Raw genomic sequence first — 115343 nt, forward strand, 5'->3', positions numbered from 1 at the left:
CGATTCATTCCCGTCCGATTCAAAACCTGCCAGTGAAGCTCTGCAGCGTGTACGCATCAACTTCGTTATGCGTCGCGCAGCTGCGCTTCACTAAATAGCAGTTTTTTCGGCCTGTATGAACCCCGGCTTCTCCGCCTATAAATAGAGGTTCACTTCCCGCTGCGCCGTAGCCGTCTATGAAAATGAACGTGTATTCGACCTCACTTTTTGAAGCCTAATCCCGCGGCCCTTGAGGCCTAACCCCATCCCCGCGTGACCAAGTGCTTGTTTTACCGTGAGATCGCAGTTATAAAAAACTCATCCTGCCACGGAAATTACTTCAATGGAAGATGAGGCTTTCCGTGAAACAAAAACGGCCCGCCATCCCAGGCGAGCCGTTTGCTATGCGAACACCCAATCCCGAACCTATTCCACCGCCAGAATCATCCCCGCTGCCGCAGTCTGGTTGGTCCCCGCGTCGATCAGGATGAATGCGCCGGTGGCCGGTAGCGTTTCGTAGCTGTCGGCGGCGATGGGCTGGGCCAGCGCGATGCGGACCTGGGCGATGTCGTTCATCGCCAGCGTTTCGGCCTTGATGCGGTCGTGCAGGGCATGCACGTCGAGCACGAACTCGATTTCCTGGATCTTGGCCTGCACCACGCGGCTGGTCTGCTTGAGCAGGTAGCGGCGGCGGGAATCGAGTGGCGTGGTATCCAGCCAGCACAGGTCGGCTTGCAGGCGCTTGGTGGTGACGGGCTCCCTGCCGCTGGCGACGATCAGGTCGCCGCGCGAGACGTCGACGTTTTCCTTGAGCAGGATGGTGACCGATTGCCCGGCGACGGCTTCATCCATCGGGCCTTCGAAACGCAGCACTTCATGCACGGTTGCCGGGGTGCCGGCGGGCAGGATGGTGACGACATCGCCGGGTTTGACGCTGCCGGCTTCAATGCGGCCCTGATAGCCGCGGAAGCCGAAGACTTCCGATGCGGACGGGTCGGCGTTGTCCTGGCCTTCGGGGTAGGTGCGCTGCACATATTGCACCGGAAAGCGCAGGCCGATATCGTCTGAAGGCTGGCGCGGTTCCAGTGTTTCCAACACTTCCAGCAGGGTTGGGCCGGTGTACCACGGCGCGGCATCGCTGCCGTCGACCACGTTGTCGCCTTCGAGCGCGGAAAGCGGAATGTAGTACACATCGGTGAGTCCGAGTTGGGCAGCGAATTCGGCGTAGGCCGAGCGGATGCGCTCGAACAGCGCCTGATCCCAGTCGACCAGATCCATCTTGTTGACCGCGACGATGATGTGCGGCAAGCCCAGCAGCTTGGCAATCGCGGAGTGGCGCTTGGTCTGCGTGAGCAGGATGTCGGTGCCGCTTCCCTCGGTGCGGATGCGGGTCGGGTCGATCAGGATCACCACAGCATCGGCGGTGCTGGCGCCGGTGATCATGTTGCGCGTGTACTGCTCGTGGCCCGGCGCGTCGGCGACGATGAACTTGCGGCGCGGCGTGGCGAAGTAGCGGTAGGCCACGTCGATGGTGATGCCCTGTTCTCGCTCGGCTTCGAGACCATCGGTCAGGAGCGACAGGTCGATCTGCTCGCCCAGCGTGCGCTTGTGCTTGGAGCGGGAAATCGCGGCAAGCTGGTCGATGAAGATGCCCTTGCTGTCGAACAGCAGGCGGCCGATCAGCGTGCTCTTGCCGTCGTCGACGCTGCCGGCGGTGATGAAGCGCAATACGCCGAGGTCGTCCTGTTCGCGGCTGGTTTCAATATTCGTATTCATCAGAAATATCCTTCCTTCTTGCGACGCTCCATCGAGGCTTCCGAGGTCTGGTCGTCCATGCGGGTAGCGCCGCGTTCGGTGATTTCGGTGACGGCGGTTTCGGCGATGATGTCGGCCACCGTATGCGCTTGCGATTCAACCGGGCAGGTGCAGGAGATGTCGCCCACGGTACGGAAGCGCACGGAGGTTTTTTCGATCTGCTCGCCAGCCTGCGGCGGAGTGATCGGCGTGACCGGCACGGTCAGGCCGTTGCGGCGCACCACTTCGCGCTCGTGGGCGAAGTAGAGCGACGGCAGCGGGATGTTCTCGCGGGCGATGTACTGCCAGATGTCGAGCTCGGTCCAGTTGGAGATCGGGAACACGCGCATGTTCTCGCCGGAGAAAATCCGGGTGTTGTAGAGGTTCCACAGCTCCGGGCGCTGGTTTTTCGGGTCCCACTGGCCGAATTCGTCGCGGAAGGAAAAGATGCGCTCCTTGGCGCGGGCTTTTTCCTCGTCGCGGCGCGCGCCGCCGATCAGCGCATCGAAGCGGTGTTCCTCGATGGCTTCGAGCAGCGTGACGGCCTGCGCAGCGTTGCGCGAGTCGGTTTCCTTGCGCAGCCGCACCGTGCCGCGCCGGATGGATTCCTCGACCTCGGCGACGATCAGCCGTTCGCCGAGTTCAGCCACGCGCTGGTCGCGGAAGGCGATCACTTCCGGGAAGTTGTGCCCGGTATCCACATGCAGTAGCGGGAAGGGCAGCTTGCCGGGGCGGAAAGCTTTTTCGGCGAGGCGCAATACCACGCAGGAATCCTTGCCGCCGGAGAACAACAGCGCCGGGCGCTCGAATTCGGCGGCGACCTCGCGCAGGATGTAGATGGCTTCGGCTTCCAGCCAGTCGAGATGGTTCAGGTTCTTGGTTGTCATCATTCATTCCTTTGCCGGTTTGACATGCAAACCGCATTCTTTCGAATCACTGCTTTCCCACCACCAGCGCCCGGCGCGGATGTCCTCGCCCGGACGGATCGCTCGGGTACAGGGCTCGCAGCCAATCGAGGGGTAGCCGCGCTGATGTAGCGGGTTGAACGGTACGTTGAATGCCTCGATGTAGGCCCAGACGTCTTCCTCGCTCCAGTCGGCGAGCGGGCTGAATTTTTCCAGTCCATGCGTCGAATCGAATTCCTGCAACGGCAGCGCGGTGCGGGTCACGGCTTGGGCGCGGCGCAGGCCGGTAATCCAGGCTTTCTTGCCCGCGAGCGCACGTTGCAGCGGCTTCACCTTGCGGATCTCGCAGCAGCGCTTTCTGAGTTCCACGCTTTCGTACATCGCGTTGAGGCCGTGGTCGCGTACATACGCCTCGACATCGGCCGCTTCCGGCTGGAAGCGCTCAATCGTGATGCCGTAATGCGCTTCGGCGCGGGCGAGCGTATCGAGCGTTTCCTTGTGCAGGCGGCCGGTTTCCAGCGTGAAGAGGCCGATCGGCAATTTCAGGCGGGCGACCAGATCGGTCAGCGCCATGTCTTCCGCGCCGAGGCTGTTGGCGAGCGTGGCGGGGGCAAACTCCGTCGCGATTCGGCGCAGCAGCGCTTCGGCGGCTTCGATACGGCCCTGGAGTTCGGGCGAAAGTCCGCTCATGCCGCACCTCCGCGTGCCACGCGCCGGTAGAGCGGTTGTAGCAGATTGGCAGAGGCTTGATAGACCTCGCTGAAATCGGCGAGGCCATTCAGGGCATCGCGGATATTTTTGTCTTCACGCACGGCAAAGGCATCAAACCCCACGCGCTGCATGTAGAACAACTGGTCGCGCAGCACGTCGCCAATCGCGCGCAGTTCGCCGGCAAAGCCGTAGCGGGTACGCAGCAGGAAGGCGGTGCTGTAGCCGCGCCCGTCGCGGAACACCGGGAAATCGACCGCGATCAGCGGCAAGCTGGCGAGATCGTCAACCAGTGCAGCCGGATCGTCATCGGGATTCAGCCACACGCCGACATCCTTGCGGGCCTTGAGCGCGCCGCGCTCGGCCAGCCAGCGCGTCAACGGGACGATGATCTTGCCGGTTTCGGGAAGCGGTGCATCGGCTTCGCGCAGCACGGTCCAGTCATCCTGAACCACTTCCTTGTTGCGAATGATTTCAGCCATGGGCGGCCTCCTTCCTGTGGGCATCGGCGCCATAAACGGCAAATTTGAACGGGTCGGCGCCCAGGCGGTCGACGGTATCGATGAAGCGCTCGCCGTCGATGCGGTGTAGCAGATAGGCTCGCAGCAGCTTGTCCACTGCAGGCGGCACTTCCTGCGCGGAAAGCGACGGGCCGATGACCTTGCCCAGCGCGGCTTCCCGACGCTGGCCGGCGTGATGCCCGGCATGGCCGCCCAGCGTGAGCTGGTAGAACTCCTCGCCGTTCTTGTCGACGCCCAGAATGCCGATATGCCCGACGTGGTGGTGGCTGCAGGAATTCATGCAGCCGGAAATGTTGATCGAGATGTCGCCGATGTCGAACAGGTAGTCGAAGTCGTCGATCTGTTCCTGGATGGCCTGCGCCAGCGGAATCGAGCGCGCATTGGCCAGCGAGCAGAAATCGCCGCCGGGGCAGGCAATGATGTCGGTCGCAAGCCCGATGTTCGGCGTAGCGAGCCCGGCGGCCTTGGCCTTTTTCCAGAGCGAAAACAGGTCGCTCAAGCGAACGTCGGCGAGTGCCAGATTCTGTTCGTGGGTGACGCGCAGTTCGCCAAAACTGAACTGATCCGCCCAGTCGGCCACCTGCTGCATCTGTTCCGCGGTCAGATCACCGGGCGCGGTGCCGGTCGGTTTGAGCGACAAGGTGACGCTGGCGTAGCCCGGCTGCTTGTGAGCGCGCACGCTACGGCTGACCCAGCGGGCAAAGGCGACATTGTCGGCCTTGTGTTGTTCGAAACCGGCATCGGTGGCCGGCAGGGTTTCGTAGAGCGGATCGGTGAAATGGCCGGCAACGCGGGCCAGTTCTTCGCCGGTGAGCGTGGCGGGGCCGTCTTTCAGGTGCGCCCATTCCTTCTCGACTTCGGCCGCGAAGGCTTCCACGCCCAGCGCCTTGAGCAGAATCTTGATCCGCGCCTTGTACTTGTTGTCGCGCCGCCCGAAGCGGTTGTAAACGCGCAGGATGGCTTCGACGTAGGTGAAAAGATGCGGCCAGGGCAGGTCTTCGCGGACCACGCTGCCGATGATCGGCGTGCGCCCCAGCCCGCCGCCAACGATGACGCGGATCAGCGTTTCCCCGTTAACGTCTTTGTAAAGCTGCAGACCGATGTCATGCACCGTGAGCGCGACGCGGTTTTCTTCGGTGCCACTGACGGCGATCTTGAACTTGCGCGGCAGATGGGCGAACTCCGGGTGGAAGGTCGACCACTGGCGCAGCAGTTCGCAATACGGGCGCGGGTCGACGATCTCGTCGGGGGCCACGCCGGCGAACTGGTCGCTGGTGACGTTGCGCACGCAGTTGCCGGAGGTCTGGATGGCGTGCATCTGCACCTTGGCGAGTTCGGCGAGGATTTCGGGCGCGTCGTCGAGTTCCGGCCAGTTGAACTGCACGTTTTGCCGCGTGGTGAAATGCGCGTAGCCGCGGTCGTAGCGGGTAGCGATATCGGCGAGCGCGCGCAGTTGCCGCGAGGACAGCAAACCGTAGGGAATCGCCACGCGCAGCATGTGCGCATGGCGCTGCATGTAGAGGCCGTTCTGCAGGCGCAGCGGCAGGAACTCTTCGTTGCTCAACTCGCCGTTGCGAAAGCGCCGGACCTGATCTCGGAACTGCACGACGCGTTCGTCGACGATTTTCTGGTCGTAATGATCGTAGCGGTACATGACTGGATAGCCCAAAGTGGCATGAATGGCACCATCTTAAACAGGGCCATTCATAGCGTAAAAGAATTTGATTCTATTTCTTAATTACGAAATGTTCTCGTTCACGGCGCTGCTATTGAGCAGGCCGCGGGAGAGATCAATGACTTCGCTTGCTGTTAGACCAACGCCCAGAGGGTGTGTCTGTCTCCAGACGTCGGCGGCGGCGCCGTGTAGCCACGCGGCGCAACTAGTGGCTTCGAAGCTGTCGAGCCCTTGCGCCCACAGTGCGGCCAAGATGCCGCACAACGCATCGCCCTGCCCGGCATTGCTCAGGGCAGCGTTGCCGCTGCCGTTGATGCGCCAGCGCTGGTCCGTGCAGACGACGGTGCCCGTGCCCTTGAGCTGCACGGTGGAGTTACAGCGCTGCGCCAGCGTTTGTGCGGCCCCGATGCGGTCGCGCTGGATTTCGCGGGAAGTGCAGCCGAGCAGCCGCGCGGCTTCGGCAGGGTGAGGGGTGATGACGCTGGGCGCACTGCGCTCATGCAACAGCGTTTGCAGGCCGGCTTGCTGTGCAATCAGGTTGAGCGCATCGGCATCGAGGATCAGAGGAAGCGGCTCGTGCAGAAGCTGCTTGAGCAACAGCAGTGCGGCTTCGCTCTGCCCGAGGCCTGGGCCGGCGACCAGCAGCGTCTTGTCGGGATGCGTTGCCAGTGTTTGGGCGGAATGCAGCATGAGTTCCGGCTGGGCTGGGTCGAAGGCCGGGTGATTTTCAGCGAGGAAACCGACCCTGACCTTGCCGGTACCAAGCTTGAGTGCCGCACGTCCGGCCAGCAACGGCGCGCCGAGCATGCCGTCCGCACCGCCGAAAATGGCCACGCTGCCGAAGCGGCCCTTGTGCGAGTCGGCGGGGCGTTGCAGCTTTTGCAGGGCAGCGGGCGGGGCATCGACCAGCTCGCCGTCTGCCGGCGGGAAATGGCGAGCTTCTATTCCCAGCGTTTCCACTTCGACCAGTCCGGCATGGTCGCGTCCGACGCCGGTATGCAGGCCGGGTTTGTCCACGATGTAGGTCAGCGTTTGCGCGGCGCGAACGGCGATGTCATGGGTCGCACCGGTGAAGGCATCCAGTCCGCTGGGAACGTCGATGGCCAGCACGGGTTTGCCGCTGGCGTTGAGCGCGCGGATCAAGTCTTGTGTCCGCGAGTCGAATTCACGGGAGAAGCCGATGCCGAACAGCGCATCGACGATCAGATCGTAACGGGGAAAATCGGGTGTGGGAGCCGGCTTGCTGCCAGCCGCCTGCCAGCAGGCAAAGGCTTGCGCTGCATCGCCGCGGTAAGCGGGTTCGTTCAGAAACCAGCACGCGGATTCAAGCCCGTTCTCGTGCAGGATTCGCGCGCAAACGAGACCGTCGCCGCCGTTGTTGCCAGGCCCGCACAGCACCAGTACGCGGTTGGCTTTCGGGTGTTGCCGCAGGATCAGTTCGGCGGCTGCCAAGCCTGCGCGCTCCATGAGCGGCAGTCCTTCGCCCAAGGCCGCGGTTTCGATCTGGCGGATGGAATCCAGGGCGAAGAGCGGCTTCATTCGCGGGCCATCCGGCTGCGTTCGATGCGGTTGATGTAGCGCTGGATCAGCGTCTGCTCGCCGCCGGACAAGTTCATGAAACGGCAGCCGATCCTCGTTCCGGCGCGGGCGCGGTTTTCCTGCAGGCTGCAGACCAGCAGATCGACCTCCAGGCAACCGGTTTCCGGCAGCTCCAGCCGACAGCCGTGCAGTTGCATGCCGGGCACCAGCTCCATGGGCAAGGGGCCGGGCAGCGCGATGCCGCCCTGACTGATGTCGATGATTGCCACATCCAGACAGGTATCGGTTTGCCCGAGGGGAATGCGGCAAATCACGGGTTGCCGCGCAGGGATATCGAGACGGTAATAATCGCGCCGCTGTACATGCAGGATGAAATCGGGGCGCCCGGTGCGAAAGGCGGGGCGTCCCTGGTGCTCGATACGGACGGGCTTGGGGGCGTCGAACTGGATGTGCACCCGGTCGAGGCTGCTGATGCAGACCAGCTTCGACCCTTGTTCCAATACCTTGTTGATGTGTTCGTCCGGGCTGACGTCAAAAAACAGGTTCGTATCGGTGACCTGCAGCAAGGCGCTCAAGGCAAAAGGCTCGCGTTTTTTCGGCGGATAGAGGCAGATCAGCTCGGGCCGTCTGGCGAGCCGCACCAGCAGATGCTGGATCTGGGCTTCGGTGTCGATCAGGTAAGGCGCCGTATTCTCAAGCGAGAGCGGGGCGAGCGTGGCGTGGTCGGTCATCTGTTGTTTATAACCTTCTGACACAAGCTTCTCAAGCCGGCTCCGGAAAGCATTCAGGCCATGACGGGGGCTGCCAGCAGTTTTTCCACTTCCGCCCGCGTGGCGCGAGCTTCGTTTTTTGCCTGATTGCGCTCGGCGGACAGGGGGCGCAGGTGTAGCTTGACCGGCGTTTCGTCGAACCAGAAAGCCAGCGTCGGAAAGTCGTCGTACCGGTGAGCTCCGTTTGCTTCCCGGTGCTGGTACTCGATTTTCTGATCGATCAGGAAAAACTCGATGGACTTGGGATCGTCGTGATACAGGATCAGGTTGATGTCCGAATGCGGCCCCGCGACGCCGGACAGAACCGAGCCAGTCAGGCAGGGCCGGAATTCGGCCAGAAGCCGCATCAGGTAAAGGCTTTTCTGGCGAAGCTGGCGTAACAATGCCTCATGCTCCGGTTCAAATATGGCGCGGTGCTGCGCCAGCGCGTCTTCGATTTCCTGGTTCGATGGCAGGTTCGCGGTTTCCGTGACACCCAGTTGTTGAGCTGCCTTGCGTTTTGCTGCCGAAAAATCTGCGGCATGTCCTTCGGCCAGAAGCCGGGCGGCGCGGGCGGCCACTTCCTGCCTGATGTTGGCAGACTGGCGCCCGCTTGCGGCTGAGGCGTTCTTGCGCTTCAAAACAGCAGTTCCTTGATCTCTTCCAGCGGCGTGGCGGCTGCGGCGCCGCCGCCCAGACCCAGTTCGGGGTTGGTTTGCTGGTATTCGCTGAAGAAATATTCGGTAATGGGGCCTTTTTCGCTTTGCAGCGTCTGGGCAACCACACCCTCCGGCACGGGGTAATTGTGCTCCGGCTGATCCTTGAGCGCCTGGCCCATGAAGTTGATCCAGATCGGCAAGGCGGATGCGCCACCGGTTTCGCCGCTCCCCAGCGACTTGGGCTGATCGAAGCCCACCCAGACGATGGAGACCAGCTTGGGCTGGAAGCCGGCAAACCAGGCATCGTGCGAATCGTTCGTGGTACCGGTTTTGCCAGCGAGATCGTTGCGCCCGAGCACGCGAGCCTTGGCGGCTGTGCCGAAGCGCACCACGTCGCGCATCATGTTGGTCATGACGAAGGCATTCCTGGCATCCAGCGCTCGCTCTGCGTTCTTGCCGGCCACCTCCGGTTCCATCCTGGCGATGACCCGGCCCTTGCCGTCTTCAATGCGGTCGATGAAATGGTGATGGACCAGGAAGCCGGTGTTGGCAAAAACCGAATAAGCCTCGGCCATCTGCAGTGGCGTGACCGAGCCGGCGCCGAGCGCCATGGTCAGGTAGGCCGGGTGATCCTTGGCCTTGAAGCCGAAGCGCGCGATGTGCTCCTGGGCGTATTGTGGGGAAATCGCCTGCAGGATGCGGATCGAGACAAGGTTCTTCGAGAGCGTCAGCGCATTGCGCACCGTCATCATGCCGGCGAATTTGCCGTCGTAATTCTTGGGCTCCCACTTCTGCCCGCCGATCTGGTCCGGGTTGATGACGAGCGGCGCATCGTTGATTTGTGTGGCAGGCGTGATGCCTTTTTCCAGCCCCGCCGAATAGATGAAGGGTTTGAAGCTGGAACCGGGCTGACGCCATGCCTGGGTGACATGATTGAACGGTGTACGGTTGAAGTCGAAGCCGCCCACCAGTGCCTTGACGGCACCGTTGGCCGGATCCATTGCGATGATGGCGCCTTCGACCTGCGGCAATTGGGCGATTGCCCAGCCTTTTTCGGTCTTGCGTACCCGGATAACCGCGCCCGGGCGCAGGCGCGAAGCCGGCGGCGCCTTGTCCGAGAGCAGGTTGCGCCCCAATCGCAGGCCATCGCCTTCGATGCCGATGGTTTCGCCTTCCTTGAGATAGACGGAAACCTTTTTGGGTGATGCCTGGGTGATGACGCCGACCAGCAGTTCTCCGGCGTCGGAAAACTTCTCCAGTGCTTCGTCGATATCGTCCTCATCCTTGAGTTGCGCTGCATTGATGAATGCTTCTGCGCCGCGATAGCCGTGGCGCTGATCGTAGTCGAGCAAGCCTTGGCGCAAGGCTTTGTAGGCCGCGGCCTGCTGCTTGCTGTCCAGCGTGGTGTAGACCTTGAAGCCTTGCGTGTAGGCGGCTTCCTTGTGGCGCTCGAACATCATCTGCCGGGCCATTTCGGCCACGTATTCAGCATGGACCGAGAATTTTTGTCCGTAACGCCGAACGTCCAGGTCTTCTTCGCGGGCTGCGGCGTATTCGGCATCGCTGATGTATTTCAGCTTGTGCATGCGATCCAGCACGTACAGCTGGCGCGCCTTGGCCCGCTTGAAGTTGACGATGGGGTTGATGGTCGAAGGGGCTTTGGGCAGGCCGGCCAGCATGGCTGCTTCGGCAATCGAAATTTTCGAGAATTCCTTGCCGAAATACGTTTGTGCCGCCGCGGAAAATCCGTAAGCACGCTGCCCCAGATAAATCTGGTTGATATAAAGCTCAAGAATTTTATCTTTTGTCAGATTTCGCTCGATTTTGAAAGACAACAGGGCTTCATTGAATTTGCGGGAAAGCGTTTTTTCGTTGGAAAGATAGAAATTGCGCGCTACCTGCATGGTGATGGTGCTGGCTCCCGATTGGGCGTGGCCGCGGAAAATGTTGCCCAGCATGGCGCGCACGACGCCGATATAGTCGACACCACCATGGCTGTAGAATCGCTCGTCTTCCGCGGCCAGCAGGGCGTTGATCATGACCTTCGGTGTCTGGTTTATCGGCGTGAACGAGCGTTTTTCTTCGCCGAACTCCCCGATCAACACGTTGTCCGCACTGTAGATTCTGAGCGGAATTTTGGGCTGATAGTCGGTCAATGCTTCCAGGGACGGGAGCTTGGGGTAGATGAGCGTGGCGGCAAGCAATATCAGCACGGCGCCAATCAAAGCCAATCCGCTGAATGCGCCCAAAGTGATGAAAATGATCCGTTTTAGCATGATGCTGGTTCTGGCTATTAAAGGTTGATAACGGCCATTTCAGGAGGCCGACAATATGTTGCAAAAAAGGGTCTGGTTGTCTACGGTAACTTTACATGAGCAATTTGCGCTGCTACGATTTTAAGCGACACGGGAAGAAGTTTTTCTATTTCCCTATTTTTTAAAAGGAATCTGGCGTTGAACCTTGACTTCCTGAAGCCCAAGGCAGCTCCCTTGATCGGCGTGGATATCAGCTCCTCTGCCGTGAAAATGGTTGAGTTAAGCTTGGTTGGGCGCAATTTCAGCCTGGAGCGTTACGTTATCCAGCCGCTGCCGAAGGACGCCGTTTCCGACGGCAACATCGCCAATGTGGAGCTTGTTGCCGATGCAGTCAAGCGAGCATGGCAGCAGCTTGGTTCGCGCGTCAAGCATGTTGCACTTGCCTTGCCAGCGGCATCGGTCATTACCAAAAAAATCCTGGCGCCAGCCGGGCTTACGGAGCGGGAGCTCGAAAGCCAGGTCGAAACCGAGGCCAATCAATACATCCCGTTCTCGCTTGAAGAAGTGAACCTCGACTTTCAGGTTTTGGGGCCCAACGCGAATTCCCCGACGGAAAACGATGTCCTGATTGCCGCCGCCAAGAAAGAAAAAGTTGAAGAGCGGGTGGCGGTTGTCGAGGCAGCGGGACTCAAGGCCAGCGTGATGGATGTCGAATCCTATGCAACTCAGGCGGCCTACGAATTGATGCGTCCGCAACTACCCAACGGCGGCGAAGGACAGATCGTTGCGGTGGTGGATATTGGCGCAACAGCCATCCACATGAATATCTTCAAGGATTCCCAGTCGATCTACAGCCGCGATCAGGGGTATGCCGGCAATCAGCTTACCCAGGAAATCCAGCGCAAGTTCAACATGTCCTTTGAGGAGGCCGAGCAGGCCAAGCAGCAGGGCGGCTTGCCCGAGAACTACGAGCCAGAGGTTCTGCAGCCTTTCATGGACACGCTGGCCATGGAAATTTCCCGCTCTCTTCAGTTCTTCTATACGTCCAGCAATTACAACATGGTCGATCACATCCTGCTGGCGGGCGGGGGGAGCGTGATCCATGGGCTGGATGAAGTTGTTTCAAGCCGGACGCAGGTTGCAAGTACCATGCGCGCCAATCCATTTTTCAGCATGTCGACGAGCAAGGTGAGAGGCAAGCAGATCCAGCTGGATGCGCCTTCGCTGCTTATTGCTTGTGGCCTCGCAATGCGGAGGTTTGACCCCGTATGATCAGGATTAACCTTCTCCCCCATCGCGAACACAAGCGCCAGGCAAGACGGCGGCGCTTTTTGTCGATGCTGGTATTCGGATTCTTGGGTGCTGTTGGCGTGGCCATGCTAGGGTTTACGGTCCTGACTACGCGTATCGATACGCAAAAACAGCGAAACCAGTTCCTTGCGAATGAAAACAAGAAGCTGGATCTTGAGATCGCGGAAATCAACAAGCTCAAGGCCGAAAAGCAGGCATTGCTTGATCGCAAGAAAGTAGTCGAGCGCCTGCAGTCCAACAGAACGGAATCGGTGCGGATTCTGGATCAGCTGGTACGGCAGACGCCGGAAGGTGTCTACCTGAAGGAGTTCAAGCAGACTGGCGACAAGATGGTACTGACGGGTTATGCGCAATCCAATGCTCGGGTTTCTGCGTACATGCGCAATCTCAACGATTCGCCAGTGTTTGAGCAGCCTCTCTTGAATGAGACCAAGGCGGCCACGGTGGGCAACCTCAGGCTGTCGGAGTTCAGTGTACAGTCGCAAACTGAGCGCCCGGCAGAAAAAGCGTCGGCCCCGGCTGCTGTTGCAGGCAAGGCGTCGGCCGTTGCCGCTTCGACGGCTGCCGGCAAGAAATAGGGGGGCGTATGACGCTGAATGAACTGAGAAATCTCGATCCCAAGGAAGCAGGCGATTGGCCTGTTCCTGTGCAACTCGCATGCGCAGTGATCGTTTTTGTGCTGGTGCTGGTGGGGGCCTATTTCCTGGTTTGGCAGGAGCAGTTGCAGGAGCTCCATACAGCCCAGAGCAAGGAAGAAACGCTGAAAAAAGAATTCGTCGACAAGAAAAAACAGGCCATCAACCTTGCGGCATATCGCCAGCAATTGGTGGAAATCGAGCAGGCTTTCGGGGTCATGTTGAAGCAGTTGCCCAACAAGGCCGAAATGGAAACGTTGCTGACCGAGATCAACCAGGCGGGGGTCGGGCGAGGGCTGCTTTTTGAATTGTTCAAGCCCGGTAACGAAGTCAAGGGTTCCGAATTCGTGGAGCAGCCGATCGATATCAAAGTCAGTGGCAATTATCATGATCTGGCTTCGTTTGTCAGCGATGTGGCCAAGTTGTCCCGCATTGTCACGACAGGTGATATCCAGTTGACACCTCAGAAAGAGGGACTGTTGATGGTCGCCAAGGTCAGAACGTATCGGGTGCTTGACGAAGCTGAACTTCAGGCTGCCCGTCAGGCCGAGGCGGAAGCCAGGAAAAAGAAAAAGTAACCGGTTGAGTCCGGAATGAGTGGAGAGCACATGATTAAGCGATGGATGATGATATCGCTGCTGGCTGCGGGGCTCACGGCTTGCTTTTTCGGCGACGAGAACAGCGACCTCAAGGAGTGGATGAAGCAGAGCAGCGAAGGTTTGCAGGGCAAGGTCGAACCTTTGCCCGAAGCCAAACCGTACGAGCCGTTCACCTATTCGGCTTTCGAGCTGGCCGATCCCTTCAAGACTTCCAGAATGGATGTGGTGAAGAAGGGAGGGGCGCGTAGCGGATTGGCGCCCAACCCCAACCGCCCCAAAGAGCCGCTCGAATCGTACGATCTGGAAAAGCTCAAGATGGTGGGTATTCTGCAACGAGGCAGCGTGATCGAAGGGCTGGTCAAGGCGCCGGACAACAATTTGTACCGGGTCAAGCTAGGCAGCTACATGGGGCAAAATTTCGGCATGGTCGTGGGCATCTCGGAAACCGAGATCAAACTGAAAGAAATCGTTGAAGACAGTACCGGGGATTGGACCGAACGTTCGGCTACTCTCAATCTTGAGGAAGCAGGGCAAAAAGCGGAGCAGAAAAAATGAACATGAGAAACGCCATGAGCCGGTTGGGCTTGTTTGCCTTGGGCTTGATAGCACCGCTGGCGCTGGCTGCCGAGCCAGTCGGCATTACGGGGATCGAGGTTAGCAATATCACGCCGGAAAAGCAGGTAGTCAAACTCACCTTCAATGGCGATGCGCCAAGTCCGGCCAGCTTTTCCATCAATACGCCGCCCCGGGTTGCCTTTGATTTTGCCAATACGACCAACCAGTCCGGCAAAAACGCTGTACAAGTTGGCGGCAATGTGTTGCGTCTGATCAATATCGCCGAGGGCACAAACAGGACACGGGTTGTTCTCAATCTGAACAAGCAAGCCGTTCACGAAGCAAAAGCCGAAGGCAAAACGGTTTTGATTACGGTAGACGGTGCCACGACCGGGCTTGCGGCCTCTCAGCCGGTTCGTTTCTCCACGGCCAAGCCGGCCGCCAGCGCAAGCGCTGCAGGCATCCAGAATATCGACTTCCGGCGCGGGGATAACGGGGTAGGCAAGGTTGTTGTCGACCTTTCCAGTCCGAATGTTGGCATCGATATCCGCCAACAGGGCAAAAATCTGGTTGTCGAATTTGCCAAGGCATCCTTGCCCGCTACGCTCGAACGTCGTCTCGATGTTGCGGATTTCGGCACTCTGGTGCAGAAGATCGATGCGGTTGGCCAAGGCGACGGGGCGAAGCTTGTGATTGAGCCCAAAGGTAATTGGGAATATTCCGCGTATCAGACGGAGAGCAGGTTCACGATTGAGGTTCGAGAGAAGGTCGACGAATCCAAAATCCCGAAGAGCCAGAAGAGCTATAAAGGAGACAAGCTGTCGCTGAATTTTCAGAACGTCGAGGTACGTACAGTGCTCCAGGTTCTGGCCGAATTTACCGGGCTGAACATCATTACCAGCGACACGGTGAAGGGCGAGATAACCTTGCGGCTCAAGGATGTACCCTGGGATCAGGCCATGGACATCATTCTCCAGGCCAAGGGGCTCGACATGCGCAAGAGCGGTAACGTGGTCTGGATTGCTCCGCGCGACGAGTTGGCGGCAAAGGAAAAACAAGAGCTGGAGTCAAAAAAGCAGATTGAAGAGTTGGTTGCGACTCAGCAAGAGCTGTTCAAATTGAAGTACCACAAGGTTGAAGCTTTTGAAAAGATGCTGAAAGATGACAAGCAGAAGCTGTCCTTGTTATCAAAGCGAGGTTCGGTAATTCTGGACCCAATGACCAACACGCTGGTTGTTAATGACATTCCATCCAAGCTGGAAGAAATTCGGGCGCTGCTTAGCAAGCTGGATGTGCCTACTGGTCAAGTAATGATCGAGGCCAGAATTGTTGAAGCGTCAGACACATTTAGCAGGGAATTGGGAACCAAGCTGAAACTTGGGTTTAGCACGGGGAATCCATTATCGTCTACGTTGCTTTCAAGCACTTCATCGACCGGCTCAAGTGGTTCGTACGGGGGGACAACTACAGGTAATAATGGCTATGCAGGGACTGGACTATCGTTGCCTGCGGCGAATATTAATGGTTTTGGGGCGGGAAGTTTGCTTCTGGCTGCCGCTTCTACCCATGCGTTGATTTCTCTGGAGCTATCAGCACTTGAAGGTGAGGGGCAAGGAAAAATTGTATCTAGCCCGAGGTTGGTTACGGCGGATCGTGTTGAGGCGGTGATTGAGGACGGTCAGGAGATTCCATATACGGAAACCGCGCCCAACGGTGCAACGACGATCACCTTCAAGAAAGCCGTGCTGTCGCTCAAGGTGAAGCCGCAGATTACGCCGGATGGCAATATCATGATGGATGTTAAAGTAAACAAGGATAGTGCCGCATATGACCGAATGACAGCGGTAGGCCCTCCCATCGACACCAAGCAAGTTACGACCCGGGTGCTTGTGGAAAATGGGGGAACCATCGTGATTGGCGGGATTTTTGTGAGTCAGCGTACCAAGCAAACAGATCAGATCCCCTTGCTTGGCGATATCCCCGTGCTCGGCCACTTGTTCAAGCATAAATCTGATACAAATAATAAAAAAGAGTTGCTGATTTTTATTACACCGAAGATTCTTCAGTCAGAGCTGACTCTCAGGTAGAGGATGGAGCGCATCGCGCCCCAGCACGCTTTCCGCTACAATGCCTGGCATGAAAATGCCAGGCAATTTTTTTCTTGTCGGTCTGATGGGGGCCGGCAAAACGACCGTAGGACGCGCGCTTGCGAAGGCGACGGACAAGCGTTTCTTCGACTCCGATCATGAAATCGAAGCCCGAACCGGCGTTCGCATTCCCACTATTTTTGATATCGAAGGCGAAAACGGCTTTCGTGCACGTGAGGCCGAGGTTATAGCCGAGCTGGCTTCGATGCCGGATATCGTGCTCGCGACGGGCGGGGGAGTGGTGCTTAACCCCGTCAACCGGGAGAGCCTGAAACGCAATGGCGTGGTGATTTACCTTCGGGCCAGTGTGGATGATCTGTATTTGCGCACCTGCCATGACAAGAATCGTCCGCTTCTGCAAACGGCCGACCCCAAGGCCAAGCTGCAGGAATTGTATGAAATCCGCGACCCGCTTTATCGTGAGGTGGCCGATATGGTGGTGGATACCAGCCGCCAGTCGGTGCAGCAGTTGCTTGCGCGTCTGATGAAGGACCTGGAGTTGTATCTGCATGAAAACCGTACGGCTTGATCTGTCCCATTCCCCCTACGACATCCATATTGGCCAAGGACTCCTTCAACGGGTCGAGCTGATCGTGCCGTTGTTGCCGCAAAAGCAGGTAGCCATAGTAAGCAACGAAACCGTGGCACCCCTGTATCTTGAAAAATTGCGTGCTTCGCTTGAAGGCGCCGGGGTGTGTTGCCACAGCATTGTTTTGCCGGATGGGGAGCAATACAAAACTTGGGAAACGCTCAATCTCATCTTCGACGGCTTGCTGGCGAACCGGTGTGAACGCAAGACCACGCTGATCGCGCTTGGCGGAGGAGTCATCGGTGACATGACAGGGTTTGCCGCTGCGGTGTACCAGCGCGGCGCGCCTTTCATCCAGATCCCCACTACGTTGCTTGCCCAGGTCGATTCCTCGGTGGGAGGCAAGACCGCGATTAATCACCCCCTCGGCAAGAACATGATCGGAGCCTTCTATCAGCCGCGACTGGTGCTGGCCGATCTGGATACGCTGAATACGCTACCGGATCGTGAATTTTCGGCTGGTCTGGCAGAGGTCATCAAATACGGCCTGATCGACGATTTCGAATTTTTCGAATGGCTTGAAAGCAATATCGAACGCTTGATGTCTCGCGACAGTGAGGCGCTGGCTCATGCCATTGAACGCTGTTGCCGCAACAAGGCGCGCGTGGTGGCGCAAGACGAGAAAGAAACTGCGGGCGTTCGGGAGTTGCTCAATCTGGGGCACACGTTTGGGCATGCGATCGAAGCCGGGCTGGGCTATGGTGCCTGGCTGCACGGCGAAGCCGTGGCTGCGGGCATGATGCTTGCGGCGCATGCTTCGCACGAGCTGGGCCAGATCGACGATGAGTCAGTGGCCCGGATCAAGGCGCTGCTGACCAAGGCCGCATTACCGGTTGCGGCTCCCGATCTTGGACTTGCGCGGTATCGTGAACTGATGGCAGGCGACAAGAAGGTCGAGTCCGGACGCATTCGTTACATTCTCATGCGCGAACTGGGGCAGTGTTATGCCGGGGAGCTGCCCCTGGATGTGCTGGAAAAAACCTTGAAGACAGGTTGTGATCGGTAAGAGAAGATTGTTCCTGCGAAAAACACAGCGGTTTCCGGTATTTCGGAGCCGCTGTTTTTTTGGGGGATTTTGACCGGCTTGCTCAAGGCAACAGCCATCGATTCGGCAAAATATGTGCCAGCTCTGCGAGACAGGACGGCAATTGGTATACTGTGCAGCTATGAACGATGAAATTCAGGAAACATTAGCCAGGGCGCATCGCGTGCTGTCGATTGAGGCCGAAGCCATTGCTGCGCTGGCGGCATCTCTTGATGCCGCTTTTCACGATGCCTGCGCCTTGATTCTGGCCTGCCAAGGGCGGCTGATCGTGACCGGGATGGGCAAATCCGGCCATGTTGCGCGCAAGATTGCGGCGACCATGGCCAGCACCGGCACCCCCGCTTTTTTTGTGCATCCCGGTGAGGCCGCACATGGCGATCTGGGGATGATTACGTCTGCGGATGTCGTGCTGGCATTATCAAATTCGGGCGAGAGCGACGAGGTTGTTATGTTGCTTCCCAGTTTGTCGCGAATGGGGGTGCCGTTGATCGCGATGACAGGCTGCCCGGATTCGACACTGGGGCGGGGCGCGTGCATCCATCTCTACGCTGGCGTGGCACAGGAGGCATGCCCGCTCAATCTGGCGCCGACTGCAAGTACCACTGCAGCGCTGGCACTGGGCGATGCGTTGGCTGTTTGCCTGCTGGAAGCGCGTGGTTTTCGCAGCGAGGATTTTGCGCTCTCCCACCCCGGCGGCAGCCTGGGGCGGCGCTTGCTGGTGCATGTGCGCGACTTGATGCACTCGGATGAGAGACTGCCTGTGGTGCGCGAGTCGGCTGCGCTTAAGGATGCCTTGCTGGAAATGAGCCGCAAGGGCTTGGGTATGACTGCCGCAGTCGATGATGCGGGATCTTTGGCCGGAGTGGTGACCGATGGCGATTTGCGGCGGGCTCTGGACCGGGACGTCGATGTTCGCGTGGCGAAAGTTTCGGATGTGATGACGCGCAATCCGGCGACCATCGAGGCGGGGCATCTCGCCGCCGAGGCGGCGCAAATCATGGAGACGCGCCGCATCAACGGGTTGCTGGTTGTAGACCAAGGCCGGCTGGTGGGCGCATTGAACATGCACGACCTGATGCGGGCGCGGGTTATTTAAGCGGATGAGTGGAAATGAACGATAGAGCCAAAGCTGTTCGCCTGATGCTGTTCGATGTCGATGGCGTCATGACCGATGGCGGACTGCATTACACGGATTCGGGCGAAGAGATCAAGGTGTTCAATACGCTGGACGGGCTTGGCATCAAGTTGTTGCGGGCGACCGGGGTGCGTCTTGGCATCATCACCGGCCGGACTTCGCGGATCGTCGAACACCGGGCGCGGCATTTGGGTATCGATTTCCTGCACCAGGGCGCGCACGACAAGCTGGAAGTGTTTCATCAAGTGCTGGAGCAGGCCGGCGTGCGCGCCGAGGAATGCGGCTATATGGGCGACGACGTGATCGATCTGCCGGTGCTGCGTCGCGTCGGTTTTTCCGTTGCGGTGCCGGATGCGCCGGAGCTGGTGCGCCATCATGTGCACTATGTGACGGGATTGCCGGGCGGGCGCGGCGCAGTGCGCGAGGTCTGCGAGCACATCATGCGCGCGCAAGGCACGCTGGATGCGGCGCTTGAGCCGTTCTTGCGCTGAGGAAGAATCGTGTCGTCGCATTGGTCCAGATCGCTGCCGTTGCTACTGACATGCCTGATAGCGGGCTTGATCTGGATGCTGAACCGTGCGGCGGAATTGCCGCAGGATCTTCCGGTGATTTCTGCGCAAGAGCCCGATCTGATGACGGGGAAAACACAGGTCCGGCGCTTCGATCCCCAAGGCAATCTGGTGAGCTCCTTGCTGGCAAATGAGGCGCGCCACCTGCCGCAGGACGATACCATGTTGTTTGAGCAGCCAAGACTTGTGCAGACCAAGCCCGGCATGCCCGCGATGACGCTGGCGGGAGAGCGGGCCAGGACAGTCAATCGGGCGGCCGAGGTCTGGTTGTATGGCGCGGTGGAGATGCGCCGCGCACCGGACGCAAAAAATCCCGAGCTCGTCATCCGGACTCGCGACATGCATGTGAATACGGAAACCCAGGTTGCGCGTTCAAGCGCACCTGTGACGGCGGAAATGGGCGCGCATCGCGCCCGTGCGGTGGGATTTGTCGCGGATAACCGCAACGAAACCCTGCAATTACTCTCTCAAGTGAGCATGACTTATGTTCCGAACAAAGCTAGCGCTGGCGCTCGCCCTCGTCTGTTGCCTTGAATCACCGGCTTTCGCCGAGCAAGGCGATCGCGAAAAACCGATGAATATTCAAGCGGACAACTGCAATTACGAGCAGAAGGCGCAACGTAGTGTCTGTACGCATAATGTGGTTGTGACCCAAGGCACGATGACGATTTACGCGGATCGCCTCGTCATTACCCAGGATGCTGACGGTAACCAGTTCGCCCATGGGGAGGGTAAGCCAGTGCGCTTCAAGCAGCGGCTCGACAAGAGTACAGACTGGCTGGAGGCCGAGTCCCAACGTTTCAATTACGACGGCAAGAAAGGCTTTTTGCAGCTTTTCGACAAGGCCTGGGTGCGCAAGAGCCAGGATGTCGTGCATGGCGACCACATCACCTATGACCTCAATACCGAGCTCTACCAGGCCAAGAGCAAGCCGGGCGGACGGGTGAACATCACGATCGTTCCCAAGAAGAAAGAGGCGAAGGCTGCGCCATGACAAGTCAGCTCAGGGCCGAAAATCTCTGCAAGCGTTACCGCAAGCGCACCGTGGTGCGCGATGTGTCGCTGGAGATCGCCAGCGGCGAAGTCGTTGGCTTGCTAGGTCCCAACGGTGCCGGCAAGACCACCAGTTTCTACATGATCCTCGGGCTGGTCGGCATGGATGGCGGACGCATCGAGCTCGACGGCCAGGACATCTCGCGCCAGCCCATCCACAAGCGCGCCCGCCTGGGACTCGGCTACCTTCCGCAGGAAGCTTCGATCTTCCGCAAGATGACCGTGGCCGAGAACATCCGTGCCGTGCTGGAGTTGCAGGACCTTGAGCCTGAAGAAATCAATACGCGCCTTGATGACCTGTTGCACGACCTGCATGTGAGCCACCTGCGCGATGCCAACGCGCTCGCGCTCTCCGGCGGCGAACGGCGACGCGTTGAAATCGCCCGGGCGCTGGCAGCCGGCCCGCGCTTCATCCTGCTCGACGAGCCTTTCGCCGGCGTCGACCCGATCGCCGTGATGGACATCCAGCGCATCATCGGTTTTCTGAAGGAGCGCGGGATCGGCGTGCTGATTACCGATCACAATGTACGGGAAACGCTGGGTATCTGCGATCGCGCCTACATCATTTCCGACGGCGGGGTTATCGCAGCCGGCAGCCCGGATGAAATCGTCAACAATGAGAGTGTGCGCAAGGTTTACCTTGGCGAACACTTCCGGATGTAGCGATGAAGCAGTCTTTGCAGTTGCGCATGGCGCAGCAGCTCAATCTCACACCCCAGCTTGCGCAGTCGATCAAGCTGCTGCAGTTGTCCACGCTCGATTTCCAGCAGGAGATCGAGCGCTACCTTGCGGAAAATCCCCTGCTTGAGCGCGAAGAGGCTGGTGGCGACTCCGAAACTGTATCCGAAGATGTGGCGCCACAGGAGCGCGAACCGGAGGCGGAAACCGGAGAACTGCGCTGGGATGAGGCGCGTGGAAGCGGTGGGCGGGGCGACGATGACGAAACCGATCCTGCCTTGCGGGTGGCCAAGAACGATACCTTGCGCGAATACCTGCTGAGCCAGGCCGGGCTGCTGCAATTGACCGCGCGCGACCGTGCCTTGCTGGAACTTTTGATCGATGCGCTCGACGATGATGGCTTCCTGACCCAGTCGCTTGAGGAAATCCTGCTGCAGTTGCCGGAAGATTTGCGTGTCGAGCTTGAAATCGACGAAGACGACCTGCAGATAGCATTGCAGCATTTGCAACAGCTTGAACCGTGCGGCGTGGCGGCGCGTGATTTGGCCGAATGTCTGTTGCTGCAGCTGAGGGCCTTGCCGGATATGCCGGCCAAGCCTTTGGCCGAAGAGATCGTGCGCAATGGACTCGATTTATTGGCGGCGCGTGACTACACTAAAATCAAAAGACAGCTACACTGCGATGACGAAGGACTGAAGGCGGCACAGAGCCTGATTACCGGTTTGAATCCGCACCCCGGCGCCAACTGGTCGGCGGACTCCCCCCGGTATATCGTCCCTGATGTGATTGTCGATTATTACCGCGGGGCTTGGCGGGTTAGGCTCAACGAAGCGGCGATGCCCAAGATTCGGGTCAACGAGATGTATGCGCGGATACTGCAGCAGGAAAGCGCATCGGGAATGGCGACGCAACTGCAGGAAGCGCGATGGTTGCTCAAGAGCGTGGAGCAGCGCGGGCATACCATCCTGAGGGTGGCTCAGGCCATTCTGGAGCGGCAAAAGGCGTTTTTCGAGCATGGCGACGTGGGAATGCGTCCGCTGGTGTTGCGTGATATCGCAGAACAGCTGGAGTTGCATGAATCGACCATTTCGCGGGTAACCACCCAGAAGTTCATGCTTACGCCGAGAGGGTTGCTGGAGTTCAAGTATTTCTTCGGCAGCCATGTGGAAACAGAAGCGGGAGGAGAGTGTTCCGCTACTGCGATCAAGGCGCTTATCAGGAAACTGGTACAGGAAGAGGACAAGAAAAAGCCCTATTCCGACAGCGCGATAGGTGAAGAACTCGCAAGGCAGGGGATCGTGATTGCGCGGCGAACCGTTGCCAAATACCGGGAGGCATTGATGATTCCCCCCGTCAACCAGCGCAAGAGCCTGTAGTCTAAGTAGAACCCGAGGATTCGGGGCAATCAAAAAGGAGACTCACTATGAACCTCAACATCAGCGGCCACCATCTGGATGTTACCCCGGCGATTCGCGATTATGTCATTGCCAAGCTGGAACGGGTTACCCGCCACTTTGACAACGTGATCGATGTGAACGTGATTCTTGCCGTGGACAAGCTGCAACACAAAGTTGAGGCGACCGTGCATGTGCGCGGAAAGGATATTCACGTTGAGTCGATCGATGCTGACATGTATGCGGCCATTGATCTTCTGGCTGACAAACTGGACAGGCAGATCGTCAAACACAAGGAGAAGATACAGGATCGGCGCGGCGAAAGCCCCAAGTATCAGCCGGTCGCTGAATAAATCGAGCTGAATGAAAAAACGGGAACGCGGCGAGTCGTTCCCGTTTTTGTTTGTGTTGCAAGCGTTGCGACAAGGAAATTTGACCCCGCGAATCTTTTGTAACTGCTGGCAACAGCGCCTACAATACCGCGGTTATTGTTCTCAGACATACCATGAGCCTGATCAACAAGATTCTTCCCTCCAGCAATGTTTTTCTGGATCTGGAGGTGGGCAGCAAAAAGCGCGTTTTCGAATACGTCGGCATTCTGTTCGAAAACAGCCATGGCATCGCCCGGAGCGTGATTTTCGACAGCCTTTTTGCGCGCGAAAAACTGGGTTCGACCGGGCTGGGGCAGGGGGTGGCGGTGCCGCATGGCCGGATCAAGGGGCTCAAGCAGGCAACGGGTGCTTTCGTGCGCCTGAAAGAGCCGATTCCCTACGACGCGCCGGACAACAAGCCCGTGTCGTTGCTGTTCGTCATGCTGGCGCCAGCCAATGCCACCGACCTGCATCTGCAGATTCTCTCCGAACTGGCCCAGTTATTTTCCGACAAGCAGATGCGGGAGAAACTGGCCACGGCGACCGATCCGGCCGAAGTGTGGAAATTGATTTCTACGTGGGAACCCTATGCCGCAGATTACCGTTAGACAGCTTTTCATCGACAACGCGGAAAAGCTGCGCCTGACATGGGTCGCCGGGCAGTCTGGCGCCAACAACCTGCTGTCCAACGACGATACCGAGCAGATGCCGCTGTTGTCGCTGGTGGGCCACCTTAATTTTGTCCACCCTAACCGCATCCAGGTACTGGGTGTCGCCGAAACGGCCTATCTCGCCGGTTTGTCTCCGGAATCAATGCAGGAAGGCTTGAGCCGGCTGTTCGCCAATGACATGGCGGCGATGATCGTGGCCAACGGCCAGCCGGTCAAGGATGTGCTCAAGGAGGCTGCGGAACGCTACCACGTTCCGCTTCTGACCTCGCCGGAAGCATCGCCCTTCCTGATGGAAGTGCTGCGCTTCTATCTTTCCAAGTCGCTGGCGGTTTCCACTCACATGCACGGCGTTTTCATGGACGTGCTGGAAATGGGCGTGCTGCTGACCGGTGAATCGTCGATGGGTAAAAGCGAACTGGCGCTGGAACTGATCTCGCGCGGGCATGGCATCGTCGCCGACGACGTGGTCGAAGTCTATCGCACCAACCCGGAAACGCTCGAAGGCCGCTGCCCGCCGCTGTTGCGCGATTTCCTTGAGGTGCGCGGGATCGGCGTGCTCAATATCCGCTCGATCTTCGGCGAAACCGCAGTGCGGCCGAAGAAAACACTCAAGCTGATCATTCATCTGGCGAAGGCCAGCGGCGAAACGCTGGCGCCGATTGATCGACTGCAGATGCAGGCCGCCACGCAGGAAATATTGGGTGTGCCCATTCGAAAACTGGTGATTCCGGTGGCTGCGGGCCGCAACTTGGCGGTGCTGGTCGAAGCCGCCGTGCGTAACCACATCCTGCAATTGCGCGGCATCGATACCACCCGCGAATTTATCGAGCGCCACCAGAAATTCATGGAAATGGGCGAGTGAACGCGGCGACAGTTCCCCAGCAAATCATCCTGATCTCCGGCTTGTCAGGCGCGGGCAAGAGCGTGGCGTTGCGCGCGCTGGAGGACCTGGGGTTCTACTGCCTCGACAACTTGCCGGCCCCCTTGCTTTCCCAAGCGGCGGCCTTGCTCGACCGCGACGGCTACCCGCGCCTGGCGCTGGGGGTTGATGCGCGTAGCGCGCCCAATCTGGCCTCGCTGCCGATCCACATGCAGGAACTGCGCGAACAGGGCCGCGATGTGCGGCTGATATTTCTCGATGCGCAGGACGAAACGCTGATTCGGCGCTATTCCGAAACCCGCCGCAGCCACCCCCTCTCCCAGGGCGAATTGACGGTCAGCGAGAGCATTCGGCAAGAGCGCAGGATGCTCGCCGATATCCGCGAACTCGGGCACGTGATCGACACATCGGATCTTTCTGCGAACCATTTGCGCAACTGGATACGCGATTTCGTATCGATGGATCGCTCCAGACTCACCCTGATTTTTGAATCGTTCGGGTTCAAGCATGGCCTGTCGCTCGATGCCGATTTCGTGTTCGACGCACGTTGCCTGCCCAACCCTTTCTACGACCCGTGCCTGCGTCCGCTGACCGGGCTGGATGCGCCGGTGGTGGATTTCCTGATCCGGCAGCCTCAGGTCGGACCGTATCTGACGCACATTCTGGGCTTTCTGGAGCACTGGCTGCCGGAGTTCGAACGCGACCAGCGCAGCTACATCACGGTGGCGATCGGCTGTACGGGCGGCCAGCATCGCTCGGTCTACCTGGTCGAGGAACTGGGGCGGCATTTCGCCCGTAGCCGGCAGGTGCTGGTGCGCCATCGCGAACTGGCCGTGACTTCGGAGCCGCAGGGTGGCAAGCGGGTCTGATCGGCATCCCGGTACGTTTCGCTTCTGGGCCAGATTGATGCGAGCCGGCGACTGGCTGGTGTTGCTGCTTTCAGCGGCGCTGGTGGGCGCATTGTTCTGGATGACGCTGCACCAGGATTCCGCAGCTCGCGTCCGGGTGTTCCAGGACGGCAAACTCCTGGGCGAGTACGATCTTGGCGTTCCTCGCCGCATAGAAGCCCACGGACCGCTGGGCGTTACCCTGGTCGAAATCGAAGGCGGACGGGTGCGCATTGCCAGAGACCCTAGCCCGCGCCAGTATTGCGTCAAAGCCGGCTGGCTGGATGCCGCCGGGCAAGTGGCGATCTGCCTGCCCAATCGCACCAGCATCGAACTCGTGAGCCGCGAAAAGCGTCCCTATGACAGCATCGCCTACTGAAATCACCGTGGTCGCCAGCAGCGAGGACGTGCGCATCGCCCGGCTTGCGGCGCTGGCGATTGTCGTCGCGGTAGCCGAGGCGGGCATTCCGTCGCCGATCCCGGGCATCAAGCCGGGCTTGGCCAATATCGTGACGCTGATCGCGCTGGAGCGGCTGGGATGGCGCGCTGCGGTCTGGGTCTCGTTGCTGCGTGTGGCGGGCGCGGGATTGGCCTTGGGCGGGTTTTTTTCACCGGCTTTTGCCATGAGCGTGACCGGCGCGCTGGTCAGCCTGCTGGTGCTGGGTCTGGCCCACCGCCTGCCGCGGCGCTGGTTCGGCCCGGTCACGCTGTCGATTCTCGCCGCTTTTGCCCACATCGGCGGGCAGGTGGCGCTGGCGCGGGTCTGGCTGATCCCGCATGGCGGCATCGTTTACCTGTTACCGTTGTTTGGTACGGCTGCGTTGGTGTTCGGGCTGGCCAACGGCCTGATCGCGGCGCGGCTTCTGGCTGAACCGGAAGGTCGCTTTGAAATTGAAAAAACGGATTGACGGAAAACACAGAGAAAAACCAGCCATTGAGCTTGGGGTTGCTTCCGCCTGACGGGTGAGCGGCACAACACGCGAAAGATCCGGTTTCTCGCTTTTCTCTGTGCCTCTGTGTCTCTGTGGTGAGATATTGAGCATGAATAAAACTTTTACTCTGGCCTTTACCGGCGCGTCTGGTCTGCCCTATGGCTTGCGCCTGCTCGAATGCCTGCTCGCAGCCGGTTGCCGCGTGCATCTGGTATGCACGCAGGCGGCGCAGATTGTTGCGCGACAGGAGCTGGGCGAAACCTGGCCGTCCCGTCCTGCAGAAATGGCCACGCTGTTTCGCGAGCGTTTCGGGGTTGATGATGCGGAGCGGTTGCAGGTCTGGGGCTTGCAGGAATGGTTCGCGCCGATGGCATCGGGTTCCAATCCCGGAGACGGCATGGTGGTTTGCCCGTGCACCATGGGCTGCATGGCGGCGATTGCGGCGGGGCTTTCCGAGAACCTGCTGGAGCGCGCGGCCGACGTGATGATCAAGGAAGGCAAGAAGCTGATCCTGGTGCCGCGCGAAACGCCGTTTTCTGCAATCCACCTGGAAAACATGCTCAAGCTGTCGCGCGCCGGTGTGGTGATCCTGCCGCCCAATCCCGGTTTCTATCACCGCCCGCAAAGCGTGGCCGATCTGGTGGATTTCGTCGTCGCACGCATTCTCGATCAACTGGGCGTGCCGCATGCGCTGATGGCGCGCTGGGGCGATTCCTCCGAACCTGTTTAGGTTTGCTGCGAGATTCTCTCGCGACAGACTTTGGGCAGGTTCTTACGCGCGCAACAGCCGATGGCTTTCCCGAACGAATAATCCGTACAGCAGCCCCGCTGCGAGTGCCAGCGCCAACACCAGCGCCTGCCAGAAACCGCTGGCGTCTTGTCCGTAGCCGAAAGCCAGCGCGTAGCCGAGCGGGATTCCCAAGAGCCAGAAGGCGCAGATGTAGACCAGCATCGGCCATTTGGTGATCTTGTAGCCGCGCAGGATGCCGGCCATGATGGTCTGGGTGGCGTCGCCGAGCTGGAAGATGGCGGCGTAGAACAGCAACTGCATCGCCAGGCTGCGCACAGCTTCATCCGAGGTGTAGAGCGCCGTGATGCCTTCGCGCCCCAGCCCGATCAGCAGCGCGGAAAACACCGCGTAGACCAATCCCATGACGATCCCCGTGGTGCCGATCAGGCGGGCCTGCTGCGGGTTGCCCGCGCCCAGCGCATGGCCGACGCGCACGGTCAGGGCATGGCCGAGCGCGGACGGGATCATGAACACGATGCCGGTGAAGTTGAGCGCGATCTGGTGCGCGGCCACCTGCGTGTTGCCCAGACGCGCGATCAGGAGCGCAACCAGGCTGAAGGCGCTGACCTCGACGAGGAACAACATGCCGATCGGCAACCCCAGCCTGAACAACTGCTTTTGCAGGGCGGTTTGCGGTGCCTGCCAGTGCCCGAGCGGCTGGGTTTCCCGGTAGATCGGCGCCCAGCGCACCCAAGCCGCGAGCAGCACCGCGCTGACCCACATGCAGAAAGCCGTTGCGTAACCGCAGCCTACGCCGCCGAGTTCGGGAAAGCCGAACTTGCCGTAGATCAGCACCCAGTTGACCGGAACGTTGAGCGCCAGCCCGAACAGCGCAATGAACATCATCGGCCGCGTGCAGTTGAGACTGGCGCTGTAGCCGGCCAGTACGCGGTGGAATGCCAGCGCCGGCAGGCCCCAGACCACGGCGCGCAGAAAGCGCGTGGCCTTGTCCGCGCCTTCGGCATCGAGCCCCGAAAGGCTGAAAAACGGCGCGATCAGCCACGCGAGCACCATGCCCGCCACCGCGAAAGCCAGCCCCTGCCAGAGCCCCTGTTGCACGATGCCTGGGATGGCGTGATGTTCCTTGGCGCCGACGCGATGCGCTACTAGGGGGTTGATCGCCAGCGTCAGGCCGAGCAGCGTGACCATGAGTGCCACCCAGATCGAGCCCCCGACCGAAATCGCTGCGAGATCGACCGCCGAGTAGTGCCCGGCCATGGTCGAATCGACGAAGGCCGAGCCGATCTGCGCGAGCTGCGTGACCATGATCGGCCAGGCGAGCTGCATCGTGGCGCGGGCATCGGCAAGCCGGGAGGGGTGTGAGGGAGGTTGTTTCATCCAAAATTTCTCACCACAGAGACACAGAGGCACAGAGAAAAGACAAGCCAAGATGCCTTGAGGTTACCTCGCCAGACGGATAGGCAACTCAACATAACAAGGTTCTGATTTCTAGCTCTTCTCTGCGCCTCTGTGTCTCTGTGGTTCAACATAGGTTCAATCGGGCCGGGAGTCGAGCATCAGCGTGACAGGGCCGTCGTTGACCAGATGCACCTGCATGTCGGCACCAAAAACGCCGGTGGGAACCGGTTGGCCGAGCGTGGCTTCGAGCTTTTTGACGAAGGCTTCGAACAGCGGCTGAGAGACATCGCCCTTGGCTGCGCGCCCCCACGAAGGGCGGTTGCCCTTGGCATAATCGGCGTAGAGCGTGAACTGCGATACCGCGAGCACTTCGCCGTCACAATCCTGCACGCTGCGGTTCATCACGCCGTTTTCGTCCGGGAAGATGCGCAGGCGCGCGAGCTTGCCCGCCATCCAGTCGAGGTCTTCCGCAGTGTCGGAATTTTCGATGCCGACCAGCAGCAATAGCCCGTGGCCGATGGCGCCCGTGATTTGGCCTTCGACTTCGACACGGGCTTCACGAACCCGCTGGAGCAATACGCGCATAGGGTAAACCCTTACAAAAACGGCTTTTTTGTCTCGCCAAAGCCCGGATTTTTCAGTATTCTCATTGGTTCCGCAATGCAATGTTTCCCGGAAGGAATGTGTGATGAAGAAGGTTGGCCTAGTCGGTTGGCGTGGTATGGTGGGCTCGGTCCTCATGCAGCGCATGCAGGAAGAAAAGGATTTTGCCCTGATTGATCCGGTGTTTTTCACCACCTCGCAAGCCGGGCAGGCTGCGCCTGATTTCGATAAATCCGCCGGCACGCTGAAAGACGCCAACAGCATTGCCGAACTTTCGGCCATGGACATCATCATTTCCTGCCAGGGTGGCGATTACACCACGGAAATCTTCCCCAAGCTGCGCGCCTCCGGCTGGAACGGCTACTGGATCGATGCCGCCTCCACGCTGCGTATGGAAGACGATGCCGTCATCATTCTCGACCCGGTCAACCGCAACGTGATCGACGCCGCGCTCGCCAAGGGCGTGAAGAACTACATCGGCGGCAACTGCACAAACTCCATCATGCTCATGGGCATGGGCGGGCTGTTCCGCGAAGGCTTGGTCGAGTGGGTCAGCTCCATGACCTACCAGGCCGCATCCGGCGGCGGTGCCAACCACATGCGCGAACTGCTCAAGGGCATGGGCGTGGTGCATGGCGCCGTGGCGGATGAACTCGCCACCCCGTCGTCCGCGATCCTGGAAATCGACCGCAAGGTGGCCAAGGCGATCCGCGAAGACGTGCCGACCGAATTCTTCGGCGCGCCGCTCGCCGGCGGCCTGATCCCGTGGATCGACAAGCAGCTCGACAACGGCCAATCCAAGGAAGAATGGAAGGGCCAGGCCGAAGTGAACAAGATTCTCGGCAACACCGACATCATCCCGGTCGACGGCCTGTGCGTGCGCATCGGCGCGATGCGCTGCCACAGCCTTGCGCTGACCATGAAGCTGAAGAAAGACCTGCCGCTGGCCGAGATCGAAACCCTCATCCAGTCCGGCAACCCGTGGGTGAAGTGGGTGCCGAACGTGCGCGAAATCTCGGTCAAGGAACTGACCCCGGCTGCACTCACCGGCGGCCTGCAGATCGGCGTTGGCCGTGTGCGCAAGCTCAACATGGGGCCGGAATACATCAGCGCCTTTGTCTGCGGCGACCAGTTGCTGTGGGGTGCAGCCGAGCCGCTGCGCCGGATGCTGCGGATTCTGCTCGAAAAATAAGCGCCTATTCCATCAGGCGGCTGCGCCTTCGCATCTGGCAGTCGGGCGGTGCTCGGAATCCTCATGTACTCGCATGTACATTCAGGTTCCTGCGCTCCGTCCTCCTGCCACCTGCTTTGGCTCGCTCGCCTGCTGAAACAGGCTTTTACCTGCGCCATACGCAATAAAAAACCCGGTTGCGAAGCCGGGTTTTTTGTTTCAGAGGCTTGGTGGTTATGCCGAAACGGACAATGAACGTCGGATTTATGCGCCTGTCGGCGCGTTGTTTTTGAATACCGTTTCCGCACGGCGGGCGGGAAGGAGACTTTGTTTCGCCAAAGTCCCCTTCACCCCAAAGGCGACCCCGCCTTGCGGCCCTCCGGGCTTCCCGCAGTCGGTCGCGAGCCTGGGTCTCGCTCCACTCCTTTGGCGCTGGCCAAGGGGGTATCGCTGGCCTTGGCCAATAGTGCGGTAGCGCAAGGCGAATGCCGGGCTGGTTGCCGCTTCGCCCCGCTCTGGGTTACTTGTCCTTCCATATTTCCACGCCCACCTGCACGTTCTCGCTCTGGTCGGCGAGCCAGACCTGGCCGTCCTGGATCGTGCATTGCAACTGCATGCTGCGCTGGGCGAGCGCGGCGATTGCCTGTACGTCGGCGGGCGGCAGGTTGCAGACGCGCAGATTGTCGAAGCGCTGTGCCTTGCCCTTGATTTGCTCCCACCAGATTTCCGCCGAGCGGCCGCTGTAGCAATAGACGATTACCTGTGCCGACTTGGCGCAGATCTGGCGCAGGCGTTTTTCGTCGGGCTGGCCGAGTTCGATCCAGAGCTCAATCGCGCCGGTCAGGTCTTTTTGCCAGAGGTCCGGCTCGTCGGTATCGCACAGGCCCTTGGTGAAAGCGAGGGATTCACTGGCGTTGAGCGCGAAGGCCAGGATTCGCGCCATCATGCGCTCGTCGTTTTCCGACGGGTGGCGGGCGATGGTCAGGGAGTGGCTGCCGTAGTAGTGGCGGTCCATGTCGGCGATCTGCAGATCGGCCTTGCAAATGGTGGCTTTGAGCGCCATGGCGGTCTTTCGGGGAAAGGCAAAGACCGGAATGATGAAGGGTTTGGGATGGTTGCGCCATCCCGGCGTTTCACCCTCTCCCCGGCCCTCCCCCTTCAAGGGGGAGGGAGAAGGGCAGGGAGGTCTGATGTTTACAGCGCGTTCAGGGCATCGACGGCGGGGACGTATTCGTAGCCCAGATCGCGGGCGACGGCTTCGTAGGTGACCTTGCCGCAGCAGACGTTCAGGCCGTTCTTCAGGTGGCCGTCTTCGAGCAGGGCGCGTTTCACGCCTTTTTCGGCAATTGCCAGCGCAAAGGCGAGCGTGGCGTTGGTCAGTGCGACGGTCGAAGTGCGCGCGACGCCGCCCGGCATGTTGGCGACGCAGTAGTGTGTAACGCCGTCGACCACGTAGGTCGGTTCCTGGTGCGTGGTGGCGTGCGAGGTTTCAAAGCAACCACCCTGGTCGATGGCGACGTCGACCAGCACCGAGCCCGGCTTCATCAGCTTGAGCATGTCGCGCGTAACCAGCTTGGGCGCGGCGGCGCCGGGGATCAGCACCGCGCCGATCACGGCATCGGCCACTTTCAGTTGCGCTTCAATCGCATCGCGCGTCGAGTACAGCGTCTTGATGCGGCCGTCAAAATCGTTGTCGATTTCCTTCAGGCGCGGCAGGGATTTGTCGAGGATCGTCACGTCCGCGCCCAGCCCCATCGCCATGCGTGCGGCGTTGATGCCGACCACGCCGCCGCCGAGCACGGTGACATGCCCCGGCGCCACGCCCGGCACGCCGCCCAGCAACACGCCGGAGCCGCCCTGCGATTTTTCCAGCGCGCGCGCCGCAGCTTGCAGCGCCATGCGCCCGGCGACTTCCGACATCGGAGCCAAGAGCGGCAGGCCGCCGCGGATGTCGGTCACGGTTTCGTAGGCGATGCAGATCGCGCCGGATTCGACGAGGCCCTTGGTCTGCTCGGGATCGGGAGCGAGGTGCAGGTAGGTGTAGAGAATCTGGCCGGGGCGCAACTGCATGTATTCGACCGGTTGCGGTTCCTTGACCTTGATGATCATCTCTGAGCGGGCAAAAATTTCCGCTGCGGTATCGACCATGCGTGCGCCGGCGGACTGGTATTGGTCGTCGGTGAAGCCGATGGCCGTGCCGGCCTGTTTTTCAACCATGACCTGATGGCCGTGGGCAACGAGTTCGCGCACACCAGCCGGGGTCAGGCCGACCCGGTATTCGTGGTTCTTGATTTCCTTGGGTACTCCGATCAGCATTTTCTTCTCCGTTTGTATTCCAATCCCAGATAGAAACGATACTTTGTCATCGGCGCTTGCCGTGCTATCTGCACTGTCTGCGCGCCTCTTCCGCGTCTCGTTTCCATCTGGAACTGGAAGTAGATGGCGATCCGCCGGGCGTTTGATTGTGTATTTTTAGCGGATAATTCAGTATATGGATGCCAATGCAGATGAAGTACCTAATGTTTCAATTTTCTACGGTGAATTTCACTGCAAAGTGCGCCAAAAATGGATCGGAGCAGTGAAATGCACGAACTCGATAAGATCGACCGCAAAATCCTAGCCATCCTGCAGCGCGAGGCGCGGATTCCCATTACCGAACTCGCCGCGCGTGTCGGGCTATCGCCCACCCCGGTCAGTGAGCGGGTCAAGCGGCTGGAGCAGGAACGTGTGATCACCGGCTACCACGCCCACCTCAATCAGCAACTGCTGGGTTTGCGCATTCTGGTGTTCGTCGAACTGCGCTTGTCCAAGAAATCGGCGGAGATATTCGACGCGGTCAAGCGCGAACTGGCGCTGGTGCCGGAAGTGCTGGAATGCCATCTCGTGGCCGGCGAGTTCGATTACCTGATCAAGGCACGCATCCCGGACATGCAGAACTACCGTGGCCTGCTCGGCCGCATCCTGCTCAAGTTGCCGATGGCGATCGAATCGCGCAGTTATGTGGTGATGGAAGAGGTCAAGGAAAGCCACATCGTGGAAGTGTAGCCTTCGGGCGGCTGCACCTTCGCATCTTGCGGTCGGGCGGTGCGCGGAATCCTCGTGGGCTTCATGCCCATCCCGGTTCCTGTGCTCCGGCCTCCCGCAACCTGCTTTGGCTCGCTCGCCCGAAGGGGCGTGTGGCATCGGCACGACCACGAAGAAAGCCCAATGATGGGGCGGGCGGCTGCGCCTTCGCATCTTGCGGTCGGGCGGTGCGCGGAATCCTCATGGGCTTCATGCCCATCCCGGTTCCTGTGCTCCGGCCTCCCGCAACCTGCTTTGGCTCGCTCGCCCGTTGCAATCGATGGGAATGCCCACGGAGAGAGCCCAATCGTAGGGAGGGTTAGCCGCAGGCGTAACCCACCGGATCAAGATCGCCGAAGGCGAAACAAAGAGCCAACAAGTTCAAAGGAGCGGGGTTGTTCTTTCAAGCACCTGCCTGCGCGGGTCGATGACCCGCCCTACAAGGCTCCGGCCTCCCGCAACCTGCTTTGGCTCGCTCGCCCGTTGCAATCGATGGGAATTCCCACGGAGAGAGCCCAATCGTAGGGAGGGTTAGCCGCAGGCGTAACCCACCGGATCAAGATTGCCGAAGGCGAAACAAAGAACCAACAAGTTCAACAGGGGCGGGTTCGGTTTTCTCAAACTCCGGCTCGCGCGGGTCGATGACCCGCCCTACAAGGCTGCCCAGTGAGATTGCAGTAAGGTTAGCAAGTCGTCGGATAATTTAGTGTTGATTGTTTGCCGGGACAGGGGAAGTTTGTTGTAGTCATCAATGGCGTTGCCTATTAGGTAATAAGCTTCTTCCTTTAAGTTGGCCTCAAAGAACCGGTCGTCTGATGGTTTTGTTTTTTCGCCGCGTCCTGCATGCTTCAGCGAGTTGTACGTCAAGCGGTAAAAAGCGATTGACTTGCCGATTTCTTTTTGTTGCTCATTCAGGGGGAGATTGGTTAGAGGGACGCCTTTGAGGTTTGCAGCCATTCCGGCCAATTGAGTTTGAGATGGCTTTCCCCCTAGCTCTTCTAGCCAAGGAGCAACAATGCCGATCACTGCGCCGGCCAGTAAAATGCTTTTGGCGAAATCAATATTTGTTTCTCCAGCCCGGTAAGTTTTTGCGGCATCAACAAGTAACTCACCCGCCAGTAGAATTTTGTCATGAGTTTCCATGTCGTCTCCGATTTTGCCTAGCGGGTATCTCCACCACCGGTGGCGTATTCAAATAAAACATCACTGTCGTGAACCCCACAGGCCCCGGCAAATCATTCGTAAAACCTCGCAAACTCCCCCGCCGCAATCCGCGGTGTCTGCAACGTGTTTTCCACCGCAGCCGTATCGGCGTAGCCCAGCGCCATGCCGCAGACGATCATCAGGCTGTCGGGGATGTCGAGCAGGCGGCGCAGGATCGGGTGGTATTCGCAGAAGGCGGCCTGGATGCAGGTGTCGAGGCCTTCGGCGCGCGCGGCGATCATCAGGGTTTGCAGGAAGCCGCCGTAGTCGATGAGGCTGCCGATTCCCATGCAGCGGTCGATTGTGAAGATCAGCCCGACCGGGGCGTCGAAGAAGGTGTAGTTGCGCGCCCACTGCGCCCGCATGCGCGCGGTGTCTTTCTTGTCGATCTGCAGCAGGCTGTACAACCCGTAGCCGGTGGCGCGGCGGCGGCCCAAGTACGGTTCGACCCACTCGGCGGGGTAGTAGTCGTACTCGCCCTTGTGCTCGAAGGTCGGATTTTCGTTTTCGGCCAGAATTGCGGCGCTGACTTCGGCGCGTTTTTTTCCGGTCAGCACATGCACTTGCCACGGCTGGGTGTTGACGCCGCTGGGCGCGCAGGCTGCGAGATCCAGCAGTTTCAGGATCGTGTCGCGCTCGACCGGCGTATCGAGAAAACGCCGGATCGAGCGTCGGCCGCGAATTGCCGCTGCGGCAGTGGGGGCGGTGTCGCGGCCGAGTGCGTCGATCATGCGGCGAGGCCCGTGGTTTCGTCGAGGCCGAGCATGATGTTCATGCATTGCAGTGCGGCGCCGGATGCGCCCTTGCCGAGGTTGTCGAAACGTGCGCAGACGATGACCTGCTCGGCATGACCGAAGACGAAGAGCTCGGCACGGTTGGTGTCGTTGCACGTTGTCGCCGGCAGGAACCCGCCATCGAGATAGGCGGCGGAATCGAAAGGCAGCACCTTGACGAAGGTTTGCCCCGCGTACCAGTCGGCGAGATGCTTGTGGATGGCCTGCGCATCGGGCCGGCCGGGCAAGAGACGCGTGTGCAGCGGCACGGTCACGACCATGCCTTGCGCGAACGGGCCGACGATCGGGTTGAAGATCGGCTTGAAGTCGAGCCCGCTGATGGTCTGCATTTCCGGCAGGTGCTTGTGGGCGAGGCCCAGCGCGTACTGGCGCGGGCTCTTCATTTGTTCTTCGGCGCCGCGGGTTTCATAGTCGGCGATCATTTCCTTGCCGCCGCCGGAATAGCCGGTGACCGAATGGCAGGAGGCCGGATAGTCGGCGGGAACGAGGCCGGCCTTGACCAGCGGGTGCATGACCAGGTTGAAGCCGCTGGCGTGGCAGCCGGGAACGGCAACCTTCTGCGCGTTTTTGACCTTCTCGCGCTGCTCGGCAGAGAGTTCCGGCAGGCCGTAAACCCAGTCCGGGTTGGTGCGGTGTGCGGTGCTGGCGTCGAGGATGCGGGTTTTCTTGTTGGCCGGGTCGAGCAGGGCGACGGATTCCTTGGCGGCCGCATCGGGCAGGCAGAGGAACACGACGTCGGCGCGGTTGATGAATTCGGCCTTGACGGCGGCGTCCTTGCGCTGGGCTTCCGGGATGGTGAGGATTTCGATCTCGCTGCGGGCTTGCAGGCGCTCGTCGATCTTGAGCCCGGTGGTGCCGTGGCGGCCGTCGATGAAAATCTTGAAGGTCATGGTGCTGTCCTTGTGTCGCGGATGCAGAATTTTACCTGTGCACGATGGCGGCGGGGTGACAAAAAACACGCAGCCAGGATGCTGGCTGCGTGGTGTGTGCGGGCAAGTCAAAGGGCCGGGGTCAGCAAATCGACGATCAAGGGTTTTGAACTTTCCAGCCATTGCGGCACGGTTTCGGCCGGCATCGGTTTGCCGAACAGGAAGCCTTGCGCGGCGTGCACGCCGTTATCCTGCAGGAAGGCGAGCTGGGCGGGGGTTTCCACGCCTTCGGCGATGGCGGTGAGATCGAGTGCCGAAGCCAGTGCGATGACGGAGCGCGCCATGTTGCAGGCGGCTTCGTCGCTTTCCAGACGCTGGACGAAGGCGCGGTCGATCTTGAGGGCATCCAGTGGAAACGCCTGCAGTTGCGGCAGCGAGCTCATGCCGGTTCCGGTGTCGTCGATCACGATTCCGACGCCCTGTTCGCGCAGCAGGTTCACGGCGCGCAGAGCCTTGTCGTTCTGGCGCAGGACGGCTTTCTCCGGCAACTCAAGGTTCAGCAGGGAAGGGGAAAGCGCCAGGTCTTCCAGCAAGGCCAGTGCCGATCCCGCGAGGTGCGGTTCCAGAAGCTGGTCGGCAGAGAGGTTGACGTTGAGCCGGCAATCGGAGCGCAACAGCCCCTGCTGGTGCCAGGCGGCCAGCGATGTCAGCCCTTTTTCCAGCATGATCCAGCTCAACTGGCTGACGAGCCCGCTGTGTTCGAGGAAAGACAGGAATTGCTTGGGCGGGAGCGTTTCCCCGTCGCGCGGCCAGCGTGCCAGTGCCTCAAAGCCGGTGATGGCTCCATCGGAGAGGCGCACGATGGGCTGGAACCAAGGCTCGAAGCCGCGCTCCATCAAGGTCGCGACGATGTCGCGCTCCAGCGCCAGCCGGTGGGCGAGCTGTTCCTGCGTGGCCGGGTCGAAGCTCACATGGCGAAAATCACCGTGCGTGGCGGCGAGTTGCGCGGCGCTTTCGGCTGCGCGCAGCAGGCGTTCTTCGTTGCCGCTGACCGTGGCGGTATCGGCCGAGCCGATGGCGGCGCTGATCTGGAGGCTGTGTTGCCCGACCTGGATCGGGCGATGCAGCGCCTTGAACAGACGGTCGGTGATGGTGGGAAGGTCTGTGCCCGACGCGACCATTTCGAGCAGGACGGCGAATTCCAGTACGTTGAACTGGGCGACGAAATCCCAGGGGCGCAATTCGGCGGTGATGCGTTCGCTCAGGATTCGGCCAAGCTGGGCCTGTTCGTCATGGGTGAGCTGGTCGGCATGGCTGGCCGGCAATTGCAGGTGCACCGAGAGCACGCCGACCGCGTGGTTGCCGCCGAAGCGCAGGCGGGACAGCGATCTTTCCAGCCGGTCGAGGAACAGGATGCGGTTGGGCAGCCGTGTGTAGGGTTCGAGAACCTTGTGTTCGGTGATGTCGGTGAACGAGCCGGCCATGCGCAGGGCTTTGCCCGAAGCGTCGCGCGCGCATATGGCGCTGGCCGCGATCCAGCGGTAGCCACCGTCTTCGTGCAGCAGCCGGTGTTCGGATTCGAAGCGTGCGGTGTTGCCGGCAAGGTATTGTTCCAGTGTGTGGAGAACCTGGCTGCGCTCGTCCGGGTGCAGGCGGTCCTGCCATTCTTCGATACCGGGCTTGAGCCGGGCATCGTTGCCCTGACCGGTGATCGTTCGCCAAGCTGCACCCCAGACGGCCCGATTGCCGTCGATATCCCAGGCCCACAGTGCGTCGTGCGCGGCTGAAAGAAGCAGATCGAGCGATTGGGCTGCGGTGTTTTCGGGCATGACACTTTCCTTGGGCAAGTTCACCTCTCAGGGTAGGTGGTGCCGGATCAAGATTCAAATTGCAGTGACAGGGCAGGAGTTTACCGGGGGCGCTACCCTCTCCCCGGCCCTCTCCCTGCGAGGGAGAGGGAGGATGAAGCGGGTAGCCCGGATGAAACAACGTGAAATCTGGGGGGCGTTGGTGGTCGCCTCAAACCCGGTTTGTCTTTGAACCCGTGCTCCCGGATTTCGCTGCGCTGCGTCCGTGCTACCTGCTGGAGAGGTGGAGCCTGTTTCAGCAGGCGCAGCCGCCTATTAGGGTTCGATGCCGGCGTCGCGCAGCAAGGCCGCCAACTCCATCGCCGTCTTGACCTGCATTTTTTCCAGCGTGCGGGCGCGGTGGACTTCAACGGTTTTCATGCTGATGGAAAGATCGTCGGCGATCTGCTTGTTGAGGCGGCCGACCAGGATCAGCTTCATGACTTCGCGCTCGCGCGGCGTTAGTTGCGCGAGACGCGCTTCGGCGGATTCACGGGCTTCGAAGGTGCGGCGGCGCTCGGCATCCTGTGCCAGGCAGCGTTCGGCCAGATCGACCATTTCATTGTCGGAAAAAGGTTTTTCCAGAAAATCGGCCGCGCCCTGCTTGAGGGCGCTGACTGCCATCGGCACGTCGCCGTGCCCGGTAAGGAAGATCACGGGCGGGCAGTAGGCGTATTCCTTGAGTTTTGAGAAGGCTTCCAGCCCGCCCATGCCGGGCATGCGTACGTCGAGCAGCAGGCAGCCGAAATCGTCGGGGCTGTAGGCGGCCAGGAAGGATTCGGCGTCGGCAAACGTGCTGACCTGATGGTTGCGCGTGGAAAACAGCCAGGAGAGGGCGTCGCGGAGCGCTTCGTCATCGTCGACGATGCCGATACGGCGTTCAGGATTCATGATTCGGGGCTTCCTCGCAGAATGGCACGGTAAAGATGAAGCGGCTTCCGCCGCCGGGGTTGGGCTCTACCCACAGCCGGCCCTGGTGGTGTTCGATGATCGAGCGGCAGATGTTGAGGCCCATCCCCATGCCGGTTTCCTTGGTGGTGTAAAACGGTTTGAACAATTGTTCCAGTTGTTCCGGAACAATGCCAGTCCCGCGGTCGGCGATCACGACGCGAAGCTGGTCATGATCGCGGGACAGCCTGACTTGCAGCGTGCGCCGGTCGGCCGGCGTCGAGAGCATGGCTTCGACGGCGTTGCGCATGAGGTTGAAAATGACCTGTTCGAGCATGACCGCATCGGCGAACAGCGGCGGGAGTTCGGTTTCCTGTTCAATCGTGAGCCTGATGCGGTTCATTTGCAGCTCGGCTTTCAACAGCTCTTCCACGGTATCGAAGAGCTCGCCGATGTGGCAGAGACTGCGGTGCGGGGCCTGACGCTGTACGAACTCGCGAATGCCGCGGATGATCTGGCCGGCGCGCTTGGCTTGCCCGCTCATTTTTTCCATGGCCTGATCGAGTTGGTGCAGATCGGGGCGGTCCTGCGCCAGAAGATTGCGGCAGCCCGATGCATAGCTCGCAATCGCGGCCAGCGGCTGGTTGAGTTCATGCGCCAGGCTGGAGGCCATCTCGCCCATGCTGACGAGCCGCGCAGTCTGTTGCAACTGCTCGTTCTGCAGGCGCTCGCGCTCGGCGGCATCGCGGCGCGCGGTGATGTCGGTCGCCGTATCCAGCCAGACCACGGTGCCGTCGACCCATACGCTGCGGCGGTTCTGGATGTAATACCAGCGGTTACGGTAGACGTCGAACCATTCCGCATCGATCGGCAGTGTTGCATGGCGCGGGAAGAACGGCGCGACGCAGCAGGGGCCGCGCTGCTCGGGCAGCCCGAAAGCGCGGTCGAAATGGGCATTGGACAGCAGTACTTCGCCGGAATCGGCATGGCTGACACACACGCCGCTGTCGAGCCCGTTGAGTACGGTCACGAAGCGCTCGTGCGCGGCCTGCAGCGCCTCGCGCTCGTGTTGCAGTTCGGTGATGTCGTAGACCGAGCTGATCCAGCCCGTGTGCTTGCCGTCGCCGTCGACGAGCGGGGCGACATAGATGCGCACGTCGAAACGTTCACCGTTCTTGCGCATCAGCTTCATCTGGAAACCGTTGGTGTCGAACTGCCCGGTGAGGATGGCATCGTGCACGGTTTGGCAGCGCCCCTGCTCTTCCGGCGGCCAGTAGGGATGGGGCGGGATGCCGTCCTGCAGCTCTTCCGCGCTCCAGCCGACCATTTCGCTGAAAGCGCGGTTGACATACAGGGTCACGCCGGTCAGGTCCATCGCCCGGATGCCGGTCACCAGCGAATCCTCGATGGCGCGGCGCATCGCCGTTTCCTGGCGCAACCGTGCTTCGGCCGCCTGCCGCCCCTTGATGTGCAGGCGCAGGGCCCAGGTCGAGGCGATCATCAGTACGGCCAGAAGCGCGAGCGAGACGGTGAGTGCCGATTCCCAGCCCCGATCGTTTTCCGGGTTGGGCGAGGCGGCCAGGAGCAGGTCGGGGGGGGCGAGCTCCAGCGGGACGCTGCGCGTGAAGACGGTTTTTTGTGTCCGCTCGAATCGCGCCACGATCGGTTTGCCGTCTGCTTCCAGCAAGCCGATTTCGTAACGCTGGTTGATCCACCAGGGCGTGCGCAGTTGCAGCAGCGAGCGCAGCGATATCCATGCAACCAGGCAGCGACGCTCGCCTTGGGCAAGTTTGACTGGAGCCACGATGGCGATCTGGCTGTTGCCGCGCTCGTCGGTCATGAGTTGGGTCAGAACGGTTTCGTTGTTCCGTATTGCCTGTTCGCGCGCAGCGCGCAGCGCGGGGTGTTTGGTGCTGATGATGTCGGAACGCACGGTCGAAGGTGCGCGCCAGCGTGTTTGTCCGTGCGCGTCGACATATTCCAGCCCGAGCACCTCGGGGTTGTTTTGCATGAGCGAGAGGCTGCGCCCGATGAAGTCGGCCGAGCCGATTCCCTGAGTCGTCAGTACCGTGGAAAGGGTTTCCAGATCGCGCTGGTCGCTGGCGACCTGGAAGCGCAGCGCCTGCTTGAGCCATTGCAGGTCTTCGTTGAGCTGGGAGGTCTCACGGTCGCGGTCGTTCTGGACGTTCTGCACCAGGAAGATCACGAAGGCCAGCGCGAATACGGCAGCGGCGAGGCTTGGAAGGATCAGCAGCCAGTGCGACAGGCGCGGGGACAGGCGTTCCAGTTGCAACCGCGGGAATGCGGAAGGCTTGATGCGGGGTCTGCGGCTGCGTAGGCGACGGCGCATTTCAGTTCGGTGGAAGCACTTCGTTGACCAGCGGTTCGCCGTTTTCAAATGCGGTGGCATTGGCCAGCACCGTCTGGGCGATGTTGGCCAGCGCCTCTTCGGTCAGGAAGCCCTGATGCGAAGTGATCACCACATTGGGGAAGGTCGTGAGTCGCGCCAGCATGTCGTCCTGCAGCGCTGCGCTGGAGAGGTCTTCGAAGAAGATGCCTTCTTCGTGTTCGTACACGTCGAGCCCGACACCGCCCAGATGCCCGGATTTGAGTGCCACGAGCAGCGCGCGGGTGTCGATCAGCCCGCCGCGGCTGGTGTTGATGATGATGGCACCCCGCTTCATGCGCGCGAGCGCCGCACCGTTGATCATGTGGTAGGTCGCGGGAGTGAGCGGCACATGCAGCGAGATGATGTCCGATTGCTCCAGGAGCGTTGGCAGGTCGACTTTTTCTACGGCGATGTCGCCAAGCTGGGCCGTATCCAGCGAAGGGTCGTTGGCCAGCAGGCGGCAGCCGAAGCCGCGCGCAATCCGGAGCGCGGCCTGGCCGATCTTGCCGGCGCCGACAATCCCGAACGTGCGCCCGAAAAGATTGGTGCCAACCAGCCCGTCCAGCGTGAAATTGCCGTCACGCACGCGCACATAGGCACGGTGGGTGCGGCGTACCAGCGTCAGCAACAGGGCGAAAGTGTGCTCGGCCACGGCCTCCGGCGAATAGGCCGGTACGCACATGACCTTGATGCCATGCCGCGCCGCAGCCGCGATGTCGACCGAGTTGTAACCCGCAGAGCGCAGGGTGATCAGCCTGACGCCGAGCCGGGCCAGATGCTCGATGGTTTCGGCATCGACGCGGTCGTTGACGAAAGGGCAGACAGCGTCGAAGCCGGTTGCGAGCGGTACGGTGTCGCGGTTGAGCCAGGCTTCGAAAAAAACCAGTTCGTGGCCGAAGTCGGCGTTGGCCTGGGTCAGTGCAGCGCGGTCGTAACGCTTGCTGTCAAATACGGCAATTCTCATGGCGGAACCTTCCCGGTCAGCGGAACAGGGCGGTGTGGCGGGCGTGGAGCTGGTGGCCGCGCCAGAGCCGTCCGTCGAGCAGCCCTACGATGGCTTCCATTTGCGCATGGTCGAGATGGAAGGCGATGGCCGCAGACGGACGTTCCCGCAATCCCGGTGCAATGGTGATTTCCTGCGGCACGGGAATGCCCAACTCGGTAAACAGCGCGCGCAGGTCGTCTGCGGTCGCATCCGGGGGTAGATTGTCGATCATGAGCTGCATGCTGCGGCACTCCGAAAAATCGTGCCGCGAATTTTACCGCGAAAGGGCGGCAAATTCCTGTTTTTACTGAGGAGCGTGCAGTGCCCAAGCTGGCTGGCGCCAGCCTGAGGCAATCCGTGGTTTATTTTGCATTTTTTTGACTTGCCGTTTGCTCATTGATTCCTGCTACGGCAAGCGCAGGCTGAGTTCCAGTTCCTGCTGCGCGGTGGCGGTGAAGGGATGCAGGTGCGAGAAGAACTGCAGCGTGGCCGCCTGCCACGAGAAGCGTTCGGCAAAGCGGCGCACTTCGGTACGGTCGATGTCCAGCGCGGCGAGGCAGGCTTCCTGCAGGTCTTCGCGCAAGGCACCGGGGCCGGCCGGGCCGATGACATCGATCGGGCCGGTGACCGGGTAGGCCGCGACCGGGCAACCGCAGGCCATGGCTTCGAGCAGCACCAGACCGAAGGTGTCGGTCTTGCTGGGAAAGACGAACACGTCGGCGGCGCGGTAGACGCGGGCGAGCTCCTGCTGGTCCAGCACGCCCAGCCAGTTGATGTCCTGACCGGCGTAGCGTTCCTTGAGGTGCGCTGCAGCCGGCCCGTCGCCGCAGACCCATTTGCTGCCGGGCAGGTCGAGTTCGAGGAAGGCTTCGATGTTCTTTTCCACAGCCACGCGGCCCACATAGACGAAGACCGGTTTCTGGGTCTGCAGGCGGTCGCGCGGGCCGGGCTTGAAGGTTTCCAGATCGACGCCGCGCGACCAGTGCACGACGTTGCGGATGCCGCGTGCTTCGAGATCGCGGATCACGACCCTGGTCGGCGCCATGACGGCGTCGGCAGCGTTGTGGAACCAGCGGAACCAGGCATAGCTGACCGCCAACGGAATGCCGAAGCGCAGCTTCACGTATTCCGGAAAGCGCGAGTGGTAGGCGGTGGTGAACGGCAGCTTGTTGCGGATGCAGTAACGGCGCGCTGCCAGCCCCAGCGGGCCTTCGGTGGCGATGTGGATCGCGTCCGGCGCGAAATCCTTCAGGCGCTGCCTGACCTTGCCGCCGGCAAACAGCGATAGACGGATCTCCGGGTAAGTGGGGCAAGGCAGGGTGCGAAATTCCAGCGGGCTGAGGATGTCGACCCGGTGCCCCATTTTTTCCAGCTCGGCGCGGGTTTGCTTGAGCGTGCGCACCACGCCGTTGACTTGCGGTTCCCATGCGTCGGTGACGATCATGATTTTCATGCGGGTACTCCCTCAGGTTCTGTTGTTACGGGCGGCAGGACGGAGGCGGCCTGCTCATCGAACAGTTGCTGCCAGTCGATGATGCGCAATTCGCCGGTTTCCGTTTCCACCAGCGCAGTGAGGCTTTCCACCCAGTCGCCGTCGTTGCAATACAGCACGCCGCCGACCTCGCGCATTTCCGCCTTGTGGATGTGGCCGCAGATCACCCCGTCGAGCCCTTGCGATTGGGCTTCGGCCGCGACGGCTTCCTCGAAACGCGAGACGAAGCTCACCGCAGTCTTGACCTTGTGCTTGAGAAATTGCGACAGCGACCAGTAGCCCAGCCCGCAGCGGTGGCGGATGCGGTTGAAGATGCGGTTCAGCGCCAGCGTCAGCTCGTACAGCCGGTCGCCGACGATGGCGAGCCATTTCGCGCACTGCACCACGCCGTCGAAGCGGTCGCCGTGCAGTACGAGGAAACGGCGCCCGTCGGCGGTGGTGTGGACCAGTTCGTTTTCGATGCGGATCTGGCCGAAGATCAGGCCGAGGAACTGGCGCGCGGCTTCGTCGTGGTTGCCGGGCAGGTAGGTGATGCGCGTACCGTGCCGGGCCTTGCGCAGCAGCTTCTGGATCACGTCGTTGTGGGTCTGTTGCCAGTACCATGAGCGCTTGAGCGCCCAGCCGTCGATGATGTCGCCGACGAGGTAGAGGTATTCGGATTCGGTGTGCTTCAGGAAATCCAGCAGGTAGGCCGCCTGGCAACCGGCGGTGCCGAGGTGGACATCGGAGATCCAGATGCTGCGGAATTTGAGCCGCATCGGGGCGGCTTTGAGCGGTGCCGTTGTCGGGTTCATGAGTCTGCATCATCCGCGCGCAGTGTTACGGCGGCGGGACAGAAACATGACAATTGCATGAAACAAGAACGCCGGAAGGTGCTCCACAGGCTGGGTTCCCTCCCCATTTCAGGGGAGGGCAGGGTGGGGGTAAAACCTTGCATTCAGCGTTACCCTCACCCCAACCCTCTCCCTGTGAGGGAGAGGGAGCAGGTACGATGAGGTTGCAGCGAGCAGGTTCTAAGATGCCTCGCGCAGCCGTTCATGCCGCTCGCGGATGAGGGTTTCGGCGGTGCGGGCGAGCTCGCGCCGGTCGATGTCCTCGGCGCGCAAGGGCGGCAGGAAGTGAACCTCGGCGCGCAGGCCGCGCGCGCCCAGCAGCCGCCACAGCGACTGGCCGAACGAGATGTCGTCGCAGTAAGCGGGGAGCGTGGTGGGGCTGCCGCCAGCATCGAGATAACGCAGATAAACCGGCTGGACCAGCGCGCGGCTTTCCATGGCGGCTTGCAGCAGCGCCGAACGGAACGGACGGATGGCGGAACCGTCGGTGGTGGTGCCTTCAGGAAACAGCGCCACGTCGCTTCCGCCCTGCAGGGCTTGGGCAATTTCGGTGTTGACGCGGCGCGCATCGTGCTTGCTGTTGCGGTCGACGAACAGCGTGCCGGTTCGGGTGCAAAGCGTGCCGATCACCGGCCAGGAACGGACTTCCGATTTGGCGACGAAGCGCGCGGGCGAGATCGCATTGAGCGCGTAGATGTCCAGCCAGGAAACGTGATTGGACAGCAGCAGTATCGGCTTGTCAGCCGGGGCCGCCTGGCCGTGGACGGCAAGGCGCAGGCCGACGATGCGCAGCAGTTGCCGCGACCAGCGGTGGATGCTGCGTTTGCGCCGCGCCTCCGGGTAGCGAGGAAATAACCAGCGAGCAATCCCCAGCCCGGCGGCGACGTGTACACCAAGCGCCGCCAGCCGCACGCCGCGCCGCAACGAGGCGGAGAATTTGTGGCGTACGCGATACATGCGCGGATTAATTGCTGCCGGCATCGTTTTTCATGAAGTGGCGAGCGTAACGGGCGTTGACCTTGCGCATCGGCAGCAGGATCAGGAAATCGGCGGTGTTGAAGTCGGGGTCCCAGGCCGGCTCGCCGCAAATCATGGCGCCGGCGCGCAGGTAACCCTTGATCAGCGGCGGGGTTTCGGGGTCGAGCTTGCGATTGAGCGCATTTAGCGGCAGGGCGCAGCGCGGCGTGGCGCGCCATTCGGCCGGCGATAGATGCTTTTCGGCCAGCTTGCGGTAGAGGCTGGCGGCGAGGTGCCCGCCGTCGATCATCGGCACGCTGGCGCAGCCGATCAGATACTGGTGGCCGCGCTGGTGCATGTAGTCCGCGAGCCCAGACCAAAGCAGCGCGATGGTGGCCCCCGTGCGGTAATCGGGATGCACGCAGGAGCGGCCGATTTCGACGAGCTGCGGGCGCAGGGCGGCAAGCCGCGTCAGGTCGAATTCCGTGTCGGAATAATAGCTGCCCAAGCGTTTGGCCTGATGCGGCGGGAGGATGCGGTAGGTGCCGACCACCTCGCCGGTCTCGTCGTCCTGCGCGATCAGGTGGTCGCAGTAGGCATCGAACAAATCCTGGTCCAGGCCGGGTTCGCGCCCGGTGAGGCGCGCGCCCATTTCCTCGGCGAAGACCTTGTAGCGCAAGGCTTGCGCGGCGCGGACGGCGTCTTCGTCGCGCGCGAGCTGGATCGTGAGACGGTGCGACGGACGGGATGAATGTAGCGTTTGTGTTTGCAGCATGGCTGGCGTGGGGCTCGTTATGAAAATACGGCCAGCATAGGTTCGGCAAATGACGTATTCGTGACGAGGCGGTGACGATTTGGTGAACCAACTTGAATGCCACCGAGCCGGTAGCGATTTACAATGGTGTATGAGCAAATTCTTGATATGTAACCCGGAATGACCGATGAACCATAACCTTCCCTTGATCACCACGCTTGCCACCGCGCTGGGGCTGGCCGTGGTGCTGGGTTTCATTGCTGTGCGAATCAGGCTTCCCGCGCTGGTGGGGTATTTGCTGGCCGGAATGGTGATCGGCCCCTTTACGCCGGGTTTTGTCGCTGACAGTGCAATTGCCGCCGAACTGGCGGAAATCGGTGTCATGTTGCTGATGTTCGGCGTCGGCCTGCATTTTTCGCTCGACGATCTGTTGCAGGTGCGCAAGATCGCTGTGCCGGGTGCTGTGGCGCAAATGGTTCTGGCAACGCTGTTGGGCGCAGGATTGGCCTCCCTGTGGGGATGGGGCGCGGGGAGTGCGCTGGTCTTTGGCGTGGCCTTGTCGGTGGCCAGTACTGCCGTGTTGTTGCGGGGGCTTGAGGCAACAGGAACCCTGGCTTCGATGAGCGGCCGAATTCCGATCGGCTGGGTGGTGGTCCAGGATCTGGCCATGGTGCTGGTTCTGGTGCTGCTCCCGCCCCTCGCGGGGCTGTTGACCGGGGGTGGCCAGGCGCATGGGGCGGAAGGTGTCTGGCAGACGCTGGGGCTGACGCTGGTCAAGGTCGCTGCGTTTGTCGCTCTGATGCTGATCGTCGGGCGCAGGCTTTTCCCGTGGCTGCTTTGGCAGGTGGTGCGTACCGGGTCCAGGGAGTTGTTCACGCTGTGCGTGGTGGCAGCTGCGGTCAGCGTGGCGTTTGGTGCCGCAAAGCTGTTCGGCGTGTCGTTTGCGCTGGGAGCGTTTTTCGCCGGCATGATGATGCGGGAATCCGAATTCAGCCACCGCGCGGCGGAGGAATCCCTGCCCCTGCGCGATGCGTTTGCCGTGCTCTTTTTCGTGTCGGTCGGCATGCTGTTCGATCCAGCGACGTTGCTGACCTATCCCGGGCGGATTCTGGGCGTGCTGGCGATTGTCATGCTGGGTACACCGCTTGTTTCCGCCGTGCTGGTCCTGCTTTTCCGTTACCCGCTGAACACGGCACTGACGGTCTCGGCGAGCCTGGCACAGATCGGCGAATTTTCGTTCATCCTGGCCGGCATCGGCGTGAGCAACGGTTTGTTGCCGCCGGAAGGACAGCACCTGATCCTGGCGGGCGCACTGGTATCGATTGCGCTTAACCCGTTGGCGTTCAAGGCGGTCAAACCCGTGCAGGACTGGATGCGCGCTCGTTCAAAACTGGCTCGCCAACTGGAACGCCCGCTTGATCCGCTGGCCGAGTTGCCGATGACAACCCATGAAAAATACCTGTCCAGGCAAGTGGTGCTGGTGGGGTATGGGCGCGTCGGGCGGCATATCGGGCAGGCGCTGACCCAAAATGGCATTCCCTATGTCGTGGCCGAGCAGAACCGCGAGATCGTCGAGCAACTGCGCGCCGAGGGGCTGGCTGCCGTTTGCGGCGATGCGTCCGATCCGGCGGTATTGATCCAGGCGCATATTGCCCATGCCGGCATGCTGGTGGTGACCTTGCCCGATGCCTTCGGCGTTCGCCAGATGCTGCAGACCGCACAACTGCTTAATCCGGACATCGAAACGGTGGTGCGAACCCAAAGCGAGGATGAGGCCGAGCTTTTGAAACAGGAAGGCGTCGGCCGCATCTTTGTGGATGAAAACGAGCTGGCCTGCAGCATGAGCGGGCATGCCCTGGCCCGGTTTGGCGTGAAGCTCTAGGGCCGAGAACCGGGTTGAGCCGGAAGCTTGTTTTGAATGTGGCCTTTTCTGTGCACTAGAATCAAATTTCCCGATGTCCGGATGAGCCGATGAGACGAATACTCGTTGTTGATGACAACGACATAAACCGCAAACTGGCTGCTGCCTTCCTAAAAAGGCGCGGCTGGCACATCGCCGAGGCAGCAAGTGGCGAAAAGGCGCTCGAAATGCTGGCTGCCGAGCCATTCGATTATGTTCTGCTCGACATCGGCATGCCCGGAATCGACGGCTGCGAGGTGTGCCGCCGCATCCGCAAGGCCGGTTATGCCGGCTTGGCGCGTGTGGTCGCCTATACCGCGCATGCCATGGAATCGGAAAAACAGGCCATCATGGAGGCGGGTTTCGACGACATTGTCATCAAGCCGGTGACGATGGAGGGGCTGAATGCCATGTTCCCGGACTAACCCGCTTCCTGCCATCTGCTTTGGCTCGCTCGCCCACTGAAACTGGCTCAAATTTATTACCACAGAGACACAGAGACACAGAGGCACAGAGACACAGAGACACAGAGGCACAGAGGCACAGAGGCACAGAGGCACAGAGGCACAGAGAAGGATACCGGCCTGCGCCGGTATGAAGACAAGAATTCAAACTTCACTTGGCCGCCTCAATCAAGTGGTAGCCAGACCTCGAACCGCGATCCCTCACCGGCGGTTGAAGATACGCCGACATCCCCGCCCATCAGGTGCACGAATTCGCGTACCAGCGCCAGCCCCAAGCCGGTTCCGTCATGCCGGCGCGTGACGAAATCGGAAGCCTGACTGAATTTTTCGAAGATCATTTCCTGTGCTTCGGCCGGTATGCCCGGCCCCGTGTCGCTGATTGCGAGATAAAGGCGGGCGTCGCTTGTCCAGGCGGAAAATTCGACCTTGCCGGTTTCGGTGAACTTGACGGCGTTGTTGAGCAGGTTGTTGAGAACCTGCCTCAGTCGAATCGGATCGCCGCAAAAGCGCTCGGGCAAGTCGTTGGCGAAGCGGGCTTCCAGCGCCAGCCCCTTGATGCGGGCCGCCCCCTCATGGATGGTTGCGGTTTCGCGCAGGAGTTGCGGCAGGTTGAAATCGACGATCTGCAACGTCATGCTGCCGGCTTCGATCTTGGCGAGATCGAGCACATCGTTCAGCAGGGCCAGCAGGTGTTGTCCACTTTGCAGGATGATGTTGGCTTGCTCGGTCACCTCGTCGGTGGGCGCTTCCACGCAGATGAGTTCGGCAAAACCGAGGATGCCGTTCAGGGGGGTGCGCAACTCGTGCGACATCCGGGCGAGGAATTCGCTTTTCATGTGATTGGCGACCTCGGCCTCGTGCCGGGCTTCTTCCAGCCGCTGGAACGATTCCTGGACGCTGTCTGCCATGCGGTTGAGCGAGTCGGTGAGTTTGCCCAGTTCGTCGTCCGCATGCTTGTGGAAGCGGAAGCCGAACTGCCCGATCTCAATGTTCTGCAGTCCGTCGATGAGCGTGGTGACGCGCTTGGTCAGCATGGACGCCAGCCAGATGGCGACGCCCACGACGATCAATACCATCAAGAGGGTCGATGAGGTCAGGCTGACGGCCGTGCGCTGCATCGTGGCGGCGATGAGGCTGCGCATTTCCTGCCGCTGCTGTTTTGCCTTTTCGCCGAATTCGGCCACGCGCGCATTCATCTGCTGGGCGGTTTTCAGTGCCGGCTCGTGGAAGTAGTCGATGTTGGCGCCGATGGTGACGTAGCCGAAGCCGCGCGGGGTCTTGCCATAGTGGCCGGTGCGGTAGGGAATGGCCGCAGCGGTCGTGAGTTTCCAGACGCCGGTCCAGAAAATCAGGAACGAGCCGGAGCCGCCGTGCCGGGTGAGGTCGTGCCAGCCCTGGCATTGCGGCGCGAAGTTGAGATAGCGGCATTCGAGCGCGACGTTGCCGGCGCGGGTGAGTTCTGCGGCAGGCTTCTTGTGGCGCGACTGGTGATCGAAAGGCGGCGCCGCGGCAAGAAACCTGCGCAACGGCTGGCCGCTTTTTTTCCATTCTTCGTAAAGTTCGGTATCCAGCCACGGCGTGGCATATTCGCCGGTTTCGGGGTCGAAGCCGACGATGGAGTGATGACGCGGATGGGAAATGCTGCGGTCGAGGTAGTCCCAGATGAAGGCATAGTTGCCGCTCGATGCATCCGAAATCGGTGCGTAGCGGTCGTTGGTGGGAACGAGATTGTCGGTGAAGCTCATGACGTGGCTGTGGTCGAGCGCCAGCGTCAGGTAGCCGGTTATCTTGCCGTCCCGAACGAGAGGGGTCGCCCAGCGGATGATGCCCTGAAAACGTTTGCCGACCGGGTTTTCGCGCCCGGCGTAGCCTTCCTGCTCGGGGGCGAACGCAATGCCGAGCGACCTGGCTTTTTCCGGCGTGGCCGGGCCGATGATGCGCGAGCCGACGTAGGGGCCGATCACGTCCGAGACGTAGATTTCTCCCGGTTTCAGTTTCTGCAGTTCCCTGAAATACCGTTCCGCCTTGCAGTAGGTGTTCTCGCGCCGGGAAACATCGCGCAGGTCGGCGGGCAGCACCTCGCTGGTCGATACCTTGATTTTTTCCCGGCCGTCGAGCCCGATCACGGTCAGCTCGTGATAGAGCGGCTTTTGAGCGGTGCGCAATACCGTTTCCGGCGGGCGGTAGTGGAAATCCTGGCGGTTTTCCGGGTTGGTCGAGCTGGCCGACTGGGTGTCGGAGGCGGCAGGGCGGTCGGGGACCCATTCCTTGCTGTTTTCCGAGAGTTTCCATCTGCCGGGATCGACCAGGCCGCGCGTACGGCTGGCCAGGAAATGGCGGTAGACCTCTTCGCTTGGGGGAAGTCCGGCAGCGAGGAGCACATCGCGGTCGCGATCATGGAGGAAGTCGGCGATGGCGCGCGCAGTGTCGGTCGTGAGCCGCTCCAGTTCTTCGCGGGCGCGGTCGTCGAGCGCTTTCTGGGCCTCGCTGGCAAAGGTCTTGCCCATGTCGCCGACGGTGCTGCGCACGTCGTCCGTCATCCGGTCGGTACGCTGCGCAATGTCGCCACCCAGCCGCGAAACCCCTTCCCAAGCCAGGAGAGCGAGCAGCACCAGCGGTACGACCTTGATGGCGACGAACAGCAGGATCAGTTTGCTGCGGATGCCAAGATGATGGAAAGTGCGTTGCATGGGGTGTCTTGTCCGAGCCTGTCGGGTGCATTAACCAGTATATCGCCCCACCGGAAAATTACCGCCCCGGATGTGCAACGCGGCGCCGTGCCAGTAGAATGCCCGTCCCAGCCAATCAAAAGCGATTCTCATGTCCGACGCCGTTTCCTGCCTCGATTTCCCCTCGCTGCTCAACGGGTTGGGCGATGTCGCCGCGCGTTACGACATCGACGATCTGGCGAGCTGTGCCTCGACCAACAGCCTGCTGCTGGAACGTGCCGCGCAGGGGGCGCCCAGCGGCAGCGTGGTCGTGACCGACGAGCAGACGGCCGGGCGCGGACGGCTGGGGCGCACGTGGCATTCCTCCCCGGAATGCAGCCTGACATTCTCGCTGCTGTGGAAATTCCCCGCGCAATCGAATCTTTCCGGATTGAGTCTGGCGGTCGGCGTGGCGATTGCCCAGGCGCTCGAAGACCTGGGCGTACCCGGAATCGGGCTCAAATGGCCCAACGACGTCTGGCTTCACGGGCGCAAGATCGGCGGGGTGTTGATCGAGTTACAGTTCGCTTCGACGCATGCTGCGGCCGTGATCGGGATCGGCTTGAACCTGCAGCGCCACCCGGCGTGGGATGCGCTCATCGATCAGGCGCTGGCGGCGATTGCCGAATCCGGCGTGGCTGTTTCCCGCGAGGCGGTGCTGGCTGCGATCCTGCGTCGCATGGTGTCCGTGCTGGATTGCTTTGCCGCAGAAGGCTTTGCGCCCCGGCTGCGCGCCGAATGGGAAGCGCGCAACGCGCTCAGGGGGCAAGCGGTGCGGGCAGTGCCGCGGGAGGGCGAGATGCTCACGGGATTGTGTCTGGGCGTGGCGCCGGACGGCGCGCTCGAACTGGAAAGCGCCGATGGCCAGCGCATTCTTGTGACGGTGGGCGATGTCAGCTTGCGCCCCGATCTTGCTGCGAGGCCGTGAGCTGGTTCTCAACCGATGACTTTCCCGATATCCACTTCGTCGATCTGCTCCGGCTTCAGGAAGCGCTCCGCATAGCGCCGGTAGACGCCGGAGGTCAGGAACAGATCGAACAAATCCGGGTCGATGTGCCGTTCCTTCTTGAGCGCCGCCATGATGCGCAGCGATTCCGAGAGCGTCTTGGCCTGCTTGTAGGGGCGGTCTGACGCGGTCAGCGCCTCGAAGATGTCGGCAATTGCCATGACGCGCGAAGGAACGGAAAGCGCATCCTCTCCCAGCCTGCGCGGGTAGCCGTCTCCGGCCAGGGTTTCATGGTGCGTTCCGGCGTATTCGGGTATCCGTCTCAGGTGCTTGGGCAGCGGCAGTTGGTCGAGCATGACGATGGTCTGGACGATGTGCTCGTTGATCCGGAAGCGCTCTTCTTCGGTTAGTGTGCCGTGGGCGATGCCCAGGTTGTAGAGCTCGCCGAAGTTGTACAGCGCCTCGGGAATTTTCATCCGGAAGCCGTACTTGGGATCGAACGCCGTGTCCTGCGTGCGCGGAATGACATGCCAGGGCTGGTCGGCGAGCAAGGGCTCTTCGGCCGGCAGCGAAGCCGCGGGAACGTGCTCGCGGCGTTTGGCTTCTTCGTGCGACATGCCAATCCGGTCGTCGAAATGGCGCAGCCAGGTCCGGGCGCCGATCTGCTTCAGACGCTCGATATTTTCCGGCGCCATGGCTTCCTCGCCCAGATTGCATTCCGCGACGAAAGCGAAATCGTCGAGCAATTCTTGCTTGCGTTCGGCGAACCGGGTATCGGCTTCGCTGGCCGGCATGCCCGACTCGACCGCTTCGAGGCGCTCGATCCAGGCATCGCGCAGCAGCACTTCGAAGCGGGTGCGGATCTCGTGGATGCGGTTGTAGAGGGTTTCGAGCTTGGTGGCCTTGTCGACCACGTATTCGGGCGTGGTGACCTTGCCGCAATCGTGTAGCCAGGCGCCGATGCGAAATTCCCGCCACTCGTCCTCGGTCTTGAACCCGCAACCTGCCAGCGGGCCGGTTTCGACCTTGCCTACTTCCTCCGCCAGCATCACCGCCAGTTCCGGAACGCGCTTGCAGTGGCCGCCGGTATAGGCGCTCTTGGCGTCGATCGCGTCGGCGATGATCTTGATCAGGGAATCCATGAGGATTTTCTGCGCATCGAGCAGGGTGTGGTTTTCCAGCGCCAGCGCGGACTGGGCGGCCAGTGCCTGGACGAAGCCGATCAGCTCCGGCGGGAAGGGCGTGACCTCATCGGTTTTCGGATCGAGCGCATTGGTGAACTGCAAGAGGCCGATGACTTCGCCCTCGCGCGGCGAGAGCGGAACGGTCAGCAGCGAAACCGGACGGAAACCCGCCTCCTCGCCGTGCCGGAGAAGGGCGGAAAGATCGAAGCGCGTTTCGCTGCCGATGTCCGCAATGACCACACTCTCGTTGTGCAATGCTGCGAAGGTCAGGTCGGAGCGCTCGTCGGGCGTGCCATCGGTGTGGAAAAGCGCAATCTCCGTGACCGGCGGCGCGGTGTGGTCGGTGCGCTGGACGAAGCGCAGCGTATCGCGCTCGGTTTTCAGGTACAGCGAGGCCTCGGCGCAATCGGCAATGTCGCGACCTCCATGCAGGATGAGCTTGAGCAGCGCATCGCGATCCTTTTCGCGACTGAGCAGTAGCCCGTATTCCACGAGATCGGCGAGTTTTTCCCGTGCCAGGTTCAGCGCCTCGGTACGCAGCTTGATCGAGTGGTGCATGACCGCTTGGGCATCACCCAGCGCATTGATCTCGTAGAGGAAGGAATCGGGACGGTGCGGTTCGCCGGAAAAATCGAACTGCTTGATTCTTTCGGAATCCTGAGCCAGTGCGGCCAGAGAGCGCGAGACCTGGCGCGAACCCAGCAGTGCCAGCGGTACCAGCAGCGTCAATACGCCCAGCGTCACCAGCAGAACGTCGCGCCGGGCTTTGTCGATGAGCCCGGAAAAATCGCTGGCCGGAGCGAGCGCGATCACCAGGAAACTTGATCCGCCAATGACCTCCGAAACATGCCGCGTCACAACGTATTTTTCGGTATGTTTGCCTTCACCCAGCATGATGATCTGTGAAGCGGCGGCGGTTTTTCCCGCCAACGACCTCAAGTGAGGTTCTGCTATGTGCTCGTTGGCGACAAGCGGTGGAATGTACAGACCGGAAAAACGCGGGCCTTTACCGTGAAAGGCCAGCACCCGACCTCCTTGATCCAGCATCAGGATGGCGCCGTTGGCAGAGAGCGGCATCTGCGCCAGAAAAGCGTTCAGCGAACGCAGGCTGACGTTGGTGGATAAGACCCCGGCCCGGTCAGGCAGGGGAATGGAAATCGTCATGCCGAGTTCGCCGGTCGAGGCGAAAAAATAGGGCGGCAGGACGGTCAGCGCACCCGTTTCCATCGCGGCGGTAAACCAGGGGCGGCGTGTGGGCGCGTATTCCGGAACGGTTTCTCTTCTTGCCAGCGGCTGGCGGTTTTCATCGAGGAATTGCCAGGTTTCGCTGCGACTGCCGTCGGGTTTGCGCTCTATGTGCCAGATGCCGAAATGGGCGTTTTCCGGCGCTTTCAGTGCCGAGGTGATGAAACGGTCACGCCGGATACCGACAACCTGAAGGAATTCATTGTTCCCGAGGCCGAAATAATGCGAATAAAGATTGGCGTCGGCTTCGAGCGAGCTCAGGAAGGTGGCCACGAGATCGCGGTGATTGAGGTGCCCGTCGCTGACGAACTGGCCGATTCCGGCGCGGGTCTGGGTGGTGACGAAGCGCGCCCGCTCGCGCACCATGCTGTCGATGCGTTCCGTCGACTGGCGGGCGATCAGGGCAAAGCGCTCCGCCGCATTTTCCTCGGACATCGCGGTGAATTTGCCCAGCACGCTGGCGAGGAAAATCCCGGAAAGCCCAAGAACCAGCCCGACGGTGGAGCCGAGAACCCAGTTCTGGAAACGGATGTTGAGCCTGGAAAGCATGATGTGCCCCGGCGCTGGCATTTAGTCCCAACATAGACGATCAACGGGGAGCACGGGAAGGATGCATCTGCGCAAGGGGTTGAATGGCATTAACCGCCTTGCGCAACGGATCACAAACGGGTTCTCAGACTTCGCCTTCCATGCCGAGTTCCTGGATTTTCCTCGTCAGCGTGTTGCGCCCCCAGCCCAGCAACTCTGCCGCCTCGATGCGTTTGCCACCCGTGTGGGCCAGTGCCTGCTCGATGACCACGCGCTCGAAGGCCGGCGTGATGTCGTCCAGCAACCGGTGTTCGCCGCGGGAAAGCCGGTTGGCGATTTCGTGGGCCAGCGCGGTTTGCCAGTTGCCGGAAACGGCGGGCGGGGTTTCTCCTTGCGCCAGCAGCTCGGGCGGCAGGTCGTTGACTTCAACGACTTGTCCCGGCGCCATGACGGTGATCCAGTGGCAGATATTTTCCAGCTGGCGCACGTTGCCCGGAAACGGGAACGTGGTCAGGCGTGCCATGGCGTCTTCGGAGAGCTTTTTCGATTCCACGCCCAGATCGGCCGCCGATTTGAGCAGGAAATGCCGCGCCAGCAACGGGATGTCCTCCTTGCGCTCGCGCAGGGGCGGCAGGCGCAGGCGGATCACGTTGAGACGGTGGAAAAGGTCTTCGCGGAAGCCGCCTTGCTTGACGCGGTCTTCCAGGTTCTGGTGCGTAGCGGCGATGACGCGCACGTTGGCCTTGATAGGCTGGTGGCCGCCTACGCGGTAGAAGAAGCCGTCGGACAGTACGCGCAGCAGGCGGGTCTGCAGGTCGGCGGGCATGTCGCCGATTTCATCCAGGAACAGTGTGCCGCCCTCGGCCTGCTCGAAACGGCCCTGGCGGCGGGCGTCCGCGCCGGTGAATGCGCCGCGTTCGTGGCCGAACAGTTCGGATTCCAGCAAATCCTTCGGAATGGCCGCCGTGTTGATGGCAACGAACGGCTTGCTTGCGCGCGGGCTGTGGCGGTGCAGTGCACGGGCGACAAGCTCCTTGCCGGCCCCCGATTCGCCCGTGATCATCACGGTCGCTGCGGATTGCGAAAGCCGGCCGATGGCGCGGAATACGTCCTGCATGGCGGGAGCCTGCCCGAGGATTTCCGGTGCAGGTGAGGTCGATTCGACGATTTCAGCCTGGCGGGTGCCTTCCTGCATGGCGCGGCGCACCAGCAGCACGGCCTGGTCGACGTCGAAAGGCTTGGGCAGGTACTCGAAGGCCCCCCCCTGGAAGGCCGATACCGCGCTGTCGAGATCGGAGTGCGCGGTCATGATGATGACCGGAATCTCGGGCCATTTGCGTTTCACGATTTCCAGAAAGGTCAGGCCGGATTCCCCGGGCATGCGCATGTCGCAGACCACGGCCTGCGGGTGTTCGTTTTCCATGCGCGCGAGCGCTTCCGTGGCAGAGGGAAAGGTGGCGTGTTCGATACCTTCGCGCGTCAGCGCTTTCTCGAAGACCCAGCGGATCGAACGGTCGTCGTCGATGATCCAGACGGATTTCATGTCTGCTCCATGTTGCTTTTATCGTTTTTGTCGACCTGCCAGCCGTTGAGCGGCAGGAGAATGGTGAAGCATGTATGCCCCGGTCGGCTCTCGAATTCGATCGTGCCGTGGTGCTGTACCACGAAGGTGTGGGCCAAGTGCAGCCCGATACCCGTGCCGCCTGGGCGCCCTGAAACCAGCGGGTAGAACAGCGTATCGCGCAGCGATTCCGGGATGCCGGGGCCGTTGTCGACGATCTCGATGCGCACCGCCAGCGGGAAGCGTCGGCGGTTGAGCGTGACCTGCCGGGCAATACGGGAGCGAAGCGTGATAACGCCGACCCCGCTCATCGCTTGCACGGCGTTGCGCACGATGTTGAGTACCACCTGAATCAGTTGCTCGCGATCCGCGATCAGCGGCGGCAGGCTGGTGTCGTAATCGCGCTTCACCGCCAGGCCGTTGGGCGTCTCGGCCTGCACCAGGCTGCGCACGCGTTCCAGTACCTCGTGGATATTGAGCTCGGAGAGTTTGGGCAGACGATGCGGGGTCAGCAGCCGGTCTAGCAAGCCCTGCAGGCGTTGCGATTCCTCGACGATGACCTGCGTGTATTCCTTGAGCCGCGGCTCGGGAAGTTCGTGCGCCAGTAACTGGGCCGCGCCCTGGATGCCACCGAGCGGGTTCTTGATCTCGTGCGCCAGGTTGCGGATCAGTTCGCGGTTGGCCTGTTGCTGCGCCTGAACGCGCTCTTCGTTGGCGATGCGGCGCTGCTGGTCTATGTGGCGGATTTCCAGAACGAAAGCCGCATCGGGCGATTCGATCGGTGTGACGGTCAGCGTGATGTACATCTCGCCGCCGGGGCCTTCCACCGCAAGTTCGTGTTCGGTGATGGAGAGGCACTCTTTCTGGGCGGTGAGAAAGGCTTGTGTGATCGGGCTGGCCGGCCCGAAGCAGGCGGACATCGTCATGCCCTCGCAATCGCGCAGGGCGAACAGACTTTTGGCGGCCGGATTGGTGTAGACGATGCAACTGTCCGATCCGACGGCAATTACTGCGGCATCAAGGTATTCGAGTCCGGCAAAGGCGCGGGGGCTCATGGCTTTGCGCTCCTGTTTGATTATCGACAGGTAAAGCAAAAGGCGCGCCAGTTCAAAAGAACGATGAAATCAAGGATTGGCAACAACAGGAGGCACACCTTGCACCAGTGTAGTGCACTAAAACGGGGCGCGGTGCATTTGTTTGGCAGACGAACGGTCAGCGAATCCTGGAGAGTTCGGCTTGCAGGGCGGAGATGTTTTTTTCGTGCAGGACAAGGCCTTCGCGCAGGCGGCTGATCCGTTCGAGGAATTTCTTCGGGTTGGCTTTTTCTTCGGCGCTGCGATTGGTCTCCGCCTCGGACAATTCCTTCTTCTGGTTCTCGAGAAGACGCTTTTCGGCGGCGAGTTCTTCTTCGAGAATGCGGCGCCGGTTGGTGTCGCGTTCTTTCTGGGCGCCGGAGGAAACCTTGGGAAAATTGGCGGGAGAGGGCGATGCGGCTTGGGCCTTGCTGCCGTTTTTTGCCTTTGCGGTGCTGCGTGGGCTTGGCGACTCGACGATGACGCGCGTGGCCCCCTTCATCGGCGAATTCGTGAAGGTGATATTGCCCTTGTCATCCACATGCTTGTAGATATCCCCCCACGCAAGCGGCGCAGCAAGGAGAAAAAGCAAAGAAAGAGGGCGTACGTTCAGCATGGAGACAAGGTAGCACATTATCATTGCCGGCCAAGTAACGATTTTTTGGCAGGTTATTTTGGAGTTGGAATGAAAAAGCCCCATGCACGGGCATGGGGCTTTGCTTCCGGGTTCGACGGACTGCAGCTTACAGGCTGTAGTACATGTCGAATTCGGCCGGGTGGGTGGTCATGCGCAGACGGTTCACTTCGCCCATCTTCAGGTCGATGTAGGCGTCGATGAAGTCGTTGCTGAACACACCGCCACGGGTCAGGAACTCGCGATCTGCGTCCAGTGCTGTCAGGGCTTCTTCCAGCGAGGCGCACACGGTCGGGATCAGCTTGTCTTCTTCCGGCGGCAGATCGTACAGGTTCTTGTCGGCCGGATCGCCCGGGTGGATCTTGTTCTGGATGCCGTCCAGACCGGCCATCAGCAGCGCGGAGAAGCACAGGTACGGGTTGGCCAAGGGATCCGGGAAGCGGGCTTCGATACGACGGCCCTTGTCGGAGGCGACGTGCGGAATGCGGATCGAGGCGGAACGGTTGCGGGCGGAGTAGGCCAGCTTGACCGGAGCTTCGTAGTGCGGAACCAGACGCTTGTAGGAGTTGGTGCCCGGGTTGGTAATGGCGTTCAGGGCCTTGGCGTGCTTGATGATACCGCCGATGTAGTACAGGGCGGTTTCGGACAGGCCTGCGTAGGCGTTGCCGGCGAAGGTGTTCTTGCCGTCTTTCCAGATGGACTGGTGAACGTGCATGCCCGAACCGTTGTCGCCAACGATCGGCTTCGGCATGAAGGTAGCGGTCTTGCCATATTGGTGAGCAACGTTGTGGACCACGTACTTCAGGATCTGGGTCCAGTCGGCGCGCTGTACCAGAGTGCTGAACTTGGTGCCGATTTCGTTCTGGCCAATTGCCACTTCGTGGTGGAACACTTCAACCGGAATGCCCAGTTCTTCGAGGATCTGCACCATGGTGGCACGGATGTCTTGAGCGCTGTCGACCGGAGCAACCGGAACATAGCCACCCTTGACTGCCGGGCGATGGCCCGGGTTGCCGCCTTCCATGTCGATGGCGGAAGCCCAAGGCGCTTCATCAAGCTTGATCTTGACGAAACAGCCGGACATGTCGACGTTCCAGGTGATGCCGTCAAAGATGAAAAATTCGGGTTCCGGACCGAAGAAGGCGGTGTCGCCCAGGCCGGTGGTCTTCAGGTAGGCTTCGGCGCGCTTGGCGATGGAGCGCGGGTCGCGGTCGTAGCCCTTGCCATCAGCTGGCTCAACCACGTCACAGGTAATGAATACGGTCGGCTCGTCGTAGAACGGGTCGATCTTGGCGGTGGATGCATCCGGCATCAGCAGCATGTCGGAAGCCTGAATGCCCTTCCAGCCAGCGATGGAGGAGCCATCGAAAGCGTGGCCGTGTTCGAACCACGCTTCGTCAACGACGTGGGACGGCACGGTGGTGTGCTGTTCCTTGCCGCGGGTATCGGTAAAACGCAGGTCGACGAATTTGATGTCGTTTTCCTGAATAAGCTTGAGAACGTCGGCTACCGCCATGGTTGATTCTCCTGTTGAATAAACTTTAGAAACTCAAGTGTTAAGCTGTCCGGTCAATGCCGCCTTGTCTGCGGGCGGTTTGGGCAATGGCAAGTAGCAGAAATTATGCCAACTTTCCGGACGAGAAACGCTATTGTGCCATAAGGAATTTCCGCAACACACCCCGCGTTGCATTTCACCAATATGGTGCGCGCACGGCATTTGTGCACCATATTGGTTCGTTTTTTTCGCTACCCAAGGCGTGCTTGGCATCATCTGGAATATTGTAGTTCAAGCTGGCATGCTGGCAGGTACAGATACAAAATTCATCTCAAGGTGGAATCATGTCGCAGGCGGCGCAAATACTGGAATTGGCCCGGGAACGGGCACTGGACGAAAATTTGCCTTATTCAGGTGCGGTAACGCCGGCAGAGGCGTGGGCGCTGTACCAGGCGTTGCCCAACGTGCGGATTGTCGATGTCCGCACAAGGGCGGAGTGGCAGTTTGTCGGGATCGTGCCAGATGCTGAGTTGATTGAATGGAAAAGCTACCCGCTCATGAATCTGAATCCCGATTTCTTGTCCCAGCTGAAAAGCAAGGTCGATCCTGAATGTATCGTGCTGTTTCTTTGCCGCTCTGCATATCGCTCTCATGAGGCGGCCATGCTGGCGGCCCAGCATGGTTACAGCGAAGCCTACAACGTACTGGAAGGTTTTGAGGGCGAAAAAGACGCGCATCAGCAGCGTGGCCGGCTCAACGGCTGGAAATCGGCCGGATTGCCGTGGGTGAACCCGTAACTGTAAGATCGGACGCAATTTTCCATGCGAGCAGCCTTCATGCGCTATGTCGTCATCGGCAACCCGGTTGCCCACAGCCGTTCTCCACAAATTCATTCGGCGTTTGCTGCGCAGTTCGGGCTGGCGGATTTTCAATACGAACGATTGCTTCTGCCTGTGGACGGTTTCACGGAGGGCTTGTGCCGGTTCGTTGCGGACGGGGGGGGCGGCTGCAACGTGACCCTGCCTTTCAAGGAAGAGGCCTGGCGCTGTTGCGACCGGCTGTCCGAACGAGCCCGTGCTGCGCAGGCGGTCAATACGATCCGGGTCGAGCCGAATGGCAAACTCTATGGCGACAATACCGATGGCGCGGGCCTGGTTGCCGATCTGCTGAGACACGTTTCGCTGGCGGGCAAGCGGATTCTGTTGCTGGGGGCGGGTGGCGCGGCGCGCGGGGTGATTTTGCCGCTTGCCGCCGAAAAACCGGCGGAAATCGTCATCGCCAACCGGACTGCTGCCAAGGCCCAAGAACTGGCGCAGGCGTTTTCCGGGCAGGCAGGTGTCCCGCTTTCCGGCATGGACTTTGATGCCGTGAGCGGAGCCTTCGATGTGGTCGTCAATGCGACGTCGGCCAGTATCGGCGGCAATGCCCTGCCTTTGCCGGCCGGTGTGTTTGCGCCCGGTGCGCTGGCCTACGACATGTACTACAGCGCGGATGAAACGGCCTTCCTGCAACAGGCCCGCGAGAGCGGTGCCGCCATCCGGCTCGACGGTCTGGGCATGCTGGTCGGGCAGGCCGCCGAAGCGTTTTTCCTGTGGACCGGCTTCAGGCCGGAGGTGGCACCGGTGCTGGCCGAGTTACGTACCTCATTGCAAGGCGGAACGAAATGAAGGGCCATACGCCGGGTTGGTGGATCACGCGCATCCTGCTGGCGCTGTTGCTGTTCTTCCTGTTGTGGAACCTCTGGATGTTCGGCCACATTGTCTGGTGGCGCACGCACAACCCTTCCGAGACCGCATTCATGGAGGAGCAACTCGGCAAACTGCAGGAAAAGAATCCGGATGCCGAACTGCGCCACAAGTGGGTGCCCTACAACCGGATTTCCCCGCACCTGAAGCAGGCGCTGATTGCGAGCGAGGATGCGAAATTCCTCGACCACGAGGGATTCGATTGGGAGGGAATCCAGGCCGCCTGGGAAAAGAACCTGAAGAAGGGGCGCATCGTCGCGGGCGGCTCGACCATCAGCCAGCAACTGGCAAAGAACCTGTTCCTGTCCTCGAAGCGAACCCCGTGGCGCAAGCTCCAGGAGGCGTGGATCACCGTCATGCTGGAGGCGGTGCTGGACAAGGAGCGCATCTTCGAGATCTATCTCAACGTGATCGAGTGGGGCAACGGCGTTTTTGGCGCCGAAGCCGCGGCGCGCTATTACTACAGGACCAGCGCCGCCAGCCTGGGGCCGGCTCAGGCCGCCAAGCTCGCGGCGATGGTGCCCAATCCGCGCTATTACGACAAACGGCGCAATGATCCCAGGTTGTTGCGCAAGGCGGCGATCATCCAGCGGCGCATGGCCTTTGCCGATATCCCGTGATCCGGATGCGTCCGGTAGCGGATCGGACCGGGATGGACAACAATGAAATGTTGAATCGCCGGACAAGAGCATGAATGGCTGGACGTTGTTGATTCTGGGAGTGTTGCTGGCAGGCTTGGCCGTTGGCTCGCTGGCATGGCTGTTCGTGCGCAACGAACGCAAGGAAATCCCGCTTTCTGCCGAAGGGCCTGCCCGCCTTGGCGCCGCCCAACAAGGAACGCTGCCGGAAACCCCGCCTGCCCCCGATATTGAAACGCTGGGCTCCTACCATATTGAGCGCTTGCTTGGACGCGGCTCGATGGGCAGGGTTTTTCTGGGGCGGGATCAGGAAAACGGGGCAGAAGTAGCGATCAAGACCATGGCGCTGACGCACGAATTCGACCCCGAACAGCTTGACGAAGCTCGTGCCCGCTTCTTTCGCGAGGCGGAAACTGCGGCCCGCCTGCATCATTCAGGGATCGTTTCGGTGATCGGATCGGGCGAGGATCATGATCTGGCTTGGATCGCCATGGAGTTCCTGCGGGGCGAACCACTTTCCAGGTGGACGGAAAAAAACAGCCTGCTGCCCTTGCCGGAGGCACTTTCTGTCGTTCGTCAGGCTGCGCTGGCGCTCGACCATGCCCACAAGCATCAGGTCGTGCATCGTGACGTCAAGCCGGCCAATATCCTGTATGACCGGGAAAGAGGCAAAGCCAAGGTGACCGATTTCGGCGTGGCTCGCCTGACGGATGCCTGCCGCACCCGTACCGGTCTGGTGCTGGGTACGCCAGCATTCATGTCCCCGGAGCAACTGGCTGGCAAGCATGTCGATTCGCGTTCCGATATTTTTTCGCTGGGTGTCATGCTTTACCAGTTGGTGACCGGTCAGCTCCCGTTCAGGGGCGGCTCGCTTGGCGAACTCATGCATGCTATTGTCCATAAGGAGCCTGATGACCCGCGGTTGCTGAATCCGCGTTTGCCGGCCGCGCTCTCGGCCATTGTCATGAAGGCGCTACAGAAAGATGTCGCGGCGCGGTTCCAGACTGGTGCCCAGATGGCGCTGGCGCTGGTGCGGCTGGAAGCCGTGCTGAGGGAGAAGAAAATGCCGACGGGAGCCACTCACGATGCGTAGCTTGCGTGATGCGCTGGACATGGCCGGAATGACCGACCCGGGACGGGTACGGGGACACAACGAGGATGCCGTGCTGTTCGATGCCGATCTGGGTATCGTGGCGCTGGCTGACGGTATGGGGGGCTACAACGCGGGCGAAGTCGCCAGTGGTCTCACCGTCGATGCCGTCAATGAAATCCTGCGGGCGGAACTGGCCGCGATGTCGCCTCATCTCGGCTCGGGCAAGTCGCTCAAGCCGCAAGCGCACGACATGCTGATGCTCGCCATCGAGCGTGCCAATTCTGTGGTCTACCAGACGGCGTGCAGCGAACCCTTGTGCGCGGGAATGGGAACGACGCTGGTTGCGGCGCTGTTCTATGACAATCGTCTGGTTGTCGGCCACGTGGGCGATTCGCGGCTGTACCGTTACCGCAACACCGATTTCTCCCGCCTGACCCGCGACCATTCGCTGTTGCAGATGCAACTGGATGCCGGTCTGATCACGCCGGAAGAGGCGCGCCATGCGACCCACAAAAACCTCGTCACCCGCGCAGTGGGTATCGAGCCGGAGGTCGAGCCGGAAATCCAGGAATTCCTCGCCGTTCCGGGCGATGTCTATCTTTTCTGCTCCGATGGCCTGACCGAGATGGTCGACGACCAACTGATCGGTGAAATGGTGGGCCAATTTACCGACAACCTGCCCATGGCGGCGCAAGCCTTGGTGGAGCAGGCCAATGCCAACGGCGGCCGGGACAATATTTCGGTCGCGCTGGTGGCGGTGAAGCGCGATTATTCGGCGGAAACCGGCTGGATCTCCCGCCTGGCTTCCCGTTTTCGTTGACGTGCATGGGATGTGCCATGGCGAAATTGCAGGTAATCGTGGACGGACGAATCATCGACGAATACCGTCTGACGCGCGGCCGGATCAGCATCGGCCGGCGGCGGCACTGCGACATCCTGCTCGATAATCCGGCTGTTTCCGGTGATCACGCACTGGTCGAGCGGATTGGCCGCGACATGTATCTGGAAGACCGTGACAGCACCAACGGCACCCGGCTCAACGGCAAACCTGTTCGGCGGCAACTGCTGCGACTGGGCGACGAAATCGGGATCGCGACGTACACCCTGCGTTATGTCGGTGACGAGGCTCCTTCGCAGGAAGGCTTCGAAAAGACCCTCATGGTGACCGAAAACAATCCCGGGGGTGGCAAGGTCGATACCCGTGCTTTGCAAGCAAAAATAAAAGCACCGGGACGCGGTGCGCATTCCGGGGTATCAATACTGTGCCCTTTGGGCGTGTTGCGGATCATGTCCGGCCCCGGTGCCGGCAAGGAACTGGTGCTGGCCAAGAATCTGACGACTTTGGGCAAGGTGGGCGTTCAGGTGGCCGTTGTTACGCGCCGGCCACAGGGTTACTACCTGGCGCATGTTGAAGGCGAAAACACGCTCAAGGTCAACGGCAGGGAAATGGGGGCCGGGCCGCAATGCCTGACGGAGGGCGACCTGATCGAGTTCATGGGCGTGCGCATGGCGTTCGCCCGGAAAAGCGGCGAAATCGGGGAGGCAACCTGATGCGTTTGCGGATACTCGGTTGTAGCGGCGGCATCGGCGGGGCCAATCACACCACGGCGTTCTTGCTGAACGAGTCGGTGCTGATTGACGCCGGCACCGGACTGCAGGCGCTCTCGCTGCAGGAAATGCTGGACATCGACCATGTATTCCTGACGCATGCCCATTTCGACCATATCGCCTGCCTGCCGATGCTGATCGATTCGGTTATCGGCCTGCGTCGTTACCGCCCACTCTATCTGCATGCCAGCACCGAAACGCTGGCCATCCTGCGCGAGCATGTCTTCAACTGGCGCATCTGGCCCGATTTCAGCCTGCTTCCGGACGAATCCATCGCGTTCCTGCGCTATTGCCCGCATGAGGTCGGGGAAACCCGTGAAGCCGCGGCATGCCGGATAACTGCGTTGCCTGCACGGCATACCGTGCCGGCCGTCGGTTTTTGCCTAGACAGCGGGAATTCCTCACTGGTCTACAGTGGCGACACGGTCGGCTGCGCCGATTTCTGGGATGCCGTCAATGCGATCGGGGGGCTCTCCACACTCATCATCGAAACCGCATTTCCGGATTCCGAACAGGGGTTGGCTCATGCATCCAAGCACCTGTGCCCGGCGACGCTGCAGCGAGAGCTGGCGCATCTGGAGCGTTCGGCGCAAATCCTGATTACCCACCTCAAACCCGCCGACAGCGATCTGATCATGCAGGAAATAGCCGCAGCAGGATTGCCTGTGCGCCGTCTTCTGGCCGGCGAAACCATCGAGTTCTAGGCTCTGTTGACGTTGGTTACAGATCTGCGTTTAGGGTAGTTCGAGATGGTTTTCAAGGCGCAAAGCGCGCCGCAATACGGGTATTGCAAGCGGTTTGCAACGCAGAAAGCCGCTCGAAATACCCCAAACCCGAAGGGCTGGGCCGGAAAAACGCCATTCACCGCGTTATGCGCCTTGAAAATAACCGGTTATTGTCTGCGTCGCATGCCTTGTGACTGGCATTTTTCCGGCCCAGCGCAGATGTGTAACCAACGTCAACAGAGCCTAAGCAATGACTTCCCATGCCGAAAAAAACCTGAATTTCCTGCGCGACTTGCAAGCGCTGACCAATCGCATCCACGCCACCGCCCGGCTCGACGAACTGCTGACCGAACTTTCCGACGATATCTGCGCCGTGTTCAATGCCGAACGCCTGACGATCTATGTGGTCGGGGAAGACGGTCGGCAACTGGTTTCCCGGGTCAAGACCGGACTGGAAGGATTGAAAGAATTGCGCCTGCCGGTCGACGACCGCAGCATTGCCGGCTTCGTGGCCAACCACAAACAGGTGCTGAACCTGCTCGATGTCTACGACGCGCAGGAACTGCAGCGCTACGCGCCCACCCTGCAATTCCTGCAGGCGGTGGACAGGCAAACCGGGTTTCGCTCGCGCGAGATGCTCGTAGCCCCCGTCATGAACGAGACGGACGGCACGCTGGTCGGCGTGGTGCAGATCATCAACAACCATGCCGGACAGGCTTTCGATGCCATGATGGTTGACGGCATCAAGCTCTTGACCAAGACGCTGGCGATTGCCCTCAAACAAAGGCAGCAGGGCGGCGTGGCGTTTGTCCCTCAGCACAAATACCATGCCCTGATCGGTTCGGGCACGCTCACGCCCGCGGCCTGGCAAGTTGCGGTAAAGGAGTCGCAGAAGACCGGACGCGATATCGAAACCGTGCTCACGGAAAGCTTCGGCATTTCGCTGGAGCGAATTGGCGCTTCGCTGTCGGCGTTTTACGGCGTGCCCTACGAGCCGTTCAAACCCGACCGTATCAAGCCGCACGATCTGCTGAAAAACCTCAAGCTCGAATTCGTCAAGGAAAAGCTCTGGGTTCCGGTCGATGAGGACAAGGACGGTCTTGTCATCGTTGCGGCTGATCCGGAAAAGGTGCGCGGCAATCTTTATGCCGTGAGCCAGTTGTTTCCGGGGCGCAAGATCAGCGTGCGTGTGGCGACATTGCATGATTTCCGGCAATTGCTCGACCAGTTTTTTGGCGCCGCCGACGCCGGCAATATCGACACGCTGCTTTCTTCCATGGATGAAGGCGAGGAAGAGGTTTCCAGCATCACCGCCGAGGACATCTCCGCCGCGCAGGACAACGAACTCGTCAAGCTGGTGAACCAGATCATCGTCGATGCCCACCGCATGGGCGCCTCCGACATCCATATCGAGCCCTATCCCGGCGCGGAAAAGGTGCGCATCCGTTTCCGCCGCGACGGCAACCTCATGAACTACCGCGAAGTGCCCGCAAGCTGGCGCAACCCCCTTGTGGCGCGCATCAAGATCATGTGCGATCTGGACATCTCCGAGCGCCGCAAGCCGCAGGATGGCAAGATCAAGATGAAGAAGTTCGTGCCGAACCTCGACATCGAACTACGCGTCGCGACCGTCCCGACCGCCGGCGGTCTGGAAGACGTGGTGATGCGGATTCTTGCCGCCGGCGAGCCGCTGCCGCTGGAAAAGCTCGCGCTCTCCGATTTCAATCTCGTCAATCTGAAAAAGGTCGTCGACAAGCCCTACGGCCTGTTCTTCGTCTGCGGCCCGACCGGCTCCGGCAAGACCACCACGCTGCACTCGGTGCTGAAATACCTCAACAAGCCGGAAACCAAAATCTGGACCGCCGAAGACCCGGTGGAAATCACCCAGAAGGGCTTGCGCCAGGTACAGGTCAACCCCAAGGCCGGGCTGACCTTCGCCAGTATCATGCGCGCCTTCCTGCGCGCCGACCCGGACATCATCATGGTCGGCGAAATGCGCGATGCCGAAACCGCGGGCACCGGCATCGAAGCCTCGCTCACCGGCCACCTGGTGCTCGCCACGCTGCATACCAACAGCGCCCCCGAATCGGTGATCCGCCTGCTCGACATGGGCATGGATCCGTTCAATTTTTCCGACGCCCTGCTCGGCATCCTCGCCCAACGCCTTGCCCGCCGCCTGTGCGACTGCAAGGAAGCCTGCATGGCTAGCGAAGACGAACTCAAGCAGATGCTCGCCGAATACAGCGAGGAACTGCGCAATACCACGGCCTGGAAACAAAATCCGCAAGCCGAAATGGCCAGGCTCTACCAGCAATGGCTGCAACGCTACGGCAAGGACGGCCAGATCACGCTTTATCGCGCCAAGGGCTGCGACAAGTGCGGCAACACAGGCTACAAGGGGCGCGTCGGCCTGCACGAACTCCTGGTCGGCACCGACCCGGTCAAGGCGCTGATCCAGGAAAAGGCACGCGTGGCGCAGATCTTGGCCTGTGCGCTGGAAGAGGGCATGCGCACCCTGAAGCAGGACGGGGTCGAGAAGGTGCTGGCGGGGGTTACGGATATGGCGCAGGTAAGGGCGGTTTGTATTAAGTGACAGGCGTGCAAGCTGCGCTGGAGCGATTGGCAAAGCGTAATCGCCGATTGCAACGTCAACAGCGGAGAAAGGTTGTCCAATTGCCGGCGCGTATTTGTATTTTGGTATATGGTCTTTATTTTTAAATTTGGGTGGGCATGAAGAAAATTATTGCATTTTTTGTTTTGTTTTCGGTTTCATCTTTTTCTTTTTCTTCTGATGTCAAATGGAAGCCAATTAGGAAAGGAGATTTGGTGAGCATATATTTCAATCCTAAGCGGTTTGTGCATGCCGAGGATTTTACGGAAATAGATGTCCTGATTGATTTTAAAAAAGTGCAAAAAAATGGAGATAAATCTTGGTTCGTAATTTTTCAGTTTGAGTGTGGAAAAGAAACAAGCCGTCTACTCGCCTCGGATTCGTATGCTGATAATTTTTTAAAGGGGCGTGTTCTTGAGACAGAAAGGGGCTCTTATAATTTTGAGCCAATTAAAGAAAGTAATCTCTTGGATGGATTGGTTTACAGTTTTGCGTGTAAGGATGCGCCGTATCGGCGATCCAGAAAGTAATAAATGGACAAGTGGCTCGGGTTTTTGTGGTCAAGTAGCTCGGGTTTTGTAGGGTGGGTCATTGACCCGCGCGGAACTTGGTATGAAATTCAAAACACGTTTTACCCTGTGTAATCGGTTCTTTGTTTAGCCTTCGGTAATCCTGATTCGGCGAGTTACGTCTGCGGCCAACCCGCCCTGCGAGTGGGGTCGCTTCGTTGAAATAGCCATTGTTTGAATGTTCTATGGGAAATGTTTTATGAAAAAAATTTTGATCATCGCTGTTGTTGGTTTGGCTGCGTTGCCTTCTTATGGCGCAGTACTGAGCGGGCGAGGTAGTTCGGAGTCTGCGGCATGCCGTGCGGCGAAAACCAATGGCAATATGGCTTTCCATGAAGTCAAGCCGATTGGGCCGTGCAACTGCAGGAAAGATCCTCCTGGAAAGGCCCCAAAAGGAGCGGAATGGACTTGTTCGGTGAAAGTCGAATATGTAAAAACCGACAAATCGGCGAAGGGTAACGATAAAAAACCCGGCAAGACGATGGGTATCAAATAAGTTTTGCGTGCGATGCGCATAGACGCGGGTTGTTTTGGTCGAGGGTGTTTTTTGAGGAGAAGCGGGAAATGAAAAAGTTTGTTGGTGTACTGGGTGGGGTGGTGCTGGCTTGTGCGGCGGGGATGGCGGTGGGCGCTTCCTGCGAGGCAGGGGTGTCGGCGCCGATTAAAGCCAAGCAGCAATACAGCGATTATTACGGCACTACAATCACTTCGTCGCCCTCAATGCTGTCAACGCCCAGCGATCGTTTCCGTTGGGGGATTACCAATCCCAAGCCACTGGATATGGCCTATTTTGCCGCTCATGTCATGACCAAGGGCAAGAAATACGAGCACTTCCGGGCCAGGGTCTATATCGATGGCGGTCTGAAAGCCCCCATGATTTTCTCGTTCCAGAAAAATGACCGGAATGGCGAAACGCTGGAAAACATCACTGTTCGACCGGGTGAAACCGTGACGGTGGATTTTCCGCTCAATGGCGCGCAGAAGCTTTTCATCGGTTCTGAAATCAAGATCAATCACGGCGGCGCAACGCGCCTGATCATCGGTGAGCCAGAATTTTATAGCTGCAAGTAAGCCAAGGGGTTCAGGTTTTTGTCGGGCGGGTCATTGACCCGCGCGGAGCGGCGCTTGAAATTCAACCCCCGTTCTATCCGGTTTAATGGTTCTTTGTTTTGCCTTCGGCAATCGGGATTCGGCGGGTTACGCTACGCTTTTAACCCGCCCTACCATTGGGATTTCTTCGTAGAAATAGCGCTGTTTGTCTTTTTTCGGAGGGCATCATGCTCACCACGTCCGATCTGCAATCGCGGCTGGAGCGGCTTAATGCCATCGGCATTGCCCTGTCCGGCGAGACCAATATCAACGGTTTGATGGAAACCATCCTCGTTGCGGCCAAATCGCTGGTCGGGGCGGATGCGGGAACGCTGTACCTGCGGCGCGACGAAATGCTGCATTTCGAGATCGTGATGACCGATTCGCTCGGCATTGCGCTGGGCGGCACCACCGGCAAGGCGGTGTCGCTGCCGCCCGTGCCGTTGCAGCATGTCGACGGCTCTCCCAACCGCAACAATGTGGTGGCGTGTGCGGTGCTGGAAGACTGTACGATCAATATCGAGGACGCCTATACGGCGGAAGGATACGATTTTTCGGGAACCAGGAAGTTCGACCAATCCACCGGCTACCGCTCGCAATCGTTCCTGACCGTGCCGATGAAGAATCACGAACACGAGATCATCGGCGTGCTGCAACTCATCAATCCCACCGGGCCGGACGGCAAGGTGCACGCCTTTTCCGCCGAGGACCAGCGGCTGGTGGAATCGCTGGCTTCGCAGGCGGCGATTGCCCTGACCAACCGCCAGCTGATCCGCTCGCTCGAAGAGCTGTTCGAAGCCTTCATCAACCTGATCAACCTCGCGATCGACGACAAATCGCCCTATACCGGCGGGCACTGCCAGCGCGTGCCGGAATTGACCTTGCTGATCGCCGATGCGGTCAACCGCACGCATGAAGGGGCGCTGGCCGATTTTTCGATGAACGAGCGCGACCGCTACGAGCTGAAAATCGCCGGCATGCTGCACGATTGCGGCAAGGTGACGACGCCGGTGCATGTCGTGGACAAGGGAACCAAGCTGCAAACGCTCTTTGACCGCATTGAACTCGTCGAAGCGCGGCTGGAAATCCTGCGCCGCGATATCGAACTGGCCTGTGTGCGCGGCGAGATTGATGCCGCCGAACGCGATGCGCAATGGGCGCAGGTCGAGGAGGATCGGGTCTTTCTGCTCCGTGCCAATGCGGGCGGAGAGTTCATGCGCGACGAGGACGTGGCTCGGGTGGCGGCGATTGCCGGCCGATCATGGATTGCGGCGGATGGCGCACCCCGCCCGCTGCTGACTGCGGACGAAGTGGAAAACCTGTCGATCCGCAAGGGCACGCTGACCGATGCCGAGCGCCAGATCATCAATCACCATGTCGAAGTGACGATCCAGATGCTGCAGGCGTTGCCGTGGCCCAAGCATCTCAAGAACGTGACCGAATTCGCCGGCGGGCACCACGAACGCATGGATGGCAAGGGCTATCCACGCGGGCTGACGCGCGATCAGATGAGCGTACAGGCGCGCATCATGGGCGTGGCGGACGTGTTCGAGGCGCTGACGGCTTGCGACCGGCCCTACAAGCACGGCATGAAACTGTCGCAGTCGCTGACCATCCTGGCGCGCATGGTGAACGAGGGACATATCGATCCGGATATCTTCGAGGTGTTCCTGCGCGAGAAAGTCTGGCTGGACTACGCGCGGCGTTACCTGCATGCGGAGCAGGCGGACGAGGTGGATGTTGAGCAATTGTTGCGGATCGCGCATGGCGAGGCACGCTGAGCGGATTGTCAACATAAAGAATGTTTGCTTTTGCTGCGCAGCAGAATAGAAAGAAAGCTGAGGGGCTTGACCGGTGGCTTAGAAAGTCCGAAGTAAGGGATTGGGGCCGCAAACGGCATTTGATCTGCATCCTGTGGTTCCCCCCTCGTCGAAGCGCATTGCCGGCTTCGGGCGATTCGTCTCAAGTGAAATCAGCAGGCATCGGTTCGTCCCGGCTGTTCGTGGATGAATAACGATGTGCCGGACGTTTCCTTGGTTAGATGATGGCAATCTTTTGAGTCGATTTGACCAGAAAGGGGTTCAGCATGAGTAACGTGGAACTTGTAAAGGTCGAGGTGGTGGTGCATGCCACCTTGAGCGTCGATGGGAATACCGTTGAAGTCAGTTTTGTTGACAAGGGCGGTGGCAAGTTTGAACTGGCACCCGGGGCGGCAGCGCAGGAAACACCGATTCCGGATTATGTGATTGAGCAGATTTGGCAGAAGGCACGCTTCAATCGCGGAACCGATTGATCACTGCCCTGCAGCAAACAACCGCCGCCGGCCTGTAAAGACTGGCGGCGGTTGTTTTTTAGCTGCCAGCAGGCGCGAACAATACCCGTTCGTAATCGCTGCCACGTTCCAGCGCCTGAACAAGCCTGACGCGGGACAGCGATTCTCCGTCCCAAATGTCCAGCAGGCGCCCTTGGCGGTGCCAAGTGACGGGGACGACCAGCGAGGCAGGAACTTTGAGTGCCGGGGCGGCGGGAAGCAACAGGGCTTCATTGTATTTGTCCTGCCCCAAGCGGGCGAGGTCCAGCGCGCGGGCCATGACGGGCTGGGGGACGCCGGGAAGCAGGCGCAGGCCAATTTCCAGCTTTTCTTGCGTTTCCTCCAGAGAACGGACTACGCCGAGCAGGGTTTGCCCTTCCTCAAGCGCGATGCCGATCAACTGCTGCAAGCCGATGCGTGTGGCGCTGCTGGCGGGGCGGCAGAGCAGCAGTTCCTGTGCGGTGCTCTGCAAAATCTGCCACGGTTCGGTAACGGCGGAAATTTTCGGCGCGGAGTGTCGTTCTCCGCTGGCATGTCCGAATAGCTGGATAGCCTCAAGGTCGCGTTTGCTGAGGGAGGCAACATCTTCCGGCGGTGGCGGCATGCGCCCTGCATCAACCAAGCGCTGGACATTGGCCAGTCCCAGTGCCGCGTTTGCTGTTTTGAGGGGGGGCGCCGGCCGCACCGGGCGTTCGCTGGGCTGTTCGCACCAGCGTCGATAAAGTTCTACCAGAAGGGCTTCCACGGACTGGGGGCCGAACTCGGTGCCCAAGCCGAGTTTTTGCGGCAACTCGCCTTCGCGCAACAATTTGATCCGCTTGGTGAGTACTTGGGCGAGTGCCAGCGTGTCGATTTCGCGTACGGTTTCGCCGCTCAGTGGCCGGCTGGCGCGCAAGGCCGGCGCCGGCAGTGCCAGGTCGATCTGCAAACAGGTTTTGCCGGGCAGCGCGGGCGAATGCGGCGCGAGCGAGGTGCGGGCCGCAAGGACATCCAGCCGTTTGTCGAGCCACAACAGCTGTTTGCCAGTCAGCTGGCGCGCGCCGCCCGCGACGAGCAGCAGGGCGTGGATGAGCATCGCTTGCGGCATGCTGCTGCCGTGAATTTCAATCAGGCTGTCGCGTACCGTGGTACGGGAAATGCCCGACTCTTCCGCCTGTCGATAGTAGTCGAACATTTTTTGCCAGACCGTAGCGGGAACCGGGCGGTAAATTTGCAGATAGCCCCGGGCCTCGAAAAGCGCATAGCGCAACGCGCGTTCGGCGATCAGTGCACGGTGCTCCGCCAGAACTCCGGTATTTTCTTCTGCTGCGCGCCAGCAACGGACATAGGCCGTTTCGAACAGTGTCCACAGGGTTAGTGTTTCCTGCCAGCGTTGCAATTCGTTGGGAGCCAGGGGCAAGGGCTTGCCGACGAAGTGGATGTGCAACCCTTCCCCGGTGGTGTGCACGGCTTCGCGCAGCAGTTCCAGACTTTTCAGGAGCTCCAGAGCATCGATGCGCGACTGGTTGAGATGAGCGAGCAGTTCGCGCAGTTCCAGCGAGGATTGCTGGGTGTTGATCAGCGGGAGCAGCTTGAGCCACTCCTTGGCCTCGCGCGCATCGGCGAACGGAGGCGGACCGCCGCTGCTGACGGGAAGGACATGATCGAAGTTCATGGCGTCAGGTGTTCCAGCGTGTTGCGCAAGTCGATCAGCGCTTTCGCAGGCAGCGCAACGTTGCCGGAGCGAAACGGCGCCGCCCAGATCGATGCCGGGAAATGACTGTCTTCCTGCCAGCGCGGAATGAGATGCCAGTGCAGGTGAGGAACCTGATTGCCCAGGCTGGCAAGGTTGATCTTGTCCGGGTTCAGTGTGTGGCGGATGGCTTTTTCCACGGCATAGACTACGCGCATCAGCCGCTCGCGTTCTTGATCTTCCAGGTCGGTCATTTCAGCCGTATGGCGGTTCAGAATCACGCGGCAATATCCCGGAAAGCCGGGTTCGTCTACCAGAACCACCCGGCAAAATTCATCCTGCCATAGCAGCTCGCCGCCAGTTCCGGTGCAGAGAGGGCAGGAATCGGACATCGCGAATTCTCCGTGGGACAGTAGAAATCAATTATAGGCGTTCCTGCCAAATGAGAAAGGCCCGCAAAGCCTTGCGCGGCCCCGCCGGTCGAGAGGGGGACGACTATTTTGTCCAGCGGCGCATTGCCAGCACCAGGTCGTCTATGACGGGTACGCTGGCCAAGGTAACCAGCGCCAGAGCGAGCGGCACCGTCGACAGGTAGCCGATGTGTTTGAAGCCCAATGCGCCGATCAACGCACCAAGGAAGAAAGCCATAGCCATTGAGCCGAGAACCGTGAGCCGGCCCCTGTTTGCCAGCACCATGGGTTGCTTGCGCGGGTCGATCGAGTTCCAGTAAAACAGCTTGCCCAGTTCAATCCCGATATCCGTGACGATGCCGGTAATGTGAGTGGTGCGGATCTCGGCCCGCGAGAGCTTGGTGATCACCGCATTCTGGAGCCCCATGATGTAACACAGCAGCATGACGGCGACAGGGACGAACAACCCTCTGGTTTCGGAGAGCCTGGCACCGAGAATGCCAAAGCAGAGCAGAAGCACGGCCTCAAAGAGCAGGGGGATAGCGTATTCGCTGTGCATCCTCCTGCGCCGGGCGTAGTTGACCATCACGGCGGAACTGATTGCTCCACTCAGAAAGGAAAGCACCGCACCGGCACCCTCAAGCGCCAGTCCATATTCGCCCAGGGCAAGGTGGTCGGCCATGAGCGACACGATGCCGGTCATGTGCGACGTATATTGTTTTACCGCCAGAAACCCGCCGGCATTGGTGGCTCCCGCCACGAAGGCCAGGGTGAAGCCCAATTGCCGGTTCGCTTTGTCCGAGCGTCTTCTTCCGGCAATGCGTCTTGCATAATTGATCGGCATGACTTTTACATACATCCTGCGGCTGCACCGCAGGGAGCTGATAAACCGGGCGGTCATTCTACGTCTTTGCCGGCTGCGCATGGCCGCATTTTTCGGGGAAAGTGAATAATTTGAAAAACGCCTTCTGGCGGAATGGCCCGAGCCTGTTATGCTGAATGCAAGCCGAATCCCTCGACCGGAACATGCCGGCGACGATGTCCATGCCGAAAAAAAACGAAATTGACCAGTTGCTTGCCAATTCGCGCAAGCTTGTGAAATCGCAGAGCGCGGAAGCCTTGGCCCTGGCTGAAAAAGCCCGCAACCTTGCCGCTGCCCAGCAAGCCCACGACCTCGAGGCGGCTGCGCTGTGTGTCAACGCCCAAGCCTTGCTCATGCTGAACCGGTATGACGAAACGCTTGCTGCGCTGGAGATGGCTTCCGAGTTGGCCAACAACCATCCTGTCGGTCCGCAGGAGGGTGAGATGCTCTATCTGCAGGGCCGGGCCTATTTCGCGCGCAGCCAGTACCAGGCTGCAGGGGAATGCTGGCGCCGTTGCCTCATGCTCGCGCCCGAAGCCATCAGCAACACCACGCGGGCTCGCGCGCATCTGAAGCTGGGGTTGGTGCACCTGACCCAGGAACGCTACGATATGGCGCTGGAGCACCACCGCATGGCCGAGGAATTGGCGCTGGAGGGCGACGACCCCCTGCTGCACTGCGATGCCCAGTTGCATATCGCAGCCGATCTCATCAAGCAGGGGGCGCTTGATGAAGCCATGGGCGTTTTGAAAAGCGCCTTGCCGCAGATTCGGGCGGAACGCAATCTGGAAATGGAGGCCGAAGCGTATGGATTGATCGGCGAAATCCATCTGAAACGCGGCGAATTCGACAAGGCCGATGCGAGCCTGACCGTGGCGCTGAAAATCAACCGCCTTGTTGTCAATCTCTGCGGCGAAGCGGCCAATCTGATAGCCTTCAGTTTTTGTGAACTGGCGCGAGGCGAGAACGAAAGCGCTCTCGACTTTCTGCTGCAGGCGCGCATGCTTGCGGAAGAGGCTGGATCGAAGCGCCTCCTGGCGCGGGCAACGGCAACGCTGGCCGAAGCTTTTTATCACGCGGGCAACGAGGAGGCCGGCGCGCATTACGAGGCAGAGTATTCCCGTCTGCGTGAAGCGTTGCTGAACCAGAATGAAGAACCTGAAACCAACCCTAAAGATTCGAAGGTGGAGTGAGCGGCATCCTGCGGCTCCTGCAAAATGACCGTTCCGGAAGAAATAGACAGCCTCAATCAGCGCGCGCACACCCTGTATCGGGAAAAAAGCGCTGAAGCCCAAGCGTTGGCGGAAGAAGCTTGCGCCCTGTCCGTGCGTATCGGCTACAGGCAGGGGTATCTGCACGGCCTGATCAATCATGGCCGTGCCCTGACCTTGCAGGGAGGATACCAGGAGGCCATTCCCCTGTTCGCCCATGCCCTTTCCCTGGCGGAGGAGAGCAAGCTGTCCGCCATCGTCGCCGATGCCCTGCAGGAAATCGCCCGCGCCCACTTTGCCGTAGCCGAATACGACGAAGCCTTGCAATACTGGTCTCGTTGTCTGGACGTCTCACACAGCGCGCAGGCACACGATGCCTGGCTGCGGGCCTTGATTGGGCTGGGGCAGATTTACAATGCCCACGGCGATTTCACGAGTGCGCTGGCGCATCATCGCTGGGCGCTCAACAGCTGGAAGGAAGGCGACGATCCCACGCTCTATGTTGCCGCCGCGATCAATGTCGGAGTCGATCTTTACCAACAGCAGCGTCTGGACGAAGCACTTGAAATACTGGCCCAAACGCGCAGCGCCAACAGCGAACAGAAGGCAGAAATTCACAGCATCCTGGGCTTGATCCACCTTGCCAAAGGTTGCATGGCGCAGGCCGAGCAGGAACTCAGGGCCGCGCTGGATATCAACAGAGCCCAGGGTAATGCCCTGGGGTATGCCACCAATCTGCTCTCGCTGGGGCGGCTTGCCATGGCGCGCGGGGAGTATGACGCAGCCCAAAGCTTGCTGGAAAAGGCATTGGAAAAAGCCAATACCATGGGCACCCCCCACCTGTTGCTGCAGATCGAGCTGGCTTTGGCGGAAAGCCATGAAGCCCGCAGCGAATGGCAGCAGGCGCTGTGCCATTTCAAACGCTATCACGAACAGCAGTTGCTCCTGTCGCGCCACACTTCGCCGCACCGCATCCAGGCCATGGAGATGCAGCTGGAGGTGGAAAAGGCGCGCATGGAAAATGCGCAACTGCGACGCAAGCATGCCTCGGAACGCCAGGAGCGACGCCGCGTGGAGCGCATGGCAAGCGAAGATACCCTGACCGGACTCCTGAACCGGCGCGGCATGGAGCTGAGCGCCGACAGCCTGCTGGCACTGGCCAACGATCCGGTCTGCGCCCTGATGATCGACGTGGATCATTTCAAGGCCACCAACGACACCTGGGGGCACGAGATCGGCGACAAGGTGCTGCGCCAGATCGGCGCTTTGCTGAAATCGGGGTGCCGGCAGGGCGACCTTGTGGCCCGTTGGGGCGGGGAAGAGTTCGCCGTACTTCTGCAGAACCGGGATGGCGCGCAAGGCGCCGAGGTGGCAGAACGATTACGCCGGCTGGTACAGGAATGGACTTGGGAGCGGATCGCGCCCGGACTGGCTGCAACCATCAGCGTCGGCGTGGCGCAATATCATGTGGACAGCGATCTGGCCGGGGTGATCCAGTGCGCCGATGAAAAACTTTACGAGGCCAAGCGTACGGGGCGCAATAAAGTCGTATTCCGGGAAGCTGTGCATCATCGCGTAGCGATGAGTTGATCGGGGGGGCATGTGCGGCACCTCGTGCCACAGAAGGTTTTGTGCGGATCGTGAACAGCTGCAGGGAAAGTGTTTATATGGCGCTGATCGGGGTGTGACGAGTGATTACCATTCTTGAAGCCAAAAAGGCCGGCATGTTCGGACGCGGCAAGCTGCTCCCCAATATCATCGCCGGGATCATTGTCGGCGTGGTCGCCTTGCCGCTGGCCATGGCTTTTGCGATTGCTTCCGGAACCAGGCCGGAGCAGGGCTTGTACACGGCGATCATCGGCGGCTTCATGGTTTCGGCGCTGGGCGGCAGCCGGGTGCAGATCGCTGGCCCGACCGGTGCTTTCATCGCCATTCTGGCTGGTGTGACTGCCAAGTACGGCATCGACGGGCTGCAGGTCGCCGGCATCATGGCCGGGATGATGCTGGTGATCATGGGCATGACGCGAATGGGCGCGGTCCTCAAGTTCATTCCCATGCCGGTCATCGTCGGGTTCACTGCCGGGATCGGGGTCATCATTTTCGTCGGGCAGTGGAAGGATTTCTTCGGCTTGCCTGCGGTGGGTGGAGAGCACTTCCACCAGAAGCTCTGGAATCTGGTTCTGGCTTTTCCGCAATTGAATCTGGCGACGACGCTTCTCTCCATTCTCAGTTTGTTGCTGGTGCTGTTTTCTTCCCGCATTCGAGGTTTGCAGCGGGTTCCCGGCCCGCTGGTGGCCATGGTGGCGGTGACGGTCCTGCATTCGGTTTTCCACTTCGACGGCGTCGCCACCATCGGCAGCGCCTTCGGCGGAATTCCGCAAGGGCTTCCCGGCTTCCATCTGCCGGAAACGACCCCGGCCCGCATCATCGAGTTGCTTGGTCCGGCTTTCACGATTGCCATGCTGGGCGCTATCGAGTCGCTGCTTTCGGCGATGGTGGCCGATGGCATGGCGGGCACCAAACACGATTCCAATCAGGAACTCATCGGCCAGGGGCTGGCGAACATCGTTACCCCGCTTTTTGGCGGCTTCCCCGCGACTGGCGCGATTGCCCGTACCGCGACCAATATCCGCAATGGTGGCACCAGCCCGCTCGCGGGGATCACGCACACGCTGACCCTGGTTGCGACTATCGTTTTTCTCGCGCCGCTGGCTTCGGACATCCCGCTGGCCGTGCTCTCGGCCATCCTGTTCGTCGTGGCCTGGAACATGAGCGAGGTGAAGCATTTCGCCAGCATCGTGCGTCGTGCCCCGCGCGCCGATGTCGCGATCCTGATCATCACGTTCATCCTGACCGTGTTTGCCGATCTGGTCATCGCGGTCAATATCGGTGTGATCCTGGCGATCCTGCAATTCATGCGCCGCATGGCTGCCAGCGTGGAAGTCCAGCAACTGGGCGAGCAGGAACTCAAGATGGAGCTGCTCAACCAGGGCTTGTTCGAGGTGCCGCGCGGCCTGCTGGTTTACGAGATCGAAGGGCCTTTCTTCTTCGGTGCGGTTGAAAACCTCGAGCGCGCGCTACTGCAGACCCACACCGATCCGCATATCCTGATTCTGCGCTTGCGGCGCGTGCCGTTCATGGACATCACGGGGCTGCAGTTGCTGGAAGAAGTGATCGGGAAGCTGCAAAAACGCGGGGTGCGCGTCATGTTGTGCGAAGCGAACGAGCGCGTGCGCGCCAAGATGTGGAAGGCCGGCATTCTGTACCAACTGCGCGAAGGTGATTTCTCCGACGAGTTTGCCCCGCTGCTGGCGCGGGCTTCGGCCTACCTCAGCGAACACCCGGACGGCCCGCCCGGACGCCTCAGCGAGTTTGCCCAGAATTTTCTCAAGACCAGCCGGCGCTTTTTCAATAGCCAGGATATTGGCTAGTAGTCAGTCACGCAGGTTTGCGTGGATGGGGATGCAGGGCGTGACGAACATAGCAGAATCTGTGTGACTGGCTACTAGATTTCAAGAAAATTTACCTCCGTGGTTTTTCGTTTTTCCGCTAAGATTCCCGGTCCACTCCGCCTATGCTGCGGGGCATTGCCGTTTGCTGGAGAAATAAGACATGGCCGAACTCACCACCACGCCGGAACGTCTGCGCGAGATTCCCTACAACTACACCTCGTTTTCCGACCGTGAAATCATCATCCGGCTGCTGGGTGAAGAGTCTTGGGCCGCTCTCGACGAGTTGCGCCAGGAGCGCCGTACCGGCCGTTCGGCACGCATGCTGTTCGAGGTGCTGGGCGACATCTGGGTCGTCAAGCGCAACCCGTACCTGCAGGACGATCAGCTCGAAAACCCCCGGCGCCTGAAGCAGTTGGTCGATGCCATGCACCACCGTTTGGGCGAGGTGGAAAAGCGCCGCAAGGACAACGAAAAAGTCGCAGCGCTGCTGGCGCGCGCGCGCCAGGCGGTGAACGATTTCGAACGCGAATTCCGGGACATCGCCGAATTGCGCCGCAAGATCATGCGCCGCATGAGCGGGCTGACCCGGCGCGACAACATCTGCTTCGACGGCCTGGCCCGGGTTTCGCACGTCACTGATGCGACCGACTGGCGCGTGGAATACCCGTTTGTGGTGCTCAATCCGGATTCCGAGGCCGAAATGGCGCCGCTGGTTGCGGCGTGTATCGAGCTTGGCCTGACGGTCATTCCGCGCGGCGGCGGCACGGGGTATACCGGCGGGGCGGTGCCGCTGACGCCGATGTCGGCGGTTATCAATACCGAGAAACTCGATCGGCACAACGGCATCGAATATTTGCGCGTTCCCGGCGTGGATCGCGAAGTGGCAACGGTCCAGTGCGGTGCCGGCGTGGTGACGCGGCGCGTCATGGATCTGGCCGAAGAGGCTGGCCTCGTATTTGCCGTCGACCCCACTTCGGCGGATTCGTCCTGCATTGGCGGCAACATCGCCATGAACGCCGGCGGCAAGAAGGCCGTGCTCTGGGGGACGGCGCTCGACAACCTCGTGTCGTGGAAGATGGTCGATCCCGACGGCAACTGGGTGTTCGTCGAACGACTGGACCACAACCTCGGCAAGATCCACGATGCGGAAAAGGCGACCTTCCGTGTCGCCCGCTTCAAGCCCGATGGCGTGACGCAGATCGGCGAGGAACTCATCGAAACGCCGGGCGCGATTTTCCGCAAGGAAGGGCTCGGCAAGGACGTGACCGACAAGTTCCTGAGCGGAATTCCCGGCGTGCAAAAGGAAGGCTGCGATGGCCTGATCACTTCGGCCCGCTTCCTGCTGCACCGCATGCCGCAGCATGTGCGTACCGTCTGCCTGGAATTCTTCGGTACCGCCGCGCAGGCCACGCCGGCCATCGTGGAAATCAAGGAGCATTTCGACGCTTCGCCGGACGTGGTGCTGGCCGGTCTCGAACACCTCGACTGGCGCTACGTGCGCGCCGTAGGCTACACCACCAAGGCGAAAAGCCGCGGTCGCCCGAAGATGGTACTGGTCGCCGACATCGCGTCGGATAACGAGTTCGCCGTGGGCGAAGCCGCTTCGCAGATCGTGCGCATCGCCAATGCGCGCGGCGGAGAAGGCTTCATCGCCGTTTCGGCCGAGGCGCGCAAGAAATTCTGGGCTGACCGTTCCAACACGGCGGCCATTGCCCGCCATACCAACGCCTTCAAGGTTAACGAGGACGTGGTGATCCCGCCCAAGCGCCTGGGCGATTATTCCGATGCCATCGAACGCATCAACATCGAACTGTCGATCGCCAACAAGCTCAAGCTTCTGGCGAAGCTCAGGGAGTTCTTCACTCACGGACACTTGCCGGTCACCACGCAAGGCGAAAAGCCGGAGCTGCTCGAAGAGCTGATCGGTGACCGTCGCGAAAGCGCGCTCGAACTCATCGAAGCCGCGCGCGCGCGCTGGCAATGGCTGCTCGACCACCTCGACACGCCCTTGGTCTCCTATCTGGAAACGTTCGCCGGTGCGCCGCTTGAGCAACGCGATCTACCCGTCGATCCGACCTGCACGGTATTCACCGCGCAGCGCGATTTTGCCCTGCGCGTTTCCTGGAAGCGCGAAGTGCTGGCCGGGTTGCAGGATCTGTTCTCCGGTACGGCCGACCAGCCCATCCTGCGCGCGGTCATGGACACCCAGCGCAAGAACCTCAAGGGCCGTGTGTTTGTCGCCTTGCACATGCACGCTGGCGACGGCAACGTGCATACCAACATCCCGGTGAACTCCGACGACTACGAGATGCTGCAAACGGCGCACAAGGCCGTGGCGCGCATCATGCGGATCGCCCGCGATCTGGGGGGCGTGATTTCCGGCGAGCATGGTATCGGCATCACCAAGTACGAATTCCTGACCCGCGAAGAGCTGGCCCCGTTCGAAGCCTACAAGCAGAAGGTCGATCCGGACGGCCACTTCAACAAGGGCAAGCTTCTGCCCGGCGCGGACCTGTCCAATGCCTACACGCCGTCGTTCAACCTGCTCGGCGCCGAATCGCTGATTCTGGAAGCCTCCGACCTGGGGGCGATTTCCGAATCGATCAAGGACTGCCTGCGTTGCGGCAAATGCAAGCCGGTGTGCACGACGCACGTACCGCGCGCCAACCTGCTCTACAGCCCGCGCAACAAGATTCTCGCGACCGGATTGCTGACCGAAGCTTTCCTGTATGAAGAGCAGACCCGACGCGGCATCTCGCTCAAGCATTTCAGCGAGCTGGCCGACGTGGCCGACCATTGCACGGTCTGCCACCGTTGCGTCACGCCGTGCCCGGTCAAGATCGACTTCGGCGATGTCACGGTGGCGATGCGCAATTTCCTGCGCAAGGAAGGCAAGAAACCGTTCAACCCCGGTTCGGCATTGAGCATGGCCTTCCTGACGCTCAAGGATCCCGCCACGATCAAGCTGTTGCGCGCCGGCATCGTCAGCCTGGGCTACCGTGCCCAGCGGCTGGGCTATTCCGTTGCCCGCAGCCTGGGGTTGACGGGCTCGGTGGTGAAGCAGCCGCCCGCCACGCTGGGCCGCCCGGACATCAAGGCGCAGGTCATCCATTTCCTCAACAAGCCGCTGCCGGGCAAGATTCCGACCCGAACATCGCGCGCCTTGCTCGATCTGGACGACAACAACGTTGTTCCGGTGATTCGCAATCCGCAGCAGGACGATCAGGATGCAGTGTTCTACTTCCCCGGTTGCGGTTCGGAGCGCCTGTTCAGCCAGGTCGGGCTCGCCACGCAGGCGATGCTCTGGCATGCCGGCGCGACCACGGTCCTGCCGCCAGGCTATCTGTGCTGCGGCTATCCGCAGATTTCCGCCGGTTTTTCCGACAAGGGCGAGAAGATCACCACGGAAAACCGGGTGCTGTTCCACCGCGTGGCCAATACGCTCAACTACCTCGACATCAAGACCGTGGTGGTGTCGTGCGGCACCTGCATGGATCAACTGATCCATTACCACTTCGAGGAAATCTTCCCCGGCTGCCGCTTGCTGGACATCCACGAATACCTGATGGAAAAAGGCATCAAGCTCGACGGCCTCAGCGGTGCGCAGTACATGTACCACGAGCCCTGCCATACCCCGATGAAGCAGTACAAGGGGGGCAACGTCGCCAGCAAGTTGATGGGGGTGCCTGTAGCGCTCAACGACCGCTGCTGCGGCGAAGCCGGCACGTTCGCCGTCAGCCGCCCGGATATCGCAACGCAGGTGCGTTTCCGCAAGCAGGAAGAGATCGGCAAGGGCGTGGCCCAGCTGCAATCGGCTGCGGGTGAAAATGCCCCGGTGAAGATACTGACCTCCTGCCCATCCTGCTTGCAGGGGCTTTCCCGTTATACCCCGGATACAGGAGTCGAGGCCGACTACATCGTGCTGGAGATGGCGCGCACTTTGTTGGGCGAGAACTGGCTGGAAGAGTATGTTGCCAAGGCCAACAACGGCGGCATTGAGCGCGTTCTGCTGTGATGTAACCTTGAAGTCGACATGCCAACGAGCCGCACCTGTTGCGGCTCGTTGTTTTTCGGGCGGGGATTTTTGTGTATTGATTCCGGCAATTACGGACCGGACTTGTTTTGTCTCTCTCGTAAATAGGGCTTAAACTTGATTTGTTGTGCCAATTGCATCCTGCGGCTTGTTCGGAAAATCCGGTTGACCGGTTCCGGTGCGTTCGGGGCTGCGGCTATTTTTGTGACGGCGATTGATTTCAGGTGAATTCAGTGAATTGGATGTCCATGCGTGACTGGCGGCGAGCCCTGTATACCCACCCGTTCTGGCTGATAGCGGGCCTTTTCATGGCAGGCTTGATGCTGATGGCGCTGGGTGGAATGTATGCCGAGGAGAAGGAGCGCCGCAGTTTTGTCGCTTATTCCGAGCGGCTGATGCAAACCTTTGTCGAACGGCAACAGCGCGAGCTGGAAAAACTGGCCCGCGATTATGCGATATGGGATCTTTTTGCCGAACATGCCCATGGCGAATACCATGATGCCGAATGGTTGAAGAAGAACGTGACCGAGTCGGTATATCGCAACTTTGACGTTGCTGATGTCCTGGTGTTGACGGTCAGTCTGAAGCCGGTTTTTTATCTGCACCAAGGCAAGGAAGCCCGAGTCACCGGACTGGCGGACTGGAATGGCGAATTTGCAACGGCGCTGACGCGAGGCATCGCCAAACAGCCGGGACTGGGCTCCTTGTCCGGGTTTGTCCGCAAAGAAGATGGCGGATTGCAACTGCTCGTCGCTGAACGCATCCGGCCGGAACACCCCTCCAGTCGTGACCAGGGCGGCGGATGGCTGGTTTTTGCCCGCAATATCGATGGCAAATGGCTGGAAGAAAGCAGCCATTTGTTGTCAGTCAAGAATCTTGCGTTTGCAAATGAACGCCCTGCAGAAGGTTTTCCGCAGTTTGCCCTGTTGAACCTCGAGCGCCGGCCGTTCACCTGGCTTGCCTGGCATGTGGACCGCAGGCAGGCGGTGGGGCTTTCCACCAAACCCCTGCTTGCCGGGGTGCTCTCCCTGTTCCTGTTTTCGCTGCTGCTTGCTCGAGCCGTCCTGCGGATGCACAAGCGCCAACTGCAGGTACAGGGACGCATGCTGCAACAGTCCGAGACGCTGCGGCGGCTTTCACGTGCACCCAACAGCAGCGCAGCTGATGAGGCGCATTATTTCGTGGAGATCGCCCGTTCAGTTCGCAAGGAGCTTGGCGCAGGGCATGTAACGATATGGCGCGCCGATCCGGTGGCAGGCGATGCCGGTTGCCTGGCAGTCGCCGGCGAGCGCGAGAATGCCGAGGAAATCCTGTATCCGAAAGATCACGCAGATTTTCTTGGCCTGCTTCAGGAACTGCGCGTGCTGGTGATCGCTGATACCGGAAACGAATCGCGCTTTGCCGGTATGGTCGAATACTGGAAAAGACATCAGGTTTCAGCTGCGCTGTATGCTGCGGTGATTGTGCGCGGACGCATTGCCGGTGTTTTGTCCGTGGAGATGTCCGGGGAGGCGGGTGGCTGGGAGCCTGATCAGATCAACTTTGTTTCCGGGGCCGCCGATCTGGTTGCGGTGGCGCTGGTTTCGGTAGAGCGGCGACGCGCCGAGGCGGCGCTGTATCGGCAGCAGTATTACGATACGCTGACCGGTTTGCCCAACCATGACCGGCTGAACCATTTGCTGCAACGACATTTGATGGAGCCAGGCAATAGGCTGGTCTATTCGCTCTGGAGCGTTGGAGAGTTGTTGCATGTCAACGAGGAGTTTGGTCGCGTTGGCGGGGATCAATTGCTGCAGATACTGGCCTGCCGGCTGGATGCCTGCGTTGCTCCGCATATCACGGCCCGACTGGCTGGCTGTCGTTTTGTACTGGTGCTGCTGAACGAATCGCCGGCCGATGTTTCCCAGGAAATTGAAAAAACGCTGTATCGATTGCAAGAGCCCGTCGAGATCGATGGCAACACCGTCTTCCCCAAGCTGGCTTGCGGCGTGAGCATCGCCCCGCAGGATGCCTTTACTGTCGATGAATTGCTGCATCATGCCGAGTGTGCGCTGGAAGCTGCCCGCTCGCAAAACGAGAGTCCGATCGAATTCTATGCGCCGGAACCCAATACGGTTGCGCGCGAGAGGTATCGTTTGGCTGGTGCCATGCCGGCAGCGTTGACTCGGGGCGAATTCGAGGTGTTCTTCCAGCCCGTCGTCGCGGTGGCTGACCGGACGATCGTCGGTATGGAGGCATTGCTGCGCTGGCATCATCCGGAAAAAGGCGACGTGCCGCCTCTGCAGTTCATCCAGATTGCCGAGGAAACCGGCCAGATCCACGCGCTGGGCCGCTTTGTTCTGGAGGAGGCTTGCAGGTGCCTGCATGGCTGGTCCGAACGGTTTGGCAGGCGCTTGCAAATGGCAGTCAACATTTCACCACTGCAGTTGCGGGATGCGGCCTTTCTTCCTTTCCTGGAAAATACCTTGAAGGCGCACGCCATCGCTCCGGAGTGCCTGGAAGTGGAAATCACCGAGAGCGTCTCGTTGCAGTTGTTCGAGGAAATCCCGGAGCGCTTGAAGGCGTTGCGTGACATGGGCGTACAACTCGCGATCGATGATTTCGGGACGGGGTATTCCTCGCTTTCCTATTTGCGGAATGTCCCGGCCAGCAAGCTCAAGATCGACCGGAGTTTCATCGAGAATGTGCCGCGTCTGCGCCATGATGCCGATTTGGCGCGCATGATCATCAGCATGGGTCAGATTCTGGACCTGAGCGTCGTAGCCGAAGGGGTCGAAACCGAAGCGCAATTCCGGTTCCTGCAAGAACACGGGTGCATGCTGGCGCAGGGTTATTTTTTCAGCAAGCCGGTCAATGTGGCGGGGATGAACATGTTGCTGGAACGGGGAGAGGTACTGGCCGGCTGAGTGTTGCTGCGGACGCCCAAACAAAAACCCGGTCATGTCGACCGGGTTTTTGTTTACGTGCTATCGGAAGGACGGAGTTTTACTCTTCGTCCATGACCGCCGTCGTGTAGACATCCTGCACGTCGTCCAGCGATTCCAGTGCATCGAGCAATTTTTGCATCTTGGCCACATCGTCGCCGGTGAGTTCGGTTTCGTTTTCGGCGCGCATCGTGACTTCGCCCATTTCTGCCTTGAAACCCGCAGCTTCAAGCGTGTCCTTGATGCCGGAGAATTCATAAGGCGGAGTAATGACTTCGATCGAGCCGTCCTCGTTGGCGATCACGTCGTCGGCGCCAGCTTCCAGTGCCGCTTCCATCAGCGCATCTTCCGGCGTGCCCGGCGCGAACAGCAGCGAGCCGCAGTGGCGGAACTGGAACGACACGCAGCCGTCGGTACCCATGTTGCCGCCGTACTTGTTGAAGGCATGGCGCACGTCGGCCACGGTGCGGGTCTTGTTGTCGGTCAGGCAGTCGACCATGATCGCAGCGCCGGCGATGCCGTAGCCTTCGTAACGGCATTCCTCGTAGTTGGCGCCCTCCAGATTGCCGGCTCCGCGGTCGGTGGCGCGCTGGATGGTGTCCTTGGTCATATTGGCGTCGAGCGCCTTGTCGATGGCCAGGCGCAGGCGCGGATTGGTGTTGATGTCGCCGCCGCCCATGCGTGCAGCAACGGTGATTTCCTTGATCAGACGCGTGAAGATCTTGCCGCGCTTGGCGTCAGCAGCGGCTTTCTTGTGCTTGATGTTTGCCCATTTGGAATGGCCGGCCATGATGCGAGTCCTGAAACTTGAATAATCAAATGAAGGCGCGGATTTTATCACACGCGCAATTAAAAAAGCCTGCCCGATCAAAGGCCGAAGCGGTCGCCGGGCTGCAACGGGTTTCCCGCAAGGAAGGCGGCTGCATCCATGCGCTTGCCCCCGGCTTTTTGCAGCTCGGTGATTCGCAGCGCATCCGTTGCGCAGGCGACGACGATGCCGGCCTTGTCGGCGGCCAGAATTTCACCAGGCAGCCCCTTGCCGCAAACCGGTACGGCGCACCAGACCTTCACCGCATTGCCCTGCCATGCGGTTTGCGCAGAGGGGAAAGGGTTGAAGGCGCGAATCATGCGGTCGAGCTCGGATGCCGGCCTGCTCCAGTCGATGGCAGCCTCTTCCTTGCGCAGTTTCTCTGCGTAAATCACGTCCTCGGCCGGCTGTTTTTTGCGCCGGTCCTGCAAGGCATCCAGATCGGCGAGTGCGGCAACGATGGCTTCGGCGCCCTGCGCGGCCAGTTTGTCATGCAGGGTGACGGCGGTGTCGTCGGCAGCAATCGGCGTGATGTGCGTTGAAAGGATGTCGCCGGTGTCGAGGCCCGCGTCCATCTGCATGATGCAGATACCGGTTTCGGCATCGCCTGCAAGGATTGCACGCTGGATGGGGGCTGCGCCACGCCAGCGCGGCAGAAGCGAGGCATGGATGTTGAGGCAGCCGTAACGGGGCATGTCAAGCACCGCCTGTGGCAGGATCAGCCCGTAAGCCGCGACGACCATGACGTCGGCCTGCGCGGCTGCTACGGGGGCCTGTTGCTCCCCGGTGCGCAGCTTTTCCGGCTGCCAGACCGGGATGCCGTGCTGTTCGGCCACAACCTTGACAGGGCTGGGCGTGAGTTTCATGCCGCGTCCGGAGGGGCGATCCGGCTGGGTGAGCGTGAGTACGATCTCGTGCCCGGCGGCAATCAGTGCCTTGAGCGCAGAGGCGGCAAATTCGGGAGTTCCGGCGAAGATGATTTTCATGGGGAGCCATTCGGAGGGGGCGGGCATGGTTTTTCATGCCCGCGCCACGATTACATGGTCTTGTGCTGATTTTTCTTGAGCTTCTGGATGATGCGATTCAGCTTCAGACGGGAGAGCTTTTCAATGAAAACCCTGCCGTTGAGGTGGTCGATTTCGTGCTGGATGCAAATGGCGAGCAGTCCGTCGGTTTCGAGTTCGAACGGCGTCCCATTGCGATCCAGCGCTTTGACCTTGACCTTTTCCGCCCGGCAGACCTCTTCGTAGATTCCCGGCACGGAGAGGCAACCCTCTTCGTAGGTAGTCTCACCTTCCGCGGAAACGATTTCCGGGTTGATCAGCACCATCAGTGCGTTTTTCTCTTCCGAGGTGTCGATGACGACAAGACGGATATGGGCGTCGACCTGAGTGGCAGCCAGACCTATGCCGGGTGCCGCGTACATGGTTTCGGCCATGTCGTCGATAAGTTGCTGCAGCTTGTCGTCGAATTGCCTCACGGGCGCGGCGATCTTGTGCAACCTTTCATCGGGGTAATGCAGAATGTTCAGAATGGCCATCTTTGCTTGCTAGTGCCCTAATTTAAATGCAGAATCAGATCTATTTCTTGCCACTGTGCGAGAGATTGGCTTAAAAAAGAGTGATGCTGCTTGCCGATTGTCCGTCATTCAATAAGATTGGGTCTTCTCATGCGTAAATCAATTATATCGCTGATTCTTTCCGGATGCCTCATTGCTCCGGCCTGGGCGGATACGATCCAGTTGCAGGATCAGGTGCCTGATCGCTACGTCGTGGTGAAGGGCGATACCCTCTGGGGCATTTCCGGAAAATTCCTCAAGCAGCCGTGGCGCTGGCCGGAAATCTGGCAGCTCAACAAGCAGGAAATCAAGAATCCGCACTGGATCTATCCCGGCGACGTAATCGTGCTGGATCGCAGCGGTGCTACACCAAGACTCAAGCTGTTGCGCAACGAAAAGATGTCTGCCAACGGCGAAGTGAAGCTTTCGCCGCAGGTACGGGTTTCGTCGCTGGAGCAGGCAATACCGAGTATCTCTCCGTCCGCGATTGACCCCTTCCTCAAGCGTCCCCAGATCATCGACCCCGAAACCTTTGCCAAGGCGCCGCGCGTTGCCGCGGCCCACGAAAGCCGGGTAATTTTTGGCATGGGAGATGTCGTCTATGCCGTGAACCTCTCCGCCAAGCAAGGCGAGATCTGGCAGGTGTTCCGCGACGGAAAGGCGTTGCTTGACCCGGACACCAAAGAGGTCATCGGCAACGAGGTCAATTACCTCGGGGACGTGCGGGTCGAGGCCACGGGGGATGTGGCAACGCTGCGCATCCTCAATGCTAAAGAAGAGATCATGGTGGGCAACCGTCTTGTGCGTGCCCAGGAAAAGATTTTCATCAACTATTCCCCACGGCTGCCGGCGCGGGCAGTGGCCGGCAAGGTAGTGTCGACCTACGGCGCCGTTGCCGATGCCGGTCCTTACACTTCGGTGGTGATCAACCGCGGCACCGAACATGGACTTGAAGTGGGCAACGTCTTGTTCACCTACAAGCAGGGTGTTGCAGTCAAGAAGGAAAACGACGAGCCTGATCGGGTGACGCCGCCCGTCAAGAGCTCGAGCCTGTTTGTTTACCGGGTATTCCCCAAACTTTCCTACGGGCTGTTGCTGGATACGTCGTTGCCGGTCAATGTGGGCGACGAAGTCAAGGCCGAGCCCAACGGAGGCCGCAAATAGTCCTGCCGCACGATGGTGACGCCAGCGTCTGGCTGCGCTTTGTCCTGACGCCCGGGCTTGGCTGCCGGGGGCGGCTTGACCTGCTCCGCGCTTTGGGAACGCCCGATGCTGTGCTGGGTGCTTCGGTGTCGAGATTGCGTGAGCATGTGGATATCCAGGTGGCCGAAGCCTTGGCGTCGGCTGCAGAACGCAAGGACTGGCCGGAACTCGATGCCCATGTGGCCTGGATTTCCGAGCCGGGAAACCATCTTTTGACACTGGCTGACGAGACTTACCCTCGCGCACTGCTCGATCTGCCGGATGCGCCGGCCGTATTGTTCGTCAAGGGCGATCCCGCCCTCCTTTCCCGTTCCTCGCTTTCTGTTGTCGGCAGCCGGCAAGCCACGCCGCAGGGGCTGGAGAATGCCGAAGCCTTTTCCGCGAATTTTTCCCAATCCGGGTATGCGATTGTCAGCGGGCTGGCGGCTGGCATCGATGCCGCCGCGCATCGCGGCGGGCTGTCCGGTACCGGATCGACGGTGGCCGTGGTGGGGACGGGGCTGGATCGTGTGTATCCGGCGTCCAATCGCAGTTTGGCGCACGACATCGCAGTGTGCGGTGCGCTGGTTTCCGAGTTTCCTCTGGGCTTTCCTCCCCGCGCGGAGCATTTTCCCCGCCGTAACCGTCTGATCGCTGCACTGGGGGCTGGGTGTCTGGTGGTAGAGGCAACATTGGGCAGTGGTTCGCTGATTACCGCCAAGCAGGCCGCAGAACTCGGGCGCGAGGTCTTCGCGATTCCCGGTTCGATCCATTCGCCGCAGAGCAAGGGCTGCCATTATCTGATCAAGCAGGGTGCCAAGCTCGCTGAGTCGGCCCAGGATATTCTCGAAGAACTTTCCTTGCCGTCGCTACCGGGGCTGGCGGCACCGCAAGCCAATCCTCAAGGCGAGGATTCGGCGCTGTTGGAGCAATTGGGATGGGAGCCCGTCGATATGGATACCCTGACCGGACGCACGGGAAAGAAAGTGGACGAGCTGGCTACAAGCTTGCTGGCGCTGGAGCTGGAGGGCCGGATTGCATCCCTGCCGGGCGGGCGTTATCAGCGCAGGGTTTGAGTCGGCACCCTGTTTTAGGCTATAAATCGCTTTGCGCTTCTTTATATTGATTGAATAAACGGACCATGCCAGCCAATCTGCTGATCGTAGAATCGCCCTCGAAGGCGAAAACCCTGCAAAAATACTTGGGCAAGGATTTCCAGATCCTGGCCTCCTACGGACACGTTCGCGGACTGGTGCGCAAGGATGGCTCGGTCGATGTCGATCACGACTTCAAGATGAAGTACATGGTGATCGAACGCAACAAGAAGCATGTCGATGCGATTTGCCAAGCCGTCAAGGACGCCCAGAACGTCTATCTGGCAACTGACCCGGACCGCGAAGGCGAGGCGATCTCCTGGCACATCATGGAGATCCTCAAGGGCAAGAAGCTGGTTACGGCGGATCGCACCTTCAAGCGCGTGGTGTTTCACGAAATCACCGAAACGGCCGTGCTTAATGCTGTAGCCAACCCGCGCGATATCGACAGCCATCTCGTCAACGCGCAGCAGGCGCGCAGCGCGCTTGATTACCTGGTCGGCTTCAACCTTTCTCCGCTGTTGTGGCGCAAGATTCGTCAGGGGCTTTCGGCTGGCCGTGTGCAAAGTCCCGCATTGCGCCTGATCTGCGAGCGCGAGCTGGAAATCCGCGCCTTTACTTCGCAGGAGTACTGGTCGCTGCATCTCGATAGCCACAAGGGCCGGCAGAAATTCAGCGCCAAGCTGACCGAGTGGCAAGGTCGCAAGTTGGAGCAGTTCGATCTGCCCAACGAGGCAGCGCAGGCCGATGTGCTGCGCGAGCTCGAAGGCAAGCCGGCGCGTGTGGTCACGGTCGAGAAGAAAAAGAAATCGCGTAGCCCGGCTGCGCCGTTTACCACTTCGACCTTGCAGCAGGAAGCCGTGCGCAAGCTCGGCATGACCACCGACCGCGCCATGCGTACGGCGCAGCAATTGTATGAAGGGATCGATATCGGCAGCGGTACGGCCGGTCTGATTACCTACATGCGTACCGACTCGGTCGCGCTGGCCAACGAAGCCCTGTTCGAGCTGCGCGATTACATCGGGCAGAATTTCGACAAGGACTATCTGCCTAACTCGCCGGTGACCTACCGCAACAAGGCCAAGAACGCCCAGGAAGCGCACGAGGCGATCCGCCCCACTTCCGTGTTCAATACCCCGGACAAGGTCAAGCCCTTCCTGACCCCGGACCAGTTCAAGCTCTACCAGATGATCTGGAAGCGCACGCTGGCCTGCCAGATGGCACCGGCCAAGTTCGATACCGTCGCAGTCGATATTGCCGTCGGTGCCGGTACTTTCCGTGCCACGGGCCAGACGCTGGTTTTCCCCGGCTTCATTGCGGTCTATCAGGAAGATGCCGACGACGTCGAGGATGAAGACGAAGCCCGCCTGCCGGTGCTGGAGGCCAACGATGAGCTACCGGTCGACAAGCTCTACGGCGAGCAGCACTTTACCCAGCCGCCGCCACGTTTTACCGAAGCGAGTCTGGTGAAGTCGCTCGAAGAATTCGGCATCGGCCGTCCGTCGACTTATGCTTCGATTATCAAGACACTCAAGGATCGCGAATACGTGATCCTCGACAAGAAGCGCTTCACTCCGACCGATACCGGCGAGGTCGTCAACAAGTTCCTTACCGAACACTTCACCCAATACGTCGATTACAACTTCACGGCCAAGCTGGAGGACCAGCTCGACGACATCTCCACCGGCGAACGTGAGTGGGTGCCGGTGCTGCACGACTTCTGGAAGAAATTCCACAAACAGGTCGAGGAAAAGCAGGCGCTGTCGCGCAAGGAAGTGACGCAGGAAGAGATCGACGAACTTTGTCCGAAATGCGGCCAGAAACTGGCGATCCGCTTCGGCAAGCGCGGACGTTTCATTGGCTGTACGGCCTATCCGGAATGCGACTACGCGCGCAACATGAACGAAGACGCGTCCGATGCGCCAACCGAACCGGAAGTGGTCGAAGGCCGCACCTGTCCGGAATGCGATTCGCCGCTGCATATCAAGAAGGGGCGCTACGGCAAGTTCATCGGCTGTTCGGCGTATCCGAAATGCAAGCACATCGAGCCGCTGGAAAAGCCACGCGATACCGGCGTTGAATGCCCGGAGTGCCACAAGGGATCGCTGATCGAGCGCAAGAGCCGTTACGGCAAGCTGTTCTATTCGTGCAATACCTACCCGAAATGCAAGTACGCGACCTGGAACCCGCCGGTCGCCGAACCCTGCCCGAAATGCGGCTGGCCGATCCTGACCATCAAGACCACCAAGCGCCGCGGCACGGAGAAGGTCTGTCCGCAAAAAGAATGCGGTTACAGCGAAGTTATCGCGCCGCCTGAGCAATAAACCGGCAGGCATGGCGGGGGGGCGGCGTGCAGATAAGGGCTGACGGTTGGAGCGACGATTTTCGCCTGAAGCGGGAATTCGCCCTGCACCAGGCGTATTTCGAAGCCTTCGATTCGGTCGTCGCGACCTTGCTGGCACCGGACGAACCCGATACCCTGCCGCAGGTCCTTTCCATCCTCGTGGACGTCAGCCGCTGTGCGGCTGGCGCCATCTACCTCAACGAACCGGACCAGAGGGCCGCGCAGGCCATCGCATGCTGGGCCGATCCCGAGGCCGGGCTTCCCGGCTCGATTCCCGATGGCTTGTCGCGCATCGCCTATACCGGTTTTCCGTTGCTGGCGGCAACGCTGGAGGCCGGCATGGTGCTCAACAAGACCCTGTTTGAATTGAGCCCGGTCGTACAAATGCGGCTGGTCCCGCTGGGCATCCGCCGCGCCATCTGCCTGCCGCTTCTGGAGCAGGACAATTGTTTCGGTTTTCTGGCGCTGTTCGATGTTGATGCGGAGCGGGAGCGTGCATCATCGGAATTGCGCTTTCTGTCCATGCTGACCAATGTGCTGGCCCAAGCTCTGCTCAAGCAGCGTGCGCAAGCCGGCATGCTGGCCGGGCAGGAGCGGCTCAAGGTCTTGGTCGGCGCCACGCAGGACATGGTTTTCGAGATCGATGAACAGGGCATCATTACCCAGGCTTGGTCCGGTCTTCCGGACCTGCCGCCGGTTTCCGTCCTGCGCGGCGCTTCGCTGAGCGCAGTCTTGCCGCAGGAACTGGCCGCCCCAATGGCTGTGGCCTTGCCAACGGTAGTGCGTGAAATGCGGACGCAGCAGTTCAACTGTGTGCTGCCTGTCGAGCGCGGGGCCTTGTATCTGCTCGTGCGGCTGCAACCGATTCAGGCGGACGGGCAGACCCGGGCGGTGGCGCTGGTACAGGATGTTTCCGAAGTCATGCAGGAAGCCGCCCAGCGCAAGACCATGCTGGACACCCTCAACCTGCTGGAAGAGGCAGTGATCGACTTGACGCCCCAGGGCGTGTTGGCGGAAACCTCGCCGGCATGGGCACGTTTGCGCGGGATTGCCCCTCAGGATATCGTCGTTGAATTGGGGCAGCCGATTCTCAAGTGGGTCCATGCCGAAGATCAGGATGCTGTGGCTTCGGCTATGGGTCGACTGCTCGACTCCTCCGAGGCCAAGGCGCAGCGCTTTCGTTTGCTGCGAGGCAGTGGCGAGACGATCTGGGTCGAGGCAAGACTGATTGCCCATCATGCGCCGGATGGCGGCATCCAGTCGATCCGGGGCGTGCTGCGCGATGTGACCGTGGCGCATCTCAATGAACAGCACATTACCCAGTTGGCGTTGTACGACACCCTGACGCGCCTGCCTAACCGGCTGCTGCTCGACGACGAGCTGCACCAGGCCATCGAGCGCGCGCAGCGCGACAATACCAAGGTGGCGCTGGGTTTCATCGACCTGGATCACTTCAAGGAAGTGAACGATGCCTTTGGCCACAAAACCGGCGACGAGTTGCTGGTGAACGTGGCCACGCGCCTGTCCAATGCATTGCGCCCGGGCGATATGCTAGCGCGCTGGGGCGGCGACGAGTTCATCGCCCTGATCCCGGACTTGGGGAATCTGTCCGGCGTGCGAGGATTGGCGGAGCAACTGCGCAGCGCGGCCCAGCAGGGCGTGATGCTGGAGGGGCTGGAGGCGCGGCCTACCATCAGCGTCGGCTTCGCCGTGTTTCCGGACGATGCCAGCTCTGCGGAGGAGTTGCTGTCCGCGGCCGACCATACCATGTACAACGCCAAGAATGCCGGACGCAACAATGTCTGCTTTTACTCGGACCTCATGCACTTCAAGGCGCTGGGGCGCGAGCACATGGCCATTCAGGCCAGACTGGCCAATGCCATCCACGACGATACCTTGCAGGTGTTCTACCAGCCTGTGGTCGAAGCCGGTACCGGCGAAGTACTGGCGGTCGAAGCGCTGGCGCGCTGGCAGGATGGTCAGGGCGGTTGGGTCAGCCCGGATATCTTCATTCCCATGGCCGAAAAAGCCGGCATGATCCATGAGTTGTCGGACCGGATCGTGACGCAGAGCCTTGAACGGTTGCACCGCTGGCGGGCAGCAGGGCTGAAGCAGCTGCTGATGGTTAATATTTCCCGCAGCCAGCTTTTTTCTCCGACCTTTCTGAGCCTGTTGGTGGAAAAATTGCTGCGTCTCGGATTGCGGCCCGGCGACGTGGTTCTGGAAATCACCGAATCTGTGGCCCTGACAGACTACGCCCGGCAGATGAAACACCTGCGCCAGATCGTGGATGCCGGGTTCCAGATCGCCATCGATGATTTTGGCACCGGCTATTCTTCGCTTTCCCAATTGCACGAAATGCCGGTGCAGTTTCTCAAGGTGGATGGCTCGTTTTCGCAGCGCCTGCATACCGAAGACGGGCGCGGCATCATGCAGGCCATCGTACAGTTGGGGCAGTTGCTCAAGCTGGATGTGATCGTGGAGGGTGTGGAAAACCGGGAGACTGCGCAATACCTGAATGAAATCGGTGTGCGGCGCATGCAGGGTTTCTATTTCAGCGAGCCGGTACCGCCCAATGTGGCCGAACTGAGCTTGCGGCTGGGCGTGACGGCGCGCCTGTAAAAACGGCTCCCGAAGGAGCCGTTTTTACGCACAACGCCAGTTCAGCAGGCGAGCGAGCCAAAGCAGGTGGCAGGAGGACGGAGCGCAGGAACCGGAATGTACATGCGAGTACATGAGGATTCCGAGCACCGCCCGACTGCCAGATGCGAAGGCGCAGTCGCCTGCTAGTTGCAGTGGTGCAATATCTTCGACAAAAACTGCTGCGCGCGCTCCGAGCGCGGCGAGCCGAAAAACTCTTCCTTGGTCGTGTCTTCGATAATCTGCCCCTGATCCATGAAGATGACGCGATTGGCCACCTTGCGGGCAAAGCCCATTTCATGGGTCACTACCATCATGGTCATGCCTTCTTGGGCCAGCTCAACCATGACATCCAGCACTTCATTGATCATTTCCGGATCCAGTGCCGAAGTGGGTTCATCGAACAGCATGCAATAGGGGCCCATGGCCAAGGCGCGGGCGATGGCGACGCGCTGCTGTTGCCCGCCGGAAAGCTGGCCGGGGAATTTGTCGGCATGCGCCTTGAGGCCGACCCGATCCAGCAGGGCCAGCCCTTTTTCCCGCGCCTCTTCCTTGCCGCGTCCCAACACTTCGACCTGCGCAAGGCAGAGATTGTCGGTGATGGAAAGGTGCGGGAACAGTTCGAAATGCTGGAATACCATGCCGACATGGCTGCGCAATTTGGGCAGGTTGGTTTTCGGGTCGTTGACCTTGGTGGTGTTGACCAGGATTTCGCCCTGCTGGATGGCTTCCAGACCGTTCACGCACTTGATGAGCGTGGACTTCCCCGAGCCGGATGGGCCGCAGACCACGACGACCTCGCCCTTGGAGACGTGCGTGGAGCAGTCCTTGAGAACCTGAAAACTGCCATACCATTTGGAGACGTTCTTGATTTCAATCATGATGACTGTGTCCTAGTGCGCTTGCGCGATGGCAAGCTTCTTCTGCAAGTGCATGACCACGCGCGAAGCGGTGAAACTGATGACGAAGTAGACCGCTCCGGCGGAAAGCAGGAAGAGCGGCAATTCGCCGGTGATGTCACCGCGTGAGCGGGCCGTATTAAGAAAGTCCATCAGGCCGACGGCATAGACGAGCGCGGTATCCTGGAACAGGATGATGCTTTGCTGCAGCAGGAGCGGGGCCATCTTGCGGAAGGCTTGTGGCAGGATGACCAAGCGCATCGTCTGGCGGTAGTTCATGCCCAGTGCGTAGGCGGCGCTGACCTGCCCCTTGGGGATCGACTGGATGCCGGCGCGCAGGATCTCGCAGTAATAGGCCGCTTCAAACATGGTGAAGGCCACGAGCGACGAGATGAAGGGGCCCACCGGCTCGGGTTTGCCAGTCATCCATTCGATGATCATGGGGACCAGGAAATAGAACCAGGAGATGACCAGCAGCAGCGGAATCGAGCGGAAATACCCGACATAGACGCTGGCAGAGAGGGACAGGATGCGGTTGTTGGATAGCCGGAACAATGCCAGCATCGTGCCGATGACAATACCACCCATTACCGCCATAACCATCAGCTTGAGCGTGACTTGCAAGCCTTCCAGCAGGGCGGGCAGCGCATCGATCAGGGAGTTGAATTCCATCATTTGCCTCCCAGTGCGATCAAGCCGGGAACGCGCAGCTTGCGCTCCAGCCGGGACATGGTAAACATCACGCCCATGTTGACCGTGAAGTAAATCAGCGTGGCCATGGTGAACGCCTCAAACAGGTTGGCGGTGAATTCGCCGGTTTGCTTGGTTTGTGCCAGAAGTTCCATTAGCCCGACCAGCGAAGCGACTGAAGAATTCTTGATGATGTTGAGGAATTCCGAAGTCAGTGGCGGGATGACGATGCGGAATGCCTGCGGCAGCAGCACGCGGCGGTAAGTCTGGGCGGTAGTCAGACCGAGTGCCGCTGCCGCCTGGCGCTGGCCGCGCGGCAGCGCCTCGATGCCGGTTCGTACCTGCTCGCAGACACGTGCTGCAGTAAAGAGCCCCAGGCAAAGCGTAACGATCAAAAAGCCCGAGACCTCCGGGCTGAGGTCCTGCTTGAGCCAGGTTTGCATGGATTCGGGCAGGATGTCTGGAATCAGGAAATACCAGACGAAGAGTTGTACCAGAAGCGGTACGTTGCGGAACAGGCTGACATACGCCGAACCAATGCCGGCCAGCCAGCGATTGGGCAGGGTGCGCATGGTTCCCAACAGGCTGCCCAACAACAGGGCAATCAGCCAGCCGCAAAGCGAGAGGGCCAAGGTCCATAACAGGCCGGACATGAACCAGTGAAGGTATATTTCTTCGCCGATGCCGGTGGACTTGAAAAAAACGGCCCAGTCCCAGTTGTAATTCATGGGTCGACTCCATCAATGACCAACCCGCCGGCGAAACCGGCGGGTTGGCCGGGGTGTTACAGTTGTTCTGCTGCCTTGTCAGTCGGCTTGGCGATCAGCGTCTTCAGTTCATGGCTCATCGGGAAGCCCATGTTCAGCCCCTTGGGCGGAATCGGCTTCAGGAACCAGCGGTCATAAATGGCGTTGATTTTCCCGCTCTTGTAGAGGCCGGCAATGGCGCGATCCACGACCGCCTTGAACTGGGGATCGCCCTTGCGCAGCATGCAGCCGTAGATTTCTGCGGATTGCGGCTTGCCAACGATGGCCCAGTCGGCGGGTTTTTTGGCCTTGGCCATTTCGCCCGCGAGCAGGGCGTCGTCCATCATGAAGGCTGCCACTCGCCCGGATTCCAGCATCAGGAAGGATTCCCCGTGATCCTTGGCGCTGATGATGCGCATCTTCATTTTCTTTTCTTCGTTCATCTTCTTGAGAAGACGTTCGGAGGTGGTGCCTGCGGTCGTGACGACATTTTTGCCAGCCAGATCCGGGAAGTCATTGATGCCGGAAGTTTTCTTGGTGAGCAGACGGGTGCCGATCTGGAAGATGCCCAGCGAGAAGGCTGCCTGCTGCTGGCGTTCCACATTGTTGGTTGTCGATCCGCATTCGACATCGACCGTGCCGTTCTGTACCAAGGGGATGCGAGTCTGCGAGGTGACCAGGTTGTACTTCACCTTCAGGCCGGGCATCTTGAGTTCTTTCTTGACTTCGTCAGCGATGGCTTGGGCGATGTCTACGGAATAGCCGATCGGTTTGGAATTGTTGGCCAGATAGGAGAATGGAATCGAAGAGTCGCGATTTCCCAGCACGATGGTGCCGGAATCCTTGATTTTCTTGAGTGTGCCGGTCAATTCGGCCGCTTGGGCTGCGGGGAAGAGGCTGGCGATAAGCAATGCTACAAAGCACTTTTTCATGGGCGACTCCTGATACGTTGACAAGAATGGATGGACATTCAAAAGCAAGTGCTGTGCCATGTAAGGCAATGTGGGCCGGGTTCAGCGGTTGTACTCATGAGCGGCAGGGGGGCAATGCACCAATATATCCCGTTGGCATATCAATCAATACCGTTGTGTGTATTACAGGCGGCAGCAATGCATCTCGTGACGAGTGCATGCCAGTGTTTGCTCGTATTGGATGGTGATCGGGGGCTTCGGCGGGGAGTAACAGGTTCCGGAGCCTGTGCGCCGTCAAGAAAAAACGGCACACGCGATGTGTGCCGTTTTTTGGTGCGTTTTGCGAGCGATGTATGTTATTGGTGCATTGGAGCCAGAATCTGGCGCAGGAACTGTTTCGCGCGATCATGCTGCGGATTGGTAAAAAATTCTTCCGGCTTGGCATCTTCCAGAATTTCGCCGTGGTCCAGGAAAATGACCCGGTCGGAAACTTCGCGTGCAAAGCCCATTTCGTGGGTGACGACTACCATGGTCATTCCCGATTCCGCCAGATCCTGCATGACTTTCAGTACTTCGCCAATCATTTCCGGGTCCAGTGCCGACGTAGGTTCGTCGAACAGCATCACTTTCGGACGCATGGCCAAACCACGTGCAATGGCAACACGTTGCTGCTGTCCTCCGGACAACTGGGAAGGGTAAGCGTCCTTCTTGTTGAGCAGGCCCACTCGTTGCAGCAGCTCGCAGGCCAACTCCTCGGCCGCTTCCTGGGACATCTTGCGAACTTGGATCGGGGCGAGCGTGATGTTTTCCAGTACGGTGAGATGCGGGTAAAGGTTGAAATGCTGGAACACGAAACCAACTTCCTCGCGCACCTTGTTGATGTTCGTCTTGGGATTGGTCACGCAAATGCCATCGACCGTGATTTCGCCATCGTTGACCGGCTCAAGCTGATTGATGGTGCGGATGAGCGTGGATTTGCCCGATCCGGACGGGCCACAGACCACGACAACCTGTCCCTGACTGATTTCGAGCGTAATATTTTTCAAGACATGGTGGTCGCGCCCAAACCACTTGTTGACCTTGTTGAAGCGAATCATCATCGAACTTTCGGCAATAGACCGCGAGATTGTCGATAAAACAGCGGCTTGGGGCAAGGGGGTAAATCCCTAGGCCCCCTGAAGCCATTGCGGCCAAGGCGCGCGGCGGTGTTGCGCGGCGCTCGAAAACCTTATTGTATCCATATGCGCTGCAGTTTCGGCGCTCCGGGCGCCTTGCCTTCTTGCCGCGTGTTCAGAGTTTCTCCTGCTGCTGTCAGGTAGTATCGGGTCCGGGGCCCGGTGGTTCACAAAGCCGGCCAATGCCAGTACAATCACGCTCCAGTCGGGCTGTTGAAGTCCTGTGCCGTTGTAGCTCAGTTGGTAGAGCAACTGATTCGTAATCAGTAGGTCGTGTGTTCGATTCACATCAACGGCACCAAAGAATCAAGGGGTTAGCATCATTGCTAACCCCTTTCCTTTTCTGGGGCGCATTCTCACCGGCTTGCCGCAACGTGGCTGAGTCCTGTCTTCGGCTTTGGCCGAATCCGATGCCGCCGGTGGCTTCCCAGATCGGGGGCGCCCTCCAGTCAATGTAACGAGCGAATCCCCATTCCGCCTTGTCGAATCGGTTCGGCCTGAATCCCCATTGGGCGTGCGTGAAGAGCCGCCCAATGGATGTTCCGGGATCAAACCACCACGTTGCGCGGGTTGCCGCAGAGGAAGGCTTCCACGTTGCCGATCAACTGGTCTGCCAGTTGCTGCACCGTTTCCATGCTGGCCCAGGCAACGTGCGGGGTGACGATGAGGTTGGGGAGGGTAACGTCCAGCAGCGGGTTGCCGTTGCGCGGGGGTTCTTCGGTCAGGACGTCCACGCCCGCTCCGCCCAGCTTGCCGGCCTGCAGGGCTTCGACCAGCGCGGTTTCATCGACGATGCCGCCCCTGCCGGTATTGATGAGGACGGCGTCGGGCTTCATCAGCGCCAGTTCGCGCTTGCCGATCAACCCCGCGGTGTCCTGGTTGAGCGGGCAATGCAGGCTCAGTACGTCGGCCCGCGCAAGCGCTTCTTCGAACGGGACATAGCCCAGTCGGGCCGTTGCGGTCCCCTTGTGTTCGGCAAAGATCACGTTCATGCCCAATGCCGCACCGATGCGGGCCATGGCCTGCCCCAGCGCTCCGCTGCCGATGAGGGTCAGGGTGCTGCCGTTGAGATCGTGCAGCGGATGGTCAAGCAGGCAGAAGCCTGCCGCTTTTTGCCAGGCCCCGGCCTGCAGATCGGCGCGATAGGCCAGCAACTGGCGTTTGAGGGCGAGCATCATCATCAGGGCGTGCTCCGGCACACCGGCCACGGCGTAGTTGCGCACGTTGCAGACCGTGATGCCGCGCGCCTTGCAGGCTGCGATGTTCACATTGTTGTAGCCGGTGGCTGAAACGGCTACGAGCTTGAGCTGCGGAGCTTGCCGCAGTACGTCTTCGGTAATTTCGACTTTGTTGACAATGGCCACCGTGGCGTCTTGCAGGCGTGCAGCGGTTTCTTCCGGCAGTGTGGCCGCATATTCGACCCAGCGATGCGGCAAGTTGACCGGGCGCAGGGGAACGGTGAGCGTCGAGCGATCGAGGAAAACGATTTGTGGTTGCATGGGTGTCCTTTATGCGGAGCGAGGGCTCCAAGATGGAGGCAGGCTAGCAGATGCCGGAAAACGGATGGCCCGTTTCTCGCGAGTGGTTTCCTGTTCGGAAAGAACGGCAGCTTACGCGCTGTGAGCGGCGCATGAATCCCGATCATCGTCTCGCCGCGAGGCCCTTTCGCTACAGACTTTGAACAGGTACTCAACGGTTGGCCAGCTTTGGACGCTTGCCCATCTTCGCTTGCAGCTTGAGCTCCTGGCCGCGGCGCAACACGCTCATTTCCACTTGCTCGCCCGGGCGGATGATGGCGATCTGGTTGAGCATGCCCGAGGCGTTGGCGATATCCTTGCCGGCCAGCGAGCGCAGCACGTCGCCGGGTTTGAGGCCGGCGCCATCGGCCGGGCTGCCGCGCACCACGCCGGCAATCAATGCGCCCTTGGCTTCGTCGAGTTTGAGCGACACGGCGAGTTCCGGGGAGATGTCCCGCACCTCGACTCCCAGCCAGCCGCGAGTGACGCTGCCTTCCTTGATGATGGCTTCCATGACCTGTTTTACGGTTGCGGCCGGGATGGCGAAGCCGATGCCGAGCGAGCCGCCGCTGCGAGAATAGATGGCGCTGTTGATGCCGAGCAGGTTGCCGTTGCTGTCGACCAGCGCGCCCCCTGAGTTGCCGGGGTTGATCGCGGCATCTGTCTGGATGAAGTTCTCGAACGTGTTGATGCCCAGTTCGGTGCGGCCGAGCGCCGAGATGATGCCCATGGTGACGGTTTGTCCCACGCCGAACGGGTTGCCGATGGCGAGCACGACATCGCCGACTTGCGCCTTGCCATCGTTGCCGAAGCTGATGACGGGCAGTTTGTCGAGCTGGATCTGGATCACTGCCAGGTCGGTTTCCGGATCGGTGCCGATGATCTTGGCGCTGGCGGTGCGGCCATCGGCCAGCGCGACCTCGATTTCGTCGGCGGATTCGACCACGTGGTTGTTGGTGACAATGTAGCCCTGATCGGAAATGATCACGCCCGACCCCAAACTGGAGGCTTTCTGGGCGGGCTCCTCGCCGAAACGGTTGCCGAAGAAGTGGCGGAAGAACGGGTCGTTGAACAGCGGCGAACGCTGCTGCTTGATTTCCTTGGCCGTGTAGATGTTGACCACGGCCGGCATGGCGCGTTTGGCTGCCGTGCTGTAGGTGAGCGTGGCGGGTGCCGAAGCCGGAGCGCCGCCTTCGCGTACGGTGACGACAGCAGGAGCGCCGGCTGGGCGCGGCAGCAGGCCGGGGCTGACTGTGGACAGCAAAAACCAGATAGCCAATCCGATTGTGGTCGTTTGTGCGAAAATCAGCCAGAGCTTCTTCATATCTGAAATCACCATGCCCGTAACGCGCCGAGAACTGGAAAATTATATCGGACAACTGCTTGCGGTTGACCGCTTTCGTGATTATGCACCCAACGGCTTGCAGGTCGAGGGAAAAGACGCCATCGGCCGCATCGTGACCGGCGTGACGGCCTCGCTGGCCTTGATTGAAGCCGCGATCGAGCAGGGCGCCGATGCGCTGATCGTGCATCATGGCTATTTCTGGAAAAGCGAAGACCCCTGCATCACCCGCACCAAGCGTACGCGCCTGGCCCGCCTGCTGGCGCACGACATCAACCTCTTCGCCTACCATTTGCCGCTCGATGCCCATGCCGAGCTGGGCAACAATGCCCAGCTCGGTGCCCGCCTCGGCCTGCTGCCAACGGGACGTTTTGCCGAGCAGGACCTGGGGTGGCTGGGCGTGCAGGAACAGCCGCTGTCGTTTACCGCTTTTGCGCGGCGTGTCGAGGAAGTACTGGGCCGCGCGCCGCTGGAGATCGGCGAGGCGGACAAACTGGTGCAGCGCGTGGCGTGGTGCACGGGGGGGGCGCAAGGCTATTTCCACGAAGCGGCGGCCCTGGATATCGATTGCTTCCTGACCGGAGAAGCCTCCGAATTCGTGACGCACCTCGCCAACGAGTCGGGAATCGGCTACATCGCTGCCGGTCACCATGCGACCGAACAATTCGGCATTGCTGCTCTGGGCGAGCATCTGGCAACAACCTTGGGAGTTGAGCATGTCCATATCGATTTGCCGAACCCGGTTTAAAACAGCTGGCTTGGTGGCCATGCTGACGTTGTTGCTGGGCGGTTGCGCCACGGAGCCTTCAGCGCCGCGCCAGTCCGTCCAGCCCGGCGCCACGGCGCCAGCGGCCACGCCCGCAATGGCCGAACCCGCAGCGCCCAGCGTTCTGATCCGCGGCAAGAGCGCGGCAGCCATCATGAGCAGCATTGTGAAATACCGCACGCAGAAGGGCATGAAGATCGTCCAGCGCGACAAGCAGCGGCTGGTGTTGTCCATGCCTGTTCCGAAATCCCGTCCCCCTGCCGAAGCGCGCATGATTTTCTCGATTGCCCCGGCGGCGGATGGGTTGCTGCTGTCCGCGCAGGTGTTCCAGATCGTGCAGGAAAAAGGCCGCAAGCCGGTCACGCACGATGTGACGGCCAGCCTGACTGACAAGCTCGAAGCCGAGCTTGCCATGTACGCGAAATGACAGGGTTGATTCATGCAGAAAGAGCCGCAAACTCCGCAAGGGCCGGCCTGCGACCCTGAGAAGCGCCGCCTGTTGCTCGCAGCTTCCGGGCTCGCAGGGGCGGGCGTGGTTGCGGGGATGTCTGTGCCGTTTGTGACGACCTTGTTGCCGCCAGAACCCCGGACGGCTGCAGGGGCACCGATTGAAGTGGACCTCTCCGTGCTGGAGCCGGGGCGGATGCTCTCGCTGCAGTGGAACAACAAGCCGCTCTGGATCCTGCGCCGCACGCCGGAAATGCTGGCAGCTTTGCAGGGCGCTGATTCGCGGTTGCTCGATCCGCATTCCACAGCCAGCGAACAGCCGGCCTATTGCAGGAATCCGTTCCGCTCGATCAATCCCGAGGTCTGGGTTGCGGAGGGGCTGTGTACCCACATGGGCTGCATCCCGATATTCAGCCCGCAACGCACGGCGGACTGGGCGGGCGGATTCGTCTGCCCCTGCCATGCGGCCCGCTTCGATCTGGCCGGGAGGGTGTTTGCCGGCTCGGTCGCGCCCCGCAACCTGACCATCCCGTCGCATTGTTACCTGTCGGCTAACCGGTTGCGCATCGGCGGCGCGGAGACACCGGCATGAGCGGCAAGGTGCGCCGGTTGCTGGACTGGATCGATGCCCGTTTCCCGCTATCGGCGTTCTGGGAAAAGCACGTGGCCGGCTACTACGTGCCGAAAAAGCTCAACTTCTGGTATCTCTTCGGTTTTCTGATGCTCCTGGCGCTGGCGCTGCAGGTTCTCAGCGGCATCTGGCTTGCGATGATCTACAAGCCGGATGCCACCTTGCTGCCGGGTACGCAAACTTCGGTTGCGCTCGCGTCGATACGGCACTTCATGGAGCACGTCCCCGGCGGCAAGGCGATCCGTTACATGCATACCACGGGCACATCGTTGTTGTTCGCCTTGATGTACCTGCATATTTTCCGCGGTCTGCTGTACGGCTCGTACAAGAAACCGCGCGAGTTGCTGTGGCTGCTCGGCATGGTCCTTTTTTGGCTGATGATGATGGAGGCTTTTTTTGGCCAAGTGCTGCCGTGGGGCCAGATGTCCTACTGGAGCACGCAGGTCGTCATGCACCTGTTCGAGTCGATTCCCTTCATCGGCAAGGCGCTGGCTGATTTTCTGCGCGGCGACTACACCGTATCCGGCATCACGCTGAACCGTTTCTTCGCTCTGCATGTGGTGGCGGTGCCGCTCATGTTGCTGCTGCTGGTCAAGCTGCATCTGGTGGCGCTGCATGCTGTGGGTTCGACAAGCCCGGACGGCAAGGAAATCCGTGAAGAGGTCGATTTGCTGACCGGCAAACCGGCTGATGGCGTGCCGCTGTTGAGCCATGCCATGCACCACCTTATCGCCGCTGCGGTGTTCCTGGCGATCTTCTACGCCCTCGTTTGTTTCGCCCCCGCGCTGGGCGGCTATTTCGTCGATGAGCTGAATGCGGTTCCGGCCGACCCCTACAGCACCCCCGCCGAGCTGCGCCCCATGTGGTACTTCGCTCCGTTCTACGCCATGCTGCGCGCCGTGCCGGCATGGGGTGGGACGCAGATTTGGGGGGCGATTACCATTACTGCGGCGGTGCTGTTGCCCGCGCTGCTGCCTTGGCTCGATCGTTCGCCGGTGAAGTCGATTCGGCTGCGAGGGTGGCAATACCGGGCGGGGGTGATTGTGTTGGCGGGGTGTTTTGTGGGGTTGGGGGTGGCAGGGCTTATGCCTCCCCTGGATTTCGTGCTCGGCCTGTCGAGGCTTCTGACGGGGGGATACTTCGTGTTTTTGATTATTCATTTCTTCGATGACAGGGCGTGAGGACAGAGGGTTTTCAGTTATCAACTTATGCTGAGGTACAATACCCGTTTGACTTGGACCGGTACTGATCGAATGAAGATTCTTGTAACAGGCGCAGATGGTTTTATCGGGTCTCACTTGACAGAGCATCTGGTGCGTTTGGGTTATGATGTTCGGGCCTTTGTTCAGTACAACTCATTCGGTTCATGGGGCTGGCTTGACCGGTGTGCGCCTGATGTGCGCGGTAAATTCGAGGTTTTTGCCGGAGACATCCGCGATCCGCATGGTGTGAAAAAAGCCATGCAAGGGTGCTGCTGGGTAATGCACTTGGCCGCGCTGATTGCAATTCCGTACTCCTATCATTCGCCAGATACCTACGTGGATACCAACATCAAGGGTACCCTCAATATTGTTCAGGCGGCACGCGAGCTGGGTGTGGATAAGGTGATTCACACGTCGACCAGCGAAGTTTATGGAACGGCCCGCTACGTGCCCATCGATGAGCAGCATCCGCTGCAAGGCCAATCCCCTTATTCCGCGAGCAAAATTGGCGCCGACCAGATCGCGCTCTCGTTTTACAACGCTTTTGATACGCCGGTTTCCGTGATCCGTCCGTTCAATACGTACGGCCCCCGGCAGTCAGCGCGCGCAGTGATACCGACCGTCATTTCTCAGATCGCCAGTGGTCAGCGCCAGATCAAGCTGGGGGCTCTGTATCCCACCCGTGATTTCAACTATGTCATGGATACGGTAAGGGGGTTTGTCGCAGTCGCCCAGTCCGATAAATCTATCGGCGAAGTCATCAACATTGGCAGCAATTTCGAAATATCGATTGGCGATACAGTCAAATTGATTGCAGAGGCCATGGGGGTGAGCGTTGACGTGACCACCGAACAGGAGCGGTTACGCCCGGAAAAGAGCGAAGTGGACCGGCTTTGGGCCAGCAATGCCAAGGCGCTGGAGTTGACAGGCTGGGCGCCCCAGTACGGAGACAAAGAGGGCTTCCGCCGTGGTCTGGAGGAAACGGCAGCCTGGTTTGTCAATCCAGAAAACTTGGCCAGCTATAAAACTGATATTTACAACATTTGATCGCATCCGTTAAGTGTGTCGAGGATTTGTAAACGATGAAAACCATGATCATTGCCGAGGCCGGCGTTAACCATAATGGTGATCTGGCCATGGCCAAGAGGCTGGTTGATGCTGCCGCTGAAGCGGGTGCGGATGTCGTGAAATTCCAGACCTTCAATGCCAACAAGCTTGTCACCGCTTCAGCCAAAAAAGCTGCGTATCAAATGGCAACTACAGCTGCCGATGAGTCTCAGTACGAAATGCTCAGCAGGCTTGAGCTGACCAAAGAGATGCACTACGAATTGATCGAGCACTGTCGGCTGCGTGGTATCGAGTTTTTTTCGACGGGTTTTGATATCGAAAATCTTGAATACCTGATGGGTCTTGGAATGCCAAGAATCAAGATTCCATCCGGGGAAATTACCAATCTGCCGTATTTGCGCAAGGTGGGCAGCTTCGGCTGCCCCGTCATTCTCTCCACTGGAATGTCCAGTCTTGGAGAAATCGAGGCCGCGCTGGAGGTGCTGGAGCAAGCAGGCACCGCCAGAGAGAAAATCACGGTGTTGCAATGTACCACCGAGTATCCGGCGCCCATGGCTGATGTCAATCTGCGAGCAATGCAGACAATCCGGGATGCCTTCGGTGTTGCGGTCGGTTTTTCCGACCATACGGAGGGGATTGAGGTGGCGATTGCTGCGGTGGCGCTTGGAGCCTGCGTTATCGAGAAACACTTTACGCTCGATAGAAATTTGCCAGGCCCCGACCATCGGGCGAGTATCGAGCCCCTTGAGTTGACGAGATTGGTCGGCGCGATACGCAATGTCGAAGTTGCGATGGGAGATGGCATTAAACGGCCAAGCAGTAGTGAATTGAAAAATAGATATATAGTACGCAAGTCGATAGTGTCGGCAATTCCGATAACCAAGGGTGAGATATTTAGTGAAGCCAACTTGGTAGTAAAGCGTCCAGGGGGCGGCCTTTCTCCAATGCTATGGGATGGTGTGATTGGACGGGCTGCGCCTAGAGATTTTGCGATCGATGAGCTGATTGAGTTATGAGCAGGAAAATTTGTGTCGTTACCGGAACCCGTGCTGAATATGGCTTGCTGCGCTGGGTAATGCGAGGAATCCAGGATAGACCCGATTTGTGCTTGCAGTTGATCGTAACTGGTATGCATTTGTCTCCGGAGTTTGGTCTGACTTGGAGGGATATAGAGAAAGATGGTTTCAAAATAGACCGCAAGGTTGAAATGCTGACAAGTTCAGATACATCAATTGGTGTTGCCAAGTCTATGGGGTTGGGCATGATCGGTTTTGCCGATGCGCTTGATCAACTGGCTCCCGATTTGATTGTGGTTTTGGGGGATCGCTACGAAATTCTATCAGTGGTTTCGGCTGCGTTAGTCGCACGAATTCCGGTTGCCCATTTGCATGGGGGGGAGTCCACGGAAGGGCTGATTGACGAGAGTATTCGCCATTCGATCACCAAAATGTCCCATTTGCATTTTGTTGCCGCGGAGCCATACCGAAAACGAGTTATTCAACTGGGCGAATCACCGGAGTTCGTTTTTCTAGTGGGAGGCTTGGGTGTTGATGCAATTAAACATGTGGATTTGCTGGATAGACGAGATTTTGAGCGGTCAATTGATTTTGAGCTTAAAGAAAAAAACCTTTTAGTTACGTTCCATCCTGTTACCTTGGAGAGTTCAACTGCACGCGAGCAGATGGCTGCGTTGTTGGCTGTTTTGGATAATATGGATGATACGGGTTTAATATTTACGTACCCAAATTCTGATACGGATGGTCGAGTTATTATCGATATGATAGAGCAATTCGTCTCACAGCATGAAAATGCGCGGGCGTTTGTTTCATTGGGGCAGCAACGGTATTTTTCGGCGATTTCCCATGTGGATGGGGTTGTGGGTAACTCGTCAAGTGGGTTGATTGAAGCCCCAAGCTTTAAAAAGGGGACGGTTGATATTGGGGATCGACAAAGAGGCCGGCTGCGCCCTGAGAGCGTCATAAATTGCGCCGCTAATGAGGAAAGTATTGCAGCAGCGCTGAACGTTTTATATTCTCCAGAATTTCAAGCCAAGCTGCAGTATGTCGCCAATCCATACGGGGATGGTGGTGCGAGTGAAAGAATCGTGAATGTATTAAGTTCTGTTGATTTGAAGGATGTTGTCAAGAAGCGTTTTTTTGATATTGATAAATCATGCGTATAATTTTTATAGGAACGGTTCTGTTTTCTTCATTTGCGCTCCGGCGCTTAATTGATATTAAAGCGAATATTGTCGGGGTCTGTACTGCTCGGCAGTCAAAGGGTAATTCTGATTATTTTGATCTATCGTGCATTTGTTCTGAAAATGGCATTCCGTTTATTTGTGCTGATGACGCAAATTCAGACGATGTTTTGTTTTGGGCGCAAACATTAAATCCGGATGTCATTTTTTGTTTTGGTTGGTCACGGTTACTAAAAAAACCACTTTTGGAGTTGGCGCCGCTTGGCGTGGTAGGGTTTCACCCGGCAGCCTTGCCGGCCAATCGTGGTCGGCATCCGCTGATTTGGGCTCTGGTACTTGGGCTGAAAAAAACGGCCTCTACATTCTTTTTTATGGACGAAGGGGCTGATAGCGGAGATATTCTTTCCCAGCGTGAAATTGTTATTGCAGAAGAGGATGATGCTGGCACGCTGTATGAGAAAGTGACACAAGTGGCTCTTGAGCAAATTGTAGAGTTTGTGCCCTTGCTTGCCTCCGGGCGCTATCAGCGGAAAAGGCAGAATCATCAGAATTCAAATGAATGGCGTAAACGTGGCATGGCTGATGGAAAAATTGATTGGAGAATGTCCGCGGAGTCCATACATAATCTGGTGAGAGGTTTGGCTAAACCTTACGTTGGTGCTCATTTTGAGGTAAATGGCCAAGTGATCAAAGTTTGGAAAACTCGGATTGAAGATGGCCCTCAGAATATGGAGCCAGGGAAGGTTTTGTGTGCCGGAGGAGATGGCCTTTTGATTAAGTGTGGCGCAGGTGCAATTCGACTGTTGTGTACGGAGCCAATCTTTGTGGCGGATATAGGTGGCTATTTATGAAGACCTTGATTGTGGCTCCCCATCCGGATGACGAAATTTTGGGAGCGGGTGGTGCGCTGTTGCGCCGCAAGGCCGAAGGAGGGACGCTCGCTTGGGTGGTCGTCACTGCGGTTCCGCCGGAATTTGGCTGGGATGAAGAAAAAATTAGCCGTCGAGAAGGCGAGATTTCTAAAATTGTTGATTTGATAGGATTTGATAAAGTATACAGGTTGGGGTTCCCTGCTGCAGGGTTGGATAGTATTCCGACGGGTGAGTTGGTTTCCTCTATTTCTGGTGTTTTTAGTGAATTTGAGCCTGAAGAGGTTTTTGTCCCACACCCTTCTGATGTTCATACGGATCACCGACTTGTGTTTGAAGCGGTTTCTGGTTGCTGCAAATGGTTTAGATATCCATCAGTAAGACGTGTGCTGGCTTATGAGGTGTTGTCCGAGACTGATTTTGGTCTCGGGGTGTCAGGCAGATTTAATCCCAATGTGTTTGTTGATATTGGGCCTTATATGGATGCCAAGCTAGAGGCAATGCGTATTTATTCGTCTGAAATGGGTGAATTTCCATTCCCTCGTAGCGAAAAAGCTATTCGAGCTTTGGCCGCCGTTCGTGGCGCGGCTTCCGGGTTTTATGCGGCGGAAGCATTTGAATTGCTTCGCGATAGAATTTAAATATTATTATTAGTTGTGCGCACTATCTGCGTGGCGCACTTTGAGTGTTTTTATTTTTTGCTTGTAATCGCGCCGGGCCTGGGTGTCAATTTTACTGGCAAAAACAACACGAGAAATATAAATGGGGTTAGTTCATAAATTATTTTCATTGCTGGATTCGCAGCAATCTCGGGCGGCTGCGGCATTATTGCTTCTTATGTTGATAGGCATGGTGCTCGAAACATTTGGTGTGGGCCTTGTAGTACCCATTCTGGCACTGATTGCTGACCCTTCCGCCATGGCGCGCTATCCCTCCGTGCAAAAAATTATGTCTGTAACAGGGATGGCGGGGCAAGCGCAACTAGTTGGCGCATGCATGCTTGCCATGGTGGCGGTATACTTTGTGAAGGCATTTTTTCTGGCGTTTTTGGCCATGCGCCAAGCCAGATTTGTCTTCACGCTTGAAGCTGCATTGTCCGAGAAACTTTACAGTGGTTATTTACGTCTGCCATATACATTCCACATGCAAAGGAATTCGGCGCAACTGATCAGAAACGTAACAGGGGAAGTTGGTCAGTTCGCATCTGCGGTCATGGCTGCGAATGTACTGATGTCTGAGACCCTTGTTCTTGTTGGTGTGGCCTGTCTGTTGTTCGCGGCAGAACCAGTGGGAGCCTTTCTTGTCATGAGTGCCTTGGCATGCGCCAGTGGCGGATTTTATCTGGCGGCAAAAGGGAGAATCCTGAATTGGGGCGTGGCTCGACAATATCATGAAGGACAAAGGCTGCAGCGCTTGCAACAGGGGTTGGGAGGCATCAAGGACGTCAAATTGTATGGCCGGGAAGATGAGTTCTCCAGCGAGTATGCGCAGCATAGCTTCGCTAGCGCCCGCATCAGTGAAAAGCAGAATGTACTCAACGCACTACCAAGGCTGTGGCTGGAATTACTTGCCGTAACTGGATTGGCCGTACTGGTATTTGCCCTGCTTTGGCAAGGCAAGCCCATGAGCGCGTTGGTGCCAACACTCGGACTCTTCGCCGCCGCCGCATTTCGCCTGATGCCATCTGTAAACAGGTTTCTGGTTGGTATCCAAAATCTGCGGTACAACCTGCCAGTGGTCAATACACTTTATGCAGAATTCATGCTGATGCGACAAACGAAGGACCTGCCAGCGGATATCCGGCCGCTGGCCTTCCGGCATGGGATCAGGCTGGAAAACGTCTTTTACATGTACCCTGGCTCGCATGAGGCGGTTGTGGTTAATGCCAATCTGTACGTGCCCTGCGGAAAGACAATCGGCTTTGTCGGCGAAAGCGGTTCCGGGAAAAGCACGCTGATCGATCTTGTACTGGGCTTGCTGCGTCCGAACCAAGGGAAAGTCACCGTGGATGAAATTGACATCCAGACCAATCTGCGGGCATGGCAAAATCTTATTGGCTACGTACCCCAGAGTATTTACCTGACGGATGATACGCTGAAGCGTAATATTGCGTTCGGTGTCAGAGACGCAGCAATAGACGATCAAGCCGTCTGGCGAGCAATAGATGCCGCGCAGTTAAGGGATTTTGTCGAGAGCTTGCCGGATGGTCTGGAAACCGTCGTGGGCGAACGCGGCGTACGCCTGTCCGGAGGGCAATGTCAACGCATAGGTATTGCCCGCGCTTTATACCACGATCCGCCTGTTCTTGTGCTGGATGAGGCATCCAGTGCACTGGATACAGCGACAGAGGTGGCGGTCATGGAAGCCATCAATGCCCTGCGCGGCATCAAGACGCTCTTGATCATAGCGCACAGACTGAGTACGTTGGCCGGTTGTGACCAGATATATCGTATTGAGCATGGCGTAATCGAAAAGGCCGATACAATTTCAATAACGGCACCCTAATCAACATGGTAGAAAAATGCTGAATAACAAATCAATTCTCGTCACCGGCGGCACTGGCAGTTTCGGACGTACCTTTGTAAGAGAGGTGTTAAAACGGTATCCCGGGGTAAAAAGGCTCGTTGTATTCAGTCGCGATGAACTGAAGCAGTTTGAAATGGCGCAGGAGTTTTCTGTCAACCATTACCCTGCCATGCGGTATTTTATCGGGGACGTCCGGGATCGAAACCGTTTGCGCAGGGCGCTGCACGGCATTGACACAGTAGTACACGCTGCGGCATTGAAACAGGTGCCGGCAGCAGAATACAACCCGATGGAGTTTATCCATACCAACATCCTGGGAGCTGAAAACCTGGTTGAAGCATGCATGGATGTCGGCATAAAACGAGTTGTGGCTTTATCTACTGACAAGGCTGCTGCCCCCATCAACCTGTATGGCGCCACCAAATTGTGCAGCGACAAGCTAATTGTTGCTGCTAATGGGTATTCCGGCTCCTGCGAAATAAAATTTTCGGTTGTGCGTTACGGGAACGTCATGGGGTCCCGTGGCTCGGTTATCCCGTTTTTTATGGAAAAGGCCAAAAGTGGCGTGCTGCCAATCACCGACCCTGAAATGACGCGTTTCAATATCACGCTTCAGGAAGGTGTCGAGATGGTGTTCTGGGCCATTGAAAACATGCTGGGCGGCGAAATATTTGTTCCAAAGATCCCGTCGTACAGGATTATGGACGTCGCAGAGGCAATTGCACCCAGTTGCAGGAAGGAAATAGTCGGAATTCGCCCTGGCGAGAAACTTCATGAAGAGATGATTACCGAAAGTGACAGTTTTTCTACGGTGGATATTGGCAAGTACTATGCCATATTGCCTGCGAGCGGCAGACTGGGAGTGGCGCAGTATTCACGGCATCTTCCGCTGGAAAAAGTCCCTGCAGGTTTTTCATTTAATTCAGGTAAAAACAAAGACTTCCTCACGGTTGAACAGTTACGCGATCTGATCAGGAAACATGTTTGCCCCGGATTTGATCCGGTGTGATGAATTTGATTTGGTAGGTTTATAAAGGGCAGGATAATGCACAAGACGGAGCAAGAGGTTTTTTGGGCCGGAGAGTTCGGCAATGATTACATTTCCAGAAATGAAGGGTGCGAGATTGTTGCTGGAAACTTGGCACTTTTTTCAAAGGTTCTGGAGAGAACGGGGGGGGTCGGCTCGGTAATTGAGTTTGGTGCAAATATCGGTCTGAATCTACGCGCGTTAAAAACCCTCCTTCCCGGCGCTGAATTCGCTGGTATCGAGATCAACGCCAAGGCGGCTGAAAAACTCGGGGAACTTGGGTTTGTTGATGTTCACCACGGGTCGATTCTGGAGTTCTTCCCAAAAAAGCAATTTGATTTCGTGTTTTCAAAGGGTGTATTGATTCACATTGCACCGGAAAGTCTGCCGGATGTCTACGACAAGCTTTATGAGACCTCGGCTAGATATATCTGCTTGGCAGAGTACTATAATCAGGATCCGGTCGAAATCCCTTACCGCGGCCACGCCGGGAAAATGTTCAAGCGGGATTTTGCCGGCGAAATGCTGAAACGCTACAGTGACATTTCACTGGTCGGCTATGGATTTGTTTATCAGCATGATCCGGTTTTCCCGCTGGACGATATCACATGGTTCTTGCTCGAAAAGAAATAAATTCACCAAACTTGTGATGATGTTTGCCGCCTGCTTGTCAGGCGGCATTTATATTGATGGAAATTTGCATGCGGTTTTATGAGTCACTTGGTGCCTGTCATGTTGTGCGCCTCGCCCTCGCCGGTGAGCAGGCTTTTTTCTGCTT

103 protein-coding genes, 1 tRNA gene and 1 pseudogene (1 of these 105 running past the window's edge) are annotated in these 115343 nt (G+C 59.5%); 61 read left to right on the forward strand and 44 right to left on the reverse strand.

All coding sequences use genetic code 11. The features are described from left to right. Positions 1–405: 405 nt before the first annotated feature. The 9 genes from BMZ36_RS05145 to BMZ36_RS05185 all read right to left on the reverse strand — a co-directional run bounded on the left by BMZ36_RS05145 (position 406) and on the right by BMZ36_RS05185 (position 10805). Positions 406–1755 carry a sulfate adenylyltransferase subunit 1 gene (locus tag BMZ36_RS05145; protein ID WP_091192295.1) on the reverse strand — a complete coding sequence of 450 codons (1350 nt, stop codon included), beginning with the start codon at positions 1753–1755 and terminating at the stop codon, positions 406–408. Beyond that, complete coding sequence (gene cysD / locus BMZ36_RS05150) at positions 1755–2663, reverse strand: sulfate adenylyltransferase subunit CysD (RefSeq protein ID WP_091192298.1); 909 nt, start codon at positions 2661–2663, stop codon at positions 1755–1757. The genes BMZ36_RS05145 and cysD overlap by 1 nt, the downstream gene beginning before the upstream one ends. After that, positions 2664–3368 carry a phosphoadenylyl-sulfate reductase gene (locus tag BMZ36_RS05155; RefSeq protein WP_091192300.1) on the reverse strand — a complete coding sequence of 235 codons (705 nt, stop codon included), beginning with the start codon at positions 3366–3368 and terminating at the stop codon, positions 2664–2666. It lies immediately after the preceding gene. Further along, complete coding sequence (locus BMZ36_RS05160; protein ID WP_091192303.1) at positions 3365–3868, reverse strand: DUF934 domain-containing protein; 504 nt, start codon at positions 3866–3868, stop codon at positions 3365–3367. Before BMZ36_RS05160 ends, BMZ36_RS05155 begins: the two co-directional genes overlap by 4 nt. Continuing rightward, entirely contained in the window at positions 3861–5561 is a 1701-nt protein-coding gene (locus BMZ36_RS05165; RefSeq protein WP_091192306.1) for a nitrite/sulfite reductase, read from the reverse strand. Before BMZ36_RS05165 ends, BMZ36_RS05160 begins: the two co-directional genes overlap by 8 nt. An 84-nt stretch (positions 5562–5645) precedes the next feature. Continuing rightward, entirely contained in the window at positions 5646–7121 is a 1476-nt protein-coding gene (locus BMZ36_RS05170) for an NAD(P)H-hydrate dehydratase (protein ID WP_091192309.1), read from the reverse strand. Then, a complete protein-coding gene (locus BMZ36_RS05175) occupies positions 7118–7852 on the reverse strand; it encodes a flagellar brake protein (RefSeq protein WP_091192312.1) in 735 nt (244 codons plus the stop codon). The genes BMZ36_RS05170 and BMZ36_RS05175 overlap by 4 nt, the downstream gene beginning before the upstream one ends. A gap of 53 nt (positions 7853–7905) precedes the next feature. Continuing rightward, positions 7906–8511, reverse strand: coding sequence for a nucleotidyltransferase family protein (locus BMZ36_RS05180; protein ID WP_091192315.1), 606 nt, complete (start codon positions 8509–8511; stop codon positions 7906–7908). Further along, positions 8508–10805 carry a penicillin-binding protein 1A gene (locus BMZ36_RS05185; protein WP_091192318.1) on the reverse strand — a complete coding sequence of 766 codons (2298 nt, stop codon included), beginning with the start codon at positions 10803–10805 and terminating at the stop codon, positions 8508–8510. The genes BMZ36_RS05180 and BMZ36_RS05185 overlap by 4 nt, the downstream gene beginning before the upstream one ends. Positions 10806–10982: 177 nt before the next feature. On the opposite strand from BMZ36_RS05185, the gene BMZ36_RS05190 reads away from it, so the two are divergent. The 20 genes from BMZ36_RS05190 to BMZ36_RS05285 all read left to right on the forward strand — a co-directional run bounded on the left by BMZ36_RS05190 (position 10983) and on the right by BMZ36_RS05285 (position 26965). Beyond that, positions 10983–12056 (forward strand): pilus assembly protein PilM, encoded by a 1074-nt coding sequence (locus BMZ36_RS05190; RefSeq protein WP_091192322.1) that lies wholly within the window; start codon positions 10983–10985, stop codon positions 12054–12056. Then, positions 12053–12673, forward strand: coding sequence for a PilN domain-containing protein (locus tag BMZ36_RS05195; RefSeq protein ID WP_091192325.1), 621 nt, complete (start codon positions 12053–12055; stop codon positions 12671–12673). The genes BMZ36_RS05190 and BMZ36_RS05195 overlap by 4 nt, the downstream gene beginning before the upstream one ends. Positions 12674–12681: 8 nt before the next feature. Further along, positions 12682–13308 (forward strand): type IV pilus inner membrane component PilO, encoded by a 627-nt coding sequence (locus BMZ36_RS05200; RefSeq protein WP_091192328.1) that lies wholly within the window; start codon positions 12682–12684, stop codon positions 13306–13308. A gap of 30 nt (positions 13309–13338) precedes the next feature. Then, entirely contained in the window at positions 13339–13884 is a 546-nt protein-coding gene (locus BMZ36_RS05205; protein ID WP_245747782.1) for a pilus assembly protein PilP, read from the forward strand. Beyond that, positions 13881–15971 (forward strand): type IV pilus secretin PilQ, encoded by a 2091-nt coding sequence (locus BMZ36_RS05210; protein ID WP_091192331.1) that lies wholly within the window; start codon positions 13881–13883, stop codon positions 15969–15971. Before BMZ36_RS05205 ends, BMZ36_RS05210 begins: the two co-directional genes overlap by 4 nt. 40 nt (positions 15972–16011) lie before the next feature. Next, the gene (locus BMZ36_RS05215; protein WP_091192335.1) at positions 16012–16560 is read left to right on the forward strand and encodes a shikimate kinase; all 549 of its coding nucleotides are present in this window, start codon (positions 16012–16014) and stop codon (positions 16558–16560) included. Continuing rightward, positions 16541–17626 (forward strand): 3-dehydroquinate synthase, encoded by a 1086-nt coding sequence (aroB, locus tag BMZ36_RS05220; RefSeq protein ID WP_091192338.1) that lies wholly within the window; start codon positions 16541–16543, stop codon positions 17624–17626. The genes BMZ36_RS05215 and aroB overlap by 20 nt, the downstream gene beginning before the upstream one ends. Positions 17627–17786: 160 nt before the next feature. Next, entirely contained in the window at positions 17787–18761 is a 975-nt protein-coding gene (locus BMZ36_RS05225; RefSeq protein WP_091192342.1) for a KpsF/GutQ family sugar-phosphate isomerase, read from the forward strand. Positions 18762–18775: 14 nt separating this feature from the next. Then, positions 18776–19291, forward strand: a complete 516-nt coding sequence (locus BMZ36_RS05230; protein ID WP_091192345.1) for a KdsC family phosphatase — start codon at positions 18776–18778, stop codon at positions 19289–19291. Positions 19292–19300: 9 nt separating this feature from the next. After that, positions 19301–19903 (forward strand): LPS export ABC transporter periplasmic protein LptC, encoded by a 603-nt coding sequence (gene lptC, locus BMZ36_RS05235; RefSeq protein WP_281242191.1) that lies wholly within the window; start codon positions 19301–19303, stop codon positions 19901–19903. Continuing rightward, positions 19854–20363, forward strand: coding sequence for a lipopolysaccharide transport periplasmic protein LptA (gene lptA, locus BMZ36_RS05240; RefSeq protein ID WP_091192351.1), 510 nt, complete (start codon positions 19854–19856; stop codon positions 20361–20363). The genes lptC and lptA overlap by 50 nt, the downstream gene beginning before the upstream one ends. Then, a complete protein-coding gene (lptB, locus tag BMZ36_RS05245; RefSeq protein ID WP_091192354.1) occupies positions 20360–21085 on the forward strand; it encodes an LPS export ABC transporter ATP-binding protein in 726 nt (241 codons plus the stop codon). The genes lptA and lptB overlap by 4 nt, the downstream gene beginning before the upstream one ends. Before the next feature lie 2 nt (positions 21086–21087). After that, positions 21088–22476, forward strand: coding sequence for an RNA polymerase factor sigma-54 (locus BMZ36_RS05250; protein ID WP_091192357.1), 1389 nt, complete (start codon positions 21088–21090; stop codon positions 22474–22476). A 47-nt stretch (positions 22477–22523) separates the two neighbouring features. After that, positions 22524–22847, forward strand: coding sequence for a ribosome hibernation-promoting factor, HPF/YfiA family (hpf, locus tag BMZ36_RS05255; RefSeq protein WP_091192361.1), 324 nt, complete (start codon positions 22524–22526; stop codon positions 22845–22847). A 152-nt stretch (positions 22848–22999) separates the two neighbouring features. Then, the gene (gene ptsN, locus BMZ36_RS05260; RefSeq protein WP_091192364.1) at positions 23000–23473 is read left to right on the forward strand and encodes a PTS IIA-like nitrogen regulatory protein PtsN; all 474 of its coding nucleotides are present in this window, start codon (positions 23000–23002) and stop codon (positions 23471–23473) included. Then, positions 23454–24398: an HPr(Ser) kinase/phosphatase gene (gene hprK / locus BMZ36_RS05265; protein ID WP_091192367.1), complete on the forward strand. Its 945-nt coding sequence runs from the start codon at positions 23454–23456 to the stop codon at positions 24396–24398. The genes ptsN and hprK overlap by 20 nt, the downstream gene beginning before the upstream one ends. Further along, positions 24395–25285, forward strand: coding sequence for an RNase adapter RapZ (rapZ, locus tag BMZ36_RS05270; RefSeq protein ID WP_091192370.1), 891 nt, complete (start codon positions 24395–24397; stop codon positions 25283–25285). The genes hprK and rapZ overlap by 4 nt, the downstream gene beginning before the upstream one ends. Further along, the gene (locus BMZ36_RS05275; protein WP_245747784.1) at positions 25269–25682 is read left to right on the forward strand and encodes a NusG domain II-containing protein; all 414 of its coding nucleotides are present in this window, start codon (positions 25269–25271) and stop codon (positions 25680–25682) included. The genes rapZ and BMZ36_RS05275 overlap by 17 nt, the downstream gene beginning before the upstream one ends. Further along, positions 25663–26211, forward strand: coding sequence for a Gx transporter family protein (locus tag BMZ36_RS05280; RefSeq protein ID WP_091192375.1), 549 nt, complete (start codon positions 25663–25665; stop codon positions 26209–26211). Before BMZ36_RS05275 ends, BMZ36_RS05280 begins: the two co-directional genes overlap by 20 nt. 133 nt (positions 26212–26344) lie before the next feature. After that, on the forward strand, positions 26345–26965 hold the full coding sequence (locus tag BMZ36_RS05285; RefSeq protein ID WP_177187790.1) for a flavin prenyltransferase UbiX: 621 nt from the start codon (positions 26345–26347) through the stop codon (positions 26963–26965). A 42-nt stretch (positions 26966–27007) separates the two neighbouring features. Here the strand turns inward: BMZ36_RS05285 and BMZ36_RS05290 are convergent, their stop codons facing one another. Both BMZ36_RS05290 and dtd read right to left on the reverse strand, forming a co-directional pair. Next, positions 27008–28363 (reverse strand): MATE family efflux transporter, encoded by a 1356-nt coding sequence (locus tag BMZ36_RS05290; RefSeq protein WP_091192380.1) that lies wholly within the window; start codon positions 28361–28363, stop codon positions 27008–27010. Positions 28364–28519: 156 nt separating this feature from the next. Further along, entirely contained in the window at positions 28520–28969 is a 450-nt protein-coding gene (dtd, locus tag BMZ36_RS05295) for a D-aminoacyl-tRNA deacylase (RefSeq protein ID WP_091192383.1), read from the reverse strand. A 103-nt stretch (positions 28970–29072) separates the two neighbouring features. Between dtd and asd the strand changes: the two genes are divergently transcribed. Further along, positions 29073–30179, forward strand: a complete 1107-nt coding sequence (gene asd, locus BMZ36_RS05300; protein ID WP_091192385.1) for an aspartate-semialdehyde dehydrogenase — start codon at positions 29073–29075, stop codon at positions 30177–30179. 499 nt (positions 30180–30678) lie between these two features. Here asd and BMZ36_RS05305 read toward each other — a convergent pair whose 3' ends face one another. Together BMZ36_RS05305 and ald are read right to left on the reverse strand one after the other, a co-directional pair. Then, positions 30679–31221, reverse strand: coding sequence for a YaeQ family protein (locus tag BMZ36_RS05305; RefSeq protein ID WP_091192388.1), 543 nt, complete (start codon positions 31219–31221; stop codon positions 30679–30681). Positions 31222–31352: 131 nt separating this feature from the next. Beyond that, positions 31353–32474: an alanine dehydrogenase gene (ald, locus tag BMZ36_RS05310; RefSeq protein ID WP_091192392.1), complete on the reverse strand. Its 1122-nt coding sequence runs from the start codon at positions 32472–32474 to the stop codon at positions 31353–31355. Between the two features lie 267 nt (positions 32475–32741). Between ald and BMZ36_RS05315 the strand changes: the two genes are divergently transcribed. Next, positions 32742–33203, forward strand: a complete 462-nt coding sequence (locus tag BMZ36_RS05315; RefSeq protein WP_091192667.1) for an Lrp/AsnC ligand binding domain-containing protein — start codon at positions 32742–32744, stop codon at positions 33201–33203. Between the two features lie 669 nt (positions 33204–33872). Here the strand turns inward: BMZ36_RS05315 and BMZ36_RS05320 are convergent. The 12 genes from BMZ36_RS05320 to BMZ36_RS05380 form a co-directional block, all read right to left on the reverse strand. After that, positions 33873–34364: a hypothetical protein gene (locus BMZ36_RS05320; RefSeq protein WP_091192397.1), complete on the reverse strand. Its 492-nt coding sequence runs from the start codon at positions 34362–34364 to the stop codon at positions 33873–33875. A gap of 92 nt (positions 34365–34456) precedes the next feature. After that, entirely contained in the window at positions 34457–35155 is a 699-nt protein-coding gene (locus BMZ36_RS05325) for a nitroreductase (protein ID WP_091192399.1), read from the reverse strand. Next, positions 35152–36108 carry an N-acetyl-gamma-glutamyl-phosphate reductase gene (gene argC, locus BMZ36_RS05330; RefSeq protein ID WP_091192401.1) on the reverse strand — a complete coding sequence of 319 codons (957 nt, stop codon included), beginning with the start codon at positions 36106–36108 and terminating at the stop codon, positions 35152–35154. The genes BMZ36_RS05325 and argC overlap by 4 nt, the downstream gene beginning before the upstream one ends. Positions 36109–36215: 107 nt before the next feature. Next, a complete protein-coding gene (locus tag BMZ36_RS05335; RefSeq protein ID WP_091192404.1) occupies positions 36216–37916 on the reverse strand; it encodes a putative bifunctional diguanylate cyclase/phosphodiesterase in 1701 nt (566 codons plus the stop codon). Between the two features lie 294 nt (positions 37917–38210). Next, positions 38211–38825 carry a response regulator transcription factor gene (locus BMZ36_RS05345; protein ID WP_091192409.1) on the reverse strand — a complete coding sequence of 205 codons (615 nt, stop codon included), beginning with the start codon at positions 38823–38825 and terminating at the stop codon, positions 38211–38213. Then, positions 38815–41172, reverse strand: a complete 2358-nt coding sequence (locus BMZ36_RS05350; protein WP_177187791.1) for an ATP-binding protein — start codon at positions 41170–41172, stop codon at positions 38815–38817. The genes BMZ36_RS05345 and BMZ36_RS05350 overlap by 11 nt, the downstream gene beginning before the upstream one ends. A gap of 1 nt (position 41173) precedes the next feature. Continuing rightward, complete coding sequence (locus tag BMZ36_RS05355; RefSeq protein WP_091192415.1) at positions 41174–42175, reverse strand: 2-hydroxyacid dehydrogenase; 1002 nt, start codon at positions 42173–42175, stop codon at positions 41174–41176. Between the two features lie 16 nt (positions 42176–42191). Further along, positions 42192–42437: an RNA-binding protein gene (locus BMZ36_RS05360; RefSeq protein WP_091192417.1), complete on the reverse strand. Its 246-nt coding sequence runs from the start codon at positions 42435–42437 to the stop codon at positions 42192–42194. A gap of 165 nt (positions 42438–42602) precedes the next feature. Then, positions 42603–43649 carry a glycosyltransferase family 4 protein gene (locus tag BMZ36_RS05365; RefSeq protein ID WP_091192420.1) on the reverse strand — a complete coding sequence of 349 codons (1047 nt, stop codon included), beginning with the start codon at positions 43647–43649 and terminating at the stop codon, positions 42603–42605. Continuing rightward, entirely contained in the window at positions 43646–44482 is an 837-nt protein-coding gene (locus tag BMZ36_RS05370) for a UDP-2,3-diacylglucosamine diphosphatase (protein WP_091192422.1), read from the reverse strand. Before BMZ36_RS05370 ends, BMZ36_RS05365 begins: the two co-directional genes overlap by 4 nt. Before the next feature lie 219 nt (positions 44483–44701). Then, a complete protein-coding gene (locus BMZ36_RS05375) occupies positions 44702–45502 on the reverse strand; it encodes a lysophospholipid acyltransferase family protein (RefSeq protein WP_091192425.1) in 801 nt (266 codons plus the stop codon). Then, complete coding sequence (locus BMZ36_RS05380) at positions 45486–46253, reverse strand: GNAT family N-acetyltransferase (RefSeq protein WP_091192428.1); 768 nt, start codon at positions 46251–46253, stop codon at positions 45486–45488. Before BMZ36_RS05380 ends, BMZ36_RS05375 begins: the two co-directional genes overlap by 17 nt. Before the next feature lie 166 nt (positions 46254–46419). On the opposite strand from BMZ36_RS05380, the gene BMZ36_RS05385 reads away from it, so the two are divergent. Together BMZ36_RS05385 and BMZ36_RS05390 are read left to right on the forward strand one after the other, a co-directional pair. Continuing rightward, the gene (locus tag BMZ36_RS05385) at positions 46420–48114 is read left to right on the forward strand and encodes a cation:proton antiporter domain-containing protein (RefSeq protein ID WP_091192430.1); all 1695 of its coding nucleotides are present in this window, start codon (positions 46420–46422) and stop codon (positions 48112–48114) included. Between the two features lie 89 nt (positions 48115–48203). After that, the gene (locus tag BMZ36_RS05390) at positions 48204–48557 is read left to right on the forward strand and encodes a response regulator (protein WP_091192434.1); all 354 of its coding nucleotides are present in this window, start codon (positions 48204–48206) and stop codon (positions 48555–48557) included. Positions 48558–48760: 203 nt separating this feature from the next. On the opposite strand, the gene BMZ36_RS05395 is transcribed toward BMZ36_RS05390, so the two are convergent. Then, entirely contained in the window at positions 48761–51286 is a 2526-nt protein-coding gene (locus tag BMZ36_RS05395) for a sensor histidine kinase (protein ID WP_091192437.1), read from the reverse strand. A gap of 130 nt (positions 51287–51416) precedes the next feature. Here BMZ36_RS05395 and BMZ36_RS05400 point away from each other — a divergent pair, with 130 nt between their 5' ends. Then, entirely contained in the window at positions 51417–52232 is an 816-nt protein-coding gene (locus BMZ36_RS05400) for a biotin--[acetyl-CoA-carboxylase] ligase (RefSeq protein ID WP_091192440.1), read from the forward strand. Between the two features lie 8 nt (positions 52233–52240). Here the strand turns inward: BMZ36_RS05400 and BMZ36_RS05405 are convergent, their stop codons facing one another. From BMZ36_RS05405 to glnA, 5 genes are all read right to left on the reverse strand, one after another. After that, entirely contained in the window at positions 52241–55228 is a 2988-nt protein-coding gene (locus BMZ36_RS05405) for an HD domain-containing phosphohydrolase (protein ID WP_218142636.1), read from the reverse strand. A gap of 124 nt (positions 55229–55352) precedes the next feature. Continuing rightward, positions 55353–56750 (reverse strand): nitrogen regulation protein NR(I), encoded by a 1398-nt coding sequence (ntrC, locus tag BMZ36_RS05410; RefSeq protein WP_091192443.1) that lies wholly within the window; start codon positions 56748–56750, stop codon positions 55353–55355. Continuing rightward, on the reverse strand, positions 56747–57823 hold the full coding sequence (glnL, locus tag BMZ36_RS05415) for a nitrogen regulation protein NR(II) (protein WP_091192671.1): 1077 nt from the start codon (positions 57821–57823) through the stop codon (positions 56747–56749). Before glnL ends, ntrC begins: the two co-directional genes overlap by 4 nt. A 157-nt stretch (positions 57824–57980) precedes the next feature. Next, a complete protein-coding gene (locus BMZ36_RS05420) occupies positions 57981–58475 on the reverse strand; it encodes a DUF4124 domain-containing protein (RefSeq protein WP_177187792.1) in 495 nt (164 codons plus the stop codon). A gap of 109 nt (positions 58476–58584) precedes the next feature. Then, entirely contained in the window at positions 58585–59991 is a 1407-nt protein-coding gene (gene glnA / locus BMZ36_RS05425; RefSeq protein ID WP_091192450.1) for a type I glutamate--ammonia ligase, read from the reverse strand. Between the two features lie 323 nt (positions 59992–60314). Here glnA and BMZ36_RS05430 point away from each other — a divergent pair, with 323 nt between their 5' ends. From BMZ36_RS05430 to BMZ36_RS05485, 13 genes are all read left to right on the forward strand, one after another. Continuing rightward, positions 60315–60767 (forward strand): rhodanese-like domain-containing protein, encoded by a 453-nt coding sequence (locus tag BMZ36_RS05430; RefSeq protein WP_091192452.1) that lies wholly within the window; start codon positions 60315–60317, stop codon positions 60765–60767. Between the two features lie 24 nt (positions 60768–60791). Then, positions 60792–61637: a shikimate dehydrogenase gene (gene aroE, locus BMZ36_RS05435; RefSeq protein WP_245747785.1), complete on the forward strand. Its 846-nt coding sequence runs from the start codon at positions 60792–60794 to the stop codon at positions 61635–61637. Then, the gene (gene mtgA, locus BMZ36_RS05440; protein ID WP_091192460.1) at positions 61634–62335 is read left to right on the forward strand and encodes a monofunctional biosynthetic peptidoglycan transglycosylase; all 702 of its coding nucleotides are present in this window, start codon (positions 61634–61636) and stop codon (positions 62333–62335) included. The genes aroE and mtgA overlap by 4 nt, the downstream gene beginning before the upstream one ends. A gap of 70 nt (positions 62336–62405) precedes the next feature. Beyond that, on the forward strand, positions 62406–63446 hold the full coding sequence (locus BMZ36_RS05445) for a serine/threonine-protein kinase (RefSeq protein ID WP_091192463.1): 1041 nt from the start codon (positions 62406–62408) through the stop codon (positions 63444–63446). Further along, positions 63439–64266 (forward strand): Stp1/IreP family PP2C-type Ser/Thr phosphatase, encoded by an 828-nt coding sequence (locus tag BMZ36_RS05450; protein ID WP_091192466.1) that lies wholly within the window; start codon positions 63439–63441, stop codon positions 64264–64266. The genes BMZ36_RS05445 and BMZ36_RS05450 overlap by 8 nt, the downstream gene beginning before the upstream one ends. Positions 64267–64283: 17 nt before the next feature. Then, the gene (locus tag BMZ36_RS05455) at positions 64284–64997 is read left to right on the forward strand and encodes an FHA domain-containing protein (RefSeq protein WP_177187793.1); all 714 of its coding nucleotides are present in this window, start codon (positions 64284–64286) and stop codon (positions 64995–64997) included. After that, the gene (locus BMZ36_RS05460; protein ID WP_091192471.1) at positions 64997–65758 is read left to right on the forward strand and encodes an MBL fold metallo-hydrolase; all 762 of its coding nucleotides are present in this window, start codon (positions 64997–64999) and stop codon (positions 65756–65758) included. Before BMZ36_RS05455 ends, BMZ36_RS05460 begins: the two co-directional genes overlap by 1 nt. Before the next feature lie 271 nt (positions 65759–66029). Further along, positions 66030–68372 (forward strand): GspE/PulE family protein, encoded by a 2343-nt coding sequence (locus BMZ36_RS05465; RefSeq protein WP_091192474.1) that lies wholly within the window; start codon positions 66030–66032, stop codon positions 68370–68372. A gap of 137 nt (positions 68373–68509) precedes the next feature. Continuing rightward, entirely contained in the window at positions 68510–68920 is a 411-nt protein-coding gene (locus BMZ36_RS05470; protein ID WP_091192476.1) for a surface-adhesin E family protein, read from the forward strand. Positions 68921–69158: 238 nt separating this feature from the next. Further along, positions 69159–69455: a hypothetical protein gene (locus BMZ36_RS14270; protein WP_143085975.1), complete on the forward strand. Its 297-nt coding sequence runs from the start codon at positions 69159–69161 to the stop codon at positions 69453–69455. Between the two features lie 68 nt (positions 69456–69523). Beyond that, positions 69524–70030 carry a hypothetical protein gene (locus tag BMZ36_RS05475; RefSeq protein ID WP_091192479.1) on the forward strand — a complete coding sequence of 169 codons (507 nt, stop codon included), beginning with the start codon at positions 69524–69526 and terminating at the stop codon, positions 70028–70030. A 206-nt stretch (positions 70031–70236) separates the two neighbouring features. Further along, positions 70237–71829 (forward strand): HD family phosphohydrolase, encoded by a 1593-nt coding sequence (locus tag BMZ36_RS05480; RefSeq protein ID WP_091192482.1) that lies wholly within the window; start codon positions 70237–70239, stop codon positions 71827–71829. Positions 71830–72134: 305 nt separating this feature from the next. Then, positions 72135–72341 carry a hypothetical protein gene (locus BMZ36_RS05485; protein WP_091192485.1) on the forward strand — a complete coding sequence of 69 codons (207 nt, stop codon included), beginning with the start codon at positions 72135–72137 and terminating at the stop codon, positions 72339–72341. 58 nt (positions 72342–72399) lie between these two features. On the opposite strand, the gene BMZ36_RS05490 is transcribed toward BMZ36_RS05485, so the two are convergent. The 3 genes and pseudogenes from BMZ36_RS05490 to BMZ36_RS05500 form a co-directional block, all read right to left on the reverse strand. Then, positions 72400–74013, reverse strand: coding sequence for a cyclic-di-GMP receptor FimW-related protein (locus BMZ36_RS05490; protein WP_091192487.1), 1614 nt, complete (start codon positions 74011–74013; stop codon positions 72400–72402). Further along, the gene (locus BMZ36_RS05495) at positions 74010–74423 is read right to left on the reverse strand and encodes an HIT family protein (RefSeq protein WP_091192489.1); all 414 of its coding nucleotides are present in this window, start codon (positions 74421–74423) and stop codon (positions 74010–74012) included. The genes BMZ36_RS05490 and BMZ36_RS05495 overlap by 4 nt, the downstream gene beginning before the upstream one ends. 115 nt (positions 74424–74538) lie before the next feature. Further along, positions 74539–75285 (reverse strand): annotated as a pseudogene (locus BMZ36_RS05500) (YoaK family protein); the annotation flags it as partial. Positions 75286–75440: 155 nt separating this feature from the next. Between BMZ36_RS05500 and BMZ36_RS05505 the strand changes: the two are divergent. From BMZ36_RS05505 to BMZ36_RS05525, 5 genes are all read left to right on the forward strand, one after another. Beyond that, positions 75441–76496: a tetratricopeptide repeat protein gene (locus BMZ36_RS05505; RefSeq protein WP_091192492.1), complete on the forward strand. Its 1056-nt coding sequence runs from the start codon at positions 75441–75443 to the stop codon at positions 76494–76496. A gap of 24 nt (positions 76497–76520) precedes the next feature. Then, the gene (locus tag BMZ36_RS05510; protein ID WP_091192494.1) at positions 76521–78104 is read left to right on the forward strand and encodes a tetratricopeptide repeat-containing diguanylate cyclase; all 1584 of its coding nucleotides are present in this window, start codon (positions 76521–76523) and stop codon (positions 78102–78104) included. Positions 78105–78205: 101 nt separating this feature from the next. Continuing rightward, on the forward strand, positions 78206–79945 hold the full coding sequence (locus BMZ36_RS05515; RefSeq protein WP_091192496.1) for a SulP family inorganic anion transporter: 1740 nt from the start codon (positions 78206–78208) through the stop codon (positions 79943–79945). Positions 79946–80126: 181 nt separating this feature from the next. Then, on the forward strand, positions 80127–83981 hold the full coding sequence (locus BMZ36_RS05520) for a DUF3683 domain-containing protein (protein WP_091192498.1): 3855 nt from the start codon (positions 80127–80129) through the stop codon (positions 83979–83981). 260 nt (positions 83982–84241) lie between these two features. Next, a complete protein-coding gene (locus BMZ36_RS05525; protein WP_091192500.1) occupies positions 84242–86905 on the forward strand; it encodes a bifunctional diguanylate cyclase/phosphodiesterase in 2664 nt (887 codons plus the stop codon). A gap of 79 nt (positions 86906–86984) precedes the next feature. On the opposite strand, the gene BMZ36_RS05530 is transcribed toward BMZ36_RS05525, so the two are convergent. The 3 genes from BMZ36_RS05530 to def all read right to left on the reverse strand — a co-directional run bounded on the left by BMZ36_RS05530 (position 86985) and on the right by def (position 89271). After that, positions 86985–87713 carry a YebC/PmpR family DNA-binding transcriptional regulator gene (locus BMZ36_RS05530; RefSeq protein ID WP_091192503.1) on the reverse strand — a complete coding sequence of 243 codons (729 nt, stop codon included), beginning with the start codon at positions 87711–87713 and terminating at the stop codon, positions 86985–86987. A gap of 77 nt (positions 87714–87790) precedes the next feature. Beyond that, the gene (gene fmt, locus BMZ36_RS05535; RefSeq protein WP_091192505.1) at positions 87791–88717 is read right to left on the reverse strand and encodes a methionyl-tRNA formyltransferase; all 927 of its coding nucleotides are present in this window, start codon (positions 88715–88717) and stop codon (positions 87791–87793) included. Between the two features lie 50 nt (positions 88718–88767). Next, the gene (def, locus tag BMZ36_RS05540) at positions 88768–89271 is read right to left on the reverse strand and encodes a peptide deformylase (RefSeq protein ID WP_091192507.1); all 504 of its coding nucleotides are present in this window, start codon (positions 89269–89271) and stop codon (positions 88768–88770) included. Positions 89272–89400: 129 nt separating this feature from the next. Between def and BMZ36_RS05545 the strand changes: the two genes are divergently transcribed. The 4 genes from BMZ36_RS05545 to BMZ36_RS05560 all read left to right on the forward strand — a co-directional run bounded on the left by BMZ36_RS05545 (position 89401) and on the right by BMZ36_RS05560 (position 96531). Next, a complete protein-coding gene (locus BMZ36_RS05545; RefSeq protein WP_091192510.1) occupies positions 89401–90453 on the forward strand; it encodes a LysM peptidoglycan-binding domain-containing protein in 1053 nt (350 codons plus the stop codon). 125 nt (positions 90454–90578) lie between these two features. Further along, a complete protein-coding gene (gene dprA, locus BMZ36_RS05550; RefSeq protein ID WP_245747786.1) occupies positions 90579–91547 on the forward strand; it encodes a DNA-processing protein DprA in 969 nt (322 codons plus the stop codon). Positions 91548–91612: 65 nt separating this feature from the next. Continuing rightward, positions 91613–93889: a type I DNA topoisomerase gene (topA, locus tag BMZ36_RS05555; protein ID WP_091192514.1), complete on the forward strand. Its 2277-nt coding sequence runs from the start codon at positions 91613–91615 to the stop codon at positions 93887–93889. 26 nt (positions 93890–93915) lie between these two features. Continuing rightward, the gene (locus BMZ36_RS05560) at positions 93916–96531 is read left to right on the forward strand and encodes a bifunctional diguanylate cyclase/phosphodiesterase (RefSeq protein WP_091192517.1); all 2616 of its coding nucleotides are present in this window, start codon (positions 93916–93918) and stop codon (positions 96529–96531) included. A 164-nt stretch (positions 96532–96695) separates the two neighbouring features. On the opposite strand, the gene BMZ36_RS05565 is transcribed toward BMZ36_RS05560, so the two are convergent. The 5 genes from BMZ36_RS05565 to BMZ36_RS05585 form a co-directional block, all read right to left on the reverse strand. Continuing rightward, positions 96696–97430 (reverse strand): amino acid ABC transporter ATP-binding protein, encoded by a 735-nt coding sequence (locus tag BMZ36_RS05565; protein ID WP_091192520.1) that lies wholly within the window; start codon positions 97428–97430, stop codon positions 96696–96698. A 12-nt stretch (positions 97431–97442) separates the two neighbouring features. Beyond that, entirely contained in the window at positions 97443–98123 is a 681-nt protein-coding gene (locus BMZ36_RS05570; RefSeq protein ID WP_218142637.1) for an amino acid ABC transporter permease, read from the reverse strand. Next, entirely contained in the window at positions 98120–98866 is a 747-nt protein-coding gene (locus BMZ36_RS05575) for an amino acid ABC transporter permease (RefSeq protein WP_091192523.1), read from the reverse strand. The genes BMZ36_RS05570 and BMZ36_RS05575 overlap by 4 nt, the downstream gene beginning before the upstream one ends. A 56-nt stretch (positions 98867–98922) precedes the next feature. Continuing rightward, positions 98923–99816 (reverse strand): glutamate/aspartate ABC transporter substrate-binding protein, encoded by an 894-nt coding sequence (locus tag BMZ36_RS05580; RefSeq protein ID WP_091192526.1) that lies wholly within the window; start codon positions 99814–99816, stop codon positions 98923–98925. Positions 99817–100151: 335 nt separating this feature from the next. Then, positions 100152–100892, reverse strand: a complete 741-nt coding sequence (locus BMZ36_RS05585) for an amino acid ABC transporter ATP-binding protein (protein ID WP_091192679.1) — start codon at positions 100890–100892, stop codon at positions 100152–100154. 303 nt (positions 100893–101195) lie between these two features. On the opposite strand from BMZ36_RS05585, the gene BMZ36_RS05590 reads away from it, so the two are divergent. Then, positions 101196–101271, forward strand: a tRNA-Thr gene (locus tag BMZ36_RS05590). A 247-nt stretch (positions 101272–101518) separates the two neighbouring features. Here BMZ36_RS05590 and BMZ36_RS05595 read toward each other — a convergent pair. Then, positions 101519–102469, reverse strand: coding sequence for a D-2-hydroxyacid dehydrogenase (locus BMZ36_RS05595; protein ID WP_091192529.1), 951 nt, complete (start codon positions 102467–102469; stop codon positions 101519–101521). 190 nt (positions 102470–102659) lie between these two features. After that, a complete protein-coding gene (locus BMZ36_RS05600) occupies positions 102660–103811 on the reverse strand; it encodes a Do family serine endopeptidase (protein WP_091192682.1) in 1152 nt (383 codons plus the stop codon). 13 nt (positions 103812–103824) lie between these two features. Between BMZ36_RS05600 and BMZ36_RS05605 the strand changes: the two genes are divergently transcribed. From BMZ36_RS05605 to BMZ36_RS05665, 13 genes are all read left to right on the forward strand, one after another. Next, positions 103825–104577: a Nif3-like dinuclear metal center hexameric protein gene (locus BMZ36_RS05605; protein WP_091192531.1), complete on the forward strand. Its 753-nt coding sequence runs from the start codon at positions 103825–103827 to the stop codon at positions 104575–104577. Positions 104578–104596: 19 nt separating this feature from the next. Then, positions 104597–105022 (forward strand): hypothetical protein, encoded by a 426-nt coding sequence (locus BMZ36_RS05610; RefSeq protein ID WP_091192534.1) that lies wholly within the window; start codon positions 104597–104599, stop codon positions 105020–105022. 12 nt (positions 105023–105034) lie between these two features. Then, on the forward strand, positions 105035–105634 hold the full coding sequence (gene petA / locus BMZ36_RS05615) for a ubiquinol-cytochrome c reductase iron-sulfur subunit (protein ID WP_091192536.1): 600 nt from the start codon (positions 105035–105037) through the stop codon (positions 105632–105634). Beyond that, positions 105631–106854 (forward strand): cytochrome b, encoded by a 1224-nt coding sequence (locus BMZ36_RS05620; protein ID WP_091192539.1) that lies wholly within the window; start codon positions 105631–105633, stop codon positions 106852–106854. Before petA ends, BMZ36_RS05620 begins: the two co-directional genes overlap by 4 nt. 72 nt (positions 106855–106926) lie before the next feature. Then, positions 106927–107922: an NAD-dependent 4,6-dehydratase LegB gene (locus tag BMZ36_RS05625; RefSeq protein ID WP_091192543.1), complete on the forward strand. Its 996-nt coding sequence runs from the start codon at positions 106927–106929 to the stop codon at positions 107920–107922. A gap of 35 nt (positions 107923–107957) precedes the next feature. Beyond that, on the forward strand, positions 107958–108959 hold the full coding sequence (gene neuB / locus BMZ36_RS05630; RefSeq protein ID WP_091192545.1) for an N-acetylneuraminate synthase: 1002 nt from the start codon (positions 107958–107960) through the stop codon (positions 108957–108959). After that, positions 108956–110125, forward strand: coding sequence for a UDP-N-acetylglucosamine 2-epimerase (neuC, locus tag BMZ36_RS05635; protein ID WP_091192547.1), 1170 nt, complete (start codon positions 108956–108958; stop codon positions 110123–110125). Before neuB ends, neuC begins: the two co-directional genes overlap by 4 nt. Continuing rightward, positions 110116–110994, forward strand: coding sequence for a methionyl-tRNA formyltransferase (locus BMZ36_RS05640; protein ID WP_091192550.1), 879 nt, complete (start codon positions 110116–110118; stop codon positions 110992–110994). Before neuC ends, BMZ36_RS05640 begins: the two co-directional genes overlap by 10 nt. Further along, positions 110991–111653 carry a PIG-L deacetylase family protein gene (locus tag BMZ36_RS05645; protein WP_091192553.1) on the forward strand — a complete coding sequence of 221 codons (663 nt, stop codon included), beginning with the start codon at positions 110991–110993 and terminating at the stop codon, positions 111651–111653. Before BMZ36_RS05640 ends, BMZ36_RS05645 begins: the two co-directional genes overlap by 4 nt. 121 nt (positions 111654–111774) lie before the next feature. Further along, complete coding sequence (locus tag BMZ36_RS05650; RefSeq protein WP_091192556.1) at positions 111775–113517, forward strand: ABC transporter ATP-binding protein; 1743 nt, start codon at positions 111775–111777, stop codon at positions 113515–113517. Positions 113518–113533: 16 nt separating this feature from the next. Beyond that, a complete protein-coding gene (gene pseB, locus BMZ36_RS05655) occupies positions 113534–114547 on the forward strand; it encodes a UDP-N-acetylglucosamine 4,6-dehydratase (inverting) (RefSeq protein WP_091192558.1) in 1014 nt (337 codons plus the stop codon). A 36-nt stretch (positions 114548–114583) separates the two neighbouring features. Next, positions 114584–115198: a pseudaminic acid biosynthesis-associated methylase gene (locus BMZ36_RS05660; protein ID WP_218142638.1), complete on the forward strand. Its 615-nt coding sequence runs from the start codon at positions 114584–114586 to the stop codon at positions 115196–115198. A 68-nt stretch (positions 115199–115266) separates the two neighbouring features. Next, positions 115267–115343: the 5' end (the start) of a hypothetical protein gene (locus BMZ36_RS05665; RefSeq protein WP_143085977.1), read on the forward strand. 1711 nt of this gene lie beyond the right edge of the window; only the first 77 of its 1788 coding nucleotides appear in the window; its start codon is at positions 115267–115269; its stop codon lies off the right edge, out of view.

Source organism: Formivibrio citricus, assembly GCF_900115065.1.
Taxonomy (GTDB): Bacteria; Pseudomonadota; Gammaproteobacteria; order Burkholderiales; family Chitinibacteraceae; genus Formivibrio; species Formivibrio citricus.

Bases quoted from the DNA above. Each gene is read 5' to 3' on its own strand.
- BMZ36_RS05660 (WP_218142638.1), top strand. From the start codon at position 114,584: ATGCACAAGACGGAGCAAGAGGTTTTTTGGGCCGGAGAGTTCGGCAAT.
- BMZ36_RS14270 (WP_143085975.1), top strand. From the start codon at position 69,159: ATGAAAAAAATTTTGATCATCGCTGTTGTTGGTTTGGCTGCGTTGCCT.
- BMZ36_RS05565 (WP_091192520.1), bottom strand. From the start codon at position 97,430: ATGATTGAAATCAAGAACGTCTCCAAATGGTATGGCAGTTTTCAGGTT.
- BMZ36_RS05365 (WP_091192420.1), bottom strand. From the start codon at position 43,649: ATGAAAATCATGATCGTCACCGACGCATGGGAACCGCAAGTCAACGGC.
- ptsN (WP_091192364.1), top strand. From the start codon at position 23,000: ATGAGCCTGATCAACAAGATTCTTCCCTCCAGCAATGTTTTTCTGGAT.
- BMZ36_RS05595 (WP_091192529.1), bottom strand. From the start codon at position 102,469: ATGCAACCACAAATCGTTTTCCTCGATCGCTCGACGCTCACCGTTCCC.
- fmt (WP_091192505.1), bottom strand. From the start codon at position 88,717: ATGAAAATCATCTTCGCCGGAACTCCCGAATTTGCCGCCTCTGCGCTC.
- BMZ36_RS05430 (WP_091192452.1), top strand. From the start codon at position 60,315: ATGTCGCAGGCGGCGCAAATACTGGAATTGGCCCGGGAACGGGCACTG.
- BMZ36_RS05530 (WP_091192503.1), bottom strand. From the start codon at position 87,713: ATGGCCGGCCATTCCAAATGGGCAAACATCAAGCACAAGAAAGCCGCT.
- BMZ36_RS05290 (WP_091192380.1), bottom strand. From the start codon at position 28,363: ATGAAACAACCTCCCTCACACCCCTCCCGGCTTGCCGATGCCCGCGCC.
- BMZ36_RS05375 (WP_091192425.1), bottom strand. From the start codon at position 45,502: ATGCCGGCAGCAATTAATCCGCGCATGTATCGCGTACGCCACAAATTC.
- BMZ36_RS05230 (WP_091192345.1), top strand. From the start codon at position 18,776: ATGAACGATAGAGCCAAAGCTGTTCGCCTGATGCTGTTCGATGTCGAT.
- BMZ36_RS05470 (WP_091192476.1), top strand. From the start codon at position 68,510: ATGAAGAAAATTATTGCATTTTTTGTTTTGTTTTCGGTTTCATCTTTT.
- BMZ36_RS05620 (WP_091192539.1), top strand. From the start codon at position 105,631: ATGAGCGGCAAGGTGCGCCGGTTGCTGGACTGGATCGATGCCCGTTTC.
- BMZ36_RS05305 (WP_091192388.1), bottom strand. From the start codon at position 31,221: ATGGCGCTCAAAGCCACCATTTGCAAGGCCGATCTGCAGATCGCCGAC.
- BMZ36_RS05640 (WP_091192550.1), top strand. From the start codon at position 110,116: ATGCGTATAATTTTTATAGGAACGGTTCTGTTTTCTTCATTTGCGCTC.
- BMZ36_RS05175 (WP_091192312.1), bottom strand. From the start codon at position 7,852: ATGACCGACCACGCCACGCTCGCCCCGCTCTCGCTTGAGAATACGGCG.
- BMZ36_RS05465 (WP_091192474.1), top strand. From the start codon at position 66,030: ATGACTTCCCATGCCGAAAAAAACCTGAATTTCCTGCGCGACTTGCAA.
- BMZ36_RS05445 (WP_091192463.1), top strand. From the start codon at position 62,406: ATGAATGGCTGGACGTTGTTGATTCTGGGAGTGTTGCTGGCAGGCTTG.
- BMZ36_RS05225 (WP_091192342.1), top strand. From the start codon at position 17,787: ATGAACGATGAAATTCAGGAAACATTAGCCAGGGCGCATCGCGTGCTG.
- BMZ36_RS05450 (WP_091192466.1), top strand. From the start codon at position 63,439: ATGCGTAGCTTGCGTGATGCGCTGGACATGGCCGGAATGACCGACCCG.
- cysD (WP_091192298.1), bottom strand. From the start codon at position 2,663: ATGATGACAACCAAGAACCTGAACCATCTCGACTGGCTGGAAGCCGAA.
- BMZ36_RS05215 (WP_091192335.1), top strand. From the start codon at position 16,012: ATGCCTGGCATGAAAATGCCAGGCAATTTTTTTCTTGTCGGTCTGATG.
- BMZ36_RS05420 (WP_177187792.1), bottom strand. From the start codon at position 58,475: ATGTGCTACCTTGTCTCCATGCTGAACGTACGCCCTCTTTCTTTGCTT.
- BMZ36_RS05170 (WP_091192309.1), bottom strand. From the start codon at position 7,121: ATGAAGCCGCTCTTCGCCCTGGATTCCATCCGCCAGATCGAAACCGCG.
- asd (WP_091192385.1), top strand. From the start codon at position 29,073: ATGAAGAAGGTTGGCCTAGTCGGTTGGCGTGGTATGGTGGGCTCGGTC.
- BMZ36_RS05355 (WP_091192415.1), bottom strand. From the start codon at position 42,175: ATGAGAATTGCCGTATTTGACAGCAAGCGTTACGACCGCGCTGCACTG.
- BMZ36_RS05490 (WP_091192487.1), bottom strand. From the start codon at position 74,013: ATGAACTTCGATCATGTCCTTCCCGTCAGCAGCGGCGGTCCGCCTCCG.
- petA (WP_091192536.1), top strand. From the start codon at position 105,035: ATGCAGAAAGAGCCGCAAACTCCGCAAGGGCCGGCCTGCGACCCTGAG.
- neuC (WP_091192547.1), top strand. From the start codon at position 108,956: ATGAGCAGGAAAATTTGTGTCGTTACCGGAACCCGTGCTGAATATGGC.
- BMZ36_RS05610 (WP_091192534.1), top strand. From the start codon at position 104,597: ATGCTGACGTTGTTGCTGGGCGGTTGCGCCACGGAGCCTTCAGCGCCG.
- BMZ36_RS05370 (WP_091192422.1), bottom strand. From the start codon at position 44,482: ATGAACCCGACAACGGCACCGCTCAAAGCCGCCCCGATGCGGCTCAAA.
- BMZ36_RS05390 (WP_091192434.1), top strand. From the start codon at position 48,204: ATGAGACGAATACTCGTTGTTGATGACAACGACATAAACCGCAAACTG.
- BMZ36_RS05585 (WP_091192679.1), bottom strand. From the start codon at position 100,892: ATGATTCGCTTCAACAAGGTCAACAAGTGGTTTGGGCGCGACCACCAT.
- glnL (WP_091192671.1), bottom strand. From the start codon at position 57,823: ATGAGCCCCCGCGCCTTTGCCGGACTCGAATACCTTGATGCCGCAGTA.
- BMZ36_RS05250 (WP_091192357.1), top strand. From the start codon at position 21,088: ATGAAGCAGTCTTTGCAGTTGCGCATGGCGCAGCAGCTCAATCTCACA.
- BMZ36_RS05155 (WP_091192300.1), bottom strand. From the start codon at position 3,368: ATGAGCGGACTTTCGCCCGAACTCCAGGGCCGTATCGAAGCCGCCGAA.
- BMZ36_RS05460 (WP_091192471.1), top strand. From the start codon at position 64,997: ATGCGTTTGCGGATACTCGGTTGTAGCGGCGGCATCGGCGGGGCCAAT.
- BMZ36_RS05570 (WP_218142637.1), bottom strand. From the start codon at position 98,123: ATGATGGAATTCAACTCCCTGATCGATGCGCTGCCCGCCCTGCTGGAA.
- BMZ36_RS05580 (WP_091192526.1), bottom strand. From the start codon at position 99,816: ATGAAAAAGTGCTTTGTAGCATTGCTTATCGCCAGCCTCTTCCCCGCA.
- neuB (WP_091192545.1), top strand. From the start codon at position 107,958: ATGAAAACCATGATCATTGCCGAGGCCGGCGTTAACCATAATGGTGAT.
- ald (WP_091192392.1), bottom strand. From the start codon at position 32,474: ATGCTGATCGGAGTACCCAAGGAAATCAAGAACCACGAATACCGGGTC.
- BMZ36_RS05325 (WP_091192399.1), bottom strand. From the start codon at position 35,155: ATGATCGACGCACTCGGCCGCGACACCGCCCCCACTGCCGCAGCGGCA.
- mtgA (WP_091192460.1), top strand. From the start codon at position 61,634: ATGAAGGGCCATACGCCGGGTTGGTGGATCACGCGCATCCTGCTGGCG.
- BMZ36_RS05480 (WP_091192482.1), top strand. From the start codon at position 70,237: ATGCTCACCACGTCCGATCTGCAATCGCGGCTGGAGCGGCTTAATGCC.
- BMZ36_RS05360 (WP_091192417.1), bottom strand. From the start codon at position 42,437: ATGCAGCTCATGATCGACAATCTACCCCCGGATGCGACCGCAGACGAC.
- hprK (WP_091192367.1), top strand. From the start codon at position 23,454: ATGCCGCAGATTACCGTTAGACAGCTTTTCATCGACAACGCGGAAAAG.
- BMZ36_RS05380 (WP_091192428.1), bottom strand. From the start codon at position 46,253: ATGCTGCAAACACAAACGCTACATTCATCCCGTCCGTCGCACCGTCTC.
- BMZ36_RS05210 (WP_091192331.1), top strand. From the start codon at position 13,881: ATGAACATGAGAAACGCCATGAGCCGGTTGGGCTTGTTTGCCTTGGGC.
- BMZ36_RS05645 (WP_091192553.1), top strand. From the start codon at position 110,991: ATGAAGACCTTGATTGTGGCTCCCCATCCGGATGACGAAATTTTGGGA.
- BMZ36_RS05400 (WP_091192440.1), top strand. From the start codon at position 51,417: ATGTCCGACGCCGTTTCCTGCCTCGATTTCCCCTCGCTGCTCAACGGG.
- BMZ36_RS05320 (WP_091192397.1), bottom strand. From the start codon at position 34,364: ATGGAAACTCATGACAAAATTCTACTGGCGGGTGAGTTACTTGTTGAT.
- BMZ36_RS05315 (WP_091192667.1), top strand. From the start codon at position 32,742: ATGCACGAACTCGATAAGATCGACCGCAAAATCCTAGCCATCCTGCAG.
- BMZ36_RS05525 (WP_091192500.1), top strand. From the start codon at position 84,242: ATGTCCATGCGTGACTGGCGGCGAGCCCTGTATACCCACCCGTTCTGG.
- pseB (WP_091192558.1), top strand. From the start codon at position 113,534: ATGCTGAATAACAAATCAATTCTCGTCACCGGCGGCACTGGCAGTTTC.
- def (WP_091192507.1), bottom strand. From the start codon at position 89,271: ATGGCCATTCTGAACATTCTGCATTACCCCGATGAAAGGTTGCACAAG.
- BMZ36_RS05145 (WP_091192295.1), bottom strand. From the start codon at position 1,755: ATGAATACGAATATTGAAACCAGCCGCGAACAGGACGACCTCGGCGTA.
- BMZ36_RS05200 (WP_091192328.1), top strand. From the start codon at position 12,682: ATGACGCTGAATGAACTGAGAAATCTCGATCCCAAGGAAGCAGGCGAT.
- BMZ36_RS05205 (WP_245747782.1), top strand. From the start codon at position 13,339: ATGATTAAGCGATGGATGATGATATCGCTGCTGGCTGCGGGGCTCACG.
- BMZ36_RS05605 (WP_091192531.1), top strand. From the start codon at position 103,825: ATGCCCGTAACGCGCCGAGAACTGGAAAATTATATCGGACAACTGCTT.
- BMZ36_RS05625 (WP_091192543.1), top strand. From the start codon at position 106,927: ATGAAGATTCTTGTAACAGGCGCAGATGGTTTTATCGGGTCTCACTTG.
- BMZ36_RS05395 (WP_091192437.1), bottom strand. From the start codon at position 51,286: ATGCAACGCACTTTCCATCATCTTGGCATCCGCAGCAAACTGATCCTG.
- BMZ36_RS05285 (WP_177187790.1), top strand. From the start codon at position 26,345: ATGAATAAAACTTTTACTCTGGCCTTTACCGGCGCGTCTGGTCTGCCC.
- BMZ36_RS05165 (WP_091192306.1), bottom strand. From the start codon at position 5,561: ATGTACCGCTACGATCATTACGACCAGAAAATCGTCGACGAACGCGTC.
- BMZ36_RS05345 (WP_091192409.1), bottom strand. From the start codon at position 38,825: ATGAATCCTGAACGCCGTATCGGCATCGTCGACGATGACGAAGCGCTC.
- BMZ36_RS05510 (WP_091192494.1), top strand. From the start codon at position 76,521: ATGACCGTTCCGGAAGAAATAGACAGCCTCAATCAGCGCGCGCACACC.
- BMZ36_RS05385 (WP_091192430.1), top strand. From the start codon at position 46,420: ATGAACCATAACCTTCCCTTGATCACCACGCTTGCCACCGCGCTGGGG.
- BMZ36_RS05405 (WP_218142636.1), bottom strand. From the start codon at position 55,228: ATGCTTTCCAGGCTCAACATCCGTTTCCAGAACTGGGTTCTCGGCTCC.
- lptA (WP_091192351.1), top strand. From the start codon at position 19,854: ATGTTCCGAACAAAGCTAGCGCTGGCGCTCGCCCTCGTCTGTTGCCTT.
- BMZ36_RS05545 (WP_091192510.1), top strand. From the start codon at position 89,401: ATGCGTAAATCAATTATATCGCTGATTCTTTCCGGATGCCTCATTGCT.
- BMZ36_RS05280 (WP_091192375.1), top strand. From the start codon at position 25,663: ATGACAGCATCGCCTACTGAAATCACCGTGGTCGCCAGCAGCGAGGAC.
- BMZ36_RS05335 (WP_091192404.1), bottom strand. From the start codon at position 37,916: ATGCCCGAAAACACCGCAGCCCAATCGCTCGATCTGCTTCTTTCAGCC.
- BMZ36_RS05600 (WP_091192682.1), bottom strand. From the start codon at position 103,811: ATGAAGAAGCTCTGGCTGATTTTCGCACAAACGACCACAATCGGATTG.
- BMZ36_RS05455 (WP_177187793.1), top strand. From the start codon at position 64,284: ATGGCGAAATTGCAGGTAATCGTGGACGGACGAATCATCGACGAATAC.
- BMZ36_RS05475 (WP_091192479.1), top strand. From the start codon at position 69,524: ATGAAAAAGTTTGTTGGTGTACTGGGTGGGGTGGTGCTGGCTTGTGCG.
- BMZ36_RS05195 (WP_091192325.1), top strand. From the start codon at position 12,053: ATGATCAGGATTAACCTTCTCCCCCATCGCGAACACAAGCGCCAGGCA.
- BMZ36_RS05485 (WP_091192485.1), top strand. From the start codon at position 72,135: ATGAGTAACGTGGAACTTGTAAAGGTCGAGGTGGTGGTGCATGCCACC.
- BMZ36_RS05495 (WP_091192489.1), bottom strand. From the start codon at position 74,423: ATGTCCGATTCCTGCCCTCTCTGCACCGGAACTGGCGGCGAGCTGCTA.
- BMZ36_RS05185 (WP_091192318.1), bottom strand. From the start codon at position 10,805: ATGCTAAAACGGATCATTTTCATCACTTTGGGCGCATTCAGCGGATTG.
- aroE (WP_245747785.1), top strand. From the start codon at position 60,792: ATGCGAGCAGCCTTCATGCGCTATGTCGTCATCGGCAACCCGGTTGCC.
- BMZ36_RS05350 (WP_177187791.1), bottom strand. From the start codon at position 41,172: ATGCGCCGTCGCCTACGCAGCCGCAGACCCCGCATCAAGCCTTCCGCA.
- dtd (WP_091192383.1), bottom strand. From the start codon at position 28,969: ATGCGCGTATTGCTCCAGCGGGTTCGTGAAGCCCGTGTCGAAGTCGAA.
- aroB (WP_091192338.1), top strand. From the start codon at position 16,541: ATGAAAACCGTACGGCTTGATCTGTCCCATTCCCCCTACGACATCCAT.
- argC (WP_091192401.1), bottom strand. From the start codon at position 36,108: ATGACCTTCAAGATTTTCATCGACGGCCGCCACGGCACCACCGGGCTC.
- BMZ36_RS05650 (WP_091192556.1), top strand. From the start codon at position 111,775: ATGGGGTTAGTTCATAAATTATTTTCATTGCTGGATTCGCAGCAATCT.
- BMZ36_RS05160 (WP_091192303.1), bottom strand. From the start codon at position 3,868: ATGGCTGAAATCATTCGCAACAAGGAAGTGGTTCAGGATGACTGGACC.
- hpf (WP_091192361.1), top strand. From the start codon at position 22,524: ATGAACCTCAACATCAGCGGCCACCATCTGGATGTTACCCCGGCGATT.
- glnA (WP_091192450.1), bottom strand. From the start codon at position 59,991: ATGGCGGTAGCCGACGTTCTCAAGCTTATTCAGGAAAACGACATCAAA.
- lptB (WP_091192354.1), top strand. From the start codon at position 20,360: ATGACAAGTCAGCTCAGGGCCGAAAATCTCTGCAAGCGTTACCGCAAG.
- ntrC (WP_091192443.1), bottom strand. From the start codon at position 56,750: ATGAAATCCGTCTGGATCATCGACGACGACCGTTCGATCCGCTGGGTC.
- topA (WP_091192514.1), top strand. From the start codon at position 91,613: ATGCCAGCCAATCTGCTGATCGTAGAATCGCCCTCGAAGGCGAAAACC.
- BMZ36_RS05575 (WP_091192523.1), bottom strand. From the start codon at position 98,866: ATGAATTACAACTGGGACTGGGCCGTTTTTTTCAAGTCCACCGGCATC.
- BMZ36_RS05520 (WP_091192498.1), top strand. From the start codon at position 80,127: ATGGCCGAACTCACCACCACGCCGGAACGTCTGCGCGAGATTCCCTAC.
- BMZ36_RS05505 (WP_091192492.1), top strand. From the start codon at position 75,441: ATGCAAGCCGAATCCCTCGACCGGAACATGCCGGCGACGATGTCCATG.